This window comes from Limnohabitans parvus II-B4 (assembly GCF_003063455.1).
In the GTDB taxonomy this organism is placed as follows: Bacteria; Pseudomonadota; Gammaproteobacteria; order Burkholderiales; family Burkholderiaceae_C; genus Limnohabitans_A; species Limnohabitans_A parvus.
Map to the genome: position 1 here is coordinate 688,761 of NZ_NESN01000001.1, position 113,921 is coordinate 802,681.

At 59.6% G+C, this 113,921-nt stretch carries 107 protein-coding genes, 1 pseudogene and 1 riboswitch (2 of these 109 cut by a window edge); of the genes and pseudogenes, 37 read left to right on the top strand and 71 right to left on the bottom strand.

Annotated elements, in window-relative coordinates; translation table 11 throughout:
• From B9Z37_RS03170 to crcB, 3 genes are all read left to right on the top strand, one after another.
• Positions 1-449: the 3' portion of a TRAP transporter large permease gene (locus tag B9Z37_RS03170; RefSeq protein ID WP_108311557.1), read on the top strand. 853 nt of this gene lie to the left of the window's left edge; the window shows 449 of its 1,302 coding nt (coding positions 854-1,302); the start codon falls outside the window, past its left edge; its stop codon occupies positions 447-449.
• Between the two features lie 79 nt (positions 450-528).
• A complete protein-coding gene (locus tag B9Z37_RS03175; protein ID WP_167394305.1) occupies positions 529-1,539 on the top strand; it encodes a recombination-associated protein RdgC in 1,011 nt (336 codons plus the stop codon).
• A gap of 34 nt (positions 1,540-1,573) precedes the next feature.
• Complete coding sequence (gene crcB, locus B9Z37_RS03180) at positions 1,574-1,963, top strand: fluoride efflux transporter CrcB (RefSeq protein WP_108311558.1); 390 nt, start codon at positions 1,574-1,576, stop codon at positions 1,961-1,963.
• Between the two features lie 252 nt (positions 1,964-2,215).
• Here crcB and B9Z37_RS03185 read toward each other — a convergent pair whose 3' ends face one another.
• The 6 genes from B9Z37_RS03185 to B9Z37_RS03210 are packed head-to-tail and all read right to left on the bottom strand — an operon-like array spanning position 2,216 to position 8,786.
• On the bottom strand, positions 2,216-3,655 hold the full coding sequence (locus B9Z37_RS03185; RefSeq protein ID WP_108311559.1) for a sulfatase-like hydrolase/transferase: 1,440 nt from the start codon (positions 3,653-3,655) through the stop codon (positions 2,216-2,218).
• A 3-nt stretch (positions 3,656-3,658) separates the two neighbouring features.
• Entirely contained in the window at positions 3,659-4,384 is a 726-nt protein-coding gene (locus B9Z37_RS03190; RefSeq protein ID WP_108311560.1) for an alpha/beta hydrolase, read from the bottom strand.
• Between the two features lie 12 nt (positions 4,385-4,396).
• A complete protein-coding gene (locus B9Z37_RS03195; RefSeq protein WP_108311561.1) occupies positions 4,397-5,365 on the bottom strand; it encodes a Bug family tripartite tricarboxylate transporter substrate binding protein in 969 nt (322 codons plus the stop codon).
• Positions 5,366-5,381: 16 nt separating this feature from the next.
• On the bottom strand, positions 5,382-6,191 hold the full coding sequence (locus B9Z37_RS03200; protein WP_108311562.1) for an alpha/beta fold hydrolase: 810 nt from the start codon (positions 6,189-6,191) through the stop codon (positions 5,382-5,384).
• 21 nt (positions 6,192-6,212) lie between these two features.
• Positions 6,213-7,784: a sulfatase family protein gene (locus B9Z37_RS03205; RefSeq protein ID WP_108311563.1), complete on the bottom strand. Its 1,572-nt coding sequence runs from the start codon at positions 7,782-7,784 to the stop codon at positions 6,213-6,215.
• Between the two features lie 33 nt (positions 7,785-7,817).
• Positions 7,818-8,786, bottom strand: a complete 969-nt coding sequence (locus B9Z37_RS03210; RefSeq protein WP_167394306.1) for a tripartite tricarboxylate transporter substrate-binding protein — start codon at positions 8,784-8,786, stop codon at positions 7,818-7,820.
• A gap of 127 nt (positions 8,787-8,913) precedes the next feature.
• Between B9Z37_RS03210 and B9Z37_RS03215 the strand changes: the two genes are divergently transcribed.
• Positions 8,914-9,627 carry a Crp/Fnr family transcriptional regulator gene (locus tag B9Z37_RS03215; protein WP_167394307.1) on the top strand — a complete coding sequence of 238 codons (714 nt, stop codon included), beginning with the start codon at positions 8,914-8,916 and terminating at the stop codon, positions 9,625-9,627.
• A gap of 295 nt (positions 9,628-9,922) precedes the next feature.
• Here B9Z37_RS03215 and B9Z37_RS03220 read toward each other — a convergent pair whose 3' ends face one another.
• The 5 genes from B9Z37_RS03220 to B9Z37_RS03240 form a co-directional block, all read right to left on the bottom strand.
• Complete coding sequence (locus B9Z37_RS03220) at positions 9,923-10,222, bottom strand: hypothetical protein (protein ID WP_108311566.1); 300 nt, start codon at positions 10,220-10,222, stop codon at positions 9,923-9,925.
• A 26-nt stretch (positions 10,223-10,248) separates the two neighbouring features.
• Complete coding sequence (gene thiS, locus B9Z37_RS03225) at positions 10,249-10,503, bottom strand: sulfur carrier protein ThiS (protein ID WP_108311567.1); 255 nt, start codon at positions 10,501-10,503, stop codon at positions 10,249-10,251.
• A gap of 15 nt (positions 10,504-10,518) precedes the next feature.
• Positions 10,519-11,859 (bottom strand): NAD(P)/FAD-dependent oxidoreductase, encoded by a 1,341-nt coding sequence (locus tag B9Z37_RS03230; RefSeq protein ID WP_108311568.1) that lies wholly within the window; start codon positions 11,857-11,859, stop codon positions 10,519-10,521.
• A 111-nt stretch (positions 11,860-11,970) separates the two neighbouring features.
• Entirely contained in the window at positions 11,971-13,818 is a 1,848-nt protein-coding gene (locus tag B9Z37_RS03235) for an aldehyde ferredoxin oxidoreductase family protein (protein ID WP_108311569.1), read from the bottom strand.
• 28 nt (positions 13,819-13,846) lie between these two features.
• Positions 13,847-14,323, bottom strand: coding sequence for a 4Fe-4S dicluster domain-containing protein (locus B9Z37_RS03240; RefSeq protein WP_108311570.1), 477 nt, complete (start codon positions 14,321-14,323; stop codon positions 13,847-13,849).
• A 157-nt stretch (positions 14,324-14,480) separates the two neighbouring features.
• On the opposite strand from B9Z37_RS03240, the gene B9Z37_RS03245 reads away from it, so the two are divergent.
• Positions 14,481-15,596 (top strand): helix-turn-helix domain-containing protein, encoded by a 1,116-nt coding sequence (locus B9Z37_RS03245; RefSeq protein ID WP_108311571.1) that lies wholly within the window; start codon positions 14,481-14,483, stop codon positions 15,594-15,596.
• Between the two features lie 5 nt (positions 15,597-15,601).
• On the opposite strand, the gene B9Z37_RS03250 is transcribed toward B9Z37_RS03245, so the two are convergent.
• Genes B9Z37_RS03250 through B9Z37_RS03260 form a run of 3 tightly spaced genes read right to left on the bottom strand, consistent with a single transcriptional unit; the run spans position 15,602 to position 17,876 of the window.
• Entirely contained in the window at positions 15,602-16,399 is a 798-nt protein-coding gene (locus tag B9Z37_RS03250) for an extracellular solute-binding protein (protein ID WP_407067219.1), read from the bottom strand.
• Positions 16,400-16,413: 14 nt separating this feature from the next.
• Entirely contained in the window at positions 16,414-17,136 is a 723-nt protein-coding gene (locus B9Z37_RS03255) for an ATP-binding cassette domain-containing protein (RefSeq protein ID WP_108311573.1), read from the bottom strand.
• Positions 17,133-17,876, bottom strand: coding sequence for an ABC transporter permease (locus B9Z37_RS03260; protein ID WP_108311574.1), 744 nt, complete (start codon positions 17,874-17,876; stop codon positions 17,133-17,135). The genes B9Z37_RS03255 and B9Z37_RS03260 overlap by 4 nt, the downstream gene beginning before the upstream one ends.
• 128 nt (positions 17,877-18,004) lie before the next feature.
• Here B9Z37_RS03260 and B9Z37_RS03265 point away from each other — a divergent pair, with 128 nt between their 5' ends.
• The 4 genes from B9Z37_RS03265 to B9Z37_RS03280 all read left to right on the top strand — a co-directional run bounded on the left by B9Z37_RS03265 (position 18,005) and on the right by B9Z37_RS03280 (position 21,982).
• Entirely contained in the window at positions 18,005-19,126 is a 1,122-nt protein-coding gene (locus tag B9Z37_RS03265) for a substrate-binding domain-containing protein (protein ID WP_407067214.1), read from the top strand.
• A gap of 198 nt (positions 19,127-19,324) precedes the next feature.
• Positions 19,325-19,864, top strand: coding sequence for a TRAP transporter small permease subunit (locus tag B9Z37_RS03270; RefSeq protein ID WP_108311576.1), 540 nt, complete (start codon positions 19,325-19,327; stop codon positions 19,862-19,864).
• Positions 19,865-19,910: 46 nt separating this feature from the next.
• The gene (locus tag B9Z37_RS03275; RefSeq protein WP_108311577.1) at positions 19,911-21,428 is read left to right on the top strand and encodes a TRAP transporter large permease; all 1,518 of its coding nucleotides are present in this window, start codon (positions 19,911-19,913) and stop codon (positions 21,426-21,428) included.
• Between the two features lie 62 nt (positions 21,429-21,490).
• Positions 21,491-21,982, top strand: a complete 492-nt coding sequence (locus B9Z37_RS03280) for a hypothetical protein (protein WP_240606602.1) — start codon at positions 21,491-21,493, stop codon at positions 21,980-21,982.
• Positions 21,983-22,091: 109 nt separating this feature from the next.
• On the opposite strand, the gene B9Z37_RS03285 is transcribed toward B9Z37_RS03280, so the two are convergent.
• The 4 genes from B9Z37_RS03285 to xseB form a co-directional block, all read right to left on the bottom strand.
• Entirely contained in the window at positions 22,092-23,171 is a 1,080-nt protein-coding gene (locus B9Z37_RS03285) for a TRAP transporter substrate-binding protein (RefSeq protein WP_108311578.1), read from the bottom strand.
• 190 nt (positions 23,172-23,361) lie between these two features.
• The gene (gene dxs / locus B9Z37_RS03290; protein WP_108311579.1) at positions 23,362-25,209 is read right to left on the bottom strand and encodes a 1-deoxy-D-xylulose-5-phosphate synthase; all 1,848 of its coding nucleotides are present in this window, start codon (positions 25,207-25,209) and stop codon (positions 23,362-23,364) included.
• A 3-nt stretch (positions 25,210-25,212) separates the two neighbouring features.
• Positions 25,213-26,118, bottom strand: a complete 906-nt coding sequence (locus tag B9Z37_RS03295; RefSeq protein WP_108311580.1) for a polyprenyl synthetase family protein — start codon at positions 26,116-26,118, stop codon at positions 25,213-25,215.
• Complete coding sequence (xseB, locus tag B9Z37_RS03300; RefSeq protein WP_108311581.1) at positions 26,115-26,369, bottom strand: exodeoxyribonuclease VII small subunit; 255 nt, start codon at positions 26,367-26,369, stop codon at positions 26,115-26,117. The genes B9Z37_RS03295 and xseB overlap by 4 nt, the downstream gene beginning before the upstream one ends.
• A 260-nt stretch (positions 26,370-26,629) precedes the next feature.
• On the opposite strand from xseB, the gene B9Z37_RS03305 reads away from it, so the two are divergent.
• From B9Z37_RS03305 to B9Z37_RS03315, 3 genes are read left to right on the top strand one after another with little or no spacing between them, the layout of a single operon-like run.
• The gene (locus tag B9Z37_RS03305) at positions 26,630-27,757 is read left to right on the top strand and encodes an aromatic ring-hydroxylating oxygenase subunit alpha (protein WP_108311582.1); all 1,128 of its coding nucleotides are present in this window, start codon (positions 26,630-26,632) and stop codon (positions 27,755-27,757) included.
• 13 nt (positions 27,758-27,770) lie between these two features.
• A complete protein-coding gene (locus B9Z37_RS03310) occupies positions 27,771-28,658 on the top strand; it encodes a DMT family transporter (RefSeq protein WP_108311583.1) in 888 nt (295 codons plus the stop codon).
• Between the two features lie 18 nt (positions 28,659-28,676).
• Positions 28,677-29,534, top strand: coding sequence for a sulfurtransferase (locus B9Z37_RS03315; protein ID WP_108311584.1), 858 nt, complete (start codon positions 28,677-28,679; stop codon positions 29,532-29,534).
• An 11-nt stretch (positions 29,535-29,545) separates the two neighbouring features.
• Here B9Z37_RS03315 and B9Z37_RS03320 read toward each other — a convergent pair whose 3' ends face one another.
• Positions 29,546-30,373 carry a ZIP family metal transporter gene (locus B9Z37_RS03320; protein WP_108311887.1) on the bottom strand — a complete coding sequence of 276 codons (828 nt, stop codon included), beginning with the start codon at positions 30,371-30,373 and terminating at the stop codon, positions 29,546-29,548.
• Positions 30,374-30,440: 67 nt separating this feature from the next.
• Positions 30,441-31,337: a dienelactone hydrolase family protein gene (locus tag B9Z37_RS03325; RefSeq protein WP_108311585.1), complete on the bottom strand. Its 897-nt coding sequence runs from the start codon at positions 31,335-31,337 to the stop codon at positions 30,441-30,443.
• Between the two features lie 90 nt (positions 31,338-31,427).
• Here B9Z37_RS03325 and B9Z37_RS03330 point away from each other — a divergent pair, with 90 nt between their 5' ends.
• Positions 31,428-32,072, top strand: a complete 645-nt coding sequence (locus B9Z37_RS03330) for a glutathione S-transferase (protein ID WP_108311586.1) — start codon at positions 31,428-31,430, stop codon at positions 32,070-32,072.
• Positions 32,073-32,075: 3 nt separating this feature from the next.
• On the opposite strand, the gene polA is transcribed toward B9Z37_RS03330, so the two are convergent.
• Positions 32,076-34,934: a DNA polymerase I gene (gene polA / locus B9Z37_RS03335; RefSeq protein WP_108311587.1), complete on the bottom strand. Its 2,859-nt coding sequence runs from the start codon at positions 34,932-34,934 to the stop codon at positions 32,076-32,078.
• Positions 34,935-35,255: 321 nt separating this feature from the next.
• On the opposite strand from polA, the gene B9Z37_RS03340 reads away from it, so the two are divergent.
• Positions 35,256-36,218, top strand: coding sequence for a homoserine kinase (locus B9Z37_RS03340; RefSeq protein ID WP_108311588.1), 963 nt, complete (start codon positions 35,256-35,258; stop codon positions 36,216-36,218).
• Positions 36,219-36,222: 4 nt separating this feature from the next.
• Complete coding sequence (locus tag B9Z37_RS03345) at positions 36,223-37,023, top strand: BPSS1780 family membrane protein (RefSeq protein WP_108311589.1); 801 nt, start codon at positions 36,223-36,225, stop codon at positions 37,021-37,023.
• 7 nt (positions 37,024-37,030) lie between these two features.
• Here the strand turns inward: B9Z37_RS03345 and B9Z37_RS03350 are convergent, their stop codons facing one another.
• Together B9Z37_RS03350 and B9Z37_RS03355 are read right to left on the bottom strand one after the other, a co-directional pair.
• Complete coding sequence (locus B9Z37_RS03350; protein ID WP_108311590.1) at positions 37,031-37,507, bottom strand: FKBP-type peptidyl-prolyl cis-trans isomerase; 477 nt, start codon at positions 37,505-37,507, stop codon at positions 37,031-37,033.
• A 28-nt stretch (positions 37,508-37,535) separates the two neighbouring features.
• Complete coding sequence (locus B9Z37_RS03355; RefSeq protein WP_108311888.1) at positions 37,536-39,938, bottom strand: UvrD-helicase domain-containing protein; 2,403 nt, start codon at positions 39,936-39,938, stop codon at positions 37,536-37,538.
• Between the two features lie 583 nt (positions 39,939-40,521).
• On the opposite strand from B9Z37_RS03355, the gene B9Z37_RS03360 reads away from it, so the two are divergent.
• Positions 40,522-41,499 (top strand): GMP reductase, encoded by a 978-nt coding sequence (locus B9Z37_RS03360; RefSeq protein WP_108311591.1) that lies wholly within the window; start codon positions 40,522-40,524, stop codon positions 41,497-41,499.
• Positions 41,500-41,566: 67 nt separating this feature from the next.
• Here B9Z37_RS03360 and B9Z37_RS03365 read toward each other — a convergent pair whose 3' ends face one another.
• Both B9Z37_RS03365 and B9Z37_RS03370 read right to left on the bottom strand, forming a co-directional pair.
• A complete protein-coding gene (locus tag B9Z37_RS03365) occupies positions 41,567-42,298 on the bottom strand; it encodes a sulfite exporter TauE/SafE family protein (protein WP_108311592.1) in 732 nt (243 codons plus the stop codon).
• 19 nt (positions 42,299-42,317) lie between these two features.
• Positions 42,318-43,224 (bottom strand): annotated as a pseudogene (locus B9Z37_RS03370) (LysR family transcriptional regulator).
• Positions 43,225-43,339: 115 nt separating this feature from the next.
• Between B9Z37_RS03370 and B9Z37_RS03375 the strand changes: the two are divergent.
• The gene (locus B9Z37_RS03375) at positions 43,340-44,317 is read left to right on the top strand and encodes a Bug family tripartite tricarboxylate transporter substrate binding protein (protein ID WP_108311889.1); all 978 of its coding nucleotides are present in this window, start codon (positions 43,340-43,342) and stop codon (positions 44,315-44,317) included.
• A 24-nt stretch (positions 44,318-44,341) separates the two neighbouring features.
• Complete coding sequence (locus B9Z37_RS03380) at positions 44,342-45,547, top strand: M20 aminoacylase family protein (protein ID WP_108311593.1); 1,206 nt, start codon at positions 44,342-44,344, stop codon at positions 45,545-45,547.
• Between the two features lie 69 nt (positions 45,548-45,616).
• On the opposite strand, the gene B9Z37_RS03385 is transcribed toward B9Z37_RS03380, so the two are convergent.
• The 14 genes from B9Z37_RS03385 to B9Z37_RS03450 all read right to left on the bottom strand — a co-directional run bounded on the left by B9Z37_RS03385 (position 45,617) and on the right by B9Z37_RS03450 (position 62,233).
• A complete protein-coding gene (locus B9Z37_RS03385; protein ID WP_108311594.1) occupies positions 45,617-46,492 on the bottom strand; it encodes an alpha/beta hydrolase in 876 nt (291 codons plus the stop codon).
• A gap of 12 nt (positions 46,493-46,504) precedes the next feature.
• Positions 46,505-48,739, bottom strand: coding sequence for a TonB-dependent receptor plug domain-containing protein (locus B9Z37_RS03390; RefSeq protein WP_108311595.1), 2,235 nt, complete (start codon positions 48,737-48,739; stop codon positions 46,505-46,507).
• Positions 48,740-48,853: 114 nt separating this feature from the next.
• Positions 48,854-50,305, bottom strand: a complete 1,452-nt coding sequence (locus B9Z37_RS03395) for a DEAD/DEAH box helicase (protein ID WP_108311596.1) — start codon at positions 50,303-50,305, stop codon at positions 48,854-48,856.
• Between the two features lie 54 nt (positions 50,306-50,359).
• Complete coding sequence (gene dcd, locus B9Z37_RS03400) at positions 50,360-50,929, bottom strand: dCTP deaminase (RefSeq protein ID WP_019425458.1); 570 nt, start codon at positions 50,927-50,929, stop codon at positions 50,360-50,362.
• A 67-nt stretch (positions 50,930-50,996) separates the two neighbouring features.
• The gene (locus B9Z37_RS03405) at positions 50,997-52,082 is read right to left on the bottom strand and encodes a BMP family ABC transporter substrate-binding protein (RefSeq protein ID WP_108311597.1); all 1,086 of its coding nucleotides are present in this window, start codon (positions 52,080-52,082) and stop codon (positions 50,997-50,999) included.
• Between the two features lie 94 nt (positions 52,083-52,176).
• Positions 52,177-53,226: an adenosine deaminase gene (locus tag B9Z37_RS03410; RefSeq protein WP_108311598.1), complete on the bottom strand. Its 1,050-nt coding sequence runs from the start codon at positions 53,224-53,226 to the stop codon at positions 52,177-52,179.
• 67 nt (positions 53,227-53,293) lie between these two features.
• Positions 53,294-54,715, bottom strand: coding sequence for an N-acyl-D-amino-acid deacylase family protein (locus B9Z37_RS03415; protein WP_108311599.1), 1,422 nt, complete (start codon positions 54,713-54,715; stop codon positions 53,294-53,296).
• Positions 54,712-55,626 (bottom strand): MurR/RpiR family transcriptional regulator, encoded by a 915-nt coding sequence (locus B9Z37_RS03420; RefSeq protein WP_108311600.1) that lies wholly within the window; start codon positions 55,624-55,626, stop codon positions 54,712-54,714. Before B9Z37_RS03420 ends, B9Z37_RS03415 begins: the two co-directional genes overlap by 4 nt.
• 12 nt (positions 55,627-55,638) lie before the next feature.
• Complete coding sequence (locus tag B9Z37_RS03425; RefSeq protein ID WP_108311601.1) at positions 55,639-56,904, bottom strand: amino acid deaminase; 1,266 nt, start codon at positions 56,902-56,904, stop codon at positions 55,639-55,641.
• A 3-nt stretch (positions 56,905-56,907) separates the two neighbouring features.
• Positions 56,908-57,855 carry an ABC transporter ATP-binding protein gene (locus B9Z37_RS03430; protein ID WP_108311602.1) on the bottom strand — a complete coding sequence of 316 codons (948 nt, stop codon included), beginning with the start codon at positions 57,853-57,855 and terminating at the stop codon, positions 56,908-56,910.
• Positions 57,852-58,880, bottom strand: a complete 1,029-nt coding sequence (locus tag B9Z37_RS03435) for an ABC transporter ATP-binding protein (protein ID WP_108311603.1) — start codon at positions 58,878-58,880, stop codon at positions 57,852-57,854. The genes B9Z37_RS03430 and B9Z37_RS03435 overlap by 4 nt, the downstream gene beginning before the upstream one ends.
• Positions 58,877-59,719, bottom strand: coding sequence for an ABC transporter permease (locus B9Z37_RS03440; protein WP_108311604.1), 843 nt, complete (start codon positions 59,717-59,719; stop codon positions 58,877-58,879). Before B9Z37_RS03440 ends, B9Z37_RS03435 begins: the two co-directional genes overlap by 4 nt.
• Entirely contained in the window at positions 59,712-60,671 is a 960-nt protein-coding gene (locus B9Z37_RS03445; protein ID WP_108311605.1) for an ABC transporter permease, read from the bottom strand. Before B9Z37_RS03445 ends, B9Z37_RS03440 begins: the two co-directional genes overlap by 8 nt.
• 26 nt (positions 60,672-60,697) lie before the next feature.
• Positions 60,698-62,233, bottom strand: a complete 1,536-nt coding sequence (locus B9Z37_RS03450) for an ABC transporter substrate-binding protein (RefSeq protein ID WP_108311606.1) — start codon at positions 62,231-62,233, stop codon at positions 60,698-60,700.
• A 151-nt stretch (positions 62,234-62,384) separates the two neighbouring features.
• Between B9Z37_RS03450 and B9Z37_RS03455 the strand changes: the two genes are divergently transcribed.
• Positions 62,385-62,771 carry a RidA family protein gene (locus tag B9Z37_RS03455; RefSeq protein WP_108311607.1) on the top strand — a complete coding sequence of 129 codons (387 nt, stop codon included), beginning with the start codon at positions 62,385-62,387 and terminating at the stop codon, positions 62,769-62,771.
• Positions 62,772-62,876: 105 nt separating this feature from the next.
• On the opposite strand, the gene B9Z37_RS03460 is transcribed toward B9Z37_RS03455, so the two are convergent.
• Genes B9Z37_RS03460 through B9Z37_RS03475 form a run of 4 tightly spaced genes read right to left on the bottom strand, consistent with a single transcriptional unit; the run spans position 62,877 to position 67,584 of the window.
• The gene (locus B9Z37_RS03460; protein WP_108311608.1) at positions 62,877-64,010 is read right to left on the bottom strand and encodes a BMP family ABC transporter substrate-binding protein; all 1,134 of its coding nucleotides are present in this window, start codon (positions 64,008-64,010) and stop codon (positions 62,877-62,879) included.
• A 43-nt stretch (positions 64,011-64,053) separates the two neighbouring features.
• A complete protein-coding gene (locus tag B9Z37_RS03465; protein ID WP_108311609.1) occupies positions 64,054-64,974 on the bottom strand; it encodes an ABC transporter permease in 921 nt (306 codons plus the stop codon).
• Positions 64,974-66,047, bottom strand: a complete 1,074-nt coding sequence (locus B9Z37_RS03470; protein WP_108311610.1) for an ABC transporter permease — start codon at positions 66,045-66,047, stop codon at positions 64,974-64,976. The genes B9Z37_RS03465 and B9Z37_RS03470 overlap by 1 nt, the downstream gene beginning before the upstream one ends.
• Entirely contained in the window at positions 66,040-67,584 is a 1,545-nt protein-coding gene (locus tag B9Z37_RS03475) for an ABC transporter ATP-binding protein (protein WP_108311611.1), read from the bottom strand. Before B9Z37_RS03475 ends, B9Z37_RS03470 begins: the two co-directional genes overlap by 8 nt.
• 156 nt (positions 67,585-67,740) lie before the next feature.
• Here B9Z37_RS03475 and guaD point away from each other — a divergent pair, with 156 nt between their 5' ends.
• Complete coding sequence (gene guaD, locus B9Z37_RS03480; protein ID WP_108311612.1) at positions 67,741-69,093, top strand: guanine deaminase; 1,353 nt, start codon at positions 67,741-67,743, stop codon at positions 69,091-69,093.
• Entirely contained in the window at positions 69,090-69,323 is a 234-nt protein-coding gene (locus B9Z37_RS03485) for an oxidoreductase-like domain-containing protein (protein WP_108311613.1), read from the top strand. Before guaD ends, B9Z37_RS03485 begins: the two co-directional genes overlap by 4 nt.
• Before the next feature lie 114 nt (positions 69,324-69,437).
• On the opposite strand, the gene B9Z37_RS03495 is transcribed toward B9Z37_RS03485, so the two are convergent.
• From B9Z37_RS03495 to B9Z37_RS03540, 10 genes are all read right to left on the bottom strand, one after another.
• Complete coding sequence (locus tag B9Z37_RS03495) at positions 69,438-70,016, bottom strand: TMEM165/GDT1 family protein (protein ID WP_108311614.1); 579 nt, start codon at positions 70,014-70,016, stop codon at positions 69,438-69,440.
• A 7-nt stretch (positions 70,017-70,023) separates the two neighbouring features.
• Positions 70,024-70,196, bottom strand: a riboswitch (yybP-ykoY riboswitch).
• Between the two features lie 152 nt (positions 70,197-70,348).
• Entirely contained in the window at positions 70,349-70,678 is a 330-nt protein-coding gene (locus B9Z37_RS03500) for a thioredoxin family protein (protein ID WP_108311890.1), read from the bottom strand.
• A gap of 72 nt (positions 70,679-70,750) precedes the next feature.
• The gene (locus B9Z37_RS03505) at positions 70,751-71,377 is read right to left on the bottom strand and encodes a Crp/Fnr family transcriptional regulator (protein WP_108311615.1); all 627 of its coding nucleotides are present in this window, start codon (positions 71,375-71,377) and stop codon (positions 70,751-70,753) included.
• Positions 71,378-71,480: 103 nt separating this feature from the next.
• Entirely contained in the window at positions 71,481-72,779 is a 1,299-nt protein-coding gene (locus B9Z37_RS03510) for a glycerate kinase type-2 family protein (protein WP_108311616.1), read from the bottom strand.
• Between the two features lie 67 nt (positions 72,780-72,846).
• Positions 72,847-73,809, bottom strand: a complete 963-nt coding sequence (locus tag B9Z37_RS03515; RefSeq protein WP_108311891.1) for a D-2-hydroxyacid dehydrogenase — start codon at positions 73,807-73,809, stop codon at positions 72,847-72,849.
• 17 nt (positions 73,810-73,826) lie between these two features.
• On the bottom strand, positions 73,827-74,807 hold the full coding sequence (locus B9Z37_RS03520; protein WP_240606604.1) for a Bug family tripartite tricarboxylate transporter substrate binding protein: 981 nt from the start codon (positions 74,805-74,807) through the stop codon (positions 73,827-73,829).
• A 26-nt stretch (positions 74,808-74,833) separates the two neighbouring features.
• Positions 74,834-75,226 (bottom strand): VOC family protein, encoded by a 393-nt coding sequence (locus tag B9Z37_RS03525; RefSeq protein ID WP_108311617.1) that lies wholly within the window; start codon positions 75,224-75,226, stop codon positions 74,834-74,836.
• On the bottom strand, positions 75,223-76,164 hold the full coding sequence (locus B9Z37_RS03530; protein ID WP_108311618.1) for a hydroxymethylglutaryl-CoA lyase: 942 nt from the start codon (positions 76,162-76,164) through the stop codon (positions 75,223-75,225). The genes B9Z37_RS03525 and B9Z37_RS03530 overlap by 4 nt, the downstream gene beginning before the upstream one ends.
• A complete protein-coding gene (locus tag B9Z37_RS03535; RefSeq protein ID WP_108311619.1) occupies positions 76,161-77,393 on the bottom strand; it encodes a CaiB/BaiF CoA transferase family protein in 1,233 nt (410 codons plus the stop codon). Before B9Z37_RS03535 ends, B9Z37_RS03530 begins: the two co-directional genes overlap by 4 nt.
• Before the next feature lie 48 nt (positions 77,394-77,441).
• The gene (locus tag B9Z37_RS03540; RefSeq protein ID WP_108311620.1) at positions 77,442-78,365 is read right to left on the bottom strand and encodes a LysR family transcriptional regulator; all 924 of its coding nucleotides are present in this window, start codon (positions 78,363-78,365) and stop codon (positions 77,442-77,444) included.
• 297 nt (positions 78,366-78,662) lie between these two features.
• Between B9Z37_RS03540 and B9Z37_RS03545 the strand changes: the two genes are divergently transcribed.
• Positions 78,663-80,093 carry an 8-oxoguanine deaminase gene (locus B9Z37_RS03545; protein WP_108311621.1) on the top strand — a complete coding sequence of 477 codons (1,431 nt, stop codon included), beginning with the start codon at positions 78,663-78,665 and terminating at the stop codon, positions 80,091-80,093.
• Between the two features lies 1 nt (position 80,094).
• Here the strand turns inward: B9Z37_RS03545 and B9Z37_RS03550 are convergent, their stop codons facing one another.
• From B9Z37_RS03550 to B9Z37_RS03560, 3 genes are read right to left on the bottom strand one after another with little or no spacing between them, the layout of a single operon-like run.
• The gene (locus tag B9Z37_RS03550; RefSeq protein ID WP_108311622.1) at positions 80,095-80,604 is read right to left on the bottom strand and encodes a hypothetical protein; all 510 of its coding nucleotides are present in this window, start codon (positions 80,602-80,604) and stop codon (positions 80,095-80,097) included.
• A 12-nt stretch (positions 80,605-80,616) separates the two neighbouring features.
• On the bottom strand, positions 80,617-81,636 hold the full coding sequence (locus B9Z37_RS03555) for an AraC family transcriptional regulator (protein ID WP_108311623.1): 1,020 nt from the start codon (positions 81,634-81,636) through the stop codon (positions 80,617-80,619).
• Positions 81,637-81,679: 43 nt separating this feature from the next.
• Entirely contained in the window at positions 81,680-82,531 is an 852-nt protein-coding gene (locus tag B9Z37_RS03560; protein ID WP_108311624.1) for an oxidoreductase, read from the bottom strand.
• Positions 82,532-82,726: 195 nt separating this feature from the next.
• Between B9Z37_RS03560 and B9Z37_RS03565 the strand changes: the two genes are divergently transcribed.
• The 3 genes from B9Z37_RS03565 (at position 82,727) to B9Z37_RS03575 (ending at position 84,522) form a co-directional block, all read left to right on the top strand.
• The gene (locus B9Z37_RS03565; RefSeq protein ID WP_108311625.1) at positions 82,727-83,065 is read left to right on the top strand and encodes a CidA/LrgA family protein; all 339 of its coding nucleotides are present in this window, start codon (positions 82,727-82,729) and stop codon (positions 83,063-83,065) included.
• A gap of 5 nt (positions 83,066-83,070) precedes the next feature.
• Complete coding sequence (locus tag B9Z37_RS03570; protein WP_108311626.1) at positions 83,071-83,799, top strand: LrgB family protein; 729 nt, start codon at positions 83,071-83,073, stop codon at positions 83,797-83,799.
• A 120-nt stretch (positions 83,800-83,919) separates the two neighbouring features.
• Entirely contained in the window at positions 83,920-84,522 is a 603-nt protein-coding gene (locus B9Z37_RS03575) for a lysophospholipid acyltransferase family protein (protein ID WP_108311893.1), read from the top strand.
• Between the two features lie 85 nt (positions 84,523-84,607).
• Here the strand turns inward: B9Z37_RS03575 and B9Z37_RS03580 are convergent, their stop codons facing one another.
• Together B9Z37_RS03580 and xdhC are read right to left on the bottom strand one after the other, a co-directional pair.
• The gene (locus B9Z37_RS03580; RefSeq protein WP_108311627.1) at positions 84,608-85,819 is read right to left on the bottom strand and encodes a urate hydroxylase PuuD; all 1,212 of its coding nucleotides are present in this window, start codon (positions 85,817-85,819) and stop codon (positions 84,608-84,610) included.
• Between the two features lie 176 nt (positions 85,820-85,995).
• Positions 85,996-86,799 carry a xanthine dehydrogenase accessory protein XdhC gene (xdhC, locus tag B9Z37_RS03585; protein WP_108311628.1) on the bottom strand — a complete coding sequence of 268 codons (804 nt, stop codon included), beginning with the start codon at positions 86,797-86,799 and terminating at the stop codon, positions 85,996-85,998.
• A gap of 212 nt (positions 86,800-87,011) precedes the next feature.
• Between xdhC and B9Z37_RS03590 the strand changes: the two genes are divergently transcribed.
• Positions 87,012-87,434, top strand: coding sequence for a hypothetical protein (locus B9Z37_RS03590; RefSeq protein WP_240606605.1), 423 nt, complete (start codon positions 87,012-87,014; stop codon positions 87,432-87,434).
• 29 nt (positions 87,435-87,463) lie between these two features.
• On the opposite strand, the gene B9Z37_RS03595 is transcribed toward B9Z37_RS03590, so the two are convergent.
• The 6 genes from B9Z37_RS03595 to uraH all read right to left on the bottom strand — a co-directional run bounded on the left by B9Z37_RS03595 (position 87,464) and on the right by uraH (position 94,793).
• Positions 87,464-88,690, bottom strand: a complete 1,227-nt coding sequence (locus tag B9Z37_RS03595) for an MFS transporter (RefSeq protein ID WP_240606606.1) — start codon at positions 88,688-88,690, stop codon at positions 87,464-87,466.
• 129 nt (positions 88,691-88,819) lie between these two features.
• Entirely contained in the window at positions 88,820-90,064 is a 1,245-nt protein-coding gene (locus B9Z37_RS03600; RefSeq protein ID WP_108311630.1) for an MFS transporter, read from the bottom strand.
• 117 nt (positions 90,065-90,181) lie between these two features.
• Complete coding sequence (locus tag B9Z37_RS03605; RefSeq protein ID WP_108311631.1) at positions 90,182-90,364, bottom strand: hypothetical protein; 183 nt, start codon at positions 90,362-90,364, stop codon at positions 90,182-90,184.
• Positions 90,365-90,439: 75 nt separating this feature from the next.
• Positions 90,440-92,800 carry a xanthine dehydrogenase molybdopterin binding subunit gene (gene xdhB, locus B9Z37_RS03610; protein ID WP_108311632.1) on the bottom strand — a complete coding sequence of 787 codons (2,361 nt, stop codon included), beginning with the start codon at positions 92,798-92,800 and terminating at the stop codon, positions 90,440-90,442.
• Complete coding sequence (gene xdhA, locus B9Z37_RS03615) at positions 92,801-94,273, bottom strand: xanthine dehydrogenase small subunit (RefSeq protein ID WP_108311633.1); 1,473 nt, start codon at positions 94,271-94,273, stop codon at positions 92,801-92,803.
• 166 nt (positions 94,274-94,439) lie between these two features.
• Entirely contained in the window at positions 94,440-94,793 is a 354-nt protein-coding gene (uraH, locus tag B9Z37_RS03620; RefSeq protein ID WP_108311634.1) for a hydroxyisourate hydrolase, read from the bottom strand.
• Positions 94,794-94,961: 168 nt separating this feature from the next.
• Here uraH and B9Z37_RS03625 point away from each other — a divergent pair, with 168 nt between their 5' ends.
• From B9Z37_RS03625 to B9Z37_RS03645, 5 genes are read left to right on the top strand one after another with little or no spacing between them, the layout of a single operon-like run.
• Positions 94,962-95,627, top strand: a complete 666-nt coding sequence (locus B9Z37_RS03625; RefSeq protein ID WP_205872531.1) for a GntR family transcriptional regulator — start codon at positions 94,962-94,964, stop codon at positions 95,625-95,627.
• A 16-nt stretch (positions 95,628-95,643) separates the two neighbouring features.
• Positions 95,644-96,594 carry an allantoinase PuuE gene (puuE, locus tag B9Z37_RS03630; protein WP_108311636.1) on the top strand — a complete coding sequence of 317 codons (951 nt, stop codon included), beginning with the start codon at positions 95,644-95,646 and terminating at the stop codon, positions 96,592-96,594.
• A gap of 2 nt (positions 96,595-96,596) precedes the next feature.
• Complete coding sequence (gene uraD, locus B9Z37_RS03635; protein ID WP_108311637.1) at positions 96,597-98,372, top strand: 2-oxo-4-hydroxy-4-carboxy-5-ureidoimidazoline decarboxylase; 1,776 nt, start codon at positions 96,597-96,599, stop codon at positions 98,370-98,372.
• Positions 98,369-99,622, top strand: a complete 1,254-nt coding sequence (locus B9Z37_RS03640; RefSeq protein ID WP_108311638.1) for a M20 family metallopeptidase — start codon at positions 98,369-98,371, stop codon at positions 99,620-99,622. Before uraD ends, B9Z37_RS03640 begins: the two co-directional genes overlap by 4 nt.
• Before the next feature lie 2 nt (positions 99,623-99,624).
• The gene (locus B9Z37_RS03645; protein WP_108311639.1) at positions 99,625-100,470 is read left to right on the top strand and encodes a phytanoyl-CoA dioxygenase family protein; all 846 of its coding nucleotides are present in this window, start codon (positions 99,625-99,627) and stop codon (positions 100,468-100,470) included.
• Here B9Z37_RS03645 and B9Z37_RS03650 read toward each other — a convergent pair.
• Entirely contained in the window at positions 100,467-101,297 is an 831-nt protein-coding gene (locus tag B9Z37_RS03650; RefSeq protein WP_108311640.1) for a YgaP family membrane protein, read from the bottom strand. The genes B9Z37_RS03645 and B9Z37_RS03650 overlap by 4 nt on opposite strands.
• A gap of 303 nt (positions 101,298-101,600) precedes the next feature.
• On the opposite strand from B9Z37_RS03650, the gene B9Z37_RS03655 reads away from it, so the two are divergent.
• From B9Z37_RS03655 to B9Z37_RS03675, 5 genes are all read left to right on the top strand, one after another.
• Positions 101,601-103,088, top strand: a complete 1,488-nt coding sequence (locus B9Z37_RS03655; RefSeq protein ID WP_108311641.1) for a nucleobase:cation symporter-2 family protein — start codon at positions 101,601-101,603, stop codon at positions 103,086-103,088.
• A gap of 500 nt (positions 103,089-103,588) precedes the next feature.
• Positions 103,589-104,623 carry an ABC transporter substrate-binding protein gene (locus B9Z37_RS03660; RefSeq protein ID WP_108311642.1) on the top strand — a complete coding sequence of 345 codons (1,035 nt, stop codon included), beginning with the start codon at positions 103,589-103,591 and terminating at the stop codon, positions 104,621-104,623.
• A 125-nt stretch (positions 104,624-104,748) separates the two neighbouring features.
• On the top strand, positions 104,749-105,567 hold the full coding sequence (locus B9Z37_RS03665) for an ABC transporter ATP-binding protein (RefSeq protein ID WP_108311643.1): 819 nt from the start codon (positions 104,749-104,751) through the stop codon (positions 105,565-105,567).
• Between the two features lie 14 nt (positions 105,568-105,581).
• Positions 105,582-106,349 carry an ABC transporter permease gene (locus tag B9Z37_RS03670; RefSeq protein ID WP_108311644.1) on the top strand — a complete coding sequence of 256 codons (768 nt, stop codon included), beginning with the start codon at positions 105,582-105,584 and terminating at the stop codon, positions 106,347-106,349.
• A 19-nt stretch (positions 106,350-106,368) separates the two neighbouring features.
• Complete coding sequence (locus tag B9Z37_RS03675) at positions 106,369-107,199, top strand: urease accessory protein UreD (RefSeq protein ID WP_108311645.1); 831 nt, start codon at positions 106,369-106,371, stop codon at positions 107,197-107,199.
• A gap of 419 nt (positions 107,200-107,618) precedes the next feature.
• Here the strand turns inward: B9Z37_RS03675 and urtE are convergent, their stop codons facing one another.
• The 6 genes from urtE to urtA form a co-directional block, all read right to left on the bottom strand.
• A complete protein-coding gene (urtE, locus tag B9Z37_RS03690) occupies positions 107,619-108,323 on the bottom strand; it encodes an urea ABC transporter ATP-binding subunit UrtE (RefSeq protein ID WP_108311648.1) in 705 nt (234 codons plus the stop codon).
• Positions 108,324-108,503: 180 nt separating this feature from the next.
• Entirely contained in the window at positions 108,504-109,379 is an 876-nt protein-coding gene (urtD, locus tag B9Z37_RS03695; protein ID WP_108311649.1) for an urea ABC transporter ATP-binding protein UrtD, read from the bottom strand.
• The gene (urtC, locus tag B9Z37_RS03700; protein ID WP_407067215.1) at positions 109,376-110,584 is read right to left on the bottom strand and encodes an urea ABC transporter permease subunit UrtC; all 1,209 of its coding nucleotides are present in this window, start codon (positions 110,582-110,584) and stop codon (positions 109,376-109,378) included. Before urtC ends, urtD begins: the two co-directional genes overlap by 4 nt.
• 14 nt (positions 110,585-110,598) lie before the next feature.
• Complete coding sequence (urtB, locus tag B9Z37_RS03705) at positions 110,599-112,182, bottom strand: urea ABC transporter permease subunit UrtB (protein ID WP_108311650.1); 1,584 nt, start codon at positions 112,180-112,182, stop codon at positions 110,599-110,601.
• Positions 112,183-112,198: 16 nt separating this feature from the next.
• Complete coding sequence (locus B9Z37_RS14550; protein ID WP_205872532.1) at positions 112,199-112,339, bottom strand: hypothetical protein; 141 nt, start codon at positions 112,337-112,339, stop codon at positions 112,199-112,201.
• A 36-nt stretch (positions 112,340-112,375) separates the two neighbouring features.
• Positions 112,376-113,647 (bottom strand): urea ABC transporter substrate-binding protein, encoded by a 1,272-nt coding sequence (urtA, locus tag B9Z37_RS03710; RefSeq protein WP_108311896.1) that lies wholly within the window; start codon positions 113,645-113,647, stop codon positions 112,376-112,378.
• Positions 113,648-113,865: 218 nt separating this feature from the next.
• Here urtA and ureA point away from each other — a divergent pair, with 218 nt between their 5' ends.
• Positions 113,866-113,921, top strand: partial view of an urease subunit gamma gene (ureA, locus tag B9Z37_RS03715; RefSeq protein ID WP_090138429.1) — the beginning only. The gene runs 247 nt beyond the window's last position; the window shows 56 of its 303 coding nt (coding positions 1-56); the start codon lies at positions 113,866-113,868; the stop codon falls past the right edge of the window.

Sequence of the window (113,921 nt, forward strand, 5' to 3'; positions counted from 1 at the left end):
TCGCCCTGATCTTGGCGGGGGCTGCGTTTTTGACCTTGTCCATGGGCTACATCGGTTTGCCGCGCCACCTGGCCGAATGGATCGGTGGCCTGGGCCTCAGCCCCTTTGCACTGATCATGGCTTTGATGGTGTTTTTCATCATCTTGGGCTGCTTTTTGGACGGCATCTCCATGGTGGTGCTGACCATGGGCGTGCTCATGCCCACGGTGCAAAAAGCGGGCATCGACCCGATCTGGTTTGGCATCTTCATCGTGTTTGTGGTCGAGATGGCGCAGATCACGCCGCCCGTGGGCTTCAACCTGTTTGTGCTGCAGGGCATGACGGGCAAGCAACTGCCCTACATCGCCCGCGTGTCCATGCCGATGTTCTTCTTGATGGTAGGTGCGGTGATGCTGATTTACTTTGTGCCCGGCATCGTGACTTGGCTGCCAACGCAGATGAAACTTTGAGCGAAACGCCAAGTTCATCCTCTATGATTCAACCCGTCCCCAAAGGACGGGTTGTTCATTTGGGCAGTAAGGATTGTTTGTGTTTAAAAATGTGATGGTTTACCGCATCGGCGAGGGCTTTGCTCCTTCATTGACCGATGTGCAGGCGGCGCTGGAGCCGGTGCAGTTTGTGGAATGTGGCGCCAGCCAAGAAAAGTCGATTGGCTGGGTCCCTCCTCGGGGCGAGGCACATGGCCCACTGGTCGAATCGGTCGGCGGGCAGTGGATCTTGAAACTCATGATCGAGTCCAAGGCCGTTCCCGGCAACGTGGTGCGCCGCAAAGCCGACGAGCGCATCGCCGAAATCGAAGCGGCCACTGGGCGCAAACCCGGCAAAAAGGAAAAGCGCGACCTCATGGACGACGTGCTGCTGTCGCTGCTGCCACAGGCGTTTGCCCGCCAGTCCACCGTGTTGGTGTGGATGGACCTGGAAAACCGCCGCTTGGTGCTGAACGCAGGCAGCCAAGGCAAGGCCGACGAAGTGATGTCGGCATTGATGAACGTGATGGGCGGCCTGTCGGTCTCACTGATCCAGACCGTGACCTCGCCGCAGGCCGCCATGACGCAGTGGCTGCTGGCCCCAACGCCCGACGAGTGGCCGTCTGATTTGACCGTGGAGCGCGAAACCGTGCTCAAGTCCACTGGCGAAGACGCTGCCAGCGTGCGCTTTACCCGCCACCATCTGGCCAACGACGACGTGCGCAAGCATGTCATGGAAGGCAAACTGCCCACCCAGTTGGCACTCAGCTGGGACGGCCGTGTAGCGTTTGTTTTGACCGAAACCCTGCAACTGAAAAAGGTGCAGTACCTCGACGGCGTGATGGACGAATCGGGCACCGACAAAAACGAAGACCGCTTCGACGCCGATGTGGCCTTGTCCACTGGTTTGTTGGGGCCGCTGATCGACAGCCTGATCGAAGCCCTGGGTGGCGAGATGGAACTGGGTGCCGCTGCGGCCGACCAAGCCATTCCCAACCCCACCCGCACCGTGATCAATTCAACGGTCGCCACGGGCGCTGCTACTGGCAGCGACGAAGACCCGCCGTTTTAAAACACACCAACCCGCCGCATAAAGGACCCGCCCCATGCTCACAGTGATCGCGATCTGTCTCGGCGCTTGCGTGGGGGCCCTCTCGCGTTGGCAGTTGGGTTTGTGGCTCAACCCTGCCAGTGTCAGTGCGGGATTGATGCCCTTGGGCACGCTGGCGGCCAACCTGATCGGCGGCTACTTGGTGGGTGTGTGCGTGGGGGTGTTTCAGCAACTGCCGGAGTTGGACCCGGTTTGGCGACTGGCACTGGTCACAGGTTTTTTAGGCGCCCTGACCACCTTTTCAAGCTTCTCGGCCGAAGTGGTCTCCATGCTGCAACAAGGCCGCTTTGCGCTGGCAGCAGGTACGGCCAGCATGCACTTGTTCGGTTCATTGGCCCTCACGGTACTGGGACTTAAAACCGTAGGTCTTCTCTGGGCGCGGTAATCGAGCGAGTGGCGGGTTTGCAGCGGTAGCGGCTATTTGGCTTTACATCGTTAAAGACATCGACGTGGCGATAGGTCTTTCGTGAGGTGTTGAAAATTCAGGTGAATTTCTCCAAAGCGGTCACAACCTGTGATCGTCCAATTTGGAGTACGGACACCAATGGTTGAACACTCGCCCCATTTACACAAAATTCGGGCCACCCTTGAGTCGAGGCCATCGACTTGGCCTTATTGACGTTTGGTATAGCCTACGTCAGATCAACGGCACTGGGCTTGCGCCCATTGGGCCTTTGCCCAAAGCGGCTTCCCGGCCACCGAATCGCGCGACCAACGCGTCTTGATCGGCCTTGGCGTTCTGGTCGGCAACTTCTGGGTCAAGCATGTGATTCAAAAGCGATTCCATGTGTTTGCGGATCGGCTGATAACCATCTTTAGCAGCGAGGTCAACGGTTTGTCCTGGATCAACCGACATGTCAAACAATTCTGGTTCATAGCCCACGTAGTGGTGATACGCCCACTGGCCTTGTCGCACCAAATAGGCTGCGCTGGGTGAGCCCACGGCGTGGTATTCGCTGAAGCCGATACGCTCTGGATCATCGTTCTCGTTGGCGATCGCCACAAGCGATCGGCCCGGCAGCGTGGGGTCTGCGGGCAGGTTCGCGTTGTCGATTAAGGTCGGAGCGATATCAACCAGGTTGACTTGGGTCGCGCAGACCTTGCCTTCAGGGATTCCTGGCCCAGCCAAGATCAAAGGGATATGGGTGGCTTCGCGGTAGAGCGTTGATTTGTTCCACATCCCGCGCACACCTTGGTTGTCGCCATGATCACTGCTCATGATCACTCGGGTGGATGTTTGCAAACCGGTTTGTCCAAGCGCTTCAAGCACTTTGCCGATTTGCTCGTCAATGAAGCATGTCAAAGCGTAATAGCAAGCCAAAGCCAAGCGGCGGCGCTCAGGTGTGCCCAACTCATCGTCTGCATTTGAAAAATCCGCATGCCGCTGCACCCACGGGTGACGCTGATAGCCGCTGAGCGGATGTAGCCGTGGGTCGGCAATGGCATCCATGTCGATGGCATCGAGGTAGCGTTGGGGTACGACCAATGGGAAATGTGGCGCGACGAAACCGACAAACAAGGTCCATGGCGCAGCTTCTTTCTCGGCGGCCTTGTCATGCAGCCACTGCGCTGCGTGCTCTGCCGACGAGATGTCATACCGGTTGTAGCTGGACTCCCCGGCACCCAGTTCGGTGAACAGCCGCGATGGGCGGGGCGTGCTGGGCAAGGGGTTGCGCACCGAGCCCCAGACCTGACCGATGCCATCGGCCAGATGCAAGGGGTCGTGCTGCTTGCTAAAGCCAGTGGGTGCAGTGGCATTGACATAGTGCAATTTGCCAATCGACTCCACGCAGTGACCAGCAACTTGCAGTGCATGCCCCCAACCGGCCACACGTCCGTCATAGCCCATGGCGTTATCCCAATAGGCGATGTCATGCACCCAGCGCCCTGTGGCCAACGCGGCCCGTGCAGGGACGCAGATGGGCGAAGGTGTGAGGGCTTGGGTGAATCGCGTACCTCGGGCTGCAAGCGCATCAAGATGGGGGGTCTTGACAAATGGGTGTCCAGCGCACCCCATCACCAGCGCATCTTGTTCGTCGGTGAGCAAAATCAATGTGTTGTGGCGATCAGATGTCATTGATTAATGCTCTCGGGCGCTTCGGGCAACCCGATCCAGCGCGTTGCTGAGTTCATTCGGGTGTGTGACCATCAAATCATGGCCCCCATCAATGACCTCGGTGGTCCAGTCCGCTTGGCTTTGCGCCGAGTTGAAGTGCGTTCGAAAGCGTGGGTTGTTGTTCATGCCCGCCAAAATGTAGTGCTTGCTACGAACACGGGTCCAAGCCTGGCCCAATTGAGGCACATCCAGCATTGTCTTGAGGGGATGCGGCGAACAAAGCGCACGCAGCCAAGCTACATCTTGGGCTTCAGTCACACCCCAAATCGATGGGTCAGGTGAAGGTATGCGCTCGCCGCCTAGCTTTTTCGCGTCAGCAAGCATGTCGGACCTGCGTTGCTCGGGAAATGCCATCCATCCCGATACGCCCTCTTCGGGAATGACCCCATCAACATAAACAAGCGCATCGATTTGGACAGCAATTTGATCCGCCACAAGCGTCATGATCGTGCCCCCATAGCTGTGGCCTACCAAGATGATTTGGCTTAACTCTTCAAAATGAATCAAATTCAAAACATCCTGGGTGTGTGTGGACAATCCCACTTCTGGCGTCCACAAGTGTTCGCGCTCACCCATGCCAGTCAGGCTAGGCGCGAACACCTCATGCCCTGCAGTTCGCAAATTTTTAGCGACCTTGCGCCAGCACCAGCCCCCATGCCAACCGCCATGAATCAGTACAAATGTGCTCATTCAAGTCTGGCTTTACGCATCAACAGGCTGATAGTTCAAGCGTTTGGCGGTAGCACCCCAGCGATCTATGTCGGCCTTAATCATGCGAGCAAATTCAGTCGGACTGCTCGATGAGGGCTCCATGATCAATTTGCCAAAGGCTTCCTTGATGCGATCACTTGCAATGGCTTTGCTGACCGCAGAATTAAGTACCGCGACGCGTTCGGGGCTGGTCCCTGCTGGTGCCAACAAACCAAACCACTCCATGCCCGAGAGCTGTGGGTATCCGGCTTCTGCTGCAGTCTGCACATCGGGCAAAACCGAGCTGCGCTTGGGCGATGTCGTCACTAGAACACGCATCTTTCCGCCCATGTGGGGCTGAACTGCATTAGAAAGCGCTGTCACGAAAGAGGAAATTCGCCCACCGTACAAGTCATTGAGGATATCGGGGGCGCCTTTGTAGGGCACATGCAGCATCTCGATACCTGCGGCACTCGCAATTTGAGCACCGAGAAAATGTGGGGCAGAACCAGCGCCAGGTGATGCATAAGACGCCTCTTTGGGGTTGGCTTTGCACCAAGCAATGAATTCCCCCAGTGTCTTCACCGGAACGTGCATGCCTACCGCAAGCGCGTTTGCAGACATGCAAACTGTGCTGACAGGTGTCAAGTCTTTTAAGGTGTCGTAGCCCAGTTTATTAAAGACATGTGGGTAAAGTGTCATGATCGACGAGGGTGTCAGCAGCACGGCATTGCCATCGGGAGCGGCCGTTTTGACGGTTGCAACACCAATTCGGCCTCCCGCACCTGGTTTTGCTTCCACCACCACTGCGCGCCCACCCAGGTGCGGTTTCATGGCCTCCCCCAATTCACGCGCAATGATGTCCACAATGCCACCTGCCGGAAATCCAACAACGATGCGAAGGGGATCAGATTGCGCAAGGGCCGGTGCGCCTACAGCGGCGGTAGCGCTATAAACGGTAAATGTGCGGCGATTCAACATATCAATCTCCTTTGAATTAAACCAGTGACAACAACGATGAAACAAAACGTGGTGGGTCAATCAGCATGACGTCATGATGGCCTTCGACCTCGGCGTACTTGAAACGATTGTCTTTTTGGATGCCCGCTGCGATTGCTTTGAATTGCGGATTGGGATTGGTGCTGCATTTCAAATAGGTACGTCGAATTGGTTCAGCCATTGGATCGCCTGCAACCTGCTCGGTAAAACTTCTTGCTGCTTGCGCCGTCATACGGGGCTGAGACCAAGCGATCAATGCGCCATCCGATAAGCCCCATCGTTCGCCCCAAGTTGCGACCGGGGGCACGGGTACTGTTGCGTTTTGAGCTGCAAGCCGTTCAAAGTCCGCCTTCACTGGTGGAGGCAAAAAGTTTGACATCGCTTGCCCTTGTAGTGGGACAAATGCATCCAGATAAATCGCATGCGCCACGCGGCCCGTGCGTGCGGCAAGCACGCCCGAAAGAACGCAGCCCGCATAGGAGTGGCCTACCAAGACCACATCTCGTAAATCTTCCATCATGAGATGTGACACAACATCTTGCACATGTACGGCTAGCCCGCTGATGCCTGCGGCGACATGGCTGCGCTCACCCAGGCCGGACAGCGTCGGCACCGAAACTTCATGCCCAGCCTGGCGGATCAATGGTGCAGCCTTGGACCATGCCCACGCCCCGTGCCATGCGCCGTGCAACAGAACATAGTGTCTGGCTTTATCCCTAGTGTTTGCATTTTGAGTCGTGCCACAGCCGTGCAGAGCCAAAGCAGTGGTTGCGGCACCGATGATCGCCGTACGGCGTTCTAATTTCATGCTGAGTCTCCTTACGTAAATTTAGGCAGGGCCAACGGGGTCAGGCAGTGGGACGCGGATATCGTTGGGGCGGCTCATGAGCCGCTGTATCAATTCTTCACGGAGGCCGCGATGCTTTGGATCGTCAAACAGATTGACGCACTCGTAGGGGTCGTTGCTCAGGTCATACATTTCACCGACCCCACTGTCTAATTCAAGCGTGAGCTTGGCGCTGCGGGTGCGCACAGTGCGCAAGTCCAAGGCGACACCACAACGCGATGGGCCCAAGCGCCATTCGTTGTAGGCGTGATCGCGCTCTGCGTTGCCAACGCCGGTGAGCAGCGGGCGCAGGCTTTGGCTGTGCACGGCAGAGGGCACGGGTGTGGCTGCATAGTCGCCAAAGGTGGCGGCCAGATCTAGCGTGGATACAGGTTGGTCGTTTTTCTGATCAGCGGCGATACCGGGGCCGCGCATGATCAAACCGACGCGCAGCAGGCCTTCGTAATGCATCGGGCCTTTGAGCATGAGGCCATGATCACCCAGAAATTCACCGTGGTCAGAGGTGAACACAACGAGCGTGTTGTCAGTCAAGCCAGCATCGTCGAGCGCAGACAAGATACGCCCCACTTGGTGGTCCACCAAAGAAATCATGCCGTAGTAATTGGCAATGATTTCTCGCAGCTGCGCATCGGTTTGCGGTGGCATGCGCGAGTATTCCTCACGCACTTTTCGGCTTTCTGGTGTGCCACCGGGCGTGTTTTCCAGTGCGGCTCTGTGCCACCAGGGGCGTTTGTCCAAGTCTCGAAGCCGATGCGGTGGCAGATCCACCTCATCTGGGCGGTGCATCCAACACCAAGGCGCAGGTGCGTCAAAAGGATGATGCGGATCAGCCATAGACACCCACGCGCAAAACGGCTGTGCTGTCGCTTGTGCATCGGTGGCTTCTCGCTGACGCCGCCCTTGCTCAGCGATGTACTCGACCGTGCGGTCTCCCACCCAAGTGCTGTTGTGCCAAGCCGTGGGCAGGGCGCTATTGTGAGTTTGCGAAGCCTGCGTTTGCGGATCAAGGCGCTGGCTGTAAAGGGCGTTTTTCATGGCCCCCAAGCCATCGCGGTGGTACCAGCGCTCGTAATGCAAGCCGCCGGGGCTGGCCTCGGGCAGCCAATAGTTGTGCCCCAACTGCATCAACTCGATCTGTTCAAAGCCCATGTAGGGGCCGCGCCAATCGTCGGCGAACAAATGCGAACTGGGAATGTTCTCGCAGCGACCGGTGGGACGGTTGGCATAGGAATGGTTGCTCGAAAAATGCGCCTTGCCGATGAACCGCGTGTCGTAGCCCGCTTGGCTCAGTGATCCGGCAAAGCCTCCCGCCGCGATGGACTCGTCCAGATCGATACCGTTGTCGTGCACGCCACTCGTCAGCGGCAGCATACCGGTCAAGATGGCGCTTCTTGAGGGCATGCACACCACATTGGGTGTGATGCATTGGGTGAATCGCGTGCCTTGTTGGGCCAGCAAATCAAGATGCGGCGTGCGCACCCTGCGGCTTTCGAATCCGAAGCAATCAGCGCGGTGCTGATCGCTCATGATCAGCAAAATATTAGGTCGTTTCAAATCGTGTCACCCAGGTTAGCGAATGGATGTGCATCAGTTATCTGCGGTGTACCCCGTGGCTTTGATGACAGGGCCCCAGCGTTCAAAATCGTCTTTGAGGTGGCGCGCCAAATCAGCCGAAGACCTGACGTCAGAATCAAACTCCAGCTTTTCAATGGCAGCAACCAAGCGTGGGCTGCGCGCCGCAGCAACAATCGCGGCTTCCAGTTCGAGTTGGATCGCTTTCGGCGTTTTGCTCGATGCAAAAAACGCAAACACCTCGTTCAGCTGCAATTCGGGGTAGCCCTGCTCTTTGAACGTGAGCACGCCCGACAGGCCCGGCAAGGCCTTGTCTCCGCTGAAACCAAGAATGCGAAGCTTGCCGGTCTTGTGATGCGTCACCAGGTTGGGGAGCGTCGTGGAGAGGGAGGGAATCGTCCCACCCAACACATCCGTCATAGCGGCTGCACCGCCGCGATAGGGCACATGCTGAAAATCGATGCCAGCCTTGCGCCCAAACATCACACCCATGAAGTGCATGGCCGTGCCAGCACCCGGCGTGCCGTAGCTGGCCTTACCAGGGTTGGCCTTGGCCCAATCCACAAACTCCTTGAGTGTTTTGGCAGGTGTGCCCGGCCCGACACCCAAAGCAAACTGGAAAGAGCAAACACCTGCCAGCGGTGCGAGATCACTCATCGAATAACGCAGTTTTGGATAGACATGCGGGAAGATCGTCGCATTGCCCCCTGGCATCATCACAATCGTGCTGCCATCGGCAGAAGCAGCAAGCATCGCCTCGGTGGCCAGTTGCCCAGCGGCACCCGTTCGGTTTTCTATGACCGTGTTGTAGCCTGCGGCACGAAGTTCCTCACCGACTTGGCGAGCCACCACATCCACCGCCCCCCCTGCGGGATAACCCACGAGGATTTTCAATGGTTTGCCTTGCGCAAAGGCCAGGCTGGGCGAGAGGCCTGCGACAGCGCTGGTTCCGATGTAGGTCAAGCAGTGGCGACGGTTCAACATGATGATCCTTTCAAGGAAGCTGCAATCAGCATTGGTGTGGGCATATTCGCGGTGAAGGCCATTTGCGAATAAAACGATCATGTGCCGGGCTGGAGCGCGCTTCAGTATCTTCGGGAACAATACAGGGATGACCCCTAATCAACTGCATTCCAGTGATCGCTTCGCAGCAGAACTTTTGCAAAGCCGTCAATTGAGCCGCAAGTTTGCGAACGCCCTTGCGCAACCGCTGGCCTTCAAGAGCAGGCCGCTGCACCGATTTGCTGCAGGGGTGAGCTTGTGCAAAGCGGGAGATCGCGTGACGCAACTGCCTTTCGTCATGAGCGGTCGCCTCGATGCTGTTGCGCATGTGCCGGGTGTCCAAGGCGGGCAAATCGTTCCCATTTCATTTCGCGCGGGTGAAATGGCTTTTCTTTCTTACTTGTTCAACCAGCTGCCCAGCGGGAGTGACTTGGTGGTCGGAGAGCCCAGCACCATTCAATGGCTACCGCTGAAAGACATTGAGACTTGTCTGCTGAATGATCAGGGTTTGCTGCTAATGTTGGTGGGTTTTCTCGGTCAGCGCCTGCGTGAGGTGCAAGCACGTGAGCGCAATTGGGCTGCAAGAGGCGTGCAAACCCGCCTTTGTGCTGGCTTGGCGCGCATGGCGGCTGATTTGCCAAGCCGATCCGACGGGCGTAACGTCGTCGTCGCTACGCATGAGCAAATAGCTGCCAGCTGCGGCATCAGCCGTCCGAAGGCCTCCATTGCTCTTAAAGCGCTGGAAGGTGATGGCGTTTTGAAACTGGGGCGCGGCTGGATTGAGGTGTTGAATTTGCGAGGATTGATCGAAAGGTCCGACTAGACGTCGCGAAACTTTACAAATATCAAAAGGGTGTTCTCAATTTGTTTCAAGGGTCAAATAGCTGGAAACAGTCGAAAATTCAAAAAGATGAACCATGGCCCTCAGTAGCGAATGATCGATCAACTACCAGTTGATTTTCTCTCCAATTAATCCCGTACCCAATCTATATGTCTGCTTTCCCGAAAAACACACCATTGCACCGATAGGTCAAACGGCCGCTGTAGGTCGGCTTCTGCCGGTCACCTGCTCGTAGCGATGGTCCGCGTTCAGCCTGAAGCAGCCACTCACCCCACCATCAACCACCACCCCGCTGCATCGTCAAATCAAAACGCTTCATGAAGCGTTGACGCGCATCCTCTTCCACGCCTTCAAACACAAAAGACACGGCCAGCCGCTGCAAGCGCAGCAGCGCGATCACGCGTGGGGGCAGGATGCGCCATTGCAGTTGCAGATGGCCGTCATCGATTTGTACGCGTGCTTGGCCGGTTCCCAGTTCAAAGGCGTGCTCGCCCAAGGCGCGGGGCAAGGCCGTCAACCATTCGGTTTCGCTGGTGCCCATGTCGCGCTCGAAGCGCTCGGGGTAGTAGGACTGCATGGGTTGGGTCGCCGCGTGTGCTGTGCTCAACCACCGGCCACGGGGGGCCAGATGGCGAGGACATCACCGTCGACCAAGGTGGTGGTGCCCCGGTCTTCAGGTTTGATGTATTTGCCATTGACCAAGACCAAATGCACCAGCTTAGGCGGCATGCCATAGGGCTCAATGATCTGACTGATGCTGGCGTCCTGAGCCACATCGAGGGTCACCTGGTTGCTGCGCCGGGCTTCGGGGGGCAAGTAATCGGTCAGCGTGGCAAACAATTTGAAAGTGATGTTCATGCGCAGATTGTCACTTCATCGACGACGCGCGTCTTGCGCACCGCTCCATCGCCCTTGACCCTGTGCGCAATCCAGATAGGCGTCCATCAGCTTGGTTGGGTCGTGCATCAGGCGGTCTTTCCAGTCGCCCAGGCGCACCTGGCCTTCGACCAAGCCACGCATCACGCCCACATGCTCGGTCCAGCCCACGCTGTTGCAGCCGATCATCACATCGTCCTTGAACTGCAAGCTCAGGTGGCGACCTACTGCCTTGTCTGTCAACACGGCCGACTGGCCATCGGCCACGCCTTCCCAATTGCCAAAACTGGTGGAGATCAATCCCAGGGTGTCGAGCACGTTGATTTGAGTGACGCCTTTGAGCTGGGTCTTTTGGCCCAGCATGTTGAGAGCGGCCACACGGGCCTGCTCGGCTGCGTTGGGCTGGATGGCGCTCACAATCGTTTTGCCGCTGACCATGTCAAACGCTTCGGCGCAGTCACCTGCCGCGTAAATGCCGGGCACATTGGTTTGCAGGTGTTGGTCGGTCAACACGCCTTGCAGGCAGGTGATGCCGCTGTCCTTCAAAAAGCCAATCGCTGGTCGCACGCCCGTGGCGCTGATGACCAGATCGGCCTCGACGGTTTGGCCGTTGGACAAGCGGACCTGCAGAGGGCCACCCGCTTCGTCAGACCCCAAGCCCACAGCAGAAGCCAACTTGCCGAGCAAGCCTTTTTCTGCACCTTGGCTGATGGCTTCGACCTTGGTGCCGGTGAACACCTGCACGCCTTTGGCCTCGCACCAGTCGCGGATCATGCCACCGGCCACCGGGCCCATCATGCGGGGCACCATGCGGTCTCCCATCTCCACCACGCTCAGCTTGACGCCACGCGCGGCCAGCGCTTCCATGATGATGCAGCCAATGAAGCCTGCGCCCATTTGCAACACCCGAGCGCCGGGCTTGGCCAACGCCTGTATGGCGCGGGCGTCTTCCAGCGTCCAGCAGGGGTGCACGCCGGGCAAGTCCATGCCCGTAATCGGGGGGCGCACCGGGTGCGAGCCGGTCGCGATCAACAACTTGTCAAAAGCCATCGACTGGCCGTTGTCCAGATGCACCGTTTTGCCCGCCGCATCAACGCGCGTCGCTTTGGCCTTGACTTGCGTGATGCGCAAATCGTCAAAGTGGGTGGCGCTCTTGCGCAGGTAGGTGCCCTGCTCTTCGATGTTGCCGATCAGCAAATAAGGGATGGCCATGCGCGAGTAAGGCGCATCGGGCTCATCTCCGACCAGGGTGATGGTGTCGTGGGGAGCGTGTTTGCGGATGGTTTCAGCGGCAATGACGCCTGCAGGGCCAGCGCCCAAAATGACATGGTGGGTCATGAATCAGATTCCAGAAACAGGCAACGGCCCGCAGGCCGCTTGGATTCCTGTAGAAGCGCACCCCTACGGTGAAAGCTTCGCGAGCAGAGGCCCGCTCCTACAGGGGCAAGGTCACAGACCCAGACGTTCCTTGGTGGCCGATGTGGGGCGGCCTTCGCCATCCCAGCCGCGTGCGTCGTAGTACTTGGGCAACATTTCTGTCAACTTGCTGACCATGCCTTTGCCGGGGCCGGTTTTGGCGGCTTCGGTCATCAGGCGTTTGGGCAGGTTGTCGTCGGCCTTGGTGAAGCCTGCAGCGTTGTTGAACTCGCGCTCCATGTTCCAGATGCGCTCGCCAATGTGGGCCAGGTGCTCCATGGTGAACTCTTCGCCGCAAGCGGCTTGCACCTGAGGGGCCACGTCGGCCAGTGTCCAGGCGAAGCTGGTGAAGATGCAGATGCCAGCCGAGTCAAACGCCGCTGTGGCGTCCTGGAAGGCCTTGACCAGTTCTGGCTTGCCTTCGTGCTCGGTGGGCTCGGTCTTGACCGGAATGCCCAGCACTTCAGACGCGATGGTGTAGCCACGCAGGTGGCAGGCACCACGGTTGGAGGTGGCGTACGCCAGGCCAATACCTTGGATGACGCGACCGTCATAGGCAGGGAACTCTTGGCCCTTGACGCTCATGGACAAATCGGGGTGGCCGTATTTGGCGGTCAGGCGCTTGGAGCCCAAGCCAATTTCTTTGCCAAAACCCACGCCCTTGGCGGTCATGTCGACAAATTCGCACAAAGCTTCGGCCGAGCCGAACGGTGCTTCCACACCGATTTGCTCTTTGGTCAGCACGCCCATTTCATAGAGCTCCATGACCGCGCCAATGGTGGCGCCGAAGCTGATGGGGTCGAAGCCTTCTTCGTTGCAAATCATGTTGGCGTATTGCAAGGCTTCGAGGTCCTTCACGCCGTTGGCTGCGCCCAGGGCCCAAGCGGCTTCGTATTCGAGGCCACCCGATGCGCCCCAGTATTCGGGCTTGTTTTTGACCGAGAAGTGGCCCTCGTCCATCTTGCTGATGCGACCGCAGGCGATGGTGCAACCAAAACACGCTTGGTTGGTCACCAAGTGCTTTTTGCCATCGGTTTCACGCGGGGTGATCATGGCTTCGGCAGAAATGTCCTTGGCGCTTTCAAACTGCACATCGCGGTGGTTGCGGGTAGGCAAGCCGCCGATTTCGTTGATCACGTTCATCAGCACCTGAGTGCCATAAGCGGGCAGGCCCTGACCGGTCACAGCGTTGTCGGCCAGAACCTTCTTGGCCGCTTTGGCCGCAGCCATGAAGGCCTTGGGGTTTTGCACATTGCCCACGCCCTTGGTGCCGCGCACCGCGATGGCCTTGAGGTTTTTGCTGCCCATGACGGTGCCCACGCCCGAGCGACCTGCCGCACGGTGCAGGTCGTTCACCACGGCCGCATAAAGCACGCCGTTTTCACCGGCCTTGCCGATGCTCGAGACGCGCAGCAATGGGTCTTGCAGACTGGACTTGAGGATTTCCTCGGTCTTCCAGACGCTTTGGCCCCACAGGTGACCGGCATCACGCAGCTCGGCCACATCGTCGTTGATGTAGAGGTAGACCGGCTTGGCCGATGCACCTTCAAAAATGATCATGTCCCAACCGGCCATCTTCAACTCGGCACCCCAATAGCCGCCCGAGTTGGAGCAGGCGATGGCACCCGTCAACGGGCCTTTGGTGATGACGGTGTAGCGGCCACCGGTGGAGGCCATGGTGCCGGTCAGCGGGCCCGTGGCCCAGATGATTTTGTTGTCGGCCGACAGCGGATCGACTTTGGGGTCGACCTCGTCGATCAGGTATTTGCTGCCCAGTCCGCGAGAACCCAGATAGGCCTTAGCCCATTCCATGTTCAGCGGTTCAGATTTGACGGTGCCCGCTGTCAGGTTGACGCGGAGAATTTTTCCAGCCCAAGACATGTTGATGCTCCTTATGGGTGGGGGGGGATTAACCGGCAGTGGGCTGATTGCCCAACTTGTCGGCCCACTGTTTCATTTTGTCGATGCCGGTCCAGTTGGCATCGACGAAGGTGATGGCACCGGTCGGGCAGGCGTCGGCACAGGCCGGGTCGCCGCCGCACAGGTCGCACTTTTGCACCTTGCCGGTCTCTTGCACATAGTTGATCGTGCCAAATGGGCAGGCGATGGTGCAGACCTTGCAGCCCACACAAGTGGACTCGTTGACGACTTTGGCGCCAGTGGCTTTGTCCACCGTGATCGCTTCCACAGGGCAGGCATGCAGACACCAAGCCTCGTCACACTGCGTGCAGGTGTAAGGCACTTTTTTACCGGTGTGGTGGAAGTCAAACACCTTGATGCGCGACTTGGAGGTGGCGTAAGTGCCGTAGTTCTCAAAAGAACAGGCCATTTCGCACTGCAAGCAGCCGGTACATTTGTCCGGATTGATGTGCAGGACTTTCTGCATGTGGATCTCCTGGTGGTGTGGCAGCCTTTTCAAAGCTGCACTTATGAATCAGAATGCATAGCCATTGTTGACGTGCTTGCCCACAGGTCTTTTGGGTAGAAACCCTAGTTCGAGCAGGGTCAGCATCAAGAATTCTCAAGTTGATACACACCCTGACATGCCACTGACCTCATCTGCCAACGACCGCCTTCAGCGCATTGAGCAAGCGCGTGAGGTGGTTTTAAACGGGCAAAACGCTTCATCGGCTACAGACGTACCCGGCTGGATCACGCAGTCTTGGCAACGCTGCCTGTCGATGGGATTGCAACCCGAGCGCCAAGTGGCCTTTGATGCGATTTCGGTCCAGCACATGCGCCGCGTACAAGAAACCAGTCAACCGCTGGTACAGGCCGCACAACCCGTCCTGGCCGAGTTGGCCAGGGCCATCGCCGACATCCGCTACTTTGCCATCCTGACCAATGCCGAAGGCATTGTGGTGGATGTGCATGGTCCGGTGGACCGCCACGATCGCCGGGCCGATGTGATCACCCGCATCGGCGTAGACCTGTCCGAAAAAGCAGTGGGCACCACCGCCATCAGCGCAGCACTGAGCCAATTGCAACCGGTATGGCTGCACCGAGGTGAACACTTCTTCAAGGACACGGGAGCCTATAGCTGTGCAGGTGCCCCTGTTTTTGGGCCCGACGGCGTGTGCGCGGGCATGCTCGACTTGACCGGCGTTGAAACCATGGAGCGCCCCGCCCTGAAACACTTGGTGCGTCGATCTGCTCGCAGCATCGAAAACAGCTGGTTGATGTCGACGGCACACGCTTTGGTACTGCGCCTGAATTGGCCTGGCAACCAGCCAGGTGATGACAGCGATGGTCTGCTGACTCTGGACCCGGATGGGCTCATCCTCGGTGCCAACCCCACCGCCAGGCAAATGCTGTCTCTGTTGCCCGAGACGCCTGGCCAAAGCTTGCATGCGAGCGATGTGTTTGCCACGCCATGGGAAGGCTTGTTTGACTCCGCGGGCCGACAAGACCAGCCTCTAGAGTTGCCGCTGTGGTCTGGCTTGCGCTTGCAGACGCAAGCCTTTAGGCCGGGCACGCCTGCACCTGTTGCGCTCATGAGTAAGCAAACGGCGAACGGCAAGCACCTCAAGGACATTCAAACCGACATGATCCGGGAGGCCGTGAACCGGACCCATGGGAACGTGGCCGAAGCAGCGCGCCATCTGGGCATCAGCCGGGCCACGGTTTACCGCAAATTGGGCCAGCCCAAGGGCCGCTGACGCGTTTACTTAGCGGCGTTAGGAAAGAACAACTGCTCGCCACCGATTTTGTAATCCGCGATGGTGGCCTGGCCTGCGGCTGAAGTCACCCAATCTACAAACTTTTGCGCATCCGCTTGCTTGACGTGCGGGTGCTTGGCAGGGTTGACCACCATCACACCGTATTGGTTGAACAAGCGCTGATCGCCCTCCACCAAAATAGCCAAATCGGCGCGGTTTTTGAAGTTCAACCAAGTGGCGCGGTCGGCCAAGACGTAAGCACCTGAAGATGCGGCGATGTTCAAAGCAGGACCCATGCCGCAGCCACACTCTTTGTAGCCACTGCCTTTTTTATCGGTCAAGTTGGCCATCTTCCAGAAACGCAATTCGGCCGCGTGCGTGCCGCTCTTGTCACCGCGCGAGACAAAGGCTGCGTTGCCTGCCGACAATTTGGCCAAGGCCGCCACAATGTCTTTGCCTTTGGTGGCTGCCGGGTCAGCCTTGGGACCGATCAGCACAAAGTCGTTGTACATCACAGGCAAGCGCTTGATGCCAAAGCCATCGGCGACAAATTTTTCTTCGGCCACCTGGTCGTGCACAAACACCACATCGGCGTCACCGCGACGGGCCATGTCCAGCGCCTGGCCCGTGCCCAAGGCCACCACCTTCACATCCAAACCACTGGCTTTTTTGAAGGCGGGCAAGAGGTGGGCAAACAAGCCCGACTGCTCGGTGGAGGTGGTGGACGACATCACGATGGACTGGGCTTGCGCCCACACCGAGGAGGTGGCCAAAACCGCACACACCAGAGCGCGACGGGTCATAGAAGATGGAAAGGTCATGAAAGTTCTCCTTGAACAAAAGCATGGGCTGCCGGGCTGCATTGAGCCAGCACGGCGGGGTTGAAAAAATCGGCCACAGGCAAGTCGGCCATCACTTGACCGAACTCCAGATAAATGACGCGGGTGGCCAGGCGCTTGACTTGGCCCAGGTTGTGGCTGGCCCAGACCAGAGTCAGCGGGCGCTCTTGGCTGCAAGCAAAGTCAGCCATCAGGGCTTCGACTTCGCGTTTGGCATGCGGGTCCAGGCTGGCCGTGGGTTCATCCAGCAGCAGCACATCGGGCTGGCGTGCCCAAGCGCGGGCCAAGGCCAAGCGCTGCTGCTGCCCGCCCGACAACTGGCGGCCGTTTTGCTGCGCCACAGACTGCAAACCCACGCGCTGCAAAGCCTGCAGCGCCAACGCTTGTGCGGCCGCCCAACGCAGGCCCCGTGCGCGGTCCAACCACAAACCCAGCGTGACGTTGTTCAAGGCCGACAGGCGCAACAAATGCGGTCTTTGGAACAGCATGGCCTGGCGCACACCCGGCGCTTTCAGCACTTGGCCTTGGGTGGGTGGCACCAACCCATGCAAGGTGCGCAGCAAAGTGCTCTTGCCCGAGCCATTGGCCCCCACCAGCGCCACGCGCTCACCCGCCTCGATGCGCAAGCTCACGCCCGTCAAGGCTGCTTGCGCCCCCAAGTGCACGCTCACGGCGTTCAAGCTGATTTGCACAGTGCTCATGCCAGCGCCCCTGGCACGCGGTCCACAGGCGCGGGTCGGGCGTTGCGCCGCTCACCCCACAGGCGCAGACCTGCCACCAGCGCATTGAGCAGCAGCACCACGGCCAGCAAAACCATGCCCAGCCCCAGCGCCAGCGGCAAATCGCCCTTGCTGGTCTCTAATGCAATAGCGGTCGTCATGACGCGCGTGAAACCGTCGATGTTGCCGCCCACGATCATCACCGCGCCCACCTCTGAAATGGCGCGACCAAAGGCGGTGACGCCAATGGTGAGCAAGGCCAGCCGTTCGTCCCAAGCCAACAACAAGCTGCGCACCCAAGGCCCAGCACCGAGCGAGGCCCACTGCTCGCCATGCTGGCGCTCCACGTCTTCGACCACTTGGCGCGTGAGCGCTGTGACCACGGGCACCACCAAAATAAACTGGGCCAGCACCATGGCCTTGAAGCTGAACATCCAGCCCAAAAAGCCCAAAGGCCCGGTGCGGGACAGCAGCAAATACACCACCAAGCCCACCACCACCGATGGCAGCGCCAGCAAAGTGTTCAAACCCACCAGCACAGCACCCCGGCCTCGAAAACGCGACACCGCCAGCCAGGCCCCCAAGGCCACCCCCACGCCATAAGCCAGCAGGCAAGCCGTGGCACTGACGGCCAAGGACCGGGTGACGACCACCCACAGGGCAGGATCAAAAGAAGTGACGAGGCTCAACGCCGCCAAGACGCTGTCGGAAAAGGTGTTCATACGTTGCCATGGATGCTACCGGACGAAAACAGCCGGGCCGCTAAGGGATGTCCGTTATGAAATGCATTACATAGGTTGCGCACTCATCGCCCTTCAGACCCTTCCCGGAATCAGGCACACTCGTGGCCGTGCAACACATCAACCTCTCTTACAGCTGGACACCCCACCAAGCGCAGCTCGAGCAGCGTGACCAGACCAGCCCCTTGCGCAACCCCTTGATGGACATGCTGCAAGCCGTGCGGGCAACCGGCTCCATTGCAGGTGCAGCCCGCGTTTTGCAGTTGTCCTATCGCCATGTCTGGGGCGAACTCAAGCGCTGGGAACAAGTGCTCGGCCAGCCTTTGATCGTGTGGGAAAAAGGCCAAGCCGCCCGCCTGACGGAATTCGCCGACAAGCTGTTGTGGGCCGAGCGCCAGGCCCAAGCCCGACTGGCCCCCCAAATCAGCGCCTTACAAGCCGAGCTGGAAAAAACCTTTGCCGTGGCCTTTGACCCTGGCAGCCATTTGTTGACGGTTTACGCCAGCCACGACGATGCACTGGTCAAACTCAGGGAACACAGCGCTCGCCAATCGCTGCACTTGGACATGCGCTTTTGTGGAAGCGTGGACGCGATCCGCGCCTTGAATGAAGGACGATGCATCATGGCGGGTTTTCACGCTCCAGCACACCCTAGCGCTGATTCACTGGTGGCTCGAACCTACAAGCCCTTGCTCAAAACTGGCTTGCACAAACTGATCGGATTTGCCGGGCGCCAGCAAGGTTTCATCGTGCCACCGGGCAATCCCTTGATGTTGCTGAAATTGGGAGACCTCCTTCGACCGGGTGTGCGTTTTGTCAATCGCAGCCCAGGCACAGGCACACGCTTGCTGCTGGACCAATGGCTGGCGGCGGACAAACTCAATACCCATAACATCTTGGGTTATGAATGTGAAGAGCCTTCACATGCTGCTGTGGCCGCCAGCATTGCGGCAGGGCAGGCGGATGTGGGCCTGGGCATCGAGTCGGCTGCACAAGCACAAGGGCTGGACTTCATCCCCTTGGCGCAAGAAGACTACTGGCTGGTTTGCCTCAAAAGTGCTATCGACTCCCCACCTGTACAGCAACTACTGAAACTTCTTCAGTCGCGAATCTGGACCGATCAACTCAACCAGTTCCCTGGCTACCAAACAAACTCTGAATCAGGTCAAGTGCAATCCCTCAAGGAGCGATTGCCTTGGTGGACGCACCGCACAGGCAAGCGAGCACAGTAAGGGATACCACGTACAAAAAGGAAGATTTGGGGGCCGTTTGACGGAAATTCAATCCAATCGCCGCAAATATCAAGCTACCCGACCCCAAAAACGCCCATCACAGGCGTGCGCATTGTTACCATTGGCACCGTCGCAAAGTTCAGACTTTGCTCAAGGGGCATTTCATGGCCCTTTGTACTTATTGATTGGAGAAATGTCTTGACTGCCCTACTCAAATTTGCACGCTTCATGGACTGGCTGAGTGATCGCTTTGGAACACTGGCCTCATGGGCCGTATTCTTGGCCGCCATGATTTGTGCAGGCAACGCCTTCATTCGCTATGGCTTTGACTGGAGTTCCAACGGTTTGATCGAAATTCAGTGGTACATGTTTGCATGGGTCGTGATGGTCGGAGCACCTTACGTACTCAAAGTCAACGAGCACGTCCGTGTGGACCTGATTTACGGCAAACTCAAAGGGAACGCCCCTGTTTATGTAGACATCTTCGGCTTCATCGTCTTCTTGATGCCCATCATGGGCTATTTGGCTTGGCTGTCTTTCCCTTATTTCATGAACACCTTGGTGTCAGGTGAAATGAGCCAAAACGCGGGTGGACTGATCCGCTGGCCCGCAACGCTGGCCTTGCCACTGGGTTTCGCTCTGGTTTGGTTACAAGGTCTGGCGGAGTTGATCAAGCGCATCGGTTACCTGACTGGTCAATACGCCATGGACACCCACTACGAAAAACCCCTGCAATGACCTGCGCAATCTGAAATCACTCTGAACAGAATAACAAGGACAACCAATGCAAATGGAAAATTTCGCCCCGATCATGTTCGCGGGCCTTGTCGTGGTGATGCTGGTGGGTTTCCCGGTCGCCTTTTCGCTGGCAGCCTTGGGATTGGCCAGTGGTTTTTACGCCATTGAAATGGGATGGTTCCCTGTTGCCTTCATGAGCAACTTGCCCATCTCCATCTTCTCGATCCTCAGCAACGACTTGTTGCTAGCGATCCCCTTCTTCACTTTCATGGGAACCATCCTTGAAAAGTGCGGACTGGCCGAAGACATGCTGGACTCCATGGGCCAACTCTTTGGACCTGTGCGCGGTGGCTTGGGTTACTCGGTCATCATTGTGGGCTTCATTTTGGGTGCCATCACGGGCACCGTAGCGGGTCAAGTCATCGCCATGGCTCTGATCTCTTTACCCGTGATGATCCGTTATGGTTACAACATGCGCTACGCGACAGGCGTGTTGGCAGCCTCGGGCACCATCACGCAGTTGGTACCGCCATCCCTCGTGTTGGTGGTTTTGGCCGACCAGTTGGGCAAGCCCGTGGGTGACATGTACAAAGGCGCCTGGGGTCCTTCATTGATCCAGATCGCCATGTTTGCGCTCTACACCTTCGCCCTGAGCCGCATCAAGCCAGACTATCTGCCCGGCGTTCCCAAAGAAGACCGAACCATCAACGGTTGGGCACTTTGGGGGAAATGTCTCAAAGGCATCATCCCGTCAGCTGTGCTGATTTTCACTGTGCTGGGCTCCATGGGCGGTTTACCCTTCCAGGACTCGGCCTTGGCTACGCCGACTGAAGCGGGCGCTATGGGCGTGGTGGGTGCGCTGATCTTGGCGGCCATGCATAAGCGCTTGAACTGGGCTCTGCTGTGGGAAGCGATGCATGGCACCATGCGCTTGACAGCGATGGTGGTATTCATCCTGATTGGTTCACGCGTCTTCAGCCAAGTGTTTCAAGGCGTGGATGGCGCTAAATGGGTGGAGCACTTGCTTACCGGTTTGCCTGGCGGCCAAGTGGGTTTCTTGATCGTCGTGAACCTGTTTGTGTTTTTCCTGGCCTTCTTCTTGGACTTCTTTGAGATCGCGTTCATCATCGTGCCGATGCTGGCCCCTGTGGCTGACAAACTGGGCATTGACCTGATCTGGTTCGGCGTGCTGCTGTGTGTGAATTTGCAGACCAGCTTCATGCATCCGCCCTTTGGCTTTGCACTTTTCTACCTGCGTGGTATTGCTGACACCTTGTTCAAGGACAAGCGTATTCCCGTGGCCGTGAAATCCAGTGACATCTACATGGGCTCGATTCCTTGGGTGATCATGCAAATCTTGCTGGTCGTGGTGGTGATCTTTGTGCCGCAGACGGTCACGGCCTTCTTGGACAAAGAAGTCAAAGTGGACATTGACAAAGTGGTCATTGAAATGCCTCAAGACAGTGCGCCAGCCTTCAACGCTGATACACCTGCCTCGAGCGCCGACCTTGACAAATCCGACAAGGACGCGCAGGACAAAATTGATGATTTATTTAAAAAATAAAGCCGCTTGAATCTTTAAAAACGCCTCGATATCGAGGCGTTTTTTCATGCACCAGACACCACATGACATCGAACCACACACCCGAACTGATGGCGCATTTAGGGCCTGCCCCTTTCCGCTTTGTTCCCCAACACGAGCCCATGGTTTCACCAGCGTTCAGCAGGCCATTCAAAATCATGGCCGTCGCGCTGCTATCGGGTCTGGCTTTTTGGGCTTATCAACTGCATGGAGCACAAATGGTCACGACTGACTACCTCTGGCTCTGGGCAGCTTGGGGCATCATGGCCTACACCGTTGGTCATTTGTTAATGGGCAAAACAACCCTCACATCCAACGGGCTGGAGCAAACCTGGATTTGGGACAAAAAAGTGGAGCTGCGCGATTTGGCTTATGCCAAACTGATCAGAGTGCCAGGCTTGGACTGGCTGGTCGCACCCCGCCTGTATCTCAGGACGCTGATGGGCAAATTCACCGTCATTTACGCCTGCGACCCGGACATGGTCGAGGAATTCAAGCGCTTAAGCACTGAGTTGAAAGCGTTTCGCAGCATGTAATTCGTCGCACGGGTGAACGTCCGCCGTCGCACCAGAAAGTTTTGACTCACGAGTGCCAAGACGAACATAAAAAAACCGGCCTAAGCCGGTTTTTTTATTCTCAGTTCACTCAGAGCTTTTGGGCTTGCATGAACTTGTCAAAAGTCATTTCAGTGAAGCGGAACCACAAGTTTTGCTCTGCCTGGAACTTGCGGTAGTCACCGTAAATTTTCTTCCAGTCAGGATTTTTCTCGTTCAGCTCGTCGTACACAGCCATGGACTGCTTGAAGGCCTCCTTCATTACAGCATCAGGGAATGCGCGCAGTTTCGTGCCTTTGCCCACGAGCTCTTTCAAAGCACCGGGGTTTTTAGCATCGTATTTGGCTTGCATCGTGGTGTGGGCCACGGCAGCAGCAGCACCGACAATCGCCTTGTTTTCTGCAGACAAAGCGTCGTAGGCCTTCTGGTTAATGAAGAAGTCCAGTTGAGGACCACCTTCCCACCAACCTGGGTAGTAATAAAACGGAGCCACTTTGTTGAAGCCCAGTTTTTGGTCATCGTAAGGACCGATCCACTCAGCCGCATCAATAGTGCCTTTTTCCAAAGACGTGTAAATTTCGCCGCCAGGAATGTTTTGAGGGACACCGCCCATACGCTCCAGCACACGGCCAGCAAAACCACCAATGCGCATTTTCAAGCCCTTGATGTCGGCAACCGTCTTGATCTCTTTGCGGTACCAGCCACCCATCTGGGCACCAGTGTTACCACCAGGGAAACTGATCATGTTGTACTTGGCATAAAACTCGCGCATGAGTTTCAAACCATTACCTTCGTACATCCAAGCCGTCATTTGGCGGCTGTTCATGCCGAACGGAATGGCGCAACCCAAGGCGAAGGTTTCATTCTTGCCAAAGAAATAATACGGTGCGGTGTGAGCCATCTCAACCGAGCCTTGCTGCACTGCATCCACCACGCCAAAGGGTGGCGTGATTTCGCCAGCAGCGTGCACCGAAATTTCAAACTTACCGCCCGACATCGCCTTGACGTTTTGAGCAAACACATCGGCTGCGCCGTGAATGGTGTCCAGCGCCTTAGGGAAGCTGGAACTCAGGCGCCAACGGATGGCAGCTTGGGCTTGAACAGCGGGTGCAACACCTGCAGCCAGAACGCCAGCCAAGCCAGCGTTTTTAATGACGGAACGACGATCCATGAATGGACTCCTGTTGAAAATTAAAGACACACCCGAGACAGCCGGGCGTTGACTCATCAGTCGGTGTGTATTGTAGGAAGCTGAGAACCCCAAAAATGCGGGGGTTTACCCTTTTATGTGGATCGAAATTCAACAAAGTTAACGCAACAGCCAAATATTGAAAAAATTTCAATACAACCTTGCTGTCGAGTCAGTCCGGCCAACGGCGCAAAATGGCAGCCTCGATGCCCGGCGCATCCAGCCCCTGCAAAGCCAAGAGCTGGGCAGGATCACCATGTTCGATGAAAGCATCGGGCAAGCCCAGATGCAAGACGGGGCGAGTGATCGAGCATGCTTGCAAGGCCTCGGCCACTGCGCTGCCAGCACCGCCCATCACACAACTGTCTTCCACGGTCACCAAGTGCTCATGACTTTGGGCAATCTGGGCCAGCAGTTCGACATCCAGGGGCTTGACCCACCGCATGTTGACCACAGTGGCATTGAGCTTGTCGGCGACCTGCAAGGCCGGTGCCAACAAAGCACCGAAAACCAAGATGGCCAATTTTTCACCCTCACGGCGCACTTCGCCCTTGCCAAACGGCACAGGGTTCAAGTCGGCATCGGGTTTCGTGCCCACCCCAGCACCCCTCGGGTAACGAACGGCCACGGGGTGGTTTTGCGCATACGCGGTGCTGAGCAGTTGACGGCATTCGCGCTCATCGGCCGGGCACGCCAGGCTCATGTTGGGGATGCAACGAATGAACGCGATGTCGTAGGCCCCCGCGTGGGTGGCGCCGTCGGCACCCACCAACCCAGCGCGGTCAATGGCAAACACCACCGGCAGGTTTTGCAAGGCCACGTCGTGGATCAGCTGGTCATAAGCGCGCTGCAAAAAGGTGGAGTAAATCGCTACAACCGGCTTAAGACCTTCACAAGCCATACCTGCAGCAAAGGTCACCGCATGCTGCTCAGCAATGCCCACATCGTAATAACGGTCAGGAAAGCGTTTGTGAAATTCGAGCATCCCCGAACCCTCGCGCATGGCGGGGGTGATACCGACCAAGCGCTTGTCCTGCGCAGCCATGTCACACAACCACTGACCAAACACTTGGGTGAACGTGGTTTTGGCGGGCGTGCTCGAAGGAATCAGACCAACGAGAGGATCGAACTTGCCAGGCCCATGGTAGGCCACAGGGTCGGCCTCGGCCAATTTGTAGCCTTGGCCTTTTTTGGTGACCACATGCAAGAACTGCGGGCCATCGAGGTGTTTGATATTTTCCAACGTGGGGATCAGCGATTCCAGATCGTGACCATCGATGGGGCCAATGTAGTTGAATCCGAACTTTTCAAACAGGGTGGCAGGCACCACCATGCCCTTGGCGTGTTCTTCCAGGCGTTTGGCCAGCTCGAACAGCGGCGGCGCATTTTTGAGCACGTTTTTGCCGACCGTTTTGGCAGCCGAATAAAAACGTCCGCTCATCAACTGCGCCAGGTACCGATTCAAAGCACCCACCGGAGGGCTGATCGACATGTCGTTGTCGTTCAGGATGACCAGCAGTTTGCAGTCCTCGACGCCCGCGTTGTTGAGCGCCTCAAAGGCCATGCCTGCGGTCATGGCCCCATCGCCAATGACCGCAATCGAATGGCGTGACTCGCCTTTTTGGCGTGCCGCCAAGGCCATGCCCAAGGCCGCTGAAATGCTGGTGGAGGAGTGCCCGACACCAAAAGTGTCGTATTCACTTTCTTCACGACGCGGAAAACCGGACAGCCCATGCAATTGGCGCAGGGTCGGCATGCGCTCACGCCGCCCCGTCAAAATTTTGTGCGGGTAAGTCTGATGACCCACATCCCAGACGATGCGATCTTCCGGGGTGTTGAACACGTAATGCAAGGCCACCGTCAACTCGACCGTGCCCAAATTGGAACTCAGGTGCCCCCCTGTTTTGGAGACGTTGTCGAGCACACATTGGCGCAACTCATCGGCCAACCCCGGCAAATCGGCGCGCGGTAAACGGCGCAAATCTGCAGGCGAGGCGATGGCTTGAAGTAAAGCGGTCATAAATCAGTTGTTTCTTTGTACCACCATGGCGGTCAAGGCGCGCAAGGCGGCCAAACGACCTTCATCCAGCTCGGTATCCGTCAAGGCTTGCATGGCCTCAGCAGCCAAGGCATCGGCATAGGCCTTGGCAGGCTCCAGCCCCATCAAGGCCACATAGGTGGGCTTGTCGGCTGCCACATCTTTGCCTGCCGTTTTGCCCAGTGTGGCCGAATCTGCGGTCACATCCAGCACATCGTCCACCACCTGAAAGGCCAAGCCCAAGGCTTCGCCAAAGCGGGTCAACGCCATTCGCACACCCTCGGCCACGTCTGGCACGCAAGCCACGCCCATTTGCACGCTGCATAACAGCAAGGCACCTGTCTTGAGGCGATGCATTTGTCGCAACTGATCTTCGCTCAACTGCAGGCCCACGCTGGCCAGGTCAATCGCCTGGCCACCAGCCATGCCTTGGTAACCCGAAGCACGCGCCAACAAAGCCACACAGGCCGCTTGAACAGCAGCAGGCACGCTGCCGTCCTGGGAGGTCAACATTTCAAAAGCCAGGGTTTGCAAGGCATCGCCCGCCAGCAAGGCTTGTGCCTCGCCAAATTGCACATGCACCGTAGGTTTGCCGCGTCGCAGCACATCGTTGTCCATGCAGGGCATGTCATCGTGCACCAGCGAATAGGCATGGATCAGCTCGATCGCACAGGCCGCATTCAAGGCCGCAGGGCTTTGGGGGGCATCGCCCACCGCCTCGGCCGTGGCCAGCACCAGCAAAGGGCGCAGGCGTTTGCCACCGTCGAGCACGGCGTAGCGCATGGCCTCGCCCAAACGGGCCGGTGAATCGGCCTGAATACCCGCTGACAAAACAGCCTCAACACGGTCCAGATGGGGCTGCATCCAGGCTTTCAACTCAGCCAGGCTCATGCACCGCTCCAGGGTTTGAGTTGACCGCCGTCCAAGACCTGAATCTGGTCTTCTACCGCTTTGAGCTTGTCGCGGCAAAAAGCCAACAAGGCCGCGCCGCGCTGGTAGCCACTGAGCAGCTGGTCCAAGGGCATCTGACCCGACTCCAATTGCCCCACCAAAAGCTCCAACTCCGACAAAGCAGCCTCATACGTGGCAGGCAGCGGGGGCACAAGGGTGTCAGTGAGGTCGGATTTGGCAGCCTTGGACATAAAGTGTTCCGGGGAAAAGCGCCAATTTTAGGCGCTAAGCCTCGGTCCAGTTGACAAAAGCGCCTTGAGCCCACCTTCACAAAGCGTCATTTCAGCGCATTTTCCGGGTGTGTGACCCAGCAGACCGCTGTCCAAGGGCCTCCGGGTTAGAATCAAAGCTCATCGGCAGGAAATTCCTGTCATTTTTTTGCGCCGTTTTCCTTGAATTCAGCGCTTTGTTCCTGCCCCTTCATAGGGGGAGTCTCTAGGTCAGGTCACCCATGTCTGATTTAAGTCTTCAACTGCAGCAGGCCGCAAGCCAACTACCAGTTTCCACTTATTTCGATGAAGCGCTGTTCCAGCGCGAATTGAGCACGCTCTTCCAGCAAGGCCCGCGCTATGTCGGTCACCAGCTGGCGGTGCCCCACCCGGGCGACTATTACGCCCTGCCCCACGAGGCCGAAGGTCGGGCTTTGGTGCGCAACGCCCAAGGCGGGGTTGAACTCGTCTCCAACGTCTGTCGCCACCGCCAAGCGGTCATGTTGAACGGCCGTGGCAACCTCAGCACGCAGCAAAAAGGCAGCGCTGGCGGCAACATCGTCTGCCCGCTGCACCGCTGGACCTATTCCCCCAGTGGCCAGTTACTGGGCGCCCCACACTTCGCGCACGACCCCTGCCTGAACCTGAACAACTACAAGTTGCAGGAGTGGAACGGCTTGTTGTTTGAAGACAACGGCCGCAACATTGCCACCGATTTGGCAGGCATGGGTCCAAGGGCACAACTCAATTTCGATGGCTACGCGCTCGACCGCGTTGAGCTGCACGAGTGCAACTACAACTGGAAGACCTTCATCGAGGTCTATCTGGAGGACTACCACGTCGGCCCGTTCCACCCGGGCTTGGGCCAGTTCGTCACATGCGACGACCTGAGCTGGGAGTTCAAGGAACACTATTCGGTGCAGACCGTGGGCGTGTCGGGTGGCTTTGGCAAGCCTGGCTCGGACACCTACAAAACCTGGCACGAGGTGCTGCTGAAGTACCGCAATGGCCAACTGCCAGAGCGTGGCGCCATCTGGCTGACCTACTACCCGCACATCATGGTCGAGTGGTACCCGCATGTGCTCACCGTGTCGACCTTGCACCCGATCAGCCCCAACAAGACGCTGAACATGGTGGAGTTTTACTACCCCGAAGAGATCGTGGCGTTTGAGCGCGAATTCGTCGAAGCCCAGCAAGCGGCTTACATGGAAACCTGCATCGAGGACGATGAAATTGCCGAGCGCATGGATGCAGGCCGCAGGGCCCTTATGGCAAGAGGTGACAACGAAGTCGGCCCTTACCAAAGCCCCATGGAAGACGGCATGCAGCACTTCCACGAGTGGTACCGCCGCCAGATGAAAACGCTCTGAACTGCAAGCGCCGATGCAAGCCTCTTGGATGATATTGGCGTCGCTTTTTTTTGCGACCATGAGCGTTTGCATCAAGTACGCCGCGCCTCACTTTCACACTTTTGAGCTGGTGTTTTACAGGGGCTTGATTGGCATGGCCTTCATGGCCACGCTTTGCCGAGTTCAAAAAGTCCCCCTGAGCACCCAAATTCCCATGATGCATGTGTGGCGCTCCGTCATCGGGGTGGCTTCTTTGTCGGCCTGGTTTTACGCCATCGCACACCTGCCCTTGGCCACGGCCATGACGCTCAACTACATGAGCGGGGTGTGGGTGGCCGCGTTTTTGATCGGCGGCACCTTGGTCATGGGCCGGGTGCAGGACATCGGCCGCCAGGGGCCATTGGTGCTCACGGTGATCGCAGGTTTCAGCGGCGTGGTCATGCTTTTGCGCCCCACCATTGAGCAAAACCAGTTGTTTGCGGGCGTCATCGGTTTGTTGTCCGGTTTGGGCGCCGCGTTGGCCTACATGCAAGTGGCGGCATTGGGCCGATTGGGTGAACCCGAATCGCGCACGGTGTTTTACTTTTCGATCGGCACCACCTTGGTGGGCGGTGTGGCCATCTTGTTCACGGGGGCCAGTGCCTGGACTTGGCCCACCGCGCTTTGGTTGTTGCCGATAGGGGTGTTGGCAGCACTGGGACAGCTGAGCATGACCATGGCTTACACCAAGGGCTCGACCCTGGTGGTGGCCAATTTGCAGTATTCGGGCATTGTGTTTGCAGCGCTCTACGGTTTGTTTTTATTTGGCGACCAAATCCCCCTGATGGGCTGGGCGGGCATGCTGCTCATCATCATGAGCGGCATCGCCTCGACAGCTTTGCGCAGCCGCACCCTGCCTCGCGCCCCGGCCGAAGAACATTGAATTTTGGAGACCCACGACATGTACACCTTGTTGATCACCGCTTCTCAATTGCAACAGCTGCGAGCCCAAGGCACGCCCAGTGCTGTGCTCGATTGCAGCTTTGATTTGATGAAGCCCGAACTGGCCGAGGGTTTTTTTGCTTCCGAGCGGATTGCGGGTGCATTCCCTGCCAATCTGGACAAAGACCTGAGCAACCATACTCCAGGCCAAGCCGTCAACGGAGGCCGCCACCCATTGCCGCAGCGCGAAACTGTGGCCCAGTGGCTGGGCAGCTTAGGTATCCACAACGGCATGCAAATCGTGGTGTATGACCGCCACAAAAGCGCTTACTGCGGCCGCTTGTGGTGGATGCTCAAATGGTTGGGGCACGACGCTGTGGCGGTGTTGGACGGTGGCCTGCAAGCTTGGAAAGACGCCGGGGGCGCACTGGATTCGGGGGCTGCGCCCACACCAAAGCCTGTGCCATTCGATCTGAAAGCCCCCTTGCGCCAATTGGTGCTGACCGAGACTGTCGCCCAGGATTTGGGCCGTCCACAGCAAACCATCGTGGACGCCCGTGCGGGTGCGCGTTACCGTGGCGAAATGGAGCCACTCGACCCGGTGGCGGGGCACATCCCCGGCGCTCTGAACCGGCCATTCACCGACAACTTCACAGAAGACGGCCGTTTCAAAAGCCCGGAACTGCTCAAAGCCGAATGGACCGAAGTGCTCGCAGGCCGCCCGGTCAGCAGCGTGGTGCACCACTGCGGCAGTGGCGTGACCGCCACCCCCAATATCTTGGCGATGGAGTTGGCTGGATTCGGCCCGACCGCTTTGTATGCCGGCAGCTGGAGCGAATGGAGCCGCACGCCCGGCCTGCCCTGCGCCAAGGGCTAAGGCCTTTCCATTCAGTGGCTGTGACCTGCCACAGCGCTGATCAAGACCACCATGCCCATGCCCACGCCGAGCCAAAAGATTTGGGCGGCGGTTTCCCGGGCCGACAGGCGTTTTTGCAACTGCGGAATCAAGTCGGCCAAGGCCACATAGACAAAACTGCTGCTGGCCACCACCAGGAAAAATGGCAACCAGTCGTGCAAAGCATCGACCAGCACATAACCCACCGCACCACCGAACGCGGTGATGGCCCCGGCCATGGACACCTTGACGATCGCCGCACGGCGGCTGCTGCTGCCTTGGCGCAAAACAGCCAAATCGCCCATGTGGTGAGGCACTTCATGCGCCAACACAGCCAATGCGGCGATGACGCCCAAGCGCATGTCGGCGATGAAGGCCGAGGCGATCAAGATGCCGTCGCCAAAACAATGCACGCTGTCGCCTGCCAAAACGGCCCATTGACCACGAGGCGACTCGTCTGAATCTGCGCCATGGCTTGCGTGTTCGTGGCCATGGTGAGCATGGTGCCCATGGTCATGCCCATGGTCATGCCCATGGTCGTGGGAGTGTTCGTGCCCGTGGTGCCAAAGTTCAGCCTTGTCGAGCAAGAAGAAAAACACCAAACCCAGCAAAAGCGTCAGAAACAACTGATGGGCACCGGCTTCACTTTCGAAAGCTTCTGGCAGCAAATGCAAAAAAGACGTGGCCATCAAGGCCCCGGCGGCAAGACTGAGCATGTGCTGGGTGTATCGGCTCAAAATACCAAAGCTCAGCCAAGCGGCGACCCAGACGCTGCCAATGCCCGCCACCAAAGTGCCCACCAATATCGCCAATAAAGTCATCATGTTTCCCGGGGTGCCCTGCAACCCATAAGAAACCGCCCCGAAGGGCGGTTTCTGCGTTCAAAAATCAGGCCACGCCATTGCGTTTGAGCCAGGCCAGCAAGCGTTGCCAGCCATCGTCTGCTGCCGCCTTGCGGTAGCTGGGGCGGTAGTCGGCATGGAAAGCGTGCGGGGCTTCAGGATAAACCACAAATTCGCTGGCTTTAGCCGCTGCGGGGCCTTGGGCCAGTTCCGCTTTCATCTTATCAACCGTGTCAAGGGGGATGCCCGTGTCGGCGGCCCCGTACAAACCCAGCACTGGGGCTTTGAGCTTGCCGACCAAAGCCAAGGGGTGCGCGGGGTTCTGTGGCGTGGTGTTGCCCACCAAACGACCGTACCAGGCCACACCGGCTTTGAGCTTAGGTTGGTGCGCGGCATACAACCAAGTGATGCGTCCGCCCCAGCAAAACCCGGTGATGGCGAGTTTGTCGGTGTTGCCACCGTTGGCACCGGCCCAGGCAACCGCGGCATCCAAATCACCCATGACCTGCGCATCGGGCACTTTCGAGATGATTTCAGCTTGCAGCTTGGCGATTTCGCCGTACTCGGTGGGATCACCTTGACGCACAAACAGCTCAGGTGCAATCGCCAGGTATCCGGCTTGGGCCAAGCGGCGCGTGACGTCGGCGATGTATTCGTGCACACCAAAAATCTCGGAGATCACCAGCACCACGGGCAAACCCGTTTTGCCAGCTGGGGCACTGCGGTAGGCGGGCATTTTGAAACCATTGACGTCAATGGTCACCTCGCCCGAGACCAAACCCGTGACAGGGGTTTTGATGGCTGTTTGCGCCATGATCGGCATGGCGGAGGCGGCATAGCCGACACCCAAAGCCGCTTTCAAAGCCGTGCGGCGTGTGGCCACAGCGTCACCCGCGCGTCCGCCCAGCAGGGCTTGCGTGTCTTCAATCAAGTTGTGGTTCAAGGGAGGTCTCCTCGGTTCTGCCGTCAAAAGAGTGCGATCTTGGCACAGTCGCTACGGGCTTGCACAAGGTCGGCGAATTAAACTGCCGCCATGTCCGAATCTGCCCTTCCTGTCCTGTATTCGTTTCGTCGTTGCCCCTACGCCATGCGGGCGCGGCTGGCTTTGCACGTCAGCGGGTTGGCGTATGAGCACAGGGAAGTGGTTCTGAAGCACAAACCGGCCCATATGTTGGCCCTCTCACCCAAAGGCACAGTACCGGTTCTATGGTTGCGCAGCGCGGCAGGCGAGCTGGTGCTGGAGCAAAGTGTGGACATCATGCTGTGGGCACTGCGCCAGCAAGACCCTCTGGGCTGGCTGCCAGGCTCGGATGCGGATATGGACGAAGCCATGGCTTTGATCACACACAACGACGGCCCTTTCAAGCGACACCTGGACCGCTACAAATACCCCAACCGTTCAGGCCTGGAGAGCGGCCAAGCCGACCGCGATGCGGCGGCAGACTGGTTGTTCTCGCTCAATGCCCGACTGGCGTCACAGGTTTATCTGGCAGGCGGGCAATGGGGCCTGACCGATGCCGCCATCGCCCCTTTTGTGCGGCAATACGCCCACACCGACCCCAGTTGGTTTGCCGCGCAGCCCTGGGACTCTTTGGCGCGGTGGCTTGCCGCGTTTGAAGGCTCTGCGTTGTTTGAAGCCATCATGCTCAAGCATGCCCCCTGGCAAGAGGGCACTTAAAGCTCAGTGCGCCTGCTCCCAGTTCGGGCCAAAGCCCACTTCTGCCAAGAGCGGCACCTTCAAATCAGCCACCCCCGCCATGATGCGCGGCACCTCGGTGCGCACCCATTCCACTTCTGATTCAGGCACCTCGAACACCAATTCATCGTGCACCTGCATGATGACTTTGGTGGCCTTGCCTTGTTCATCCAGCGCTTTTTGCACGGCGACCATGCTCAGCTTGATCAAATCCGCTGCTGTGCCCTGCATGGGGGCGTTGATGGCGGCGCGTTCGGCCCCGGCGCGGCGCGGGCCGTTGGGGCTGTTGATCTCAGGCAGCATCAGGCGTCGGCCAAACACGGTCTCGACATAGCCCAGCGCCTTGGCCTGTTCGCGGGTGGCGTCCATGTAGTGTTTGACACCCGCAAAGCGCTCAAAGTAGCGGGTGATGTAGTTTTTGGCGGCGGTGTTGTCGATGCCCAAGGCTTTGGCCAGCCCAAAGGCGCTCATGCCGTAAATCAGGCCGAAGTTGATGGTTTTGGCGTAGCGGCGCTGCTCGCTGCTCACGGTGTCGGGCGTGGCGCCAAACACTTCGGCGGCCGTGGCCTTGTGCACGTCCAGCCCTTCATGAAAGGCCTTGAGCAAGGCCGCGTCGTCGCTCAGGTGCGCCATGATGCGCAGCTCGATCTGGCTGTAGTCGGCGCTGGCAATCACGCAGCCTGCGGGGGCCACAAAGGCCTCGCGCACCTTGCGGCCTTCGGCGGTGCGCACCGGGATGTTTTGCAGGTTCGGCTCGTTGCTCGACAAACGACCTGTGACGGCCACCGCTTGCGCGTAATGCGTGTGCACCCGGCCCGTGCGCGGCAAGGCCAGCTGCGCCAGTTTGTCGGTGTAAGTGCCTTTGAGCTTGGCCAGGCTGCGGTGCTCCAGGATGCGGGCGGGCAGCGGGTAGTCCTCGGCCAGTTTTTCCAGCACCTCTTCGTCGGTACTGCGTGCCCCAGTGGCGGTTTTCTTGATGACGGGCAGGCCCAGCTTGTCAAAAAAGATCTCACCCAACTGCTTGGGGCTGGCCAGGTTAAAGGGCTGGCCCGCGATCTCGTAGGCCTCGGTTTCGAGCTGCACGATGCGCTCGCCCAGCGCCTGACTTTGCGCAGCCAGCGTGGGCGCGTCGATCAACACACCGTTGCGCTCAATGCGGTACAGCGATTCGCTGGTGGCGATCTCCAGCTCGTACACGTACTTCAAACCCGCATGCGCCTCGATCTGCGGCCACAGCGCCAAATGCACGTCCAGGCACTGGTCCGAGTCTTCACACGAATAGTGCGCGGCCTTGTCCACGTCCACCTGCGCAAACGGGATCTGGTGCGCGCCCTTGCCGCACAGGTCTTCGTAAGTCACGCCCCGGCGGCCCACATGGCGCTCGGCCAGGCTACTGAGGCCATGCGGCTTGTGCACTTCGAGCACATAGCTCTCCAGCATGGTGTCGTGGGCGTAGCCCTGCACCTCGATGCCGTGGTTGGCGAACACATGGCGGTCGTATTTGATGTTCTGGCCCAGCTTGTGGCGGGCCGGGTTTTCGAGCCAGGGCTTGAGCTTGGCCAGCACATCGGCCAGCGGCAATTGCTCGGGTGCGCCCGGGCCGTTGTGGGCCAGCGGAATGTAGGCCGCCTCGCCGGGCGTGATGCTGAGCGAGATGCCCACGATCTCGGCGCGCATGGCATCCAAAGAAGTGGTTTCGGTGTCGATGGCGGTGAGCGGGGCTTGCTCGATGCGGGCCAGCCAAGTGTCGAAGGCGGCCCAGTCCAGCACCGTGTCGTATTTCAGTTCGCCTTGCACGGAACTGGCAGCCGTGTCGAGCACAGGGGCTGCTGCTGGTTCATCTTCTTGAGCTGAGCCGAACAAATCCCCCATGCCCGTGTCTTTGGGTTTGGCCGCTTTGGCTTTGGCCGCAGGCGCAGGCACAGCCCCACCCAGCGACTGCACCAGCCCTTTGAAACCATAGGTCTGGTAAAAATCGAGCAGTTTGGCCTTGTTCGGCTCGTGCAGGTGCAGGCTGGCAAGCAACGGCAAATCGGGCACCCAAGCGTTCAGATCGCAATCGGTTTTCATGGTCACCAGCGCCCGGCCTTTGGGCAACCAATCCACCGCCTGGCGCAGGTTTTCGCCCGCCACACCCTTGATGTCGTGGGCGTTTTCCATCAGCTTGTCGAGCGAGCCGTATTCCATCAGCCACTTGGCGGCGGTCTTGGGGCCCACCTTGGCCACACCCGGCACGTTGTCCACCGTGTCGCCCACCAGGGTTTGGTAATCGATCATGAGCGAGGGCGGCACGCCAAACTCGGCGGTCACGCCCGCCACATCGCGCACCTTGCCATTCATGGTGTCGATGATGGTGATGTGCTCGTTGACCAACTGGCTCAAGTCTTTGTCACCGCTCGACACGGTCACGGTGATGCCCTGCTGAGCGGCCACATGGGCCAAGGTGGCGATGACGTCGTCGGCCTCCACGCCTGGCACGTCCAGCACTGTCCAGCCCATCAGGCGCACCAGTTCGTGGATCGGTTCGATTTGACTGCGCAAATCGTCAGGCATGGGGCTGCGGTTGGCTTTGTATTCGGGGTACAACTCATCCCGAAAAGTGGGGCCCTTGGCGTCAAACACGCACACGGCATACAAGGCCGGCACATCCTTGCGCAGCCGCTCCATCATGTTGATCATGCCGCGAATGGCGCCCGTGGCGGCACTCGTCGGGTCACCCGGCACGGCCCGCAAGTCAGGCATGGCATGAAAGGCTCGGTACAGGTAGCTGGAGCCATCGACCAGCAAAAGGCTGGGCTGAACAGAGGCAGGGGCGGTGTCGGTGTCAGGGGTGTTTTCGCTCATCCCCCGATTGTGTACCGGGATTAAGGCTTGACCGTCAACGACCCCATGATCGGGTGGCCGGGCCTGCGCCAGGGCGATGTGGCAAAGCGAAGCGCCTCTGAGCCCTGGTGCAGGCCCGGTCACCCGATCTCCCCGCCAGTTCTGGGCAAACCCGGGCAGACCCGCAAAGGGCTGACTGCACTGGGCCTCAGAGGCGCTTCGCTTTGCCACATCGGCCCAGCGCAGTCAGCCCTTTGCGGGTCATTGATCGCTTTTCGCCCTCTACAATCGTCACTTTCTCACCTCAGCCAGAACCACTCCTGGCGCTTTGACCCTCTTCCCATGGCGGTATTCACCGAAGTCACTCCCTCGCAGGCCGACAGCCTGATGCAGTCCCTGAACTTGGGGACCCTCACCGAATTGCGCGGCATTGAAGGCGGCATCGAGAACACCAACTACTTCGCCACCACCGACCAAGGCGAGTACGTACTCACCTTGTTTGAGCGCCTGACGCAAGAGCAACTGCCTTTCTACCTGTACCTGATGAAGCACTTGGCGGGCCAAGGCATCCCGGTGCCCGACCCAGCGGCCAACCGCGATGGCGACATCCTGCACACCGTGAGCGGCAAACCAGCCGCCGTGGTCAGCAAACTCGCGGGCAAAAGTCAATTGCAACCGCAGGCCGTGCATAGCGCCGCCGTGGGCGACATGCTGGCGCGCATGCACCTGGCCGGGGCGGACTACAACCGCAGCCAACCCAACCTGCGCGCCCTGCCCTGGTGGAACGAAACCGTGCCCGTGGTGCTGCCCTATCTGGATGAAGCCCAAGCCGCCTTGCTGCGCAGCGAATTGGCCTTCCAAAACCACACGGCCAACACTGCGGCTTATGCCGCCCTGCCCCGCGGACCCGTCCATGCCGACCTGTTCCGCGACAACGTCATGTTCGATGGCGAGCAACTGACCGGGTTTTTTGATTTTTATTTCGCTGGCGTGGACACTTGGCTGTTTGACTTGGCCGTGTGCCTGAACGACTGGTGCATCGATCTGCCCACAGGGGTACACCACAACGAGCGTGCCCAGGCCATGCTCAAGGCCTACAACCAAGTGCGTCCATTGAGCGGCGCTGAGCGAGAGCTGCTGCCTGCCCTTTTGCGGGCAGGGGCTTTGCGTTTCTGGATTTCACGGCTGTGGGACTACCATCTCCCCCGTGAAGCTTCCATGCTCAAGCCTCACGACCCGACCCACTTTGAACGCGTTTTGCGTGGTCGCATCCAGCACCCTGTCTCTGCTTCTGCCTTGATCTGAACCCATGAACCTGCAAATCGTTCCCGCCCGCGCTGGCCTCAAATGGGCACGCCAGGGCATGCGCACCTTTTGGCGGCAGCCTTTGGCCATGTCGGGCCTGTTCTTTTTGTTCATGGCCACGGTGTCAGTCGTTTCCATGGTGCCATTCATTGGGGGCGCTTTGGCCTTGGTGGTTTTGCCAGCACTCACTCTGGGCATGATGGCTGCAACCCAAGTGGCCTCGGACGGCAAATTCCCCATGCCCAGCGTGCTGTTTGCGGCCTTTAAGAAAGGGCCGCACCGCCAAACCATGTTCATTTTGGGCGTCTTGTACGCCGTGATCTTTTTGGTGGTGATGGGCTTGTCCACACTGGCCGATGGCGGCACCTTTGCGCAGGTGTACTTTGGCGGCGCCCCCATGACGCCGGAAGTGGTCACGACCGACTCGTTTCAGACCGCCTTGTGGGTGTCCATGCTCTTTTATATACCGCTGTCCATGATGTTTTGGCACGCGCCCGCTTTGGTGCACTGGTATGGAATGCCCGCCGTCAAAAGCCTGTTTTTCAGCTTTATGGCGTGTTGGCGCAACCTCAAGGCGTTCACCGTTTATGTGTTCACCTGGGGCGTGATTTTCATGTCGGCCGCGGTCTTGGCCATGCTCATCGCCAGCTTACTGGGCAACCCGGGCCTGATGATGGCCACCTTCATGCCGATGGCCCTGATGGTGGCGGCCATGTTTTTCACGTCCATGCTGTTTTCGGTGCGCGACTGTTTCTCCACCGATGTCTATGACGAGCCGCCCAGCAGCGCAGGGCAGCCCGACTGACAAGCCATCAGTGGTGGTGGCCGTGCGCACCGTGTGCATGGCGGTGCGTGATCTCTTCGGCTGAAGCGGCACGCACTTCTTGAACCGTCAAGGTGAGTGTCAGGTGTTGACCCGCCCAAGGGTGGTTGGCGTCCAAGATGACTTTGTCGCCCTTGATTTTCACCACATTGAACACCTGCTCATGGCCTTCGGCCGAACGGCCGCGCAGCTGACCGCCCACCTTCACGCCCGGTGGAAATTCGCTTTTGGGAATGGTTTGCACCAAGCTCTCGTCGCGCTCGCCAAAGGCGTCGGCCGGGGCCAGCTTCAAAGTGGTGGTGAAACCCACTTCTTGGCCTTCCAGCGCAGCTTCGATTTTGGGGAAAGTGTTGTCATAACCGCCGTGCAGGTAAGACGTGGGCTCTTGTGTCTTGTCGAGCAATTGACCTTGGGCATTCACCACTTTGTGGTGCATGGTGACAACGGTGTCTTGGGTGATTTTCATGGGGCTCTTTCGCTTCAGGGAATCGGGATTAAACCAAGGTGAGCTTGGCGACGCTCAGCGCCAGCCATTTCACGCCGTGGCGCGGAAAATTAACTTGGGCACGGGCATCGGCCCCCGCGCCTTCGACGGCCAGAACTTTGCCCTCACCGAACTTGGTGTGGAACACTTGTTTGCCTGCCGAGATGCCGTGTTCGGGCGCGGCTTTTTGTACCGGAACGGGAGGACTTTTGTAGGTTTCGGTGCTCAAACTGCTTTGACCCCAGGCCGGACGCGCATGGCGGTTGAACGCAGGGGTTTGCGGCCAAGCACCACCGGATGCACTGGAGCCAGCTGCATTGCCCAAATTCGAAAAACCGGCGGTTTTGGGCGTCACCCACTTCAAGCAGGCTTCGGGCAATTCATCCAGAAAGCGGCTTTTCAGGTTGTAGCGGGTCTGGCCGTGCAACATGCGGGTTTGCGAATGGCTCAGGTACAGGCGCTTGCGGGCGCGGGTGATGGCCACATACATCAAGCGGCGCTCTTCTTCGAGGCCGTCAAAGTCGTTCATCGAGTTTTCATGCGGGAACAGGCCTTCTTCCAAACCGGTGATGAACACCGCATCAAACTCCAAGCCCTTGCTGGCGTGCACGGTCATGAGCTGCACCGCGTCTTCCCCGGCCTGCGCTTGGTTGTCGCCCGCCTCCAGCGATGCATGGGTCAAGAAGGCCGCCAGCGGGCTCATGATCACGCCGTCTTCGCTGAATTCGTCAATGGTGCCCAAGTCAGCACTGCCCGAACCGCTCAAGCCTTGGCTGGCGGGACTTTGCGACAAGGCTTGCGGCATGGCCACAGCGCTGCGCCCAAAGCCTTCTTGCGTGACAAAACTCTCGGCCGCGTTGACCAATTCCTCCAAGTTCTCCACGCGGTCAGCGCCTTCTTTTTCAGCGCGGTAGTGGTTGACCAAGCCGGTCTTGTCCAGCACCAGGTCAATGATTTCGCGCAGCGTCAGCCCTTCGGTCTGCTCGCGCAACACATCGACCATGGCCACAAACGCGGCCAGATTCGCCCCGGCCTTGCCGGTGGTGGCGCTCACCGCGTCGTGTAGCGAGCAGCCTGCGGCCCGCGCCGCGTCTTGCAGCTGCTCAATGCTGCGGGCCCCAATGCCACGCGGGGGAAAATTGACCACCCGCAAAAAGCTGGTGTCGTCGTTGGGGTTCTCCATCAGGCGCAAATAGGCCAGCGCGTGCTTGATCTCGGCGCGTTCAAAAAAGCGCAAGCCGCCGTACACGCGGTACGGAAACCCGGCGTTGAACAAAGCCGTCTCCAGCACCCGGCTTTGCGCGTTGCTGCGGTACAGCAACGCCACTTCCTTGCGCTCAAAACCGTCCAGTTTGACCAACTGGCGCAACTCGTCTACCAGCCATTGCGCTTCGGCAAAGTCGGACGGCGACTCCACCACCCGCACGGGCTCGCCCGCACCCTGGTCGGTACGCAGGGTCTTGCCCAAGCGGGTTTTGTTGTGGCTGATCAGGTGGTTGGCGGAATCCAGGATGTTGCTGAAGCTGCGGTAGTTTTGCTCGAGCTTGATCTGGTGCTTGACCTGAAATTCGCGCACAAAGTCGGCCATATTGCCCACGCGGGCACCCCGGAAGGCGTAGATGCTCTGATCGTCGTCACCCACGGCCAAAATGGCGCACTCCCCACCTTCGCCCGGCAACCCGGCCAGCTGCTTGAGCCAGGCGTATTGCAGCTTGTTGGTGTCTTGGAACTCGTCCACCAGGATGTGGCGAAAACGGCGGCGGTAATGCTCGCGCACATGCACGTTGTCGCGCAGCAGCTCATACGAGCGCAGCATCAGCTCACCAAAATCCACCACGCCTTCGCGCAAGCACTGCTCTTCGTAGAGCTGGTACAGCTCCACCTTGCGGCGCGTTTCGTCGTCGCGCACCGGCACATCGCCTGGGCGCTGACCGTCCTCTTTGCAGCCCGAGATGAAATACTGCACCTGCTTCGGGGGGAAGCGGTCTTCGTCCACATTGAACTGCTTGCACAGGCGCTTGACGGCCGACAGTTGGTCTTGCGTGTCCAGAATCTGAAAGGTCTGCGGCAAACCGGCCAGCTGGTAATGCGCCCGCAAAAACCGGTTGCACAGCCCGTGGAAGGTGCCAATCCACATCGCGTTCACGTTCACCGGCAGCATGGACTGCAAGCGCAGCTTCATCTCTTTGGCAGCCTTGTTGGTGAACGTCACCGCCAAAATGCCGCCGGGCGACACCTGCGAGGTCTGCAACAGCCAGGCGATGCGTGTGGTCAGCACTCGGGTTTTGCCCGAACCGGCCCCCGCCAAGATCAAAGCGTGCTCGGCAGGCAAGGCCACGGCACGGTGCTGCTCATGGTTGAGCTGGGCGAGCAAAGGCGAAGTGTGTGCCGTGGGGTCGGAAAAGGGAGACATCATCCTGTTGATTGTAGAAAGGTCCGAAGGCAAGCCATGCGTCATGGCTGAGCCATCGCTGCAGATCATTGAGGGTGTCAAAACCTAAGGCAAACCCTAGGCATTTGGGTGTAAACAAGTATTTACAGCAGTTTCACTTGAAGCTAAAACTGTGTGCACGGATTGCGCAGAAAGGCCCGTTGTGTCACTCATCCACTCTTTGGTATCAAAAATCAGCCGAATTCCTCAGGATCTGGCTTGTTTTTCTATACGCCATCGGCCACGGGTTCTTTCGAACACGGTCATCAGAGCCTGGGACCCACGGCCTCGTCGTCAGTTTCACACAACAATTGGCCTGAGGCCGCTCGCAAGCCATTGCCCATGATCAGGATTGAGCCCCGAATCAAACATTGAAGGCTTTGCAACTGAGCTGACGCAATCTGTCAGCCGATTCCAGTAGAATCAGACACCGGGCCCAAGATTCTTGCGCCCGGTTTTTTTTGCCCTGAACCTGCAATGGGTTCACCACAGGGGCCAGAGAACCGGCCAAGCCAAGCGCTCATTCGTTCCTTTTAACGATTCCTTTTTGGAGCTTGGTTTTCTCATGGAAATTTTTGATTACGACAACATCCTGCTTTTGCCACGCAAGTGCCGCGTGGAAAGCCGTTCCGAGTGCGACGCGGGTGTCGAGCTGGGTGGCCGCAAGTTCCGCCTGCCGGTGGTGCCTGCCAACATGAAAACGGTGGTCGACGAGTCGATCTGCCTGTGGATGGCGCAAAACGATTACTTCTACGTCATGCACCGCTTTGACTTGGACAACGTCCAGTTTGTGCGCGACATGCACGGCAAGGGCGTTTATGCCTCGATTTCGCTGGGCGTCAAAGCCCCAGACCGTGCCACGGTGGACCAGCTGGCTGCCGAAAACCTGGTGCCCGAGTACATCACCATCGACATCGCCCATGGCCATGCCGACAGCGTGCGAGACATGATTGGCTACATCAAGGCCAAACTGCCCAAGAGCTTTGTGATCGCCGGCAACGTGGCCACGCCCGAAGCCGTGATCGACCTGGAAAACTGGGGTGCTGACGCCACCAAAGTGGGCGTGGGCCCCGGCAAGGTGTGCATCACCAAGCTCAAGACCGGTTTTGGCACGGGCGGCTGGCAGTTGTCGGCGCTCAAGTGGTGTGCCCGCGTGGCGACCAAGCCGATCATTGCCGACGGCGGTATCCGCAGCCACGGCGACATCGCCAAGAGCATCCGCTTTGGCGCGAGCATGGTCATGATCGGTTCGCTGTTTGCTGGCCACGAAGAGTCGCCCGGCAAGACCGTTGAGGTCGATGGCGAGATGTTCAAGGAGTACTACGGCTCGGCGTCTGACTTCAACAAGGGCGAGTACAAGCACGTGGAAGGCAAGCGCATTCTCGAGCCGATCAAGGGCAAGCTGGCCAACACCCTGATTGAGATGGAGCAGGACGTGCAAAGCTCGATCAGCTACGCAGGTGGCACCAAGCTGATGGACATCCGCAAGGTGAACTACGTGACCTTGGGCGGCGACAACGCGGGCGAACACCTGTTGATGTAAACCCATCACCGCTTTGACACCAAGGGGAGCCGCATGGCTCCCCTTTTTTTTTCGAGGTTCAGCAGCGTCAGCGCAAAGCCCTCAGCGCCAGCATCAGGCCGCTGACGACCAACAGGGCGCAAATGATCTGTCGCAGCCGAGCCACAGGCACATGGTGTGCCACGCGGTGCCCCAACCAGACGCCGGTCAAAGCCACACCGATCAGCACCAGCCAGCGCTGCCAGAGCAGGTCACTGCTCAATCGCCCCTCCCAGCCCATACCCGCCAGCACGGTGCTGGCGGCCACGGTGATGATCATGGGTGTGCTGGCACGCATTTGCTGCACATCGGCCACACGGCGACTCAGCCAGGCCACCACGAGCGGCCCCGCGGTGCCAAAAAGCATTTCAACCAAGCCAATGGCCGTGCCCACCGGATAAGCCCAGAGGGGCGCGGGCAGCCCTGTGCGCTGCGCCGCCGGGCGCAAGGCATTGACGCCCACAGCCGCCACATACAAGCCCAGCAGCAAGAGTGGCCAGCTGGCCTGCAAATGCGGCATGAGCCACAAGCCCAGCAAGGTGCCCACCACCAGCCCGGGCACCAAACGCCGCAACTCACGCCACTGCACCTGCCGCCAGTTCAGCCCACTGTGAAAAGCCGAAGCGGGCACATCCATCAGCAATGTCAGCGCCACCACCTCAGGCAAGGGCCACTGCCAAGCCAGCAGCGGCACGATGACGAGCGCCGAGCCAAAGCCTGTCAGCCCCAGTACCGTGTAACCCAGCAAAACCACGCCCATGGGGTAAAGCCACTCTTGCATCCTGATTCCTTATTGAACGTCAATCGGTCAAGTGTTTTTGGACAAATTCACCAAACACCGACATGGCTGGTAACTCGCTGCGGCCGACCAAGGTGATGAGGCCCAGCCGAGCCTGCGCTTTCAGCGGTGTTTGCATCGGCAACTCAACCAAACCACCTTGGGCCATGCCCTCACGCGCAGCACCCACGATGCCCAAGTAAATCGCATCGGTCTGCCCCACCACATCAATGAGGCTGGCGATGTCTTCGCACTGCAAGGTGGTCATTTGTGCGGGGTTGGCCTGAGGGCCATAGTGGTCCACCAGCAAGCGGGCCACCTCCTGCGACAGCGGGATAGAGGCGATGGGGAAAGCCAGCAATGCGTCAAACGGTACGCCATCGGGGTGAAGGCTGAGCAGCGGGTGCCCCTGGCGGCAGACGAATCCAGCTCGCATCTCCACCACATGGGCCATCTTCAAGTCCGGTGCGGCTTCCACTTGCCGCACGTCCACCACCAAGGCGTCGAGCTGCCGCTCGCGCAGCTGGGTCAATTGCAGCTCGGTAGACCCGCGCGAGACGGTCACCTGCACCGTGGGGTGGTGCCGGGCCATGTAGACCAGCCAAGGCGTCATCAGCATCGCGCCGGGGCCAGAGCCCAAGCCCACCCGCAAAGTGCCCAGTCCGCCTCGCTGCAGCAAGGCAGCGCCCTCTTTGAGTTCTTGGGCTTCGTGCACGATGCGCCTTGCCCGCTCCAGCACCGAGCGGCCCAAAGGCGTCAGCTCATTTTTTTTTGCCGATGCGGTCCACCAACATCCCGCCCAAGTCATCTTCGAGCGCCTGGATGCTGCGGCTCAAGGCCGACTGGGTGATGTGCAGCTTTTCTGCCGCACGGCTGAAGGAGCCGGTTTCGGCCAGTGCCAGCCAATGCTCCAAGTGTCTGAGGTTCATGCATTCATTTTACGAATGAATATTAGAAAAATAAGTCATTGGACACATTGAATTGGCATTTTTACGATGCACTCATGGTCACTTGAACCATGCAGAACCTCAAACCGGAGACATCATGAACGTCAAAACCCTTCTCAGCAGCCTGGTCGTGGCCACCAGCGCCTTTGGCCCTGCCATGGCGCAGACCTACCCTTCTAAAACGATCAACCTGATCGTGCCCTACCCAGCGGGTGGGCCGTCTGACTTTTTTGCCCGCAAGGTACAGCCCGATGCAGCAGCCAAACTGGGGCAGACCATGATCATCGAGAACATTGGCGGGGCCGGTGGTGCGATCGGCATGGCCAAACTGGTCAACTCACCAGCCGACGGCTACACCCTGAGCTTGGGCAGCCCGATGGAGTTGGTGCTGGCTCCCATGGCCATCCAAGGCGTGAAGTACAAATCCGAAGACTTCAAGCTGGTGGCGCAATTCGCCACCACCACGACCATCTTGGCGGTGCGCAACTCGCTCAACATCAAAACCGTGGACGACCTGCTGGCACTGGCCCGCAAGAATGCCGACAAGCCCCTGAGCTACGGCAGCGTGGGCCCCGGCTCGCTGTACCACCTGGTGGGCGAAAAATTCTCCCAACTCACCAAAGTCCAGATGCTGCATGTGCCTTACAAAGGCATTGCGCCGCTGTTGACCGACCTGATGGGCGGCCAGATTGACATGGCTTTTCTGCCCATGGCCGGCTCGATTCCGCAAACCCTCATCGACGGCAAGATCCAAGGCTTGGCCGTGACTGCCAAAACCCCGCACGCGCTGTTCAAGCAGTTCCCGGCCATGGCCGCCATGAAAGGTCTGGAAGGCATGGACTTTGACATCTGGGCCGGTGTGCAAGTGCACAAAAACACCCCGGACGCCGTGGTCAACACCCTGAACAAGGCCTTTTATGCGGCCGCTGAAGTGCCCGAAACCCGCAAGGCACTGGAAGCCAGCGGCAACGTGGTGTTGCCTTCACGCACCCCCACGGAACTGGCTCGCATTTACCTTGGCGACATCGAGCGCTACCGCGCCATCGCCAAATCGATTAATCTGCAAGCTCAGTAATCCACTCCCCCCAAGAGGCCCTCCATGAACGCACCCAGCGAAGCTTTTCTGCACGACAAACTGCACGCCTTGCATGCCCAGGCGGATGAATTCATCGCGGTGCGCCGTGACATCCACAAGCACCCAGAGATGGGCTACAAGGAGTACCGCACCAGCGATCTGGTGGCCGAGCAATTGAGCGCCTGGGGCTACCAAGTCACGCGAGGTTTGGGCGGCACGGGCCTGGTCGGGCAGCTCAAAAAAGGTTCAGGAACGAAAAGCATCGGCATCCGTGCCGACATGGATGCTTTGCCAATTGACGAGGCCACCGGCCTGCCTTACGCCAGTTGCAACGTGGGCATCATGCACGCCTGCGGCCATGACGGTCACACCGCCATGCTGCTGGCAGCAGCCAAGCACATCGCCCAAAAAGGTGAGTTTTCGGGCACCGTGAACCTGATCTTCCAGCCCGCCGAAGAAGGTCTGGGCGGCGCTAAGAAGATGATGGAAGATGGGCTGTTCAAGCGCTTCCCGTGCAATGCCATCTTTGCCATGCACAACATGCCGACACACCCGCAAGGCCACCTGGTCTTTCGCGACGGCTCGGCCATGGCGTCTTCGGACAACGTGACCATCACCTTGCACGGCAAAGGCGGGCACGGCGCCATGCCGCATGTGGCCGCTGACCCGGTGGTGGCTGGCTCAGCCATCGTCATGGGGCTGCAAAGCATCGTGGCCCGCAACGTCGATCCACAGCAGATGGCCATCATCACGGTGGGCGCGTTCAATGCGGGCGTGGCCAACAACGTGATCCCGCAAACCGCCACGCTCAAACTGAGTGTGCGCTCGCTGGACCGCGATGTGCGCATCCTGCTCGAAAAGCGCATCACCGAGCTGGTCCATGCGCAAGCCCAAAGCTACGGCGTGACAGCCGACATCGACTACCAACGCGGCTACCCGGTGCTGGTGAACCACTTGGCTGAAACCGATTTCGCCCGCGATGTGGCCGAAGAGCTGGTGGGGGCAGACAAAGTGATGCGCCAAGGCCGCGCCCTGAACGGCAGCGAAGACTTCGCCTTCATGCTCGAAGAGGTGCCGGGCAGCTATTTGCTGATTGGCAATGGCGATGGCACGGGTGACGGCCATGGGGCGTGCATGGTGCACAACCCGGGCTACGACTTCAACGACAAGAACGTGGCCGTGGGATCGGCGTATTGGTCACTGCTGGTCGAGCGTTTCTTGCCGGCTTGAGACCACGACAACCTTCAAGCAAAAGGGCAAGCCTACTGGCTTGCCCTTTTTTTGGAGCGTCAGTTTCGATCAGGCCGATGGCAGCTCGATCAAGGTTTTGGCCAATGCATTCAAACGGCTGCCGACACGGGTCAAATCCGTCACCACGCTGAAGTGGTTCAACCCGGCCAACTCTTCGCAGACAGGCACCGTCTTGGGGCCCCAAGCCTGGTGGATCAAGCGGTTGTGACGCAAAAACTCTGGGCTCTCATCACCCCCCACAACAGTGAACAAAACGCCCTTGCGGGGCCGCTGCCATTTGGCAGGGCTGGCCATGCGCACATGCTGAGGCGTCAAGCGCAGATCGCCCTGCACAAAAGGCGTCTTGCGCACGGGGGCCAAATCAAACAAGCCCGAAATCGACATGGTTTTACGCACCAGGCCCGCAGGCAAATCGCGCCCCACGGCCTTCCAGTCACAGCCCAGCAACATGGCTGCCAAGTGACCACCAGCCGAATGACCGATCACGGTGATGTTGTTGCGGTCACCACCATGCTCGGCAATGTGCCGCCAAACCCAGGCGGTGGCCCGCGCCATTTGCAGGGCGATATCGGGCACTGTGACAGGCTGAGCATCACTGCCAGGACACAAAGCGTAATTCACCACCACGACACAGGCACCCATGTCGCGCAAGGCTGGTGCGACAAAAGAATGGTCTGACTTGTCCAGGCTGCGCCAGTAACCACCGTGAATGAAGATCACCACAGGTGCGTTGGCCTTGGCGGCAGGGAAGATGTCCAACGTTTCACTGGGACCCTCACCATAGGGAACGTCCAGGCGGGGCTTGAGCGTGTCGCGGGCTTGAGCCGAGGCGTTTTTCCAGTGTTCGAAATGATCGGCAAAATCGGGCACCAGGGCCCGGTTGTTGTACATGCGGTCGTGCCAGGCGGCGTCTTTGATGGGCATGGTTGTCTCCTTTTAAATCTTCATTTCCAAACGAAGCTGAATGTTGCGCCAATTGCGGTCGGTGGTGCGGGCCGTCTCTTGCTGCACACCCATGTTGAAAGTGGTGGCCGTTTCATAGTCACGCGGCAACAAATTGCTGACCGTCAAACGCAGGGCGGTCGCCGCCGAGAATCGCCACTGACCATACACGTCCACCACGCGCTTGATGCCCTGGTAAGACAGTTGCTCTTGACTGCGTCGCGTATCGTAGTCGGGGTTCCAATTGACGTTACCCCCCAAGGTCAGAGGCACCCCCCTCAATCGGTAGTCGCCCCCTAAGTTGGCGGTCATGCTGGGTTGTTGGTCCAATCGGTTGTCGGGGCCGGGCACATCCTTGACCTTGGAGCGGAAAAAACTCACGTTGCTGCGGATGTCCACAGGCCAAGCCTCGGTCCACGCCTGGTTCAATCGGAATTTAGCTTCCAGCTCGATACCCTGTGTGACGGCGTCGCCCACGTTTTGGGGGCTGGACACCCAACGCTGTTGGCTGGACCAAGACACGCTCTGCAAACGGGTCTGGTAGCGGATCAGGTCTTGGATATTGCGGCGGAACACGTTGGCGCTGAGCACACCCCCGCCCTCCAGATAACGCTCAAATCCCAGGTCAACGCCGGTGGCCAACTCAGGCCGCAAGTCAGGGTTGCCGACCCGGTCGGGTTGGGTGGGGACGTTGCTGGGAAACAGGTCCGGCTGATAGTCGCGCGAATAACGCAAGGGGGCGACCATGTTGTACAGCGTGGGGGTTTTGTAACTGCGCGTCAGGCTCATGCGCACTTGGTCACGTTTGGCCGGATCGGGCTTCCACATGGCATGAAGCAAGGGGGTCCAAACTTGGCTCTTGTTGCTTCTGAACTCTTCACCCACCTGCCCCTCGGTCAAGATACTTTCATAGCGAAGGCCTGCATAGGCCGACCAGTTGGGGTTGATCTTGAATTCATCTTGGGTGTAGGCTGCCCAACGGGCGGTGCGGGCTTTTAAGTTACCGCTCTCGTCACCAGCACCTGCGCTGGCCTCCTCAACACGCCGAACCCCTTCGTGCTCCACACCACTGACCCACTGGTGGCCATTGTTCAGAACACGAGTCCATTTGCCGTTCAAGCTGGTACTGCGGTCAGTGAAGCGCTGCTCGTCCAGCGCATTGGACAAGAGCCCAGTGCTGCGGACAGCCGTCTGCGTGATGTGCTGGTCGTATTTGGATTGACCCACCCCAAAACGCACTTCCAAGCGGTCATCGGCCGACAAGCGCTGCCCCCACTGGCCGTTCAAGCGTGCGGCAGCATATCGGCTTTCGTTGTCGGTTAAAGCTGTATCGGTGATGGCTGCTGACGAGATCCGCCTGGCATCCATGCGACCTTGAGCTGCGTATTCGGAGTAAATCAAAAATGGCGTCAAGGTCAGGGTTTTGCCCTGCTCACCTTTCCACTGCAAGCGGGCATTGGCGTGCACGCCTTGGCGACGGCCCGAAGATTCAGACAAACGCACTTGGTCATCCCGGTAATCTGAATCGATCTCGGTCAAACTCTGGTCAGCACGCTGGTTGTCCATGGCCGACAACGTGAAGGTGCCGCTCAGGGGGGAAGTGTTGAGGTTGTGCACCCAGTTCAACATGCTAGAGCCTTGGCCATGCTCTTGGCTGCGGGTGATTTTCAAATCGTCCGGTGTGGCTTTTCGGCCTTCGCGAAGCACAATGTTGATGGTGCCTGCAATCGCGCGGGCGCCGGTTTCGGCCGTAGGTGCTCGCAAAATCTCAATGCGCTCCACCTGTTCAGGGGTCAAAGAGTCGACCGAAAAACCTGGGGGCATGCGCTCACCGTCCAGCAAGATTTGGGTGTAGCCCCCACCCAGTCCGCGCATCCGAATGGCGCCGCCACGGCCAGGTGCGCCCTGCACCGTCACGCCCGGCAAGCGCTTGAGCACATCACCCAAAGTCGCATCACCTTGTTTTTCAAGCTCTTCACGCCCAATCACGATTTTGGAGGCCGTGGACTCTTGGCGTGCTTCGGAGTCGGTGTTGCGGTTGCCTCGGATTTCGACCTGCCCGAGGTCGGTGGCAACACCTGCTGCAGATGGGGCTTGGGCCAAGGCGCCCATCGGCGCGGACAACATGACCACCGCTGATGCGACAAAGCCCAGCGAAAAGTGGGGCCCGTGCCCGGTCAAACGCTCAGAAAAGACAGGGAAAGAAGATGGAGAGAAGGTATCGCGCATGAAGCCATTTTGACAGCCTCAAATGACGTCTGTTTGTCGACCCGGTAAAGACCGGGACTCCCACCCGATCAATCCTGCAGGCGCTTGCCCGTCAGACAAGCCGAACGCAGGCTCTTACTCGCCGGATTTGAACAAGGCCGCCACTTTGCGCTTGGGCTTGATGTTGGCCGAAATCGAGGAGCGAACGGTTTTAGGTCCGCTGGGTTCCCAGCTGGGCGGCACGTCGGTCGCCGCTGGCTCGTAAGGCTTTTGGAAAAATGGATCGCGGTTGATCGGCGCAGGACGGAAGCCACCGCGTCGCTCGTGGGGTGCATCCAGTGCATCACGGGGATCGTGCTCGCGGCGACGGCCCTCTGAGGCGCGCGAGCGGGGACGGTCTTCCGCACGCTCGCCCCATTTTTCGGGTGCTGGGCCTGCAGGTCGGGTGTCGAGCTGCAGCGTTTCCACTTCCAGCTTTTTCTTGATCAGCTTTTCAATGTCACCCACCAAGCGGGCGTCAGACGGACTGACCAAGGTGACCGCTAAACCAGAAGCTCCGGCACGGCCGGTACGGCCAATGCGGTGCACATAGTCTTCGGCGTTGAAAGGCACATCGAAGTTGAACACGGCTGGCACATCTTTGATGTCCAGACCGCGAGCAGCCACATCGGTGCACACCAACAAGTCAACTTCGCCCTTTTTGAAGGCTTCCAGCGCTTTCAGGCGCTCGTCCTGGCTCTTGTCACCGTGCAATGCGGCTGTGCGCAGACCTTCACGCTCCAAAGAGCGGGCGAGGCGACCGCAGCCGAGCTTGCTGTTCACAAAAATGAAGGCTTGCTTGATACCCCGGTCGTCCAGCACCTTGCGGATCACGCGGCGCTTGTCGTCGTCTTGCGCGGCGTAAAAACGCTGCTCAACCGTCGAAGCCGTCTCGTTGGGACGGGCCACTTCGATGGTGATCGGGTTTTGCAGGTAGCTGCCAGCCAGGCGCTTGATTTCGGGTGAGAAGGTGGCCGAAAACAGCAAGGTGGTGCGCTGCTTGGGCAAAAAGCTCAGAATGCGCTGCAGATCGGGCAAAAAGCCGATGTCGAGCATGCGGTCGGCTTCGTCCAGCACCACATATTCCACTTGGTTCAAAACCGCGTTTTTGGCTTCGATGTGGTCGAGCAAACGGCCCGGCGTGGCGACCAGCACCTCGACGCCTTTTTTCAGCTCCAGGGTCTGGGGCTTCATGTCCATGCCGCCAAAAACCACCGCGCTGCGCAGCTGTGTGTACTTGGCGTACATCTTGATTTGTTGGGCGACCTGGTCGGCCAGCTCGCGCGTGGGCAAGAGCACCAAAGCGCGTACCGGGTGACGGGCGGGCGAGGTGGAGGGGTTTTCGTGCTTGAGCAGGCGCTGCAACAAGGGCAGCGAAAAAGCCGCCGTTTTGCCTGTGCCGGTTTGGGCTGCGCCCATCACGTCCTGGCCCGTCAACACCACTGGAATGGCTTGGGCCTGGATAGGGGTCATGGATTCGTAGCCCATTTCGGCTACGGCTCGTGCCAGCGTAGGCGCCAGCGATAAATTGGAAAAAGAGTCGGTCATTAACCCGCTATTGTCGCATTTTGGGCTGGCAGGCCAAAAACCGAGGGGGGAGCCTCAGGTTTTAGGGAGCGTCACACCCACTTGGCCCTGGTACTTGCCACCCCGGTCCTTGTAGCTGGTTTCGCAAACTTCATCGCTTTCCAAGAACAAAACTTGGGCGCAACCTTCACCCGCATAAATCTTGGCAGGCAAAGGGGTGGTGTTGCTGAACTCCAGCGTCACATAGCCTTCCCACTCGGGCTCAAAAGGCGTCACGTTCACGATGATGCCGCAGCGGGCGTAAGTGCTTTTGCCCAAGCAAATGGTGAGCACGTTGCGCGGAATCCGGAAATACTCCACCGTGCGGGCCAGGGCAAAACTGTTGGGCGGGATGATGCAGACATCACCTTCGATGTCCACAAAACTGCGCTCGTCAAAGTTTTTGGGGTCTACCACTGTGCTGTAGATGTTGGTGAACACCTTGAATTCCGGCGCACAACGGATGTCGTAGCCATAGCTGCTGGTGCCGTAGCTCACAATTTTTTGGCCAGCCGCGTTTTGGCGGATCTGTCCGGGCTCAAACGGCTCGATCATGCCGTGCTGCTCTGCCATGCGGCGGATCCATTTGTCGCTCTTGATGCTCATGGTGTGCCTTTGTAACGATCCGGCTATTTTAGAGTCTTGCCCGGAGACCCTGCTCCGGGCTGGCCAGTCAGCGGGCGATGCGGCCCACGACCCCTTGCACCAAGTAGTTCATGCCCAAAATTTGGGCGTCTGTCAGGGTCTGCCCAGCAGGCAAGACCAACTTGCCCTCGTTGTCGCTGATCGGGCCAGCAAAGGGCTGCAGCTTGCCTGTGCCCACTGCTTTTTGCTGGGTCAATATTTCAGCCTGCACGGCCTTGGGCACCTTGGGGCCGAAGTCACCCACCCGGATCATGCCGTCCTTCACCCCGCCCCATACGCTGCCCGATTTCCACTGACCGGCCAATGCGGCCTTGACGCGGGCCGTGTAGTAATCGCCCCACTGGTGTGTCACCGCGATGATTTGGGCATCCGGTCCAATCTTGCGCATGTCAGAGTGGTATGCCACAGCCATCTTGCCGCGCTCTTGAGCAGCGGCCATCACAGCGGTCGATCCGGTGTGAAAAGCAATCACGTCCACATCTTGGTTGAACAAGGCCATGGCCGCTTCACGCTCTTTCGGTGGGTCAAACCAGGCGTTGAGCCAGACCACCTTGACAGTGGCTTTGGGGTTGACTGAGCGCATGCCCAGCGTGAAGGCGTTGATGCCTTGGAGGACTTCGGGAATCGGAAAGCCCGCCACATAACCCGCCACATTCGTTTGCGTCATGCGCCCGGCCGCGATGCCCGCCAAATAGCGGCCCTCGTAATAGCGGGCATTGGAGGCCGCCACGTTGGGCGCGGTCTTGAAGCCGGTAACCGACTCGAACTTCACGTTGGGAAAGTCTTTGGCCACCCGCAGCGTGGGCTCCATGTAGCCAAAACTGGGCGTGAAGATGATCTGATGGCCTTGGCCAGCGAGGTCGCGGATCACGCGCTCGGCGTCAGCGCCCTCGGGCACATCGGCCACAAAGGTGGTCTTGACCTGATCGCCCAGAGCTTTTTCGACAGCCTTGCGGCCCTCGTCATGTTGACGCGTCCAGCCCGCTTCGGTGATGGGCGAGACATAGACAAAACCGGCCTTGAGGGGCTCGGTGGCTGGTTTGGGGTTTTGCGCCTGAGCGGCAGGAAGAAAAAAGCAGGCGGCCACGAGCGTGGCTGCGAGGTTTTTATACATGGTAGTCCTCTACATGGCCCCGGTGATACACAAAACGAAACCCGCCGGGGCAGCGGGCTTCGGGGACGAGATTTTAGCAAGAGTGCCGAGGTCGTCAGTCCTGTTCAGAAAACCCCTGAAAGCACCCTTTGAGTTCATGCATCCAATGGTGCTTTTGCTCATCCGTCGCAAAGCTCGCTTCGATGCTGTTGGCCGCCAGCCTGTAGGCCTGCTGGGCATTCAGGTGCAGGGCTGCGAAGGTCTGCAGGTAGTTGTCATTCAGATAGCCCCCAAAATACGCCGGATCGTCCGAGTTGATCGTGACGCACAGACCCGCGTCCAGCATCTGGCCTAGGTTGTGATCGGTCAGGCTTTTGAACACACAGAGCTTGAGGTTGGACAGCGGACAGACCGTGAGTGGCATCTGGCTGTCGGCCAAGCGCTTCATCAGGGCCGCATCGTGAATGGCTTGCACGCCATGGTCGATGCGCTCCACTTTCAGGACATCGAGGGCGCTCCAGATGTACGCTGGCGGCCCCTCCTCTCCCGCATGGGCCACCACGTGCAGGCCCAGCTCGCGGGCACGCGCAAACACGCGGGCAAACTTCTCGGGCGGATGCCCCACTTCGCTCGAATCCAAGCCGACACCGATGAACTGGTCGCGCCAAGGCATGGCCTCTTCCAATGTGGCCAAGGCATCGTCTTCGGACAAGTGGCGCAAGAAACACAAAATCAGATCGGCGCTGATGCCCAGCTGCGACTGCGCATCGCGGCAGGCACGTTGCAGCCCTTCGATGACCGCACCCATGGCCACGCCGCGGGCGGTGTGGGTTTGCGGGTCAAAAAACAATTCGGCACGCACCACATGGTCTGCAGCGGCTTTTTCAAAATAGGCCCAGGCCATGTCGTAAAAGTCCTGCTCGTGCAGCAGCACGCTGGCCCCGGCGTAATACAAGTCCAGAAAACTTTGCAGGTTGGTGAAGGCGTAGGCGCTGCGCAGCGCCTCGACATCGGCATAAGGCAGAGTGACGCCGTTGCGCTTGGCCAAGGCAAAAATCAGTTCGGGTTCGAGCGAACCTTCGATGTGGATGTGCAGCTCGGCCTTGGGCATGCGCTTGAGCAAGGTGGGCAAGCGTTGTGGGTCGATGGCATGGACTTTGAACATGAGCGGCCTCCAAGTGAACAGGCATCCATGTTAAGCGCAAGCACCCCACCACAGCGCCCCAGCGTCATCAGCGGCACAAAAATCGTCCCGCTCCAGCCCCTTGAACCTGGCCATAGGCGAAAGCCCACTCGCCATTGACCATGACCCGCTCGATGCCTTCGCACATTTGCCGGGGGTTTTCGTAAGTGGCTTTGTCCTGAATGCGAGCGGGGTCCAGCAACACCAAATCGGCAAACGCCCCCTCACGCAGCAAACCTCGATCGTGCAGGCCAAACCGCTGAGCAGACAGGCCTGTCATCTTGTGGATCGCCTCGGGCAAGCTGAACAGTTTTTCATCACGGCAGTAATGCCCCAAAACACGTGCAAAAGCGCCCCACAGGCGCGGGTGCGGGCGTTCGTCGTGCGGCAAACCGTCGGACCCGATCATGCTCATGGGGTGAGCCAGCACACGGCGCACATCGTCTTCGCGCATCTGGAAATAGCAGGCCCCACCGGGCATCAACCGCCTGCAGGCCTGCAACTGGTCTGTGCCCCACTCTTGGGCAATGTCCGCCAGATAACGGCCTGCCATTTCCGGATGGGTGTCGCTGCGGGTGATCAGGATGTCAATGACCCCGTCCACCAGGTCCTCGCGCAGCAGGGTCGAGCCTGCGCTGTAAGGGTACACATCGGTGCCCACGCTTTGGCGTTGGCTCAGGCGCTCCAGCAAGGCCAGGGTTTCGATCGTGCGCCCCCAGTTGCGGGGGCCTGCGCATTTGTGGTGCGACATGATCCAGGTGGCTGCGCCCGATTGCGCCGTGTCGGCCGCTTCCTGCATGGCATTCAAGATGTCGTCCATCTCGCTGCGGATGTGCGTCACATACACGCCGCCATGGCGGCCGACCACACGCGTCAAGGCTTGCATTTCTGCCATATCAGCGGCAAAGGCCTGCTGGTAAAAAAGCCCTGAAGACAAGCCCAAAGCCCCGTGGGCCAAAGCATCGTCCAGCAAAGCGGCCATGTCTCGGGTTTCCTCAGGTGTTGCCGCCCGAGTGAGGTCTTGCATGACCTTGGCGCGCAAGGTGGTGTGACCGATCAAGGCCCCGACATTGACCGCAGGCGGGTTGTCCGCAATGGCTTGGGCGTAATCGTTCAGATGTGCAAAGCGGAACTCGGACGTGTGCAGCAAATCCAGCGGCGACCCCGGTGCATCACTGACCAATGGCACCAGCGACAAGCCACAGTTGCCCGTGATGACCGTGGTCACCCCTTGTGACAATTTGGGCAGCATGCCCGGGTCGCGCAGGACGATGGCATCGTCATGGGTGTGCACGTCGATGAAGCCCGGCGCGACGGTCAAGCCACCCGCGTCAAGCACCTCGTCGGCAGCAACCGCCAGGTTTTCGCCAATGGCGGCAATGCGGTCACCGCGCACCCAGACATCGGCGGTCCGTGCAGGTGCGCCTGTGCCATCGACCAATTGCGTGTTGCGCAACAAAAGTGTCTTCATGCTTGGGCATCTTTCTCAACACTGGACCAGGCCCAGTCCACAGTGGGGTGTTGGTCCACATCCTGACCATGGGCCTGCAACACCGACTTGAACTGTGCCAAGTGCCTGGCGGCATCCGGCCCCAAGGCTTGCAGCACCAGCACCATCAGCAACTCGATGACCAGCAAATGGGCGATGTAAGCCTCTGTCCCCACACGCATCACGGCATCGGGCGGAACACTGACCCCAATCACCACATCGGCCATCTGGGCCAAAGCCGTATCGGGCTGCGTGATGGCGATGACTTTGGCGCCTTGTGATCGGGCAAACCCCACCGCTTCGAGCATGAACGGCATGCGCCCCACATGCGAGATCGCGACGGCGACACCCGAAGGGCCCAAGGTGGCGGCCGAGATGAGTTGCTGATGCGCGTCGTGCACCGCATGCGCATGCCGCCCCAGTCGAAACAAGCGGCCTTGCAAGTCACTGGCCATGAAAGCGGAGGTGGCCCCCACCGAATAACAGTCAATCCGCTCGGCGCTCGCCAAAAGCTTGGCGGCCTTTTCGAGGATCAGCGGGTCCAGCTGCTGTTGCAAGGCCGTGATGGACGCGGCCGCACCGCTGAGGATTTTGTGCACGATGTCGGTGGTGCTGTCGTGCATCGTGACCGAGCTGTGCACTGGTGCATGGCGCGCCAGGTCTTGCGCCAAAGCCAGCTTGAATTCACGCACCCCCTCAAAACCCAGTTGACGCGCTGTGCGCATGATGGTGGGCATCGACACTTGGGCCTGTCGGGCCAGGGCGTCCACACTCAATGACAAAGCACCCTCCGGATCCTGAAGCAAGGCCGCAATCACTTGCTGCTGAGCGCGGGGCAAGCCCGGTGCGGCCGTCTGCAATCGCTGCAGCAAAGAGGGGTGGTGCTCAGTCATGGCGAACGGTTTTCAAAAGTTCACCGACACCGCATCCACCACGCGGTAAGCATCGTCCACCACCGGCATCCAGCGCCATTTATCAAAAGTGGTGCAAGGGTGCGAAATGCCGCAACCGACCAATTGCCCCACCACCGGATGCTGGTCTTCGGGCGCCTGCGCATCAAAGCGCAAATAGGCGTGCTGATCGTTCAGCGCAGTCACAGCCCAATGGGCAGGCACACCCCGGGTTTGGGCATCGCCCACCTGAGCCCGCCATTCGGGCACCGGCATGTCCAGGTCGTACGACACATCGCGCTTGCCCATTGACAAAATGGCCAGCCCCGGCTCAGGGCAAGACTGGACCACGCTGACCAGCTCAATGGCGGGGCGCAAGGTCTCGCGCAAATTCAGGCGCTCTGCAACACACTTCAAATGCTGGCGGTACTGCACATGGTCATGCGTGAGGTAACAGCCCGAGCGCAAAATGCCCCGCACAGGTCGGCTCAAGTGGGGGGTCAAATGTTCCGCCACCAGGTCGAAGATGGCCGAGCCACCCGCCGTGATCAGCACCTCGTCCGTTTCAAAGCAATCGTCGGCTTCGCAGGCAGTCGCCATTTTCTGCACGCGTGCCATCAAGGCGGCCACGCTGGCGCGGTCATGCTCGTGGTGGCAAGTGGCCAAAGCGCCTTCATAGCACTCGATGCCCGCCAATTGCACGGCCGGGCTGCGGCGGATGGCCTGCGCCAGTGCAAGTGCTTCCTGGTGGTCACGGCAACCTGTTCGCTTGCCCTCAAGGCCCAGCTCCACGAGCACGGTGAACACCGTGCTGGACTGCCGCTGAACACGCCACGCTTCGATCAAACGCAATTGGGCCAGCGAGTCGACCAAAAAATAAACCTGCAAACCTGCATGCGCTTGCAGCAAAGCCGACAGGCTGTCCAGGTCCACCGCCTGCAGCACCTGGTTGGCGATGATGATGCGGCGCACACCGTGGCGCGCACCCAAGGCCGCCTGAAAAACCGTGGCAAAACTGATGCCCCAGGCGCCAGCCGCCAGCTGGCGGGCATACAGCTCTGGCGACATGGTGGTCTTGCCATGCGGTGCGATGTCCAACCCACGCGTGCGGCAAAAATCCTGCATCCAGTCCAGGTTGTGCTGCAGCGCAGAGTCCTTGAGCACGGCCAGCGGAAATGGCAAATCGCCCCGCAGCAATTGCCAACCCTGCAGACCGGCGTCTTTCAGATTAATCGGGTCAAGGTGCGGTGGATAGCCTTTGAAGGCTGGGTTCAGTTGCATGGCTCAGTTCAATTCTTCATGTCGCCAGCAGGCCACCAGGCGGCCTGCTGTGGTGGGGGTGAGTTCGGGCACGGTGTCGGCACAGGCGGCCACCGCATGGGGGCAACGGGTGCGAAACACACAACCGGACGGTGGGTTCAAAGGGCTGGGTGGATCGCCCTGCAACTCAACCCGGGGGGCCGCTTGCGCGGGATCGGGAATGGGCGCGGCCGACAGCAAGGCGCGCGTGTACGGGTGCGCGGGCGATGCAAACAGGTCTGTGGTCGGTGCGATCTCCATCACACGCCCCAGGTACAGCACCACCACACGGTCGCACAGGTACTGAACCACATCCAGGTCGTGCGAGATGAACAGCAGCGTCAATCCCAACTGATCGCGCAAGCTGATCAGCAAATTGACAATTTGCGCCTGAATCGACATGTCCAACGCCGACAGCGGCTCGTCGGCCACGATGAAACGGGGCTCCGCCGCCAAGGCCCTGGCGATGCCCAGGCGCTGCTTTTGTCCGCCTGAAAATTCGTGTGCAAAACGGCTCGCGTGCTCCGGCTTGAGCCCCACCAGCTGCAGCAACTGCGCAATGCGCGGGGCACGCGCAGCACCCCCATGCAGGGCGTGCGTGCTGAGCACTTCGTCCAGCATGTCGCCAGCACGTTGACGGGGGTTCAGACTGGGGTCCTGGAACACCATTTGGACTTCACGCCGCAAAGGACGCATTTGCGAGGTGCTCAGGCCCACAAGCTCACGCCCATCCAGCTGCACAGACCCTTGAGTGACCGCAATCAGCTGCAACACCGCACGGCCCAAGGTGCTTTTGCCCGAGCCGGATTCACCCACCAGCCCCAGGGTTTCGCCGTGGGCAATGTCAAAACTCACCCCGCGCACCGCACGCACCCGCTGCGCCCCACGGCCAAACTCGACCGACAAGTCCTCAATCTTCAGCATGGGCTTCATGACTGCTGCTCCAGATGGCACGCGCGGGCATGGGCCGCATCGCCTTGCCAAACGGGGGCATGCAGACTGCAAAGGGGCAGCCTGTATGCGCAGCGCTCGGCAAAACTGCAGCCTGCGCCCAAGCGGTCCATTGCCGGGGCCTGGCCCGGAATGTCCTGCAAGGCCATGCGACGCCCCTCCTGCAATGACCGCTGCCTGGCGCGACCAGGCAGACACGCCAGCAGACCTTGTGTGTAGGGGTGAGCAGGCTGCGCAAACAAGGCATGCACATCCGCCTGCTCGACCACCTGACCGGCATACATCACCGCCACACGTTCAGCGTGGTGCGCCACCACGCCCAGGTTGTGGGTGATGAACAGCATGCTCATGCCGGTGTCGCGCTGCAAACGCGACATCAAGGCCAAAATCTGCGCCTGAATGGTCACATCGAGTGCCGTCGTCGGCTCGTCGGCAATCAAGACCTGTGGCTCGCAAACCATGGCCATGGCGATCATCACGCGCTGGCGCATGCCACCGGACAACTGGTGCGGGTACTCGTCCAGCCGCTGGCGCGCAGCAGGAATCTCCACCTGCTCCAGCGCCTGCAAAGCGCGCAGGCGTGCAGCGCGCTTGTCCAAGCCCCAATGCAGGCGAACCGACTCGGCAATTTGTTCACCCACCGTCAGCACCGGGTTCAGACAAGTCATGGGCTCCTGAAAAATCATGGCCATCTGGTGCCCGCGCCATTGGCGCATCTCGGCCTCGCTCAGTTGCAGCACATCGCGTGTCTGCCCAGCAGCATCGGTGAACAAGGCTTGCCCACCACATTGCCAGCGGGCATTGCGTGCCAGCAAACGCATGAGGCTGAGCGCCGTGAGCGATTTGCCGCTGCCCGACTCACCCACCAGCGCCAGCGTTTGTCCAGCATGCAAATCAAAACTCACCCCGCGCACCAGAGGCACCGCACCCTCGCGCTGCACCAGGGTGGTGGTCAAATCGCGCACCTGCAAGCGTGGCACAGCAGATGCGGCTTCGGGGGCGTTCATGGCGTGCCTTTCAAACGGGGATCGAGCAAATCACGCACACCATCGCCCAGCAACTGCAAAGACAAAGCGGTCAAAACAATCGCCATGCCGGGGTAAAAAAGTGTCCAGACGGCCCGATCGGCATGCTGGGTGCTGGCCGCCACCATGGTGCCCCAGGTGGGGATTTCTGCCCCCACCCCGACGCCCAAAAAGGACAAGCCCGCCTCGGCCAGCAAGGCATAGGCAAAGATGAAACTCAGCTGCACCAGAATCGGCGACATCAGGTTGGGCAGGATGTGCACGCGCAGCAGCCTGGGGGTGCTCACGCCCACGGCACGGGCCGCCTCGACATAGGGCAGCTCGCGAATCACCAAGGTGCAAGCGCGCACCACCCGGGCCACACGCGGCGTGTACACCAAGGTCAGCGCCAGCACCACATTGACCGGGCTGGCCCCCAAAATCGACACCAGCGCAATGCCCAGCAAGATGTCCGGAAAAGCCATCATGGCATCCACACAGCGCATCAGCACGGCATCGAGATGCTTGAAGAACCCCGCCAGCAAACCCAGCAAGGTGCCCAGCACCACCGACAAAAAGGCGGTGCCTGCACCAATGGCCAGTGAATAACGCGCCCCGTAGAAAATCCGACTGGTGATGTCACGGCCCAATTCGTCGGTGCCGCTCCAGTAGGTCCAGCTGGGGGCCTTCAGGCGCATGCTGACTTTCATGGCCATGGGCTCATGCGGCAAAAGCCACTGCCCGGCCACCGCCATGAACAGCATCAAGCCCAGCAGCAGCACGGCCAGCAGCACCACCCGGCGGGCAAACAACAGCGACAAGGTGCGACGCCACTCAAGCATGACGCACCCTAGGGTCCACAAAAACATACATGACATCGATCACAAAGTTGATGATGACGTACACCCCGGCAATCGCCAGCAAGGCCCCCTGAATCACCGGGTAATCACGGCGCAACACCGCACGCACCACCAGATTGCCCAAGCCCGGCAGGTTGAACACCGTCTCGGTCACCACGGCCCCACCGATCATCAAGGCCAGCGTCAGCCCCAGCACCGTCAGGATGGGCACCAGGGCGTTGAGCAAAGCGTGCTTGAGCACCACCACACTTTCAGACAAGCCTTTGGAACGCGCCGTGCGGATGTAGTCTTCGCTCAGGATGTCCAGCATGGATGCGCGGGTGAACCGGATGATCAAGGCCGAATTGAGTGTGCCCAGCACCAAGGCAGGCAGCATCAAATGGTGGATGCGCGTGGCCCAACCCGCCCCAGGGTCGCCATACCCTGACACCGGAAACCAGCCTGCGCCCACCGCCAGCAACTGGATGACCATCAAGCCCATCCAGAAACTGGGCATGCTCGCCCCCAGCATGGCCAGCGTGCTCACGCATTGGTCAATCCAGCGCCCACGCCACACGGCCGACACAATGCCGCAAGGCACGCCGATCAGCATGGCCAAGCTCACCGACAGGAAAGCCAGACAAGCCGTGGGCTCGACACGCTCCCACAGCACTTGCGTGACCGGCATTTGCAAAAAGATCGATTGCCCCAGATTGCCTTGGAGCACCTCACCCAGCCACAGCATGAATTGGCTGACCAGTGGTTGATCGAGTCCGTAGCGCTGGCGTGCCTGTGCAATGTCCTCCAGCGAAGCCTGGTCGCCCAGCAACACCGCAATGGGGTCGCCAGCGGCCAGCCGCGTGAGCAGGAACACCAACACAGACACCAGGGACAGCACCGCCAGCATGCCGCCCAAGCGGCCCAGCAAAGTGCGCCCCAGGCTGGCCCAGGACATGCGGGACATCGATCAGTTCCTGCGGTTTATTTGGCCAGGCCCGTGTTCCAGAAGAACGGCCAGGTCGACGGGGTGTAGCCCTCCAGCTTGCTGGAGCGTGCCGACAAACTGCTGAACTTGCCCACGTTGATGTAAGGCACTTCGGTGTACACCACTTGCTGCACGGCATTCCACAGCTGGGCACGCTTGGCCGGATCGGTCTGGTGGTTGAAGTCACCCAGCGCCTTGGCCTTGGCCGGAGAACTCCACCAGCCTGGTGCGCCCTCACCCAACTGCGGTGGCGAGAGCATGGGCTCGGGGAACTGGCCCGAATGGGTCATGTAGATGTCCCACACCTTCGAATCACCACGGCGTTGCACCAAAGTGGCCCAGTCCACCACTTGCATCTCGGGCTTGAAACCGGCGGCCCGCAACTGCTCGGCCATGACCTGCACCATGGTGTGGTGAAACTCGTATTGGCGGCTGGTCAACAGGCGGATGGTCTCGCCCTTGTAACCGGCTTTATCGGCCATGTCCTTGGCGCGCTTGGCGTCCTGCTTGTTGTATTGGTCAGTGCCTGCGGTCGAGTAAAACGGTGTGCCCTGTGGGAAGTGGTTGCCCTCCACCGTGAAGAACCGCTTGTCGCCATAGGCCGCTGTCAGCATTTCACCTTCGCCAATGGCGATCTGGATCGCCTGGCGAATGCCCTGGTTGGCCAGCACGCCTTCCTTGGTGTTGAACACCATGTAAGGAAAGCCGAACGAAGGTGTGACGATCGGCACCACCGAGGGGCCTGCTTTTTCCACACGGGCCAAGGCCTCGGTCGGCAGTTGATCGGCAAAGTGGAACTGCCCAGCCAAAGCACCTTCCACACGCGTATTGGCATTGGGCACGGGTGTAAAACGCAGCTCGTCCAGCAAGGCTTCACGCTTGCCGCCATAACCGTTGGGGGCCTCGCTGCGAGCGCTGTAGCCCTCAAAGCGGGACAGGACCACATACTGGTCGGGACGGCGCTCTTTGAATTTGTAGGGGCCCGTGCCCACAAACGAGACCAGCGGCGTGGCAATGCTCTCTTTGGCCATGATCACCGCCATGCCAGAAGGCAGCGCCAGCTGGGCCAGCAAAGAAGCGCTGGGTGCGCTGAACTTCCACTCGATGGCGTGGCTGCCTTTGGCTTCCAGACTCACGGTGTCTTTGGCCACCGATTTGCCGCGCGGTGCCATCTCCATCCAGCGCTTGAGGGAGGCCACCACATCTTGCGCGTCCAGGTCACGGCCACTGTGCAGCTTGACGCCTTTGCGGATGTTGATGGCATAGGTCAAACCGTCTGCCGAAACCTTGGGCATGCCGTCGGCCAACATGGGCGTGGCGTGCCATTTGCTGTCAAAGGTGTAGAGCGTCTCGTACACGTGCTGCATGATCGTGCCCACCAGATCCGCCGTCGAAGCCATCGGGTCCAAGCTTTGCGGTTCACCGATCATGGCCAAGTTGGCCGCCCCCCCTTTGGGCGGTGCAGCGAAAGAGGCAAAAGGCAGTGCAGCCAAGAGCAGAGTCAGCAGGTGTCGACGAGGCAAACGCAGCATGGAGGTCTCCTAGAAGTGGGGGGAAGAAAATGTAAATTTTTTACATTTTTGACTATAAATGAATTTGGGTCGCGGATGAAACAGGGTTTTCCTGTAAATAAATGTTGAATAATGTCTTTTCTTTTTTCAAAAACCGATACGGAGACAACACATGACCGTCGAAATGCTGGGGGCCTCCCCCATCGCGTCAGATCGCCTGGCCCGCCCCCTTTCCCCCGCCACACGCGCTGGCGATTTCGTTTTTGTGTCAGGTCAGGTGCCCACCAACGACCAGGGCGAAGTGGTGTCCGGTGGCATTGAGGCCCAGACACGCCAGGTCTTTGTCCGCATCCAGCAAGCGCTGGCCTTGGCGGGGTGCACCTTGAACGATGTTTGCAAAGTCAGCGTCTGGCTCGACGATGCGCGTGACTTCGGCAGTTTCAACCGCGTCTATATGGAGTGCTTTGGCGAACATCGGCCTGCACGCTCCACGGTGGAGTCCCGGTTGATGATCGATGCCAAAGTCGAAATCGACGTCACGGCCTACAAGCCACGCTGAACAAGCCCGGACGTGAAAAAGGCTGCAAGGGCTAAAGCCCTTGCAGCCTTTTTTCATGTGGACCACTGCATGCAGACTGCACGCAGGGGCCCGCCCCTCAGGCGATCACTTGCCTGGAATCTTGCCTTCCACGCCCTTGACGTAGAACATCACGCCGCCCAGGAACTTGTCGTCAGCGACAGCGTCTTTGGCCAGCACTTCTTTACCAGCTTGGTCCTTGATGGGGCCTTTCCAGATGGTGAAGCTGCCGTCTTTCAGACCAGCCTTGATCTCGTCGATCTTTTTCTTGGTGTCTTCGGGCACGTCAGCGGCCACGTTGACCATGTCGATCGCGCCTTCTTTCACGCCCCACCAGCTTTGACCGGTGCTCCACTTGCCTTCCAGGGCTTCACCCACGGCCTTGACGTAGTAAGGACCCCAGTTGATCACGGCCGAACCCAAGTGAGCCTTAGGGCCGTAGGCGGTCATGTCGGAGTCCCAACCAAAGGCGCGCTTGCCCAATTTTTCGGCGGTCTGCAGCACAGCCGACGAGTCGGTGTTTTGCATCAGCACGTCAGCGCCGCCGTTGATCAGCGATGTCGCGGCTTCGGTTTCTTTCGGTGGGTTGAACCACTCATTGACCCACACCACTTTGGTCTTGACCTTGGGGTTGACCGACTGGGCACCCATGGTGAAGCTGTTGATGTTGCGCACCACTTCAGGGATGGCGATCGAGGCCACCACACCCAGGGTGTTGGTCTTGGTCATCTTGCCTGCGATCACGCCAGCCATGTACGCGCCTTCGTAGGTGCGGCTGTCGTAAGTGCGCATGTTGTCGGCGGTTTTGTAGCCGGTGGCGTGCTCAAACTTCACATCTTTGCTGTCGGCGGCCACTTTGAGCATGGGCTCCATGTACCCGAAGGTGGTGCCAAAAATCAGCTTGTTGCCTTGGCCCACCATGTCGCGGATCACGCGCTCAGCGTCAGCGCTTTCTGGCACTTTTTCGACGAATGTGGTGACCACTTTGTCGCCAAAGGCTTTTTCGACTTCCTTGCGACCGTTGTCGTGCGCAAAGGTCCAACCGCCGTCGCCCACAGGGCCGACATAGGCAAACGCGATCTTCAGGGGCTCGGCCTTGGCCGCAGCGGGGGCTTCAGCCTTAGGGGCTTCTTCTTTTTTGCCACAGCCAACCAGTGCGGCAGCGGCCACAGCGGTCAGGGCCACCATCTTGACGATGGAGCGCTTGGAGATGTCTGTCATGTCAGGTCCTTTTGAACAGGGTTACAGGGGTTGAAAAATCAGATTATGAACCGGGATAAAACGGTTTACCCAGCGAGGCGGGCATGTTCACGCGAATCCAGGTCGGATTGCGCGAGATCAAAGCCAAAACCACGATGGTGGCGATGTAGGGCAGCGCAGTCAGCAACTGGCTGGGCACCTCAACACCCACGCCTTGCAAATGAAACTGCAGCATGGTCACGCCGCCAAACAAATAAGCACCCAGCAAAACCCGTGCCGGCCGCCAAGTGGCAAAGGTGGTCAAGGCCAGCGCAATCCAGCCCTTGCCCGCCACCATGCCCTCGACCCACAACGGGGTGTAGCTCACCGAGATGTATGCCCCGGCCAGCCCGCACAGAGCGCCCCCGACCACCACCGCCGCCAGACGGATGCGGCGCACCGGATAACCCAAGGCGTGCGCCGATGCGGGGGATTCACCCACGGCACGAAGCACCAAACCGGTGCGACTGCGGTACAAGAACCAAATGAGGGCCAACACCAGCAGCATGGCCACGTACACAAGCGGGTGTTGTTTGAAAAACGCGGGCCCCACCAACGGGATATCAGACAGGCCAGGTATGGCAAATTGAGGCCGCTCTGGCAGTTTTTCCTTGACATAGCCAATGCCCACGAAGGCGGAGAAGCCCACCCCGAACAAACTCAATGCCAAGCCCGTGGCGTATTGGTTGGTATTCAACCAAATCACCAACACCCCAAAAATGGCCGCCAGCAATGCGCCTGCGCCCATACCCGCCGCAAAACCGAGCCAATCGTTGCCGGTGTGCACCACGCAGGCAAAGCCGGCAATGGCGGCGCACAGCATCATGCCTTCGGCCCCCAAGTTGACCACCCCGGCTTTTTCATTGATGAGCAAACCCAAAGCGGCCAGCGCCAACACGGTGCCCGCATTCAAGGTCGCTGCGATCAGCAATGCATAAGACTCCATCACAGGCCCCCTTTCTTGGCGGCCACCCAGCGCAAGCGGTAGGCCACCAGCGTGTCACACGCCAGCAAACAAAACAGCAGCAAACCCTGGAACACGCCGGTGATCGACTTGGGCAGCCCCAGACGCGACTGCGCGAGTTCGCCCCCGATGTAGAACATGCTCATCAGCACCGCCGACAGCACCATGCCCGCCGGGTGCAAGCGCCCGACAAAGGCCACGATGATGGCGGCAAAACCATAGCCCGCAGGCACATAAGGCGTCAGCTGCCCAATCGGCCCGGCCACCTCCAAAGCGCCCGCCAAACCCGCGGCGCCGCCCGAAGTGAGCAAAGCCACCCAGAGTGCTTTGCGCGAAGAAAAGCCTGCATAACGCGCAGCCGCCGGGGCCAGCCCCCCCACCTGCTGGGCAAAACCAGCACGGGTGCGGAACAAAAACACCCACAGCAAACCAGCCCCCACCAACGCCAGCAACAGGCCCACACTGACGCGTGAGCCACTCATCAAACGCGGAATCTGCGTCACGGCCTCAAAGGTTTTGGACTGCGGAAAATTGAAACCCGCCGGGTCTTTCCAGGGGCCATAAACCAAGTAGCTCAGCACCATGTCGGCCACATAGACCAGCATCAAACTGACCAAGATCTCACTGGCATTGAAACGGTCGCGCAGCAGCGCCGTGATGCCCGCCCACAACATGCCGCCCAGCACGCCCGCCAGCAACACCGCAAGCACAATCCAGCGGCCCGTGTCTTTGCCTGCCAAGAGCGCCACACCCGCAGCGCAGACCGCACCGATCACGAACTGCCCCTCGGCCCCGATGTTCCATACGTTGGAGCGAAAGCACACCGACAAACCCAAGGCAATCACGAGCAATGGCGTGGCCTTGACCATCAACTCGCCCAGTGCATAGCCACTTTTGATCGGTTCCCAAAAGAACATCTGCAATCCACGCACAGGGTCTTTGCCCAACGCCATGAACAGCAAAACGCCCAGCAATACGGTGAACACGAGCGCGAGCACCGGCGAGGCATAGGTCCACAGGCGCGAGGCCTGGGGTCGCATTTCAAGCTTAAGCATGGTGCATCTCCTGGGCTTGGGCGGCAGTGTCAGGCCACAAGCCACTCATCCATTCGCCAATGCGTTCGACAGTGGCCTCAGCCCGTGGCAGTGGCGGCGACAAACGCCCTTTGGCGATCACATGCATGCAGTCAGACAACTCGAACAATTCTTCCAACTCCTCACTCACCACCAACACTGCACAACCGGCGTCGCGCAGCGCCAAAATCTCGGCGCGAATCTGCGCTGCTGCGCCCACATCCACACCCCAAGTCGGTTGCGAGACGATGAGCAGCTTGGGGGATGCGCTGATTTCACGCCCGACGATGAATTTTTGCAAATTGCCACCCGACAGCGACTGCGCGGCAGCATCCGGCCCTGAGGCCTTGACTTTGAATCGATCAATGATGCTGCGCGCCTGATCGGCCAACGCCCCCATGCGCACCCAGCCACCCGTGCCCACGGCTTCGCTGCGGGTGAGGAGCAAGTTTTGCGACAAGCTGAGAGACGGCACAGCGCCGCGCCCTAAACGCTCTTCGGGCACAAAGTACAGCCCCATTTGTCTGCGCGGCACAGGCCCCCAAGCCGCTACCGGCTGGCCCAACAAACGCACACTGGCCGCACCGCACTGCACGCCAGCACGGGTGTCTTCACCCGACAAAACCCACAGCAGTTCTTTTTGACCATTGCCCGATACCCCAGCCAAGCCCACCACCTCGCCCGCCCGCACCTGCAAGCTGATGCCGTCCAGGTCCACGCCAAACGGGTCTTGCCGAGCGAGGCTCAGGCCCTGCACCGACAACACCACCTCACCCGGCGCACGCGCCACATGTTGCAAAGCCGGTGGTTCTACGCCGATCATCAAGCGGCTCAGGCTGGCGTTGGACTCTTCACGCGGGTCGCATACGCCCGTGAGCTTGCCGCCGCGCAGCACCGTGCAAGCGCTGCACAGCGCACGAATTTCGTGCAGCTTGTGCGAGATGTACAAAATGCTCACGCCTTGACTGACCAGCTTGTGCAAAACCACAAACAACTTCTCGACCGCCTGCGGTGTCAGCACCGAAGTGGGCTCGTCCAAGATCAACAACTTGGGCTCGGTCAAGAGCGCTCGGATGATCTCGACCCGCTGCATCTCGCCCACGCTCAAGGTGTGCACCGGGCGCTCGGGCTCCAGGTCCAAGCCGTATTCGCTGGCCTTGGCCACGATGCGCTCGGTCACCTCGGCCAGGCTCAGGGACTTGTCTAAGCCCAGCCACACGTTTTCGGCCACGGTGAGCGTGTCAAACAGACTGAAGTGCTGAAACACCATGCTGATGCCCAGCTTGCGCGCTTCCTGCGGGTTGCGGATGTTGACCGGCTGGCCATTGAAGAGGACTTGGCCCTCGTCGGGTTTAACCGATCCGTAGATGATTTTCATCAGCGTGGACTTGCCCGCGCCGTTTTCACCCAGCACGGCATGGGCTTGGCCGGGCATCACGGTGAGGGACACATCCTGGTTGGCCACCACGCCCGGGTAGCGCTTGGTGATGCCCTGCAGAGACAAGAGGGGTGTGGTCATGTCGGGTGGGATGGAATATCTGAATAAGTCTCCTGCAAAGTCCGTGCCTAAAGCATTGACCCGAGCCTTGCAAGCCATGAGATTGCCGCACAATGTACCACTGCCAACACCCCCTTTTCCCGGGTGTTTATCCTCGTATCCACGCCCGACTGACCCATGCGCCAAGCCCCCCATCTGACCGAACGCCAAGCTTGGCGAGCCAGCCTGCTCTGGTTTCCTGACCCGCAAAACCCCCAGGCCCGCCACGAAAGCGACGGCTTGCTGGTGACCGCACGCGAGGCAGACGGCATCGTGCGCATTCAGGCCATCGGCCCCTACCGCGAACTGGCCCCGCAGTACCCCGACCTGCCTGTGACCCACTGGCCCGGCCTGTGCATCGCGCCCGGCTTTGTGGATCTGCACATCCATTACCCACAAACCGATGTGATCGGCTCACCCGCCGAAGGCCTGCTGCCTTGGCTGGAGCACTACACCTTTCCGCACGAAAAACAGTTTGCAGACCGCGCCTACGCCCACGAAGTCAGCGCGTTTTTTCTGGACGAGCTGATGCGCCACGGCGTGACCACTGCGCTGTGTTTTGCCACGGCCCACACCGAGTCGGTCGATGCTTTCATGGCCGAAGCACAAAAACGCCACCTGCGCATGGTCACCGGCAAGGTGCTGCAAGACCGCCACAGCCCCGACGGCCTGCGCGACACCAACACGGCTTTGAGCCTGCGCCAAACCGAAGACCTGATCCGCCGCTGGCACGGCGTGGACCGCCTGGGTTACGCCATCACGCCGCGCTTTGCACCCACCAGCACCCGCGAGCAACTGCATGGCGCGGGCGAGATCGCGCAGCAGTTTCCGGATGTGTGGATTCAGTCACACGTGGCCGAGAACGTGGACGAGATCCGCTGGGTACAAGAACTCTTTCCCGAAGCCCGCAGTTATCTGGATGTGTACGACCGCGCAGGCCTTTTGCGCCAGCGCTCGGTGTACGCGCATTGCATTTACTTAGACGAAGCCGACCGCCGCCGCATGGCCGAAGTGGGGGCAAGCGCCGCCGTCAGCCCCACCAGCAACCTTTTTTTGGGCAGTGGCTTTTTTGACTACCCCGCTTCCGACGCGGCGGGCTTGCGCTACGGCCTGGCCAGCGATGTGGGTGGCGGCACCAGCTTCAGCCCCTTTCAAACCATGCACGCGGCCTACACGGTCGCCAGGCAAAGTGTGGGCCGCCCCGGCGTCAGCCTCGCGCCAGAACACCTGTGGTGGCAACACACGGCGGGCGCTGCGGCTGCGTTGGACCTGAACGGCCAAGTGGGCAACCTGCTGCCCGGCTATGAAGCCGACTTCGTGGTGCTGAACCCCAAAGCCACGCCACTGCTCGCACGGCGCACCGCACAAACCGAGACCTTGGCCGAATGGCTGTTTGCCATGATCGTGCTGGGCGACGAGCGCTTGATTGCACACACGGTGGTGCAAGGCCACCTCGCCACACCCACAGGCATGTCAGACAATCGGGCATGAGCTGCGAGAACGATCACCCCATCATCGACCCCCACCAGTCCCAGCGCGCATCCGTGCGCCGGGGCATTGCGCAATTCCAGGAGCGCCTCAAGGCGGCTGGCCACGACTTCAGGGAGCCGCCTCCGGAGCCCACCTCGTGCTGCGGGCGCGGCTGCAATGGCTGTGTCTGGGAGAGCTACGACGCCGCGCTGATGTTCTGGTACGAAGACGCGGGTGCCTTGCTCAACTAAGCCCGCGCCAACTCCAGACCCAAGCGGTCCAGGTTTTGCGCGTTCGCGGGCTCCAGAATGTGGGGCATGGCTGGCGCGAACGCGGGATCGGCAAACACTTGAAGCCAGTTCATGTCAGAGACCGAACCGCGCACCAGCACCCAGCAGCGTGGCCACGCCCAAAATGGCAAATACACCTGCGGCAATCGAATGCACGAGCTTCATCGGGATTTTGTTGGCCAGTTTGTCACCCACGAAGACCGCAGGCACATCGGCAATCAGCATGCCCAGTGTGGTGCCGATCACCACCATGACGGGAGATGCGTAATGTGCCGCCATGGCCACGGTGGCGATCTGTGTTTTGTCGCCCATTTCAGCCAAAAAGAAGGTGACGAGGGTGGCGCCGAAAACACCGAAGCGCTTGGCGACCTGGGTTTCGTCTTCTTCGATCTCATCAGGAATCATCGTCCAGATGGCCATGCCGATGAACGACGCCCCCAAAACCCATCGAAGCACTTCGGGGCTGATGGCCGAGGTGATCCAAGCGCCCAAAGCACCGGCCAAACCATGGTTAACGATGGTGGCGACCAAAATGCCGGCAATGATGGGCAATGGTTTTTTGAAGCGTGCTGCCAGGATGAACGCGAGGAGCTGGGTTTTGTCGCCGATTTCAGCGAGAGCCACAACACCGGTTGAAACGAGAAGGGATTCCATGAATATTCCAAGGCCGGACTCCACAACGAATGACCACAACGCATCTCCAGCCTGAACGGATGCATCGTGGTCAAAGGTCTTGCCAGGCGTGGTGCTGCTTGCGCCATGGCCTTGAAAAGACCAAGTATGTTGACGCAAGCCTCTTGGGTGAAAGAGCGGCTACTCCCCAATGACGGCGGCAATCTTAGCATGCAGGTCTGCGCCCAAACCTCTCACCCACCGATCAGATCATGGGGTTGTTGGCGCGGCTTTTCAACATCGGCTCTGCAAGGCCAAGCAAGCGTCACCGCCATGCGGCTTGTCATCTGGGATTTTCCGAGGTGTGGCAACGATCAACCCTTGTCCATGGCAGCCCAGACAGCATTCAATTCACCCAAGGATGTGGGCCGCACCAGACGGGCAATTTCCTGGCCGTCTCGCAAAAAGACCAATGTGGGCCAAAGTTTGACGCGATATGCCCGCCCAAGCGCCCGACCCGAGCCGTCTTCCACCTTGAGGTGTTGCCACTGCGGCTGTTGGGCCAGTGCCTGTGCGACCACCGGCTGAGCAGCTCGGCAGTGGCCGCACCAGTCAGTGCCAAATTCGAGCAGGGTCAGGCCGCGCAAGGCGTCCACACCGGCACGGTTAGGCGCTTCGGTTTCACTGAGGTAAGGGGTGGGCATGTTGAATGGGGGCAGAGTGAAGCCCGTCATGTTAGGGCATGCTTTGCCGGGGACTCAAAACCACAGAAATGGTCAGACGCCTGCGAGATCACGCAAGGCTTGCGGATTGGGCAAACCCAGCACACGCCCACCGCCACTGATGAGTTGGCGATCGCGCAAATGACGCAGCACACGCGAGAAAGTTTCAGGCGCAATGCCCAATTGCGCAGCAATGGTTCGTTTGCGTTCACGCAGGGTGACGGCCAAGCCTCCCAGTTGCACATTGGTCTCTGCGTGACGCAGAAGCCATTCTGCAAAGCGTGCATCAGCGTCTTTGGCCAAACGGCTCACACCCAATTGGGTTTGTTGGCGCTGCGAACGGGCCATGTCCATCAACAGGTTTTGCGAAGCCTCAGGCAGGGCTTTCACTTCTCGCACGAAGTCGGGCACGCTGACATATTGGAGCTGCACGGGTGTTTCGGCCACAGCATCGACCACATGCGGCAAACCCAACAAGCCGGATGCCGCTTCCAGCCAGAAAGGCCCTTCCACCACGCCCAGTTGGTGCGTCATTTCCCCTTGCGTCATGACCCCCAAAATCACCCGCCCTTGCATGACATGGACGATGCGATCAACAGCGTCACCGCGGCGCAGCAAGACAGTGCCCGCCAACAGACTGGTGATGGGTTCAGGCGAGAGGGGCAAAGAGGTATCCAACATGATGGCTCTGAATGTGCCAGAGCACAGGGCTTGCAGCTTTGACGCAAATCAATACCTGGCTTGCCTCCAGGCGACATGTGCCGGCCAGCCCACTGGCATCGGATCAGACCACCAAAATCGCCCGAAAATCGTTCACATTGGTGTGTGTGGGCCCGGTGATGACGAGATCGCCCAAGGACTCAAAAAAACCGTACGCATCGTTGCGCTGAAGGTGCTCGTCTACCTTATGCCCAAGCGCTGCAGCACGAGCCAAGGTGTCAGGGGCCACTTGTGCGCCTGCGTTGTCCTCGATGCCATCAATGCCATCGGTGTCAGCGGCCAGTGCCCACACACCTGACTGGCCTTGCAGCGCTTGCGCCAGGCCCAGGCAGAACTCGCCTGCTCGGCCGCCACGCCCACGCGGCGTGCCTGCGGGCTGGGGTTTGAGGGTCACCGTGGTCTCTCCACCGCTCAAAATCACGCAGGGCTTTTGAAAAGGCCCCTGCCCCCGGGCCGCAGCGCGGGCCAGTGCCGCATGCACCTTGCCCACCTCACGCGACTCGCCTTCGACCTCATCGCTCAGGATGTAGGCGTTCAGGCCTTGCGCACGGGCCGCCTCGGCTGCCGCTTGCAGCGATTGCTGCGGTGTGGCGATCATGTGCAGGACATGGCCCGCAAACACGGATGAACCGGGTTGGGGTGTTTCCCATGTGCCTACCTGCAAGGCCTCATGCACTGCAGTCGGCACTTGTATGGCGTATCGCTGCAAGATGGCCAAGGCATCGGCGCAGGTGGTGGCATCGGCCACGGTGGGGCCGCTGGCGATGATGGACGGATCATCGCCCGGCACATCACTGATAGTGAGCGTGACCACCCGTGCAGGGGCGCAGGCTGCCGCCAGACGCCCGCCCTTGATGCGCGATAGGTGCTTGCGCACGCAGTTCATCTCGGCAATATTGGCACCGCTGGCTAACAGCTGGCGGTTGATGTCTTGCTTGTCTTGTAGGCTGATGCCGTCTGCGGGCAATGTCAGCAGCGCCGAGCCGCCGCCCGAAATCAGGCACAGCACCAAATCGTCAGCCGTCAAATCCTGGGTCAATTCCAAAATCCGCTCGGCAGCTTGCAAGCCCGCCACATCAGGCACCGGGTGCGCGGCCTCGACCACCTCAATGCGCTCAGGCAAACCCGCAGGGCGTGGCGGTGTATGACCATAACGCGTGACCACCAAACCCGACAGTGGCGCATCTTGAGGCCAAAGCGCCTCCACCGCCTGCGCCATCGCGCCACCGGCCTTGCCAGCACCCAGCACCAGCGTGCGGCCTTTGGGTGGGGGTGGCAAATGGGCGGCGGTGTTGTGCAGGGGCAAGGCACGCTGCACTGCCACGTCGTAGAGGTGTCGCAGTGCGGTTTGAGGGTTGGTCATCAGAATATCAATCAGATCAATTGCGAACCACAAGGATAAAGGGTTTCGCCATCGAAGCAGACAAAACTCATGGTCTCGGAATCACTTGATTCACAGGCTGCCCACTCACAAAAGCTTCAATGTTGTCAATGAGCTGGTCAGCCAGCGCTTGTATGGCCTCTGCACTGGCCCAAGCCACATGCGGGGTGAGGATGAAGTCGGGTCGGTCCAGCAAGGTCATGAAGGGGTGGTCAGACGGTGGTGGTTCCACACTGGTCACGTCAAATGCCGCGCCAGAGATGTGGCCTGCTTGCAATGCGGGGCCGACCGCTGATTCATCCACCAGCCCCCCGCGTCCGGTGTTGATGAGCAAAGGTTTGCGTGTCATCTGTTTGAGCTCATCTGAACCGATCATGTGGCGAGTGTGGTCATTCAGGGGGCAATGCAGCGTGATTACATCCGCCTGGTGCAACACCTCTTCAAACGGCATATAGAAGCTTGTGGGGTCTGTACGGCCTTTGTGCGCCGTAAACAGCACACGCATCCCCAGCGCGCGCCCAATGCTGGCCACCGACTGACCCAGCACGCCGTCGCCAATCACTCCCAAGGTAGAACCTGCAAGATCACGAATCGGATGGTCAAAAAAACAAAACTGCGCTGCTTCTTGCCATCGTCCGGCTTTGACGGCATCACGGTAAGCGCAAAGGCTGCGGCGCAGGGCAAAGATCAGTGCAAAGGTGTGCTCAGGCACTGTGTGCACGGCGTAATTGCGCACATTGCTGACCACAATGCCCCGCTGCTGGCAAGCTTGCAGGTCGATGTTGTCAGTGCCCGTCGCGGCCACGGCAAGCAGCTTGAGTCTGGGTGCTTTCGACAGCGTTTCGGCATCGATTTTGACCTTGTTGACAACAACGATGTCGGCATCTGCAATCCGTTCAGCCGCCTCCGTGCTGCTGGTGCGTGGGTATTGCACCCATTCGTGTGCAAAAACAGGCTTGCGCAATAGGGTTTCGAGAGAGACCGAATCGCGATCGAGAAAAACAATCTTCAGACTCAATGCATCCACCCTCACTCCGCTGAAATTTTGGCGCTCTGAATGACTCGGCCCCAATAAGCCAATTCCTTGCGGGTGTATTCACCCAGTTGGGCCGGCCCCATGTGGTCCACCAAGGTGCCAGCGTCCTCGGCTTTTTTCTTCACATCCGGTGAAGCCAAAATTTTGGCGATCTCGGCGTTGAGTTGCTGCACCACTTCGTTGGAAGTACCGGCCGGGGCGTACAGCGCAAACCAGGAGTCGAGGGTGAAATCCTTCAGCTCGGATTCACGCGTGGTCGGAACCTGGGGCAATGAGGTCAGGCGTGTGTTGCTGGTGACAGCCAAGCCCTTGATTTTGTCGGCCTTGATGTGGCTGACCACTGACGCCGGTGTGGTGAAAAACAAGTCTACTTGGCCCCCCAGCAAGTCCTGCACAGCGGGCCCTGCGCCCTTGTAGGGAACATGCGTGAGAGATGTACCGGTCATTTGCTTGAAAAGTTCACCCGCAATGTGCTGGATCGACCCATTGCCCGAAGACGCGTAATTGAGCTTGTCTGGATGGGCCTTGGCATAGGCCACCAATTCGCGCAGATTGCTCACGGGCAAATTGGCCCGCGCAGCCACCACCTGAGGTGCACGTGTGAGCATGGCCACCGGCGTGAAGTCCTTGATCGGGTCCCAGCCGGCTTTTTTGAACAGGTGCGGATTGCCTACCTGATAGCCGCTGTAAGCCAGCAACAGGGTGTAACCATCGGGCTTGGCCTTGGCCACATGCTGGTTACCGATGTTGCCCGCGGCCCCAGCCTTGTTGTCCACCACCACGGGTTGGCCCAATGCACGAGACAAAGGCTCGGCAATCAGGCGCGCCGTAAAGTCGGTGGTACCGCCGGGTGCGCTGGGCACAACAATGGTGATGGTGCGTTCTGGAAATTTGCCTTGAGCCAGTGCGGCCTGGCCCCAAGCCATCGCCATCACAGTTGCCGTGGCACCGATGATCCATTCACGTTTTTGCATACAGGTCTCCTGAGTTATGAGAAAAATCAAATCAAAACAGACAGTTCGATCAAATTGAAATCCGGATCCCGCACATAAACCGAGCGGATCTTGGCGGTTGCCCCCGTGCGCACCACAGGGCCTTCCAAGATGGGCCAATTGCAGGCCTGCAGCCTTGCCACCACCTCTTCCAAGGGGAATTGCACGATGAAACACAAGTCCAGCGCGCCTGGCACTGGCAAATGGGCCTTGGGTTCGAATTCACGGCCCTGTACATGCAGGTTGATCTTTTGGTTGCCGAACTTGAAGGCGCGACGCTCTACGGGAGGTGTGCCGCCAATAAAGCTTTCGAGCTGCATGCCCAGCACACGGGTGTAGAAGTCCACGCACTCGGCTTCGCGGGCTGTGGTCAGGACCAGGTGGTCAAGGTGATCGATCATGAAAACGCCTTTCTCAGTTCAGCCACCGACGGTGGCGCAGGGTGTAAGTCGGTGATGCGGCCGCTCTTGGCGACTTGGCCAGGCACCATATGGCCCACCAAGCCGGGCAACTCACGCGCAATGGGCAACAAACGCGTCAGGTCGATGCCCGTATCGAAGCCCATGGCATCGAGCATGTGGATCGCATCTTCGCTGCTGATGTTGCCGCTGGCACCGGGGGCGTAAGGACAGCCGCCCAGCCCCCCCAGAGAACCATCAAAGCGATCGATGCCCGAGTGCACAGCGGCCAGCACATTGGCAAGCCCCATGCCACGCGTGTTGTGAAAGTGCAGCGTCAACTGCAGTGCCGGAAAGCGCGCTCTGAGGGCCTGGCACATCTGCGTCACCTGCTCAGGGTGGGCCATGCCCGTGGTGTCACAAATCGTGAGGCCTCGCACCCCCAAGTCGGCAAAACGCTGTGCCCATTGCATCACTTCAATCTGGGGCACTTCACCCTCCATCGGGCATCCAAAGCAGGCCGACAAAGACACATTGATGGGCACCTGCAGACCATAGCGTTCGATCACCTCGCGCAGGGCCGCAAAGCTGTGTTCACGCGGCATGCGCAAGTTAGCCAGGTTGTGCGTCTCTGAAGTGGACATGACCAAGTTGAATTCATCTGGACGAGATTCCATCGCGCGCTCGGCCCCCCGCAAATTAGGCACCAGCACGGTGTACTCCACACCCGGAACACGCTCAATGCGCCCCATCACCTCCTCGGCATCACGCAGCATCGGGATCGCCTTGGCTGATGTGAACGATGTCACCTCGATCTTGGCGTAACCGCAATGGTTGAGCGCATTGATCAAAGCCACCTTGTCGTCTGTGGCCACAAACGCTGGCTCCATCTGAAAGCCGTCACGGGTCACCACTTCATTGAAATGAATTTTTTGCTTCATGATTTTCTTCCCACAATGCCACGCGCTTTCAAGGACTCGATCTGCGCATTCGTCAAACCCATCTCCCCCAAAATTTGGTCGGTATCCTGCCCCAGCTGTGGCGCGTTGCGCCGATGCTGACCGGGGGTAGCCGACAACTTCGGAACGATGCCAGGCACCGTCATGGCGCTGCCGTCGTCCATCGCAAGCGTCTGCAACATGCCCCGCGCCTGATAGTGCGGATCGGCGGCAATATCAGCCACGGTGTAAATGCGACCTGCTGGCACGGCGGCCTTGTCCAGCGACTCCAACACCTCGGACACCGGACGCTTTGCGGTCCAGGCGCTGATGGCTGCATCGATCTCAGCCACGCGTGCCACACGACCTGCGTTGTCGGCCAGTGCCGCATCGTTGGCCAGATCAGGGCGCTCAATCAAGGTCATCAGGCGTTTGAAAATGCTGTCGCCGTTGCCGGCGACCAGGGCATAAGCGCCATCCTGACAAAGGTAAGCATTGGTAGGCGCAATCCCTGGCAAAGCGCTGCCCGCAGGTTCACGCACCGCCCCAAAAGCGCTGTACTCGGGCAGCAAACTTTCCATACAGTTGAAGACCGCCTCGTACAAAGCGACATCGATCACCTGCCCTTGTCCGGTGGCATGCCTGTGCTGCAAAGCGAGCAAGATGCCAATGACCCCATGCAAGGCCGACAAGGTATCGCCAATGCTCACGCCCACGCGCACAGGCACACGACCGGGCTCTGCGGTAAGGTGGCGTAACCCCCCCATGGCTTCGCCGATCACACCAAAGCCTGGGCGGTTGCGGTAAGGCCCGGTCTGACCATAGCCGCTGATGCGCAGCACGATCAATCGCGGGTTGCTGGCCATCAGTACGTCGGGCGACAGGCCCCAACCTTCGAGTGCACCCGGCCGAAAATTTTCAATCAACACATCGGCCTCGGCCGCCAATTGGCGAACCAGTTCTTGGCCTTCGGGTGTACGCAAATCCAAGGCCAGCGAACGTTTGTTGCGCGACTGCACCTGCCACCAAACAGAGGTCCCGTCCTTGAGCATGCGCCATTTGCGCAGTGGGTCACCGCTGCTGGGTGGCTCGATTTTGATGACTTCGGCGCCGAAGTCAGCCAGGGTCTTAGCGGCAAATGGACCCGCGATCAGCTGGCCCAGCTCCAACACCTTCAGGCCCGAAAGTGCACACAGGTCGGGGGTGGGGAATACAGCGCTTTGAGAGTTCATGCACCGCAGTGTCTTGCGGATGAACCGGCGCGTCTATTTGTCAGTCCATCAGGCTGCCTTCGCATTTTGCGAAGGCGTATGGAGGAAATCCCTGAAATCTGTGACACCGGCATCCGCCTCCTTGCGTATGCCCACTTTCAGTTGACGAAATGCCCACTCGTCCTTCAATGGACGCCAGCTCAGTTGCATGGCCCGAACAATGGGCAAAGCCGCCAACTTGGGCAACAGCGCAATGCCCAGACCCGAAGCCACCATGTGCCCTACGGCGTCAAAGCTGCGTACCTGCATACGCAACTTGAGCGTGCGGCCTGCGGCCATGGCTGCGCTTTGCTGTTGCTGCAACAGGGCCGCCCCAGGGTTGAGGCTGACCCAAGATTCATCCAGTGCATCGGCAAAGGTCAGGGCCGATTTGCCCACCAAAGCGTGGCGCTTAGGCAATATCAGCACCAACTCGTCCTGCCGGAAATCTTTCACCTCCAGACCGTCGGTGTCGGGCCCTTCCACAAACACCCCCACATCGGCTCGCCCCTCACGCAAAGCCTGGACCACGTGTTCAGAGACCTGCTCCTCCAAATCGATCTGCACTTCGGGATGCAAGTGGGTGTATTCGGCCATCAGTGGCGGCAAAAACTGGTTGATGGCTGCCGTCCCAGCAAACAAACGCACATGGCGTGCGACACCCTTTTGAAGATCGCTCAATTCGCTCACCAAACCATCCATCTCTTGGAGCAAGGCCAAGCCCCGTCGCATGAAAATTCGTCCCGCCGCAGTCATGGCCAAACCACGGGAATGTCTTTCAAACAACAGACACCCTGTGGCAGCCTCCAACTCTTTGAGCCGCCGACTCGCGGCAGGCAGCACCAAATTGCACTGCCTTGCCGCCGTGGTCAGACTGCCGGTCTGTGCACACAGCACCGCCAATCGGATCGACACAAAATCAAATCGCGCCAAGTTGTATCTAGGCTGGGCCATGACATATCTCCAAGAATGCTTGCACAGCCCTATTGTCCGCATTCCGAAAACCAGGCTCTCTTCAGGCCTGCCAGGTTTTGATGCGGCTATTCAGCTTGTCAGCCGAGATGCCTAGCGGTCGTACAGCGTGGGCAAAGCGTCCGCACATCAAGAAAGGCTCAGGACAGCGTCTGCGTAAAATCTGCCCTACTGCACAGCCCGAGACGCGCGGCAACGTGGTGCTCGCCCTCCCCCCGGCGCACTGGGGTCAGGGGATTCGGCCGCGACTTGTTTCACACCTTACCCAAGGACAAGTCTATGACCACGCTGCTCATCCACCGCGCCCGCTGCATCGCCACGCAAGACGATACCCATACAGAACTCAACGACGCCTCGCTGCTGATCCGCGACGGCCGCATCGAACGTATCATCCCCGCGACCGAGAACATCGACGAACTGCTCACACAAGTGGATGAAGTGATCGACGCCCGCCACCATGTGGTGGTGCCGGGCCTGATCAACACGCACCACCATATGTACCAGTCGCTCACGCGGGCGATTCCGTCGGTGCAAAACGCCGAGCTGTTCAGCTGGCTCAAAGGGCTGTATCCGATCTGGGTGGGCCTCACACCCGAGATGGTGTGTGTGTCAGGCCAGGTGGCCATGGCAGAACTCTTGCTGAGCGGCTGCACCACCAGCAGTGACCACCTCTACATTTACCCCAACGGCGTGCGGCTGGACGACAGCATCGAAGCGGCGCACACCATCGGCATGCGCTTCACGGCCACTCGCGGCAGCATGAGCGTGGGTGAAAGCCAAGGCGGCTTGCCACCCGACAGCGTGGTCGAAAAAGAACCCGCCATCCTGAAAGAAACCCAGCGCCTGATCGAGACCTGGCACGACGCCAGCTTCGGGTCGATGACACATGTGGCCGTGGCCCCCTGCTCACCCTTCAGCGTGAGCCAGGACTTGATGCGCGAATCCGCAAAATTAGCCCGCACTCACGGCGTGCGCCTGCACACCCATTTGGCCGAAAACGACCACGACATTGCCTACACCCGCGAGAAGTTCAACTGCACCCCCGCGCAATACGCGGAAGACTTGGGCTGGGTGGGCCACGATGTGTGGCACGCCCACGGTGTGAAGCTCGACGACGAAGGCACCTACCTGTTCGCCAAAACACGCACCGGCATTGCCCACTGCCCGTGCAGCAACATGCGATTGGCCAGCGGCATCTTGCCCCTGCGCAAAATGCTCGACGCGGGTGTCCCGATTGGTTTGGGTGTGGATGGCAGCGCCAGCAACGACGCGGCACACCTGCTGAACGAAGCACGCCAGGCCATGCTGCTGGCGCGTGTGAGGCGGGCGATGGAGCCACCGCACGTCGAAGACGGGCGCACTGTGTTTGGCTGTGACTTGGGTCCGTCAGACATGACTCCCCGCGACGCCCTGCGCCTGGCCACACGCGGTGGGGCTGAGGTGCTGGGCCGCGCCCACGAGCTGGGGCAAATCAAAGAAGGCTATTGCGCAGACATCGCGATGTTCCGCACCGATACGCTCAGCATGGCGGGCGGTGCGGTGCACGACCCGGTGGGGGCGCTTTTGCTGTGCGCCAGTGATAACGCCGACTACACCATCGTCAACGGACGCGTGGTGGTGCGGCAAGGCCGGATCACCACAGTGGACATGGGGCCGCTCATTGAGCGGCACAACCAATTGGCAATGCAACTCGCCTTGGGTGTGAAGTGAGCTAAGCAGCCATACCCGCCAACGCCCTCAAATAAGCCTCCCCACGCGCCTCAGCAAACAAGTCCAGCGCCAGCGTGAAGCCCGCCTGCACCACCAAGCCGATGCCGATGGCGGTGGCCGCGTCCCATTTGGAGAGGAACGCGATCAGGCAGGCCCCGAGCACCAGCAGGGCCAGTTCAACGCTTTTGTACAGTTTGAAGTTGGCCATCACCGTTTGCATGCGCTCGGTTTCGGCTTGTTTGAACTCGGCTAGTGAGCTAACGAGTTGAGTGCTGAGCTTGGCCAGTTGTGCATCGGTGCGCGCAAAAATGGTGGCACCCACCACCAGCTGCATCAGCGCCACCACCACCAAAGGCAGCGCCATCCAGCGCAGGCGGTGGCCGTGGGACCACAGCCAAACCGCCAGGCCTATCGCCATCAAGGCCGCCAAGATGAAGAGCACGCTTTCTTGCTTCTCCCCGACAAAATAATCCGTCATCTCTTTCACCATGTGCAGGTCTCCTGTGTTCATGTTCTGTGCCCCTCAATGCCACTGGGCGTCCATGCCCGCACGCCCCTGCCGATAGGCAGCAGGCGTGGTGCCCGTCCAGCTTCTGAAGGCCCGGATGAAAGAGTTGCTTTCCTGAAAGCCCAGCAGCCACGAAATCTCTCCGGCTGAAATGTCGGTGCGGCTCAGGTAATGTCGCGCCAGCTCATGCCGCACCTCGCTGAGCAGTTCTTGAAACCCCACCGACTCTTCGGCCAACTGCCGCTGCAAGGAACGCTTGCTGGTGGCCAAGCGCTGGGCCACGGCATCGATGCTGCTGATGCCTGCGGGCAGCGTCTCCAGCAACACGGCTCGCACCCGCTCGCGCAGGCTCGCTTGTGCATCCAACTCAGAGAGTCGGCTGTTGAGGGCAGGCTCAAACGCCGCCCACATGGCCATGTTGTTGGTCAAGAAAGGACGCCGCGCATCTTGCGCCGAGAACGTCATTTGGATCTGTTCAGAAGTGCCCAAAGCACAGCCCAGATAAGCCTGGTAGGGCGCCAGATTCAAAGGCACATCGGGCACCGAGGCCGCCAAGGGCTCGATCCGCTCACGCGTGCCCAAGCGCGCCAGTTGCGTGAAAAACACCAGCTCCGACACGCCCAAGCTGCGGGGAATCGGCTCGTCGCTGCCGTAGCAGCTGAGCGTGACCAGCGTGCGTTCGGCGCGAATGTCGACCACCATGTGCAAGGGGCACATCAGGCGTTTGTAATGCGCCAGCCGCTGCAGCGCGGTGTTCAGGTCGGGGCTGCACAGGCAGGCGAACATGGCCGGGTCAAAAGCCTCGACCGACATGGCCTGCGCGAGCTTCAAGGCCAGTTCGTCATTGCCTGCGGCCTGCTCCAGTCCGCGCCACAGGTCAAAGTACTGGGCGGGCGACAAACTCGCGCCGCCCGGGCGTGCAAACAGGTCACCCGGCAGCCGCGCCAGGCTCAGCACGTCGGCGGGGGCGTAGCCCATGTCCAGGATGAGCAGTTTCCAACCCATCTGCAGGGCAAAACGTGTGGCCTGTTTCACGGTGGGGGGCTTTCTGGCATGTAGGGAAGTTTCAACGGTCAGACTACTTGGCTTGGCTCATGATGGCCATGTCAAAGAGGCGGTCCCCGAAATACTTGCGGATGAACATCAAGGGCTTGGCCATTTTGCCGATGACGTAACGGGTTTTGGGTCGGCGCGAACGCACAGCCTGCAGTATGGCATCGGCCACCACCGAAGGCGGTGAGGCGGCACCCGCTTTGGCGTAAGTGCTGCGCATGGCCTTGGCCATGCCGTGGGCCATGGCGTGGTAAGGGCCTTGGCCCGAACGCGCCAGCATGGGTTCGAGCATCACGCCACCCCATTCGGTGGCAATCACACCGGGCTCAATGATGACCACCTGAATGCCCAAAGGTGCCAACTCGAGGCGCAAGCAATCGCTCCAGCCTTCCACCGCGTGCTTGGTGGCGTGGTACCACGAGCCCAACGGGGTGTACATCTTGCCGCCCATTGACGAGATGTTGATGACCTTACCCGCCTGTTGGCGGCGCATGTGCGGCAGCGCCAACTGCGTGAGCCGCGCCATCCCAAACAGGTTGACTTCAAACTGGTAACGGGCGTCGGCCAGGGTCGAATCTTCCATCGCGCCGTACATGCCAAAGCCCGCGTTGTTCACCAACACGTCGATGCCGCCATGGCTCGCAGTGATGGCGTTCACGACCGCGACGATGTCAGCGTCCACCGAAATGTCCATCTGCAGCGGTATCGCGCCCAGGGCCCGCAGGTCTTCCATTTGCGCCACACGCCGGGCCGCGACGTAAACCACCAAGCCCTCTTGCAGCAACCGTTTGGCCGTTTCTTTGCCCATGCCGGACGATGCGCCGGTGACGAGGGCCACCTGTGGTTTGAGTTGGGAAAAGGGGGATGTCGATGCCATGGAAAACTCCGTTTGTGCTTGTGTTGCGAATGGCGTCATGGTCGCTGCTGGGGCGCGAAGTGTCGCCATCGAATCACGCCAATGCGCATGCCGAAGATGCCAAGTCTCTTAGCTGCCGTTTAGGGGATAAGTTATTCGCTCAGGTCACAACTGTCTGCACTCCACAACGCCAATTCACTGACCTACACTGAGACCATGATTCAAGGCTTCGTTCAACTTTTCCTTTTTCAGGCGCTCGGCGAGCTGCTGTCCAAATTCGCCCTGCCTTTCATCCCCGGGCCTGTTTTGGGCTTGGTGTTGTTGCTTTTGTTTTTGTTCCTGCGCGGCCAAGTGCCCGCATCCATGGACCTGGTGGGCAACGGTATCTTGCAGCACCTGGGGCTCTTGTTCATCCCGGCATCGGTGGGCGTGGTGCTTTATTTGCCCGTGCTGAAGGCCAACGCATGGGCCATCACGGCGGCGCTGGTGCTGAGCGTGGTGGCCACGGTGGCGGTCACCGCCTTGGTGCTCAAACTGTTCGCCCAAAAGGACTGAGCGACATGAACAACGCCTTGCCGCCCATCTCCGACATCTGGGTCTACCTCTCAGGCAGCCCACTGCTGGCTTTGGTGCTCACACTCAGCGCTTACCTGCTGGGCCTCACGCTTTACGAGCGCAGCCAGCGCAACCCGCTGGCCAACCCGGTTCTGATTGCGGTGGTGCTGGTGTGCATCGGCATCAGCGTGATCGACATGCCCTATGCCCAGTACTTTGAAGGCGCGCAGTTTGTGCACTTTTTGTTGGGCACGGCCACGGTGTCGCTGGCCATTCCGATTTACAAGGGCTTTGCCTCTCTCAAAGGGCGCATGGGGGTGTTGCTTCTGTCGCTCATGGCGGGTGGCATCACCTCGATGCTGACGGCCGTGGGCATGGCGCGTTGGCTCGGCGTGGACGAAGCGCTGGTGCGCGGCTTGGTAGCCAAGTCGGTCACCGCGCCGATTGCCATGGGCATTGCCGAGCGTGTGCAAGCCTCGCCCACCCTGACCGCCATTTTTGCCGTCAGCACAGGAATTTTGGGCGCGGTACTCGGCCGCTATGTGCTGGACGCCCTGCGCGTGACAGCCTGGTGGCAACGCGGGTTTGCTCTGGGCGTGGCCGCGCACGGCATTGGCACCTCACGCGCTTTCAGCGTGAACGCCGAGGCTGGTGCCTATGCCAGCTTGGGCATGGGGCTGCACGGCATTGCGGGGGCGATGCTGATTCCTTATGCTGTGGCCTGGTGGTTTTGAACGCGGCGGAAATGGCGCAATTTGGCCATTCAGGTCAATTTGACAGACATAATCGGTGCTCCCCGAGCCATGCGCGCCCGCGTGTCGCACTCGCCGATTTCCGATGACCGCCCCAGCGCCATGCACCGCACCATTTTTGACACCCCCATCGTCAACACCACCCTTCGCGGCATCTCGCTGGGGTTTCTCAAAGTCACTGGCTGGAAAATTGAGGGTCAACTCCCTGAGGGGGTGAGCAAATGCGTGCTGATTGCGGCACCCCACACCAGCAACTGGGATTTGCCTTACACCTTGATGGTGGCGTTTGCCTTGCGCCTGCAGATTTACTGGATGGGCAAAAGCAGCATCTTCTCTTTTCCGTTTGGTCCAGTCATGCGCTGGCTGGGCGGCATTGCGGTCAACCGCTCGCAAGCCTCTAACTTGGTGGACTCTTGTGCGCAAGAATTGGTCAAAGCCGATGGCGCAGTGCACTTGGTGGTGCCGCCTGAAGGCACACGCAGCAAAACCCGCTATTGGAAAACCGGCTTTTATTACATCGCCCTGCAAGCGCAAGTGCCCATCGTGATGGCCTACATGGACTATTCGCGCAAGGCCAGTGGCTTGGGGCCTTTGTTCTACCCATCGGGGGACATCGAGAAGGACATGGTGGCCATCAAAGCTTTTTATGCCCCTTTCAAGGGCAAAAATGCAGACCTGTTTGAGACACCCCCTGAAAATCCATAGGTCTCTCACGCAATAGGCTAAGCACCCCTAGCAACGGCTGTTAGACCGATGACGAGGGGCAGCTGTTACCCCATCGCCCATTCACTCACTCGGTTTTGGCCCCTGCCTGAAACCATCGACCGAACAAGGCACGGTCTTCCTCGGTCAATCCTGTGGCGTTGCCCATGGGCATTTGCTTGGTCACCACCACTTGTTGGTACATGTTTTGAGCGTTTTGTTTGATCAACTCAGGGCTGTCCAGGCGCACGTTCTTCATTTGCACCTGCGCACCATGGCATGACAGGCAGTGCTGCCCCACCAGGCTTTGCACTTGTGCAAAGCTCACGGGCAATGCAGGCGCGGCAGATGCCTTAGGAGGGGCGGGACGCAAGGCCACGATCACACCCAAGATCATCACCACACCCACGGCCGCAAAAGGCCAAGGGTTGGCGGCGCGGCCCAGATGGAAGCCATGGCGTTGCACAAAGAATTGACGAATCAAGGCACCCGCCAACATCATCACAAACAGCAGCACCCAGCGCTGTTCATGTGTGTACAAGAAGCTGTAGTGGTTACTCAGCATCGCAAAGATGACGGGCAGCGTGAAATAGGTGTTGTGCACGCTGCGCTGTTTGCCGCGCTTGCCGTGGATGGCCAAGGCGTTCGCGTCATACGTCTCACCGCTGGTCATGGCCGCCACCACTTTGCGTTGGCCGGGGATGATCCAGAAGAACACGTTGGCGCTCATGGCGGTCGCGATCATCGCGCCCACCAACAAGAAAGCTGCACGACCGGCAAACAGTTCATTGGCCAGCCAGGCGCAAAACGCCACCACCACAATCATCAGGCCCGCAACAATCAGCTCACCGTTTTTACGGAAACCAAACACGCGGCAGATCGTGTCGTAAACCAACCAGAACGCAACCAGCAGGCCCACCGCAGCAGAACCCGCCACCACGGGCGACCAGTCCATCAAGGACTTGTCGATCAAAAAGGTGCCCGCGTTGTAGAGGTAAAGCACCGTGAACAACGCAAAGCCGCTTAACCAGGTGGAATAACTTTCCCAATAGAACCAATGGAGCTTGGTGTGGATTTTTTTGGGGGCCACCATGTACTTTTGCGGGTTGTAAAAACCGCCGCCGTGCACCGCCCACATGGCTCCGCCCACGCCTTTTTCGAGCAAGTCGGGCGAGTTGGGTTTTTGCAGGTTGTTGTCCAGAAAGACAAAGTAAAACGAGGAGCCAATCCAGGCGATGGCGGTGATGACATGCACCCATCGCAGCAACAAATTGGCCCATTCCAGAAAATACGATTCCATGAAGGATTCTCCAACCAGCTCACCACCGCGGGCCCTGTGAGCGGGTATTCGGTCGCGAACATGAATCCGGGGATTCCTGCGCCGCTGCGACCAGTGCACCGAAGTGTATACAATTTAAAGGTGCGTTTCCAGTCTTCCCATCCCTCTTTGGCCTAGGGGAAACGAGCATCTCCCGCTCAAAGCGTTTGCAAAAGTTGTGCCGCCACCGCAACGGCAATGACTTCAGGCTCTTTTCCCGTGATGCCTGGCACTCCAATCGGACAGGTGATGTGGTCGATCTCTTGGGCAGTGAACCCACGGTCTTCTAGGCGGTGTCGAAAGGTGGCCCATTTGGTCTTGCTGCCAATCAGGCCCACAAAAGGCAAATCACCCCGCTCCTTTTGGCGCTTCAAGCATGCAATCACAATGTCCAGGTCCTCAGCATGGCTGAAGCTCATGATCAGCACCCGGCTGCCAGGCGCAAGATCGGCCACCGCAGCCTGTACCGGGTTGGAGTGTTCACAATCCACCCCGTCAGGCACGTCGGCTGGGAAAATCTCGTCGCGGCTGTCCACCCAACGCACGGCAAAGGGCAAGTTGACCAGTGTGTGGACCAGGGCCTTACCCACATGACCGCCCCCAAACAAGGCCAAGGGCGTGCGGGGGGGTGTCAACTGCAGGCGCAGCCGAGGCAGGTCAGCAGCACTGACCTGCTCAAACACAAGATCGACGGCACCACCGCAACATTGCCCCAAGCTGGGCCCCAAGACCTGGTGCAAGTGGATTTGCTCGGTTTGCCCTTTCAAGAGGAGCCGAGCATGCGCCAGCGCTTGAAACTCCAGATGCCCACCACCGATCGTGCCCTGCTCAGCTTCGGCAAACACCACCATGTGCGTGCCAGGACCGCGGGGCACAGAGCCCTGCGTGGCTTGCACAGTTACCAGCACCGCTTTGTCGGTGTTCAGCCCTTGAAGGGCTTGCTCAATCCAATTCACGCTCATGTGTCCATTCAATGTTGAGGAATGCGGCCTGCTTGCTCATCCGACCCTGACGATGCCACAATCCACCACAGCTCAGAGTATGCCAAGGACAAGGTCTCAACATGACGCCACGTTTGCCAACCATTCACAAATACGTCAACCAAAGTTGGTTGACCCTGGGTTCCGCGGCTTTGGCATTGATCAGCGGCTGCAGCTCTCCCCCACCTCCGCCCGTGACACCGCAACCTGCGCCTGTCCCCATGAAGCCTGCAGCCAAAGTCCCCGAAAAAATCATGGCCCCCTCGTCGGGCCCCACATCTTTGGCCCGCAACAGCAAAGAGTATCGAAAGGACGCTGCCGGTCATCTTTACGGCATGCACGCCCACCGCATCTACAAAGGCCGCATGCCGCCTATGCTCGAAGCCGTGGGCGTCTTGAATGTGGACATTGACCAAAAAGGATCGGTCAAAGCGGTGAACTGGATGCGTGCACCCAAACATGTGCCCCACGTCATGGCAGAGATCGAGCGCATGGTGAAAGCCTCAGCCCCCTACCCCGTGCCCAAACACATGAGCCAAGTCACCTACACCGATGTCTGGCTGTGGCACAAAAGCGGCAAATTTCAGCTCGACACCCTGACAGAAGGTCAAGACTGAAGCGCTGGACCTGCTGCCACCCGGCAGTTTCAAGCCGCCTGAACCTGCTCGTGTGCAGCACCGGGCAACAGGGTCAAAATGAGCGTAGTGGCCACCGAAAAGCCCGCCAGCAGCAAGAGAGAGCTGCCAAAGCCCATGGCCTTGACCACAGGCCCCAAAGCCCAAACCGACAAAGAACTCACCGCAAATGACACGCCAAGGCGCATGCCCGAAACGCGTGAGCGCAAGCGGTCGTCCACATAACGGGCGATCATGAAATCGGTAAAGGGAATTGCCCCGAAGATGAACACCATCAGCCCGATGAGCGCTGCAAACAACCACCAGCCCTGCGCTTGAGAGGCCAGCACCAGCATGGGAATTTGCGCTATCACCATGAACATGAAAAAACGCTTGAGTGGGAAACGGTTGATCAGATGCCCCACCACCACCTGGGCAAGCGAGGCCACGGCATAGACCAAGGCCAGTAGCAGGCCCAGCGCAGCTGGGTCTTCCATCACACCCTGAAAGCGCTCAGCCAACAAGGGCCCATTGCCGTTGGTGGTGAAGTTGAACAACACGCTGCTGGTGATGGCAGCAGCCGTCATGACCACCAGCGCACGGGCCAGCAAGGGCGCGGGCAAACTCACCTTGGCCCCGCCCTTGCGCTTGGCGGGTGACGAGACCTCTTTCGGGCACGCGCGTGCGAAGACCCAACCGCAAAGCAACGCCGCCAGGCCCGGCAAAACAAAAGCCGCCCGCCAGCCTTGCCACTGGATCAAAAAGCCGGTGAGCAAAGCCGCCACGGCCACACCCAGATTGCCCGCCAGGCCATTGAACCCGATGGTTGCGCCCGGATTCGACGAACGCTCGAGCAGCATAGGAATGCCTACGGGGTGGTAAATGGCAGCAAAGACACCGATCAGCGTCAGACAGGCGGCCAACTGCCAAGGCGTTTGCGCAAAGGCCGTGAGGATGGAGGCAGCGCCAATGCCAAAGAAGAAAACCAACATCATGCTGCGGCGGCCCCACAGATCGCCCAAGCGCCCGGCGGGCAAAGAACCCAGACCGAACATGAAAAACGCACCCGCACCGTAAGGCATGAGGTCTTGCCATTGGGCCAAACCCATGTCGAGGGCGATGGTGCTGACTGCCGCTGCAAAAATTAGCAAGAACAAATGGTCGAGCGCGTGTGCGATGTTGAGCAGGCCACGCACCATGCGAGGGTGGTCGGCGTCTTGTTCAGGCAAAGGGGCAGCAGAAGGGGTCAAGGTCGTCATGGTCAATGTCAGCTTTCGACTTCGTCTTGGGAAACAGGCTGTGGGCAACCCGGCCAAGCACCAAGACTGTGCGCTCAAGGCCGCTTGTGCGCTGTCGCTTTGGTCACAGTTTATAAGTAGCAGGCACCTTCACAAAGGCTTATTGGCTGGGGCTTTGGCGTCCCAGATGTGCGCCCGCCAATACACCGCCATGGCACCCGTGAGCAGCAAGCCCAGGACCGAATACGCACCAGCCGTGGCGTCATAGCCCCAGCGCTCAATCAAGGGGCCCGACAGCAGCAAACCCAAAGGCAGGCCCCAGATGGCCAGCATGCGCATGCCCATCACGCGGCCGCGGTAGGCGGGCTCGGTCACGCGCAGCATCACGGCCGCCAGCGGCGTCATGCTCAGGCTTTGCGCCAAGCCCGCCACCCACAACATGGCCATGCCCACCCCCAAATGGGTGCTGAAGGCCAGCAGCACATCCACCGCAAACCACACCGCCCCGGCCAGCACCATGGTTTGCGCGGCGCGAAACGCAAAGCGGTGTGAACTCAGCACCACCGAACCCACCAGCCCGCCAAAGGCAAAGCTCGCCCCCAACCAGCCCAGGCCCGTCTGGTCAGTCATGTAAATGTTTTTGGCCACATAGGGGAGCAAACCCAATGAAAAGGGAAAGGCCAGCAGGTTGACCAAGAAGGCCAAGGCCATGGCCGCCATCAGCACCGGGCGCGTCCACACGTAAGCAAAAGCCAGCTGCAAATCCCGCACGGGCGACACGGACGACAGGGGTGGAGCATCTTTGGCGGCTGTTGGCGCAGGCCCATCGGCCACGCCGCGCGACAGCACAAAACTGAGGGTGTAGAGCGCGGTGATCAGCGCGTATGCCCAGGTCATGCCCAGCCAGGCGACCACGCCTGCCCCCGCCAAAGCACCCGCGATGCGGGCCGAATCCGAGGTGATGCGCGAGATGCCCAAGGCACCCAGCAAATGCCGGGACGGCAAAGTCTGCGCGATCAGCGCGTTGCGCATCATCATGTCAGACGGCCGCACCAGGCCAGCCAAAGCGGCCATGCACAACACGATCATGGGCGTGAGCGCTTGCAGCCAGGCCAGCAGCATGAAGGTGGCGGCCAGCGCTGCATAGAGCGCCCGTGACAAGTACAGCATGCGGCGGTAACCCAGCCGATCGCCCACCACACCAAACAAGGGCGAGACCAAAGAGCCCAAGTACTGCAATGAGCCAAACACCACCAGCATCATGACCGAGCCCGACTCGACCAGGATGAACCAGCCCAGCACGATGGACTCCATCTCGAAGGCCCAGGAGGTGGCCAGGTCGGCAGGCCACTGAAAGCGGAAACTCCGGACCCGGAACGGGTCTCGCCAGTGCATGGCAGGTGGGGTTGTGGCCGGGGTGGCTGAAGAGGTCAACGTGGCGGCCTTGTGCCCAGCTGCAAACTCTGCAAGACCTCGCGCGAGTATGGGCTGGGGGTCATGCTGGGGCTGCGATCAATCTTGCCCAGCGCGAGAAGGCTGATGGGAGGGCTCGGCGTTTTGAGATTGGGATTTCGCTGGCGCAGGCTCGGCCATGAAACACATCTTCTCGCCATCCCAGCGCTGGCCGCACCAGCACAGGCCTTCGGCGTTGATGATGCAAGTGCCGGTGCCGCAGCACCGTGGATCGTCTGACATGGGCGGGCTCCTGTGGGCTGGATGAATCAAAATGACAGGATGCCTGAAACTGTTTCAGGCATCCGGCTCAACCCATCACAACCCTGCAGTGGCCTTGGCTTTTTCGCACGCCATCAGGATGCGCTCGGGCGTGGCCGGGGCGTCCATGTAAACCACAGCTTTGTGGTCGGCGCTGGCGGCCACCGCATCGCGCAAAGCGAAGAAGGCCGACAAGCCCAGCATCAAAGGCGGCTCGCCCGTGGCTTTGCTGTTGAAAGGCGTGGGCTTCAAGTTGGCGTTGTCAAACAGGGTCACATTGAAGTGCTCTGGGATGTCGCCCGCCACCGGAATTTTGTAAGTGCTCGGGCCGTGGGTGAGCAGCTTGCCCTTCTTGTCCCAAATGCACTCTTCCATGGTGAGCCAGCCCATGCCTTGCACATAAGCGCCTTCGATCTGGCCTTTGTCCAATGCAGGGTTGATGCTGCGGCCAACGTCGTGCACGATGTCCACGGCCTTGAGCCACCACTCGCCCGTGCGGGTGTCGATCTCCACTTCGCTCGCGGCCGCGCCGTAGCAGTAGTAGTAGAAAGCGCGGCCATTCAGGGTGGCGAAGTCGTATTTGATTTCGGGCGTCATGTAGAAACCCGTGACAGAGAGGCCCACACGTTCCATGTACGCCTGCTTGGTCACATCGGCCCACTTGACGGATTTGCCGCCACCGTGAACTTCATTGTTTGCAAAGTTCACATCGCCTTCGGCGCAACCCAGCATGCGGGCCGCCACGGGCTTCAAGCGCTCGCGCATTTGCGCGGTGGCATTCATGATGGCCGCGCCGTTGATGTCGGCACCGCTCGAAGCGGAGGTGGCCGATGCGTTGGGCACTTTTTGTGAATCGGTCGCGGTGATGCGCACATGGTCCACGCTGATGCCCAAACCATCGGCACACACCTGCGCCATCTTGGTGTTCAGGCCCTGGCCCATTTCGGTGCCGCCGTGGTTGCAGCTGACCGAGCCGTCCATGTAGACCACCAGCAATGCGCCGCCCTGGTTCAGGTGAGTCGCAGTGAAGCTGATGCCGAACTTGAGCGGCACCAAGGCCAAACCACGCTTGCGGGTTTTGCTCTTGGCGTTGAAGGCATGCACAGCGGCGCGGCGCTCGGCGTATTTGGATTCCTGCTCCACCTGGTCGATCACCTTGTCGCCCACCCAGTCTTCAATCAACTGGTTGTATTGGGTGGTCATGGTGTCGGGCGAGCCGCTGATGGCGGGGTCTTTATACAGATTGAGCTTGCGCACTTGCAGTGGGTCTTTGCCCAAAGTCATCGCAATCTCATCCATCACCGTCTCGATGCCGAACATGCCTTGTGGGCCGCCGAAGCCCCGGAAAGCTGTGGCGCTTTGGGTGTTGGTTTTGCAGCGGTGGCTGACCAGCTTGAGCGCGGGCAGGTGATAAGTGTTGTCGATGTGCAAGCAAGCACGGTCGTTCACCGGGCCCGAATAATCGGTGCTGTAACCGCAGCGCGACATCAGCGTGATGTTGGCACCCAAAACTCGGCCGTTGTCGTCAAAGCCCACTTCGTAGTCGATGCGGAAATCGTGACGCTTGCCGGTGATGGTCATGTCATCATCGCGGTTCACGCGCAGCTTGACGGGCTTTTGCAGCTTGTGCGCAGCCAGTGCGGCGCTCTGGCTGAAGATGCTGGCGTTGCCTTCTTTGCCACCAAAGCCACCACCCATGCGGCGGCAGATCACCTCCACATCGTTGGTGTGCAGGTTCAGGGCGTGCGCGGCTTCGCGCTGGTTGCCGTCGGGGTGCTGGGTCGACACGTACAGCGTCAGCTGGCCGTCTTCTTTGGGCACAGCGTAAGTGATCTGGCCTTCCAGATAGAACTGCTCTTGCTGGCCGGTGTTGGTGCTGCCCTTGATTTTGTGGGGCGCATTGGCAATGGCGGCAGCGGCGTCACCACGCGTGATGCCTTTGGGCGGCATGATGAAGCTGCTCGCGGCCATGGCCTCTTCGATGGTCAAGATGGGCGTGAGTTCTTTCACCAGCACCTTGGCTTTTTTGGCGGCTTCGCGGGCGTAGAGCATTTCACGCGCCACAACCACGGCCACGGCCTGGCCGATGAACTCGACCTTGCCTGCAGCGAGGAAGGGGTCGTCATGGATGATGGGGCCGCAGTTGTTTTCGCCGGGGATGTCTTTGGCGGTATAGACGGCCACAACGCCGTGCTCCTTGAGGATGGCTGCGCGGTCAATGCCGTCACCAATCAACTCGCCATGCGCCACAGGCGACAAGATGAGCGCGGCATACAAAGTACCTGCGTGCTCAGGGATGTCGTCGATGTAGGTGGCCGAGCCCGTGACGTGCAGGTGCGCGGACTCGTGAACGATGTCGGTGCCTTGCTGAACGCCCGAAGCGGGCAACAGGTTTTTAATGGGGGTAGGAGCGTTCATTCAAGCCACCTCTTTCTGTTCTTCAATGAATTCGAGCACCAGGTTGCGGGCGACCAAGGCGCGGTAGGCCCAAGTGGCACGCAGACCGTCGCGGGCGGTGAAGCTGGTGGCAATGGCGGCGTCCAGATCGGAGGCTTTCACGTCGGTGGGCACACGGCCTTCCAACACGGCTTCGAGCTTGAGCGCACGACATGGCGATGGGGCCAGGCCGTTGTAGGCCAGCTTTACTCCGCTCAGCTTGCCGCCTTGCAGCGTGTAGCTGATGGCTGCGCAAGTGGCCGAGATGTCTTGCTCAAAACGCTTGCTCACTTTGTGGGCGCGGAACACCTGGCCGGCCACGGGCTTGGGCAGTTCGATGGCTTCGATGAACTCACCGGGCTCCATCACGTTTTTCTTCATGCCGGTGTAGAAGTTGTCCAGCAGCACCTTGCGGGTCTTGTCGCCACGGCGCAGCACCAGGCTGGCCCCCAGTGCCATCAGGCAAGGCATGGTGTCGCCAATCGGCGAGCCGTTGGCGATGTTGCCCGCCAGCGTGGCGGTCGACCGGATGGGAGGCGAACCAAAGCGGCGCAGCACTTCGGTGAAGTCGGGGTAAGCCTGGGCCACCAGGGCTTCGACTTGGGTGAGCGACACGGCCGCGCCAATGCGCCAGGCGCTGGCGGTCTCGGTCACTTGGCGCAGTTCTTTGACGTTGCCCAAATACATGATGTGGTCAGGTCGGCTGAACTGCTTGTTGACCTGCAGACCAATTTCGGTGCTGCCCGCCAACAGCGTGGTGGTGGGGTTCTTGACCAGATAGTCGGCCACCTCGGCGAGGGTGGCGGGCGACACAAACTCATTGCCTTTGCGGGTTCGCACCACCGGCTGCACGATGATGTCGCCGTCCAGGCTCAGGGTAGGCACGCTGGCGCGTTGGATTTCTTTGAGCAGCGGCACATCGGCGCTGTCGTCGAGCTTGAGCGCCTCGGGCTTGGCACAAGCCTTGGTGGCCGAATCGATGATCGGCTTGTAGCCGGTGCAGCGGCACAGATTGCCGCTCAGCGAATCGGTGATCTGCTGGCGGTTGGGCATAGGCAAAACCTGCACCAGGTTCACCAAGCTCATCACGATGCCGGGGGTGCAAAAGCCGCACTGCGAGCCGTGGCACTTGATCATTTCTTCCTGCACCGGGTGCAGCGTGCCGTCGGCTTTTTTAAGGCTCTCGACGGTTTTGACCGATTTGCCGTCCAAAGAGGGCAGCAACTGGATACAGGCGTTGGTGGCCACATAGTCCACGCCCGTTCCTGCAGCATTGAGCTCACCCACCATGACCACACAAGCGCCGCAATCGCCTTCAGCGCAGCCCTCTTTGGTGCCAGTGCGGTGCAGCTCCTCGCGCAGGTAGTCCAGAACGGTGGTGGTGCGGCGCTCGCCTTGGGCTTCGACGATGCGGCCGTCGAGCACAAAGCGCACGGTGTTGGTGACTTGGGTCATGGTGCTGGGGGTGGGGTAAATAAACGGTAAGGCCCCGATTTTAAGGAATCGGGGCCATCGCTGGGCAGCTTTTCGAGGGATTAATTGGGATCTGACCCCAATTAAGCGTACGTCATGCCGAACTTGATCCGGCACCCAGGTTAATTGGGGTCAGATCCCCATTGTTTTATGAGCCCCGATAAGTCGAGTAACTCCAAGGGCTGGCCAGCAGGGGCACGTGGTAATGCTGGTCTTCATGGGCCACGCCAAAATCGAGGCTGACTTTGTTCAGGAAGTTCGGCTCGGGCAGTTCTACGCCTTTGGCTTTGAAGTAGTCGCTCACATTAAAGACCAGACGGTAGGTGCCTTTGCGCAAGCTGGCGTGGTCGTAGAGCATGCCGTCTGGGTTGCGCCCATCATGGTTCAAGGTGAAGCTTTTGACCAAGGTGGCTTGTTCGCCCTGCGTGGTGAAAAGGGAGACCTGCATGCCTGCGGCCGGGCAGCCGTGCATGGTGTCCAGTACGTGTGTGCTCAATCCCATGGTTTTGCTCGCTTGTGTTGAAGTAGGTTCAAAAGGGCGGTTTTGACAGGGCTTTTTTATCGCCCCCAAACCGGTCGACCGAAGTGTATACAATTTTGCTTTCGGCGGCTATGATTTGCGCCAACGACCCCAAAACAAAGGGCACACCAGCCTGAGAAACTGCGAGACATGGAAACTTCCACCACGCACCACATCGTCGAATCACTGACCCGCGCCATTGTGGAGCACCGGCTCTTGCCCGGCTCCAAACTGGCCGAGCAAAAGCTGGCCGACCACTTTGGCGTATCGCGCACATTGGTGCGCCAAGCGCTGTTTCAGTTGTCGCAAAACCGTTTGATCCGCCTGGAGCCCGCACGCGGCGCGTTTGTGGCAGCACCATCGGTCGAAGAAGCCCAGCAGGTGTTTGCCGTGCGCCGCATGTTGGAGGCTGAAATGACCCGCGCCTTTGTGCAGCAGGTCACGCCCGAACAAATCGTGGCCCTCAAGGAACACATCCAACAAGAGCGCGAAGCTGTGACGCAGGGCGACATCACGGGCCGGACCGAGTTGCTGGGCGACTTCCACGTGCGTATGGCCGAGTTGATGAATAACGACGTGCTGGCCCAGGTGCTGGGCGAGTTGATTTCGCGCTGCGCCTTGATCACGCTGATGTACCAGTCGCGCAACGAGGCCGAGCACTCCACCGACGAGCATGTGGCCATCGTGGCCGCCCTCGAAGCGCATGACGCTGACTTGGCCGTGCGCCTGATGCATGAACACCTGCTGCACGTCGAAGCCAGCCTGACCTTTGACCGCAAAGTGCCCACCCACGACATTTCCCTGGCCCTTGCCTGAGCCCTTAGATACGACCATGAGCACCTACGACTCCACCCTCCCCTACCCCCGCGACTTGAAGGGCTACGGCCGCCATGTGCCGCACGCGCAATGGCCCGGCGGCGCCCGCGTGGCCGTGCAGTTTGTCTTGAACTACGAAGAAGGTGGCGAAAACTCGGTGTTGCACGGCGATGCAGGGTCTGAGCAGTTTTTGTCCGAGATGTTCAACCCCGCGTCCTTCCCCGAGCGGCACATCAGCATGGAAGGCATTTACGAATACGGCTCACGGGCTGGCGTGTGGCGCTTGTTGCGCGAGTTCGAAAAACGCGGCCTGCCGCTCACCGTGTTTGGCGTGGCCACGGCGCTGCAAAAGCACGACGACGTGACTGCCGCATTCAAAGAGCTGGGCTACGACATCGCGTGTCACGGCCTCAAGTGGATCCATTACCAAAATGTCGACGAAGCGACCGAACGTGCCCACATGGCCGAGGCGATGGACATTTTGCAAAAGCTGACGGACGAACGCCCCTTGGGCTGGTACACAGGGCGCGACAGCCCCAACACACGCCGCTTGGTGGCCGACTTTGGCGGCTTTGAATACGACAGCGACTACTACGGCGACGACCTGCCGTTTTGGATGAAAGTGCGCAAGTCAGACGGCACCGATGCACCGCAGCTGATCGTGCCCTACACGCTGGACTGCAACGACATGCGCTTTGCGCTGCCCCAGGGCTATTCGCACGCCGACCCGTTCTTTCAGTACATGAAAGACACCTTTGACGCGCTGTATGCCGAAGGTGACCCGAATGGTGACAACGCCCCCAAGATGATGAGCATCGGCATGCACTGCCGCCTGCTGGGCCGCCCGGGCCGCATCACCGCGCTGCAGCGCTTTCTGGACCACATCCAGTCACACGACAAGGTCTGGGTGGCGCGGCGCATCGACATTGCGCGGCACTGGAAAGCCACACACCCTTACCAGGATTGAACATGCTTTTGACATTGGAACAACTCAACAGCGCATCGCACGCCGATGCTGCGCTCATGCTCGACGGCCTGTACGAGCACTCCCCTTGGATTGCCGAGCAGGCACTGGCGCAACGCCCCTTCACCTCGCTGGCCCACCTCAAGCACGCCATGTGCGAAGTGCTGGCCCACGCTGGGCGTGACGCGCAGCTGGGCCTGATCCGCGCCCACCCGGAGCTGGCGGGCAAGGCCATGGTCAGCAAAACACTGACGGCCGAGTCGACGAACGAGCAAACCAAAGCCGGTCTGACCGACTGCACGCCCGACGAGTTTGCCAAGATCCAGAAGCTCAACGCAGACTACAACGCCAAGTTCGGCTGGCCCTTCATCCTGGCGGTGCGCGGCCCACGCGGCGTGGGCTACAACAAGCAGCAGATCATTGATGCGTTTGAGCGCCGCCTGCACGGCCACCCTGAGTTCGAGTTGGCCGAGTGCCTGCGCAACATCCACCGCATCGTCGAAATCCGCCTGAATGACAAGTTTGGCGTGGAGCCCACACTGGGCCATCAGGTCTGGGATTGGCAAGAAAAGCTGGCCAAACACTCCGACCCTGGCTTTGCCGAAGCAGGCCAACTCACCGTCACCTACCTCACCGACGCGCACCGCGCCTGCGCCCAGCGCATCACACACAACATGCGCGACTGCGGTTTTGACGAGGTCTACACCGACGCCGTAGGCAACGTGGTGGGTCGCTACCACCCTGCTACAGCTGGCGATAAATACTTGCTCACGGGCTCGCACTACGACACCGTGCGCAACGGCGGAAAATACGACGGGCGCTTGGGCATCTTTGTGCCCATGGCTTGTGTGCAGCAGCTGCACCAACAAGGCCAACGCTTGCCCTTCGGCATCGAGGTCGTGGCCTTTGCCGAAGAAGAAGGCCAGCGCTACAAAGCCACCTTCCTCGGCTCGGGCGCGCTCATTGGCCAGTTCAACCCCGCTTGGTTGGACCAGCAAGACGCCGACGGCATCACCATGCGCGCCGCCATGCAGCACGCGGGCCTGTGCATCGACGACATCCCCAAAATCCAGCGCGACCCGGCGCAGTACCTGGGCTTTGTCGAGGTCCACATCGAGCAAGGCCCGGTGCTCAACGAAGTGAACATTCCGCTGGGCGTGGTCTCGTCGATCAACGGCAGCGTGCGCTACCTGTGCGAAGTCATGGGCACCGCCAGCCACGCAGGCACCACCCCCATGGACCGCCGCCGCGACGCAGCCTGCGCCGTGGCCGAACTGGCGCTCTACATGGAGCAACGCGCCGCCCAAGACGGCGACTCGGTGGCGACGATGGGCCAGCTGCAAGTGCCCAACGGCTCGATCAACGTGGTGCCCGGCCGATGCCTGTTCAGCCTCGACATGCGTGCACCCACCGATGCACAGCGCGACGCGCTGGTGGCCGATGTGATGGCGCAACTCGACCAAATTGCCGAGCGCCGTGGCGTGCGTGTCAAAGCTGAACTCACCATGAGCGCCGCCGCCGCGCCCAGCGCCCCCGAATGGCAAGCCCGCTGGGAACGCGCCGTGAGCGCCTTGGGTGTGCCGCTGTTCAAACTGCCCAGCGGCGCAGGCCACGACGCCATGAAGCTACACGAAGTCATGCCGCAAGCCATGCTGTTTGTGCGCGGCGAAAACGCGGGCATCAGCCACAACCCACTCGAATCGACCACCAGCGACGACATGCAACTGTGCGTCGACGCTTTCACCCATGTTTTGAACCAACTCTCGCAGGAACTGTCATGAGCGCTACCGACACGCAATACCAACAACTCGACACCTGGATCGACGCGCACTTTGACGAGCAGGTCAAATTTTTGCAAGCGCTGGTGCAGGTGCCCACCGACACCCCGCCCGGCAACAACGCCCCCCACGCCGAGCGCACCGCTGAACTGCTCAAGCCCATGGGTTTTGAGGCCGAAAAACACGCCGTGCCCGAGGCTGACGTCCAAGCCTACGGCCTGGAGTCCATCACCAACCTGATCGTGCGCCGCAAATATGGCGAAGGCAAAACCATTGCCCTGAACGCCCACGGCGACGTGGTGCCCCCCGGCGAAGGCTGGACACACCCGCCCTACGGCGGCGAGATCCATGGGGGTGCCATGTACGGCCGCGCCACCGCCGTGAGCAAGTGCGACTTCTCTACATTCACCTTTGCCACGCGTGCGCTCGAATCACTCCAGGCCCCCCTCAAAGGCGGCGTGGAGCTGCACTTCACCTACGACGAAGAGTTTGGCGGCGAAATGGGCCCCGGCTGGCTGCTGGCCAAGGGCCTGACAAAACCTGATTTGATGATCGCGGCAGGCTTCAGCTACCAAGTGGTCACCGCACACAACGGCTGCCTGCAAATGGAAGTCACCGTGCAAGGCGAGATGTCGCACGCCGCCATCCCCGACAGCGGCACCGACGCGCTGCAAGGCGCGGTGCACATCCTGAGCGCCCTGCTCGCGCTCAACACGCAATACCTGCAAGTCACATCCAAGGTCGAGGGCATCACCCACCCCTATCTGAACGTGGGTCTGATCGAAGGCGGCACCAACACCAACGTGGTGCCCGGCAAAGTCAGCTTCAAGCTCGACCGCCGCATGATCCCCGAAGAGAACCCGGCCGAAGTGGAAGCCAGCATCCGCCAGACCATTGCCGACGCCGCTGCCAGCTTCAAGCCTCCACGCGGTGGCCATGAGCTGAAAGTGGACGTGCGCCGCATGCTGCTGGCCAACGCCATGAAGCCACTGGCGGGCAACCAACCGCTGGTCAGCGCCATCCAGAAACACGGCGAACAAGTCTTCGGCGAAGCCATCCCTGCCTTGGGAACGCCGCTTTACACCGACGTGCGCCTGTACGTGGAGCGCGGCATCCCCGGCGTGATCTACGGCGCAGGGCCGCGCACCGTGCTCGAGTCCAACGCCAAACGCGCCGACGAGCATGTGCAGCTCGATGACCTGCGCCGGGCCACCAAAGTGGTGGCGCGCACCTTGCTGGATTTGCTGGCCTGAACATGAGCGCGCCGCAGCTTGAAACCCTGCGCCAGCGCGTGCAGGCCTGCACCACCGACCAAGACGTGGCCGATTACCAGCGCGATGGCGCGGTCTGCATCCGCAATTTGTTCACACCCGAAGAAGTTGCCCTGCTGCGGGACGGCATCGAGGCCAACCTGGCCCACCCCAGCCCACGCGGCATGGTGGCCAGCAGGCCGGACGACCCGGGGCGATTTTTTGAAGACTTTTGCAACTGGCAGGACATCCCACAGTTCAAGCGCTTCATTTTTGAAACGCCCTTGGCCACACTGGCCCAGCGCCTAATGCAAAGCCAGACGGTGCGCCTGTACCACGACCACCTGCTGGTCAAAGAGCCCGGCACGCGCCAGCGCACACCCTGGCACCAAGACCAGCCCTATTACAACGTGGACGGCCTGCAAAACATCAGCTTCTGGATTCCGGTGGACCCGGTGTCTCGCCCGTCCACGCTGGAGTTCATCGCGGGCTCACACCGTGGTCCCTGGCTCATGCCGCGCACCTTCATGACGAACCAAGCCAAATGGTTCCCTGAAGGCTCCCTGGCCGAGTTGCCCGACATCGACAAGCACCGCCAAGACTTCCCCATCCTCGGCTGGGACTTGCAGCCGGGCGACTTGGTGTGTTTTCACATGCTCAGCCTGCACGCCTCAGCAGGCGTTGACGGCACGCAGCGCAGGCGCGTGTACTCGGTGCGCTTTTTGGGTGACGACATGACGCACGCGCCGCGCCCTTGGGTCACCTCGCCGCCCTTCCCCGGGCTGGACCAAGAGCTGCCTGCAGGCGTGCCGATGGACCATGCGCTGTTTCCTTTGATGGCGGGAACTTAACCCCGTTTCAGATACACCTTGACGAAACTGCTCTTGAGCTGATCCGCCTGTGCGGGCAAAGCGCCCAAATTCCCTGCTTGTGCCAATGTCAGCAGTTCATCGAGGTTTTTGCGAATGGCCTGGATTTCGGCGTCGTTGGCTTCCAATTCCACAGGTTTGAATTTCTCGCTCAGCACGGGATACAGTTGTTTGACTTTTTCCGCGTCCTTGGCGTTGGCTGCGTCCAAGATCAACTCCATCGCATCATGGAAGTCCACCAGCGCGACAGCCAGCATGGAAAACCCATTGCGCTTGAAGATGTCCTGAAACACGGGGCGGATTTTTTCCAAATCCAGGTGCGCCTGATGCAGATCACCATCGCGCACCAGGGGCTCAACGGCAGCCATGATCACGGCCACCTGCTGCAAATCGGTCACCAGTTGGCGGTCGGCCCTGAGGGCATGGGGTTGATAAGCGCTGTATTTGCGCTGAAAAGCCGCATAGCCTGACACCATTTTTTCCCAATTCGCCACAGCCGAGTCGCGCTCATTTTTGCCCGTCAAAAACAAGGTTTGTTTGTAAAAGTGGTTCATCGCATTGAACTCTTCCAAAAAGAGTTTGCGACTGAAAAACGCGCTGCCATAACTGCCCCCCACGAGCAATGCCAACAAGGCCAGCCACCCCAACCAGCGCCAGATAGGGCGTACTTTGCCACCGGAAAGTTGGGCCGTACCCACGCCCAGTATTCGGTACAGGGGGCAAAACTGCACACCCGCCGTGACCACCAGCACCAGCGCCCCAGCGTAGGCGGCCCATTGCCCGGCCCTGAAAGCCAGAAATAGCCCCATTGCGCCAGAACGATGGCCAAAGCCAGACGACACCAGCGGTCGATCGGATGGATGTTTTTCATTGCAAAACCTTGTGTTGGACCACCTGAAGGTTTTCGGTGGTGTCGAGATTCAGTATCCAACCGCATGCCTTTGTCAGAATTGATCCTGATCACGCAGCAGGCATCTTTTTCATGCCCCCCTGCACCGGGGTATTCCCTGAGGTCAAACACGGATATTTTGTATACAGTTTGGAACACAAAGAAGCACACATCTAGTTTCTTTGCGGTTTTCACCTCTGTTTACTTTTCAGGAGAGCCCTCCATGAGTTCAACCATCCACCCCGTGGACGAGCATTTGCCCAATGGCAAGCTCGCCGCTTTGGGCCTGCAACATGTGCTGGTGATGTATGCCGGCGCTGTGGCAGTGCCCCTGATCGTGGGCCGCGCCCTCAAACTGAGCCCGCAAGACGTGGCTTATTTGATTTCGGCCGACCTGTTTTGCTGCGGTCTGGTCACCTTGATCCAATCGCTGGGTGCCACCCAGTGGTTTGGCATCCGACTGCCTGTGATGATGGGCGTGACCTTTGCATCCGTGGCGCCCATGGTGGCCATGGCCAACGCCAACCCCGGCGAAATGGGGGCGCAGCTGATCTTTGGCTCCATCATTGGTGCGGGCATCATCTCGATCCTGATCGCGCCGCTGGTCAGCCGTCTTCTGCGTTTCTTCCCGCCTGTGGTCACTGGCACCATCATTGCCGTGATTGGCATCAGCCTGATGCGCATCGGCATCAACTGGATCTTTGGCAACCCCTTTGGCCCCACAGCCCCCAGCATCGTGACGCCTGAGCACAAGCAGTGGCTCGATGCCGCAGCGGCCGCCGCCAGTGCGCCCGGCTCCACCCTGCCCGCCATTCCCAAAGACCTGGCGCTCTTGCCCAAGATGCCCAACCCCAAATACGCTGACCTGACGGGCGTGGGGATTGCCACACTGGTGTTGGTCTCCATCATGTTGATCGCACGTTACGCCAAAGGCTTTTTGGCCAACATCTCGGTGCTGCTGGGCATCGTGATCGGTGGCGTGGTGGCCACGGCCATGGGCCTGATGAACTTCGACAAAGTGGGCAAAGCCGCTTGGTTCGACGTGATCACGCCTTTCCACTTCGGCATGCCCGTGTTTGAGCCTGTGCTGATCCTGACCATGACTTTGGTCATGATCGTGGTGATGATCGAATCGACCGGCATGTTCCTCGCCCTGGGCGAGATGACCGACAAAAAGGTCGACCAAGCTGCCCTCACACGCGGCCTGCGCACCGACGGTCTGGGCACGCTGATCGGTGGCATCTTCAACACCTTTCCCTACACCAGCTTCTCGCAGAACGTGGGCTTGGTCGCCGTCACCGGTGTCAAGAGCCGCTTTGTGTGTGTGGCCGGTGGTTTGATCTTGGTGGCGCTGGGTCTCTTGCCCAAAATGGCTGCATTGATCGAATCGCTGCCCACCGTGGTCTTGGGCGGTGCGGGTCTGGTGATGTTCGGCATGGTGGCCGCCACCGGTATCCGCATCCTGGGCGGTGTGGATTTCAAGAACAACCGCTTCAACGCCATGATCGTGGCCATCTCGATTGGCATTGGCATGATCCCGCTGATTGCCCCCAACTTCAAACAGTGGATGCCGCACGGTCTGCACCCCCTGATCGAGTCGGGCATCTTGCTGGCCTCCATCAGTGCGGTGATCTTGAACCTGTTCTTCAATGGCGCCAGCGGTGACAACCGCGATGCGATCGAGGCCGCCAAGCAGGCTGAGGCGCATTGAGTTCTGGCGACTGAAGTCATGGATACCCGGTCAAGCCGGGTATGACAAATGAAGCGCGGGTATGACAAATGAAGCGCGGGTATGTCAGGCATTTGTCACCCCCGACCTGATCGGGGGTCCATGCCTTTTGCCTTTGTCACCCCCGACCTGATCGGGGGTCCATGCCTTTTACCTTTGTCACCCCCGACCTGATCGGGGGTCCATGCCTTTTGCCTTTGTCACCCCCGACCTGATCGGGGGTCCATGCCTTTTGCCTTCGACCACCATGGATACCCGGTCAAGCCGGGTATGACAGATGGAGCGCAGGTACGACCGGTGAAGGGCATGACAGAAAACAGCAATGTCACCAAAACCCCAAGTTGGTGCATTCATCCAGCCAAATTGCACCAAAAATGAGAATTTCTAGGGGATGGCCCTGACATGGTTCGTCAGACCCATGGTCGATAATGGCACCGATTTTGCTAGACAAGATTCACCGTTTATTGACCCTGGAGCCCCTCATGAACAAGCGTTTCTTCCTCAAGGCCACGGCCGCATTGACAGCAGCCGCCTCTTTTGGGCTGGCGCAAGCCCAAACCACTCCAATCAAATTCCAGCTCGACTGGCGCTTTGAAGGCCCCTCGGCTTTCTTCTTGCTGCCCGCAGCCAAAGGCTACTTCAAAGACGCCAAGCTCGACGTGACCGTGGACTCGGGCAACGGCTCGGGTGGCGCAGTCACCCGCGTGGCTTCGGGCACTTATGACCTGGGCTTTGCCGACCTGGCCGCCCTGATGGAATTCCACGCCAACAACCCCGACGCTCCCAACAAGCCGGTGGCCATCATGATGGTCTACAACAACACCCCCGCTTCGGTGATGGCTTTGAAGAAGTCCGGCATCAAGACCCCCGCCGATTTGGCTGGCAAGAAGTTGGGCGCCCCCGTGTTTGATGCTGGCCGCCGCGCCTTCCCCATCTTCCAGAAAGCCAACGGCATTGGCAACGTGGCTTGGACTGCGATGGACCCACCTCTGCGCGAAACCATGTTGGTGCGCGGCGATGTGGATGCCATCACCGGTTTCACTTTCACCTCGCTGCTGAACATCGAAGCGCGTGGCGTGAAGGCGGACGACGTGGTGGTCATGCAGTACCCCGACTTTGGCGTCAAGCTCTACGGCAACGCGATCATCGCCTCGCCCAAGATCCTGAAAGAAAACCCAGCCGCGGTGAAAGCCTTCTTAAGCGCATTCACCAAGGGCGCGAAAGACGTGATCGCTGATCCAGCCAAAGCCATTGAATCGGTGAAAGCGCGTGACGGCATCATCAATGTGGCGCTGGAAACCCGCCGCCTGCAACTGGCCATCGACACCGTGATCAACAGCCCCTCGGCCCGCGCCGAAGGCTTTGGCCAAATCAACGGCCCCCGCATGACGCTGATGGCTTCGCAAGTGTCGGACGCCTTCAACACCAAGACCCGCGTGAAAGCAGACGACATCTGGAACGGATCTTTCTTGCCCGCCGCCAAAGAGCTGGACATCTTGCCCAAGGGCAAGAAGTAATCCAGCGCCAGCTTCGGGGCATGCTGCCCCGGCGCTCCGAGCCCACCGCCACTCTGCACGGGTCGGTGGGCTTTTACAGGGCGTAGCGTGTATACACTTTCGAACACCATCTCCAAGTTTTCACCATGACCCAAGACGCATTCGTTGATTTCCAGAATGTCTGGCTGGCCTACAACGACGAGTTGCTGGCGCAAAACCACTTCGCCGTCGAAGACATCAATTTGCAGGTCAAGCAAGGTGAGTTCATTGCCATCGTCGGTCCCTCGGGCTGCGGCAAATCCACCTTCATGAAGCTGACCACGGGCCTGAAGATGCCGAGCAAAGGCCGCATCCTGGTGGATGGTCAGCCCGTCACTGGCCCGCTCAAGATCAGCGGCATGGCGTTTCAAGCCTCATCGCTCTTGCCTTGGCGCACCACGCTCGACAACGTGCTCTTGCCGCTCGAAATCGTGGAGCCCTACCGCTCCAACTTCAAGCAAAAAAAGGCCGAATACGTCGAACGCGCCCGCAAACTGCTGAACACCGTGGGCTTGGCCGGTTACGAAGACAAATTTCCTTGGCAACTGTCGGGCGGCATGCAGCAACGCGCCAGCATCTGCCGCGCCCTGATCCATGAACCCAAAATGCTGCTGCTGGACGAGCCCTTTGGTGCGCTCGATGCCTTCACGCGTGAAGAGCTGTGGTGCATCTTGCGCGACCTGTGGACCGAGCAAAAGTTCAACGTCATCTTGGTCACGCACGACCTGCGCGAGTCGGTGTTTTTGGCCGACACGGTGTATGTGATGAGCAAGAGCCCTGGCCGCTTCGTGGTCAAGCGCGAGATCGACCTGCCGCGCCCGCGTGATCTGGAGATCACCTACACCCCCGAATTCACCAACATCGTGCACGAGCTGCGCGGCCACATCGGTGCCATGCGCAAGACCGGCGCGGCGATCAACCAATGAGCGGGAGTCATTTCATGAACAACAAAACCCTCGAACGCTGGGCCCCTTGGGCTTTGCTGGTCCTCAGCATCCTGATCTGGGAAGGGCTGTGCCGCGCCTTCAACGTGTCGGAATTCGTCTTCCCCAGCCCCTCGCGCATCGCGCAGCAAACCATCGAATTCAAAGAAGTGATCGCCGGTCACGCCTGGCGCACCTTCTGGGTGACCATGGTGGGCTTCGGCATCGCCATCGTGGTGGGTGTGCTGTTGGGCTTTGTCATCGGCAGCTCACGTCTGGCCTATGCCGCCGTGTACCCGCTCATGACCGCCTTCAACGCCTTGCCCAAAGCGGCCTTTGTGCCCATCTTGGTGGTGTGGTTTGGCATCGGCATCGGCCCGGCCATCTTGACGGCTTTCTTGATCAGCTTTTTCCCCATCATGGTCAACATTGCCACCGGTCTGGCCACGCTGGAGCCTGAACTGGAAGACGTGCTGCGCGTGTTGGGCGCCAAGCGTTGGGACGTGCTGGTCAAAGTCGGCCTGCCCCGCTCCATGCCTTACTTCTATGGCTCGCTCAAAGTGGCCATCACCCTCGCCTTTGTGGGCACCACCGTGTCCGAGATGACGGCTTCGAACGAAGGCATTGGCTACCTGCTGATCTCGGCGGGCTCGGCCATGCAGATGGGTCTGGCGTTCTCTGGCTTGGTGGTCGTGGGCGCGATGGCCATGGTCATGTACGAGCTGTTCAGCTACATCGAAAAGCACACCACCGGATGGGCGCATCGCGGCTCGCAAGGCGAATGAATTTGGCGTGGGTCAAGGCATGACCTGGCACGCCAGCCTCACGCTCGACTACACCCTGGAGTCTGAGCGCAGCGTTGCGCGCTACCTGCACAACGGGCCGCTGCGCATCCTGCAAAGCCTTTACCCGGAAGGCGATGCGGTGTGCCACAACGTGCTGGTGCACCCGCCCAGCGGCTTGGTGGGCGGCGACATGCTGGACATGAAGGTGACCGTAGGTGCTGGCGCACATGGCTTGGTCACCACCCCTGGTGCTACCCGCTTTTACCGGTCAGACGCGGGCCTGGCCACCCAGCAAGTGCACGCCCGGGTGGAAGCCGATGCCCGTCTGGAATGGTTGCCGCTCGAGGCCATCGCCTACAACCAATGTGATGCGCTCAACCGCGCCGTATTTGACTTGGCGCCTGGCGCAGAAATGATGACCTGGGACATCTCCGCGCTGGGCCTGCCCGCTGCCGACCTGCCCTTTGCGCAAGGCACGTTCCGCCAACACATGGAAGTCTCTGGTGTGTGGCTGGAGCGCGGCACTATCAGCGCCACCGACACCCGATTGATGAACAGCCCGCTGGGCCTGGCTGGGCAGCGATGCATGGCCACGCTGGTGTTTGCAGCGGGCAGTGCCATCGCGGCTGAACGCAGCGAACGCGCTTTGGCCTGTGCGCGTGAACTGCTCGAAGCGTCTGAACTTCGCCTGACCGCCGGGGCCACATCGCCGCACCAACAGGTCATCGTGCTGCGCGTGTTGTCACCCGTGACCGAGCCTGCCATGCAGCTGCTGCGTCAAGTGTGGGCGGCCTGGCGGCTTGAGATGTGGCGCATGAGCGGCACCGTGCCCAGGCTTTGGAATTTGTAGTCATTAGCGGATGAGCTTCCAGACTGAAGCCACCGACCTGCCCCTGATTTTGTCACCCCCGACTTGATCGGGGGTCCATGGCTTTCGGTGGCCATGGATACCCGCATTCGCGGGCATGACAACAAAGGGGACATCCTCCTTGATTTTGTCACCCCCGACTTGATCGGGGGTCCATGTCTTCGGCATCCATGGATACCCGCATTCGCGGGCATGACAATCAAGGGGACATCCTCTCTGATTTTGTCACCCCCCGACTTGATCGGAGGTCCATGTCTTCGGCATCCATGGATACCCGCATTCGCGGGCATGACAATAAAGGGGACATCCTCCCTGATTTTGTCACCCCCGACTTGATCGGGGGTCCATGGCTTTCGGCATCCATAGATACCCGCATTCGTGGGCATGACAACTAGGCTGCGTCAAATCGCCACCAACTGTTGGATGTTCTTTTCCTTCATCTCGCTGCCAGGGCCTCGGGCGATCACCTCACCGCGCTCCATCACCAAATACTGGTCAGCCAGTTCTTCGGCGAAGTCGTAGTACTGCTCGCACAGCAACACCGCCATGCGCTGGCCTTGCAGGCCCACGTCAGCCAGTTGGCGGATCACGCGGCCGATGTCTTTGATGATGCTGGGCTGGATGCCTTCGGTGGGTTCATCCAGGATCAGCAAGCGCGGCTTGGCCGCCAGAGCGCGGGCGATGGCCAACTGCTGTTGCTGGCCGCCTGACAAATCACCACCTCGGCGGTGCAGCATTTGCTTGAGCACCGGGAACAGCTCGAACAACTCGGGCGGTATCGGTGTGCCACCGGGCTGTGTGGCCAAGCCCATGCGCAGGTTGTCTTCGACCGTCAAACGGGCAAAGATTTCTCGACCCTGAGGCACATAGCCAATACCGGCCGCCGCACGTTCGTAGGGTTTTGCCTGTGTGATGTCTTGCCCAGCCAACGTGACGCTGCCGCTTTTGATCGGCACCAGGCCCATGAGCGATTTGAGCAAGGTGGTTTTACCGACGCCGTTGCGGCCCAGCAAGACGGTGACTTGCCCCTGCTCGGCAGACAGGCTCACATCGCGCAGGATGTGGGAGCCGCCGTAATACTGGTGGATGTTATTGACTTCAAGCATGTTTCATTCTTCAAGTAGGTCGGACCTTCAGGTCCGACATAAGCCAATTCGAAAATGGATCCCGGATCAAGTCCGGGATGACGCACGGGAGTGACGGGTGGCATGACGTAAGAGATGACGCACAGGGGTGACGGGTGGCATGACGTAAGGGATGACGTTTCTGGGTCGATGTGCTCATGGTCAGCGCCCCAAATAAACTTCAATCACCCGCTCGTCGGCTTGCACCTGATCGAGCGTGCCCTGGGCCAGCACCGAGCCGTCGCACAGCACGGTGACGATGTCCGAGATGGTGCGAATGAAGCTCATGTCGTGCTCCACCACCATCAGCGAATGCTTGCCTTTGAGGGTCAAAAACAACTCGGCGGTGCGTTCTGTTTCATGGTCGGTCATGCCCGCCACTGGTTCGTCCAGCAACAACAGCTTCGGGTCTTGCATGAGCAACATGCCGATCTCCAGCCATTGCTTTTGACCGTGGCTGAGCGTGCCCGCCTGCACCCGCACGCTGTCTTGCAAATGGATGGTGTGGAGCACTTCGGCCAGGCGATCGCTCTGGCGCGAATCGAGCTTGAAGAACATCGAGGCCTTCACGCCTTTGGGCGTTTTCAGCGCCAACTCCAGGTTTTCAAACACCGTGAGGTGCTCGAACACCGTCGGCTTTTGAAACTTGCGGCCAATGCCCAGCTGCGCAATTTCGGGTTCGTTGTGGCGCAGCAAATCGATGGTGCTGCCAAAGAAGACGGTGCCTTCGTCCGGGCGAGTTTTGCCGGTGATGATGTCCATCATCGTGGTCTTGCCCGCGCCGTTGGGGCCGATGATGCAGCGCAGCTCACCCGGCGCAATGTCGAGCGACAGCTTGTTGATGGCCTTGAAGCCGTCAAAGCTCACGCTCACGTCTTCCAGGTACAAGATGCGGCCGTGGGTCACGTCCACTTGCGCTGTATCTTGCACCACACGGCCATAGCCTGCGCTGCGGCCACCGGACTCGGTGGCTTGGCTCACCAGCTTGGCGTGTTCGGCCACACGCTGGGCCCCTTGTTGCAAGAGATCGGGCGTCATGCGGCACCGCCTTTCTGATCGGTAGATGGCGGAGGAGCAGTCATCCCCGGCTTGACCGGGGATCCTGGGCCTGGATTCCCGCTTTCGCGGGAATGACGTAAATGTTTAAGGAAGCCTTGGCGTGCACGGACCAAGCCCACCACGCCTTGCGGCAAATACAAGGTGACCGCGATGAACAGCGCACCCAAAAAGTACAACCAGAACTCAGGCGCTGTGACCGTCAACCAGCTCTTGGCACCGTTCACCAGAAAGGCCCCCACAATCGGGCCGATCAAGGTGCCCCGGCCACCCACAGCGGCCCAAACTGCGATCTCGATCGAGTTGGCAGCGCTCATCTCACCCGGGTTGATGATGCCCACTTGCGGCACATACAAAGCACCTGCAATGCCACACATCACGGCCGAAATCACCCAGATGCTGAGTTTGTAAGGCAAAGGTGAATAGCCCGAGAACATGACGCGCGTTTCGGCATCGCGAATGGCCAGCAACACGCGGCCATATTTGCTGCCCACCAACCAGCGCGAGAACAGGTAAAAGCCAAGCAGCGTCAAGCCGGTGATCACAAACAGCCCCATGCGCATGCCCGGTGTAGCGATCGGCAAGTCCAGAATGCGCTTGAAATCGGTGAAGCCGTTGTTACCACCAAAGCCGGTTTCGTTTCGGAAGAACAGCAGCATGGCCGCATACGTCATGGCCTGGGTGATGATGGAAAAATACACCCCTTTGATGCGCGAGCGGAAGGCGAAATAGCCAAACACAAAGGCGATGACACCGGGCACCAGCACCACCAGAATCAAGGTGGCGATGAAGCTGTCCGACAGAGCCCAGTGCCAAGGCAACTCTTTCCAGTCCAAAAAGACCATGAAGTCGGGCAAGTCGCTCTTGTAGTTGCCGTCCTGGCCGATCTGGCGCATCAGGTACATGCCCATCACGTAGCCACCTAAAGCGAAGAACAGGCCGTGCCCCAGCGACAAAATGCCGGTGTAGCCCCAGATCAGGTCCATGGCCAGGGCGCAAATCGCGTAGCACATGATCTTGCCAATCAAGGCGATGGCGTAGTCGCTCAGGTGGAAGACACTGCCTGCAGGCACCAGCAGGTTGAACGCCGGTGCCACGACACCGACCAGGATCAGCGCCAGCAAGAACACCGACCAAGCTTTGCGAGCCAGCAAGGGGGCTACAGCAGGTAATTGGAATTTTTTCATGGTCATGCTCATATTCATGCTTCAGCACTGCGCCCCTTCATCGCGAAGATGCCCTGGGGGCGCTTCTGGATGAAGACGATGATGAACACCAGCACGCAAATCTTGGCCAGCACAGCGCCAGTCCAGCCTTCGAGCAACTTGTTGACCAAGCCCAGGCCCAGCGCGGCATAGACCGTGCCCGCCAGCTGGCCCACGCCACCGAGCACCACCACCATGAACGAGTCCACGATGTAGCTCTGGCCCAGATCAGGACCAACGTTGCCCACTTGGCTGAGGGCGCAACCGGCCAGGCCGGCAATGCCCGAGCCCAATGCGAAGGCATAGGTGTCGATGCGGGCGGTGTTGACGCCCATGCACGACGCCATGGGGCGGTTTTGCGTGACGCCACGGACAAACAAGCCCAAGCGCGTTTTGCCGATCAAAAGCGCCATGCCCACCAACACTGCGGCGGCAAACACGATGATGAGCACGCGGTTCCAAGGCAATTGCAGGTTGGGCAACAGCTCCCACGCGCCGCTCATCCACGAAGGGTTTTCGACGCCCACGTTTTGCGCACCAAACAAGCTGCGCACACCTTGCATCAGCACCAGACTGATGCCCCAGGTGGCCAGCAGGGTTTCCAGTGGGCGGCCATACAAATGCTTGAGCACGGTGCGCTCCATCACGGCGCCCACCAAGGCCGAAGTGAGGAATGCGACAGGAATGGCCACGAGCAAATAAGCGTCAAACGCACCGGGCAGGTAATTTCGGAACAAGGCTTGCACCACATAGGTGGCATAGGCCCCGATCATCATCAACTCGCCGTGCGCCATGTTGATCACGCCCATCAGGCCATACGTGATGGCCAGCCCCAGTGCCACCAGCAGCAAGATGGAGCCCAGGCTGGCACCCGTGAACAACGCACCCAAGCGTTCGCCCCAGCGCAAGCTGTTCTGCACAGCGGCCAAGGAGGTCTGAATTTGTTTCTTGACCGAAGGCTCTTGCTCATCAGCCAGGCGCTGGTTGAGCAACAACAAGGTCTCTGGCTGTTTGCTGTCGGCCAGCTCGCGGGCGGCCAGCAAGCGGTCATTCGGTGCATCGCTGGTCAGCAGCGCTGCAGCGCGGGCCTGTCGCACCAAGCTTTGCACGGTGGGATCTTTTTCGGCCGCCAAGGCTTTGTCGAGCAATGGCTTTCGGCTGGCATCGGGCTCTTTGAGCAAGGACAATGCAGCCAGGCGGCGCACTTTCACATCAGGGCTGAACAACTTGAGCGCCGCCAAAGCGGTGTCAAGTTCGCCACGCAGGCGGTTGTTCAGCATCACATCGTCGGCATCATCAGGTACGGGCACCGATTGACCTGTGACCGGGTCTGTGCCCTGGCCATCGCGCACCATGATCACCTCGTCCTTGCTGATCTTGACGACATCGTCAGACAGCGCCTGCAGATAGACTGCCGTTTTTTCATCGCCTTGGGCCACTGCTTTGGCCAAGGCTTCTACGCGGGCATCGCTCTCCCCGGTCGCCATGCCACGGGCCTCCTGAATCGTCAGGGCGTGCGCAGCCGTCAAGCACCACACCGCGCTGGCGATCAACGCGCCTTTCACCATCCATCTTTTCATTTTTCTCATCTCATGTTCAGCAGTTGCTCGCCAAGGCAAACTTAGGCATGAAATGGATTCCCGCGTGCGCGGGAATGACAGTTTTTTCATCAAACTCATGAATGACAAGTGTCGTGTCATCCCCGCGAATGCGGGGATCCATCTCGTTGACTGTCATGGATTCCCGCCTGCGCGGGAATGACCTTCAAACCCATCACTTCTTGACAGGTTCGTCAGGCTTGACGTCGTTGCCAGGGATATAAGGGCTCCATGGCTTGGCTTTCACTGGGCCAGGTGTCTTCCAGACCACGTTGAACTGGCCGTCGGCCTTGATCTCGCCGATGAACACCGACTTGTGCAGGTGGTGGTTTTTCTCATCCATCTTGCTGGTGATGCCGCTCGGTGCCTTGAAGGTTTGACCGGCCATCGCTGCAATGACTTTGTCGGTGTCGGTGGACTTGGCTTTTTCAACCGCTTGCTTCCACATGTTGATGCCGATGTAAGTGGCTTCCATTGGATCGTTGGTCAAAGCTTTGTCTTTGTGACCAGCGATGCCCTTGGCCTTGGCATAAGCCGCCCACTTTTTGGTGAACTCGTCGTTGGCAGGGTTCTTGATGCTCATGAAGTAGTTCCATGCCGCCAAGTGACCGACCAAAGGCTTAGTATCCACGCCACGCAGCTCCTCTTCACCCACCGAGAACGCCACCACGGGCACGTCTTTGGCCTTCAGGCCCGCGTTGCCCAGTTCTTTGTAGAAAGGCACGTTGGAGTCACCGTTGATGGTGGAGACCACAGCGGTTTTGCCGCCAGCAGAAAACTTCTTCACATCGGCCACGATGGTTTGGTAATCGCTGTGGCCAAAGGGGGTGTATTTTTCGTCGATGTCCTTGTCAGCCACGCCTTTGGACTTGAGGTAAGCGCGCAAGATTTTGTTGGTGGTTCGGGGGTACACATAGTCGGTGCCCAACAAGACCCAGCGCTTGGCTGCCCCGCCTTCTTTGCTCATCAGGTAGTCCACTGCAGGAATGGCCTGCTGGTTGGGCGCAGCACCGGTGTAAAACACGTTTTTGGACAGCTCTTCACCTTCATATTGCACGGGGTAGAACAGCAGGCCGTTCATTTCTTCCACGACGGGCAAAACCGATTTGCGCGACACCGAAGTCCAGCAACCGAAGATGACCGAGACCTTGTCTTGGCCCAGCAGCTGCTTGGTTTTCTCAGCAAACAAAGGCCAGTTGGAAGCAGGGTCAACAATCACAGGCTCCAGCTTTTTGCCGAGCACGCCACCCTTGGCGTTGATCTCGTCAATGGCCATGAGCACGGTGTCTTTCAACACGGTCTCGGAGATGGCCATGGTGCCCGACAAGCTGTGCAGCACGCCCACCTTGATGGTGTCAGCGGCCAGTGCCTGGACCGAAAAAGTCAAACTGCCAGCCACCAAGGCTGCGGCAGTGGCGAGGGCTTTGAGATTGCCACGACGGTTCATCATGAGATCACTCCAATCAGGAAAGTAGGTTTTCAAACACGCGGAGACTTGCAACGCTGGACTTGCTGTTGCAATCACCGTGCCAACCCACGGGAGAACCCTCGCGACCACCCCATGCGCATGGCGTTTCCCTAGAAATTTTCCAAGCCGCTATAAAGGGCACGCTCTTTGCTTGATTGGATTCATTCAATGCACCAACTCTTTCAGAACGCACCAAAATGGAACTCACCCCTCGTGAAAAAGACAAGCTGCTGATCTTCACAGCAGGCCTTTT

Coding starts and splice junctions, on each gene's coding strand:
- crcB (WP_108311558.1), top strand. CDS start 1,574: ATGCTCACAGTGATCGCGATCTGTCTCGGCGCTTGCGTGGGGGCCCTC.
- B9Z37_RS03185 (WP_108311559.1), bottom strand. CDS start 3,655: ATGACATCTGATCGCCACAACACATTGATTTTGCTCACCGACGAACAA.
- B9Z37_RS03190 (WP_108311560.1), bottom strand. CDS start 4,384: ATGAGCACATTTGTACTGATTCATGGCGGTTGGCATGGGGGCTGGTGC.
- B9Z37_RS03195 (WP_108311561.1), bottom strand. CDS start 5,365: ATGTTGAATCGCCGCACATTTACCGTTTATAGCGCTACCGCCGCTGTA.
- B9Z37_RS03200 (WP_108311562.1), bottom strand. CDS start 6,191: ATGAAATTAGAACGCCGTACGGCGATCATCGGTGCCGCAACCACTGCT.
- B9Z37_RS03210 (WP_167394306.1), bottom strand. CDS start 8,786: ATGTTGAACCGTCGCCACTGCTTGACCTACATCGGAACCAGCGCTGTC.
- B9Z37_RS03215 (WP_167394307.1), top strand. CDS start 8,914: ATGACCCCTAATCAACTGCATTCCAGTGATCGCTTCGCAGCAGAACTT.
- B9Z37_RS03220 (WP_108311566.1), bottom strand. CDS start 10,222: ATGCAGTCCTACTACCCCGAGCGCTTCGAGCGCGACATGGGCACCAGC.
- thiS (WP_108311567.1), bottom strand. CDS start 10,503: ATGAACATCACTTTCAAATTGTTTGCCACGCTGACCGATTACTTGCCC.
- B9Z37_RS03230 (WP_108311568.1), bottom strand. CDS start 11,859: ATGACCCACCATGTCATTTTGGGCGCTGGCCCTGCAGGCGTCATTGCC.
- B9Z37_RS03235 (WP_108311569.1), bottom strand. CDS start 13,818: ATGTCTTGGGCTGGAAAAATTCTCCGCGTCAACCTGACAGCGGGCACC.
- B9Z37_RS03240 (WP_108311570.1), bottom strand. CDS start 14,323: ATGCAGAAAGTCCTGCACATCAATCCGGACAAATGTACCGGCTGCTTG.
- B9Z37_RS03245 (WP_108311571.1), top strand. CDS start 14,481: ATGCCACTGACCTCATCTGCCAACGACCGCCTTCAGCGCATTGAGCAA.
- B9Z37_RS03250 (WP_407067219.1), bottom strand. CDS start 16,399: ATGACCCGTCGCGCTCTGGTGTGTGCGGTTTTGGCCACCTCCTCGGTG.
- B9Z37_RS03255 (WP_108311573.1), bottom strand. CDS start 17,136: ATGAGCACTGTGCAAATCAGCTTGAACGCCGTGAGCGTGCACTTGGGG.
- B9Z37_RS03260 (WP_108311574.1), bottom strand. CDS start 17,876: ATGAACACCTTTTCCGACAGCGTCTTGGCGGCGTTGAGCCTCGTCACT.
- B9Z37_RS03275 (WP_108311577.1), top strand. CDS start 19,911: ATGCAAATGGAAAATTTCGCCCCGATCATGTTCGCGGGCCTTGTCGTG.
- B9Z37_RS03280 (WP_240606602.1), top strand. CDS start 21,491: ATGACATCGAACCACACACCCGAACTGATGGCGCATTTAGGGCCTGCC.
- B9Z37_RS03285 (WP_108311578.1), bottom strand. CDS start 23,171: ATGGATCGTCGTTCCGTCATTAAAAACGCTGGCTTGGCTGGCGTTCTG.
- dxs (WP_108311579.1), bottom strand. CDS start 25,209: ATGACCGCTTTACTTCAAGCCATCGCCTCGCCTGCAGATTTGCGCCGT.
- B9Z37_RS03295 (WP_108311580.1), bottom strand. CDS start 26,118: ATGAGCCTGGCTGAGTTGAAAGCCTGGATGCAGCCCCATCTGGACCGT.
- xseB (WP_108311581.1), bottom strand. CDS start 26,369: ATGTCCAAGGCTGCCAAATCCGACCTCACTGACACCCTTGTGCCCCCG.
- B9Z37_RS03305 (WP_108311582.1), top strand. CDS start 26,630: ATGTCTGATTTAAGTCTTCAACTGCAGCAGGCCGCAAGCCAACTACCA.
- B9Z37_RS03310 (WP_108311583.1), top strand. CDS start 27,771: ATGCAAGCCTCTTGGATGATATTGGCGTCGCTTTTTTTTGCGACCATG.
- B9Z37_RS03315 (WP_108311584.1), top strand. CDS start 28,677: ATGTACACCTTGTTGATCACCGCTTCTCAATTGCAACAGCTGCGAGCC.
- B9Z37_RS03320 (WP_108311887.1), bottom strand. CDS start 30,373: ATGACTTTATTGGCGATATTGGTGGGCACTTTGGTGGCGGGCATTGGC.
- B9Z37_RS03330 (WP_108311586.1), top strand. CDS start 31,428: ATGTCCGAATCTGCCCTTCCTGTCCTGTATTCGTTTCGTCGTTGCCCC.
- polA (WP_108311587.1), bottom strand. CDS start 34,934: ATGAGCGAAAACACCCCTGACACCGACACCGCCCCTGCCTCTGTTCAG.
- B9Z37_RS03340 (WP_108311588.1), top strand. CDS start 35,256: ATGGCGGTATTCACCGAAGTCACTCCCTCGCAGGCCGACAGCCTGATG.
- B9Z37_RS03345 (WP_108311589.1), top strand. CDS start 36,223: ATGAACCTGCAAATCGTTCCCGCCCGCGCTGGCCTCAAATGGGCACGC.
- B9Z37_RS03350 (WP_108311590.1), bottom strand. CDS start 37,507: ATGAAAATCACCCAAGACACCGTTGTCACCATGCACCACAAAGTGGTG.
- B9Z37_RS03355 (WP_108311888.1), bottom strand. CDS start 39,938: ATGTCTCCCTTTTCCGACCCCACGGCACACACTTCGCCTTTGCTCGCC.
- B9Z37_RS03360 (WP_108311591.1), top strand. CDS start 40,522: ATGGAAATTTTTGATTACGACAACATCCTGCTTTTGCCACGCAAGTGC.
- B9Z37_RS03365 (WP_108311592.1), bottom strand. CDS start 42,298: ATGCAAGAGTGGCTTTACCCCATGGGCGTGGTTTTGCTGGGTTACACG.
- B9Z37_RS03375 (WP_108311889.1), top strand. CDS start 43,340: ATGAACGTCAAAACCCTTCTCAGCAGCCTGGTCGTGGCCACCAGCGCC.
- B9Z37_RS03380 (WP_108311593.1), top strand. CDS start 44,342: ATGAACGCACCCAGCGAAGCTTTTCTGCACGACAAACTGCACGCCTTG.
- B9Z37_RS03385 (WP_108311594.1), bottom strand. CDS start 46,492: ATGCCCATCAAAGACGCCGCCTGGCACGACCGCATGTACAACAACCGG.
- B9Z37_RS03390 (WP_108311595.1), bottom strand. CDS start 48,739: ATGCGCGATACCTTCTCTCCATCTTCTTTCCCTGTCTTTTCTGAGCGT.
- B9Z37_RS03395 (WP_108311596.1), bottom strand. CDS start 50,305: ATGACCGACTCTTTTTCCAATTTATCGCTGGCGCCTACGCTGGCACGA.
- dcd (WP_019425458.1), bottom strand. CDS start 50,929: ATGAGCATCAAGAGCGACAAATGGATCCGCCGCATGGCAGAGCAGCAC.
- B9Z37_RS03405 (WP_108311597.1), bottom strand. CDS start 52,082: ATGTATAAAAACCTCGCAGCCACGCTCGTGGCCGCCTGCTTTTTTCTT.
- B9Z37_RS03410 (WP_108311598.1), bottom strand. CDS start 53,226: ATGTTCAAAGTCCATGCCATCGACCCACAACGCTTGCCCACCTTGCTC.
- B9Z37_RS03415 (WP_108311599.1), bottom strand. CDS start 54,715: ATGAAGACACTTTTGTTGCGCAACACGCAATTGGTCGATGGCACAGGC.
- B9Z37_RS03420 (WP_108311600.1), bottom strand. CDS start 55,626: ATGACTGAGCACCACCCCTCTTTGCTGCAGCGATTGCAGACGGCCGCA.
- B9Z37_RS03425 (WP_108311601.1), bottom strand. CDS start 56,904: ATGCAACTGAACCCAGCCTTCAAAGGCTATCCACCGCACCTTGACCCG.
- B9Z37_RS03430 (WP_108311602.1), bottom strand. CDS start 57,855: ATGAAGCCCATGCTGAAGATTGAGGACTTGTCGGTCGAGTTTGGCCGT.
- B9Z37_RS03435 (WP_108311603.1), bottom strand. CDS start 58,880: ATGAACGCCCCCGAAGCCGCATCTGCTGTGCCACGCTTGCAGGTGCGC.
- B9Z37_RS03440 (WP_108311604.1), bottom strand. CDS start 59,719: ATGCTTGAGTGGCGTCGCACCTTGTCGCTGTTGTTTGCCCGCCGGGTG.
- B9Z37_RS03445 (WP_108311605.1), bottom strand. CDS start 60,671: ATGTCCTGGGCCAGCCTGGGGCGCACTTTGCTGGGCCGCTTGGGCGGC.
- B9Z37_RS03450 (WP_108311606.1), bottom strand. CDS start 62,233: ATGCTGCGTTTGCCTCGTCGACACCTGCTGACTCTGCTCTTGGCTGCA.
- B9Z37_RS03455 (WP_108311607.1), top strand. CDS start 62,385: ATGACCGTCGAAATGCTGGGGGCCTCCCCCATCGCGTCAGATCGCCTG.
- B9Z37_RS03460 (WP_108311608.1), bottom strand. CDS start 64,010: ATGACAGACATCTCCAAGCGCTCCATCGTCAAGATGGTGGCCCTGACC.
- B9Z37_RS03465 (WP_108311609.1), bottom strand. CDS start 64,974: ATGGAGTCTTATGCATTGCTGATCGCAGCGACCTTGAATGCGGGCACC.
- B9Z37_RS03470 (WP_108311610.1), bottom strand. CDS start 66,047: ATGCTTAAGCTTGAAATGCGACCCCAGGCCTCGCGCCTGTGGACCTAT.
- B9Z37_RS03475 (WP_108311611.1), bottom strand. CDS start 67,584: ATGACCACACCCCTCTTGTCTCTGCAGGGCATCACCAAGCGCTACCCG.
- guaD (WP_108311612.1), top strand. CDS start 67,741: ATGCGCCAAGCCCCCCATCTGACCGAACGCCAAGCTTGGCGAGCCAGC.
- B9Z37_RS03485 (WP_108311613.1), top strand. CDS start 69,090: ATGAGCTGCGAGAACGATCACCCCATCATCGACCCCCACCAGTCCCAG.
- B9Z37_RS03495 (WP_108311614.1), bottom strand. CDS start 70,016: ATGGAATCCCTTCTCGTTTCAACCGGTGTTGTGGCTCTCGCTGAAATC.
- B9Z37_RS03500 (WP_108311890.1), bottom strand. CDS start 70,678: ATGCCCACCCCTTACCTCAGTGAAACCGAAGCGCCTAACCGTGCCGGT.
- B9Z37_RS03505 (WP_108311615.1), bottom strand. CDS start 71,377: ATGTTGGATACCTCTTTGCCCCTCTCGCCTGAACCCATCACCAGTCTG.
- B9Z37_RS03510 (WP_108311616.1), bottom strand. CDS start 72,779: ATGACCAACCCTCAAACCGCACTGCGACACCTCTACGACGTGGCAGTG.
- B9Z37_RS03520 (WP_240606604.1), bottom strand. CDS start 74,807: ATGCAAAAACGTGAATGGATCATCGGTGCCACGGCAACTGTGATGGCG.
- B9Z37_RS03525 (WP_108311617.1), bottom strand. CDS start 75,226: ATGATCGATCACCTTGACCACCTGGTCCTGACCACAGCCCGCGAAGCC.
- B9Z37_RS03530 (WP_108311618.1), bottom strand. CDS start 76,164: ATGAAGCAAAAAATTCATTTCAATGAAGTGGTGACCCGTGACGGCTTT.
- B9Z37_RS03535 (WP_108311619.1), bottom strand. CDS start 77,393: ATGAACTCTCAAAGCGCTGTATTCCCCACCCCCGACCTGTGTGCACTT.
- B9Z37_RS03540 (WP_108311620.1), bottom strand. CDS start 78,365: ATGGCCCAGCCTAGATACAACTTGGCGCGATTTGATTTTGTGTCGATC.
- B9Z37_RS03545 (WP_108311621.1), top strand. CDS start 78,663: ATGACCACGCTGCTCATCCACCGCGCCCGCTGCATCGCCACGCAAGAC.
- B9Z37_RS03550 (WP_108311622.1), bottom strand. CDS start 80,604: ATGAACACAGGAGACCTGCACATGGTGAAAGAGATGACGGATTATTTT.
- B9Z37_RS03560 (WP_108311624.1), bottom strand. CDS start 82,531: ATGGCATCGACATCCCCCTTTTCCCAACTCAAACCACAGGTGGCCCTC.
- B9Z37_RS03565 (WP_108311625.1), top strand. CDS start 82,727: ATGATTCAAGGCTTCGTTCAACTTTTCCTTTTTCAGGCGCTCGGCGAG.
- B9Z37_RS03570 (WP_108311626.1), top strand. CDS start 83,071: ATGAACAACGCCTTGCCGCCCATCTCCGACATCTGGGTCTACCTCTCA.
- B9Z37_RS03575 (WP_108311893.1), top strand. CDS start 83,920: ATGCACCGCACCATTTTTGACACCCCCATCGTCAACACCACCCTTCGC.
- B9Z37_RS03580 (WP_108311627.1), bottom strand. CDS start 85,819: ATGGAATCGTATTTTCTGGAATGGGCCAATTTGTTGCTGCGATGGGTG.
- xdhC (WP_108311628.1), bottom strand. CDS start 86,799: ATGAGCGTGAATTGGATTGAGCAAGCCCTTCAAGGGCTGAACACCGAC.
- B9Z37_RS03595 (WP_240606606.1), bottom strand. CDS start 88,690: ATGACGACCTTGACCCCTTCTGCTGCCCCTTTGCCTGAACAAGACGCC.
- B9Z37_RS03600 (WP_108311630.1), bottom strand. CDS start 90,064: ATGCACTGGCGAGACCCGTTCCGGGTCCGGAGTTTCCGCTTTCAGTGG.
- B9Z37_RS03605 (WP_108311631.1), bottom strand. CDS start 90,364: ATGTCAGACGATCCACGGTGCTGCGGCACCGGCACTTGCATCATCAAC.
- xdhB (WP_108311632.1), bottom strand. CDS start 92,800: ATGAACGCTCCTACCCCCATTAAAAACCTGTTGCCCGCTTCGGGCGTT.
- xdhA (WP_108311633.1), bottom strand. CDS start 94,273: ATGACCCAAGTCACCAACACCGTGCGCTTTGTGCTCGACGGCCGCATC.
- uraH (WP_108311634.1), bottom strand. CDS start 94,793: ATGGGATTGAGCACACACGTACTGGACACCATGCACGGCTGCCCGGCC.
- B9Z37_RS03625 (WP_205872531.1), top strand. CDS start 94,962: ATGGAAACTTCCACCACGCACCACATCGTCGAATCACTGACCCGCGCC.
- puuE (WP_108311636.1), top strand. CDS start 95,644: ATGAGCACCTACGACTCCACCCTCCCCTACCCCCGCGACTTGAAGGGC.
- uraD (WP_108311637.1), top strand. CDS start 96,597: ATGCTTTTGACATTGGAACAACTCAACAGCGCATCGCACGCCGATGCT.
- B9Z37_RS03640 (WP_108311638.1), top strand. CDS start 98,369: ATGAGCGCTACCGACACGCAATACCAACAACTCGACACCTGGATCGAC.
- B9Z37_RS03645 (WP_108311639.1), top strand. CDS start 99,625: ATGAGCGCGCCGCAGCTTGAAACCCTGCGCCAGCGCGTGCAGGCCTGC.
- B9Z37_RS03650 (WP_108311640.1), bottom strand. CDS start 101,297: ATGGGGCTATTTCTGGCTTTCAGGGCCGGGCAATGGGCCGCCTACGCT.
- B9Z37_RS03655 (WP_108311641.1), top strand. CDS start 101,601: ATGAGTTCAACCATCCACCCCGTGGACGAGCATTTGCCCAATGGCAAG.
- B9Z37_RS03660 (WP_108311642.1), top strand. CDS start 103,589: ATGAACAAGCGTTTCTTCCTCAAGGCCACGGCCGCATTGACAGCAGCC.
- B9Z37_RS03665 (WP_108311643.1), top strand. CDS start 104,749: ATGACCCAAGACGCATTCGTTGATTTCCAGAATGTCTGGCTGGCCTAC.
- B9Z37_RS03670 (WP_108311644.1), top strand. CDS start 105,582: ATGAACAACAAAACCCTCGAACGCTGGGCCCCTTGGGCTTTGCTGGTC.
- B9Z37_RS03675 (WP_108311645.1), top strand. CDS start 106,369: ATGACCTGGCACGCCAGCCTCACGCTCGACTACACCCTGGAGTCTGAG.
- urtE (WP_108311648.1), bottom strand. CDS start 108,323: ATGCTTGAAGTCAATAACATCCACCAGTATTACGGCGGCTCCCACATC.
- urtD (WP_108311649.1), bottom strand. CDS start 109,379: ATGACGCCCGATCTCTTGCAACAAGGGGCCCAGCGTGTGGCCGAACAC.
- urtC (WP_407067215.1), bottom strand. CDS start 110,584: ATGAAAAAATTCCAATTACCTGCTGTAGCCCCCTTGCTGGCTCGCAAA.
- urtB (WP_108311650.1), bottom strand. CDS start 112,182: ATGAAAAGATGGATGGTGAAAGGCGCGTTGATCGCCAGCGCGGTGTGG.
- B9Z37_RS14550 (WP_205872532.1), bottom strand. CDS start 112,339: ATGACAGTCAACGAGATGGATCCCCGCATTCGCGGGGATGACACGACA.
- urtA (WP_108311896.1), bottom strand. CDS start 113,647: ATGAACCGTCGTGGCAATCTCAAAGCCCTCGCCACTGCCGCAGCCTTG.